Annotated in this window: 109 protein-coding genes (2 of these 109 running past the window's edge); 63 read left to right on the top strand and 46 right to left on the bottom strand. The window is 71.5% G+C overall.

Annotation, left to right across the window (positions count from 1 at the left end; genetic code table 11):
- On the top strand, positions 1-1039 hold the 3' portion of the coding sequence (locus tag ACIQM3_RS10080) for a HEAT repeat domain-containing protein (protein ID WP_401621453.1). 506 nt of this gene lie to the left of the window's left edge; the window shows 1039 of its 1545 coding nt (coding positions 507-1545); the start codon falls outside the window, past its left edge; its stop codon occupies positions 1037-1039.
- Between the two features lie 4 nt (positions 1040-1043).
- Here ACIQM3_RS10080 and ACIQM3_RS10075 read toward each other — a convergent pair whose 3' ends face one another.
- A complete protein-coding gene (locus tag ACIQM3_RS10075) occupies positions 1044-1598 on the bottom strand; it encodes a DNA polymerase ligase N-terminal domain-containing protein (protein WP_401621450.1) in 555 nt (184 codons plus the stop codon).
- Positions 1599-1736: 138 nt separating this feature from the next.
- Positions 1737-2261, bottom strand: coding sequence for a DUF4232 domain-containing protein (locus ACIQM3_RS10070; RefSeq protein WP_401621447.1), 525 nt, complete (start codon positions 2259-2261; stop codon positions 1737-1739).
- 194 nt (positions 2262-2455) lie between these two features.
- On the opposite strand from ACIQM3_RS10070, the gene ACIQM3_RS10065 reads away from it, so the two are divergent.
- Both ACIQM3_RS10065 and ACIQM3_RS10060 read left to right on the top strand, forming a co-directional pair.
- Positions 2456-3373 carry a family 16 glycosylhydrolase gene (locus tag ACIQM3_RS10065; protein WP_401621444.1) on the top strand — a complete coding sequence of 306 codons (918 nt, stop codon included), beginning with the start codon at positions 2456-2458 and terminating at the stop codon, positions 3371-3373.
- Positions 3374-3433: 60 nt separating this feature from the next.
- On the top strand, positions 3434-4426 hold the full coding sequence (locus ACIQM3_RS10060; protein WP_401621441.1) for an aldo/keto reductase: 993 nt from the start codon (positions 3434-3436) through the stop codon (positions 4424-4426).
- A 9-nt stretch (positions 4427-4435) separates the two neighbouring features.
- On the opposite strand, the gene ACIQM3_RS10055 is transcribed toward ACIQM3_RS10060, so the two are convergent.
- The 4 genes from ACIQM3_RS10055 to ACIQM3_RS10040 form a co-directional block, all read right to left on the bottom strand.
- Positions 4436-5617 (bottom strand): serine/threonine-protein kinase, encoded by a 1182-nt coding sequence (locus ACIQM3_RS10055; RefSeq protein WP_401621438.1) that lies wholly within the window; start codon positions 5615-5617, stop codon positions 4436-4438.
- Positions 5618-5858: 241 nt separating this feature from the next.
- Complete coding sequence (locus ACIQM3_RS10050) at positions 5859-6548, bottom strand: HAD family hydrolase (RefSeq protein WP_401621435.1); 690 nt, start codon at positions 6546-6548, stop codon at positions 5859-5861.
- Between the two features lie 24 nt (positions 6549-6572).
- A complete protein-coding gene (locus ACIQM3_RS10045) occupies positions 6573-7052 on the bottom strand; it encodes an Lrp/AsnC family transcriptional regulator (RefSeq protein WP_362927609.1) in 480 nt (159 codons plus the stop codon).
- 61 nt (positions 7053-7113) lie between these two features.
- Positions 7114-7881 (bottom strand): SDR family NAD(P)-dependent oxidoreductase, encoded by a 768-nt coding sequence (locus ACIQM3_RS10040; RefSeq protein WP_401621431.1) that lies wholly within the window; start codon positions 7879-7881, stop codon positions 7114-7116.
- A gap of 136 nt (positions 7882-8017) precedes the next feature.
- Between ACIQM3_RS10040 and ACIQM3_RS10035 the strand changes: the two genes are divergently transcribed.
- Together ACIQM3_RS10035 and ACIQM3_RS10030 are read left to right on the top strand one after the other, a co-directional pair.
- On the top strand, positions 8018-8695 hold the full coding sequence (locus ACIQM3_RS10035) for a TetR/AcrR family transcriptional regulator (protein ID WP_401621428.1): 678 nt from the start codon (positions 8018-8020) through the stop codon (positions 8693-8695).
- Between the two features lie 59 nt (positions 8696-8754).
- Positions 8755-9222 carry a hypothetical protein gene (locus ACIQM3_RS10030; RefSeq protein WP_401621426.1) on the top strand — a complete coding sequence of 156 codons (468 nt, stop codon included), beginning with the start codon at positions 8755-8757 and terminating at the stop codon, positions 9220-9222.
- 179 nt (positions 9223-9401) lie between these two features.
- On the opposite strand, the gene ACIQM3_RS10025 is transcribed toward ACIQM3_RS10030, so the two are convergent.
- Complete coding sequence (locus ACIQM3_RS10025; RefSeq protein WP_401621423.1) at positions 9402-9782, bottom strand: FKBP-type peptidyl-prolyl cis-trans isomerase; 381 nt, start codon at positions 9780-9782, stop codon at positions 9402-9404.
- A 423-nt stretch (positions 9783-10205) separates the two neighbouring features.
- Between ACIQM3_RS10025 and ACIQM3_RS10020 the strand changes: the two genes are divergently transcribed.
- From ACIQM3_RS10020 to ACIQM3_RS10010, 3 genes are all read left to right on the top strand, one after another.
- The gene (locus tag ACIQM3_RS10020; RefSeq protein ID WP_401621420.1) at positions 10206-10997 is read left to right on the top strand and encodes an SDR family oxidoreductase; all 792 of its coding nucleotides are present in this window, start codon (positions 10206-10208) and stop codon (positions 10995-10997) included.
- Between the two features lie 313 nt (positions 10998-11310).
- Positions 11311-12783 (top strand): FUSC family protein, encoded by a 1473-nt coding sequence (locus ACIQM3_RS10015; RefSeq protein WP_401622396.1) that lies wholly within the window; start codon positions 11311-11313, stop codon positions 12781-12783.
- Between the two features lie 134 nt (positions 12784-12917).
- The gene (locus ACIQM3_RS10010) at positions 12918-13988 is read left to right on the top strand and encodes a lactonase family protein (RefSeq protein WP_401621418.1); all 1071 of its coding nucleotides are present in this window, start codon (positions 12918-12920) and stop codon (positions 13986-13988) included.
- A gap of 81 nt (positions 13989-14069) precedes the next feature.
- Here ACIQM3_RS10010 and ACIQM3_RS10005 read toward each other — a convergent pair whose 3' ends face one another.
- Positions 14070-15002, bottom strand: coding sequence for a sirohydrochlorin chelatase (locus tag ACIQM3_RS10005; protein WP_401621415.1), 933 nt, complete (start codon positions 15000-15002; stop codon positions 14070-14072).
- Positions 15003-15140: 138 nt separating this feature from the next.
- A complete protein-coding gene (locus ACIQM3_RS10000; protein WP_401621412.1) occupies positions 15141-16133 on the bottom strand; it encodes an N-acetylglucosamine kinase in 993 nt (330 codons plus the stop codon).
- 190 nt (positions 16134-16323) lie between these two features.
- Between ACIQM3_RS10000 and ACIQM3_RS09995 the strand changes: the two genes are divergently transcribed.
- The 4 genes from ACIQM3_RS09995 (at position 16324) to ACIQM3_RS09980 (ending at position 20537) form a co-directional block, all read left to right on the top strand.
- A complete protein-coding gene (locus tag ACIQM3_RS09995) occupies positions 16324-17001 on the top strand; it encodes a uracil-DNA glycosylase (RefSeq protein WP_401621410.1) in 678 nt (225 codons plus the stop codon).
- Between the two features lie 296 nt (positions 17002-17297).
- Positions 17298-18518, top strand: a complete 1221-nt coding sequence (locus ACIQM3_RS09990) for a saccharopine dehydrogenase family protein (protein ID WP_401621407.1) — start codon at positions 17298-17300, stop codon at positions 18516-18518.
- A 107-nt stretch (positions 18519-18625) separates the two neighbouring features.
- Positions 18626-20119 carry an APC family permease gene (locus ACIQM3_RS09985; RefSeq protein ID WP_401621404.1) on the top strand — a complete coding sequence of 498 codons (1494 nt, stop codon included), beginning with the start codon at positions 18626-18628 and terminating at the stop codon, positions 20117-20119.
- A 1-nt stretch (position 20120) separates the two neighbouring features.
- Positions 20121-20537, top strand: a complete 417-nt coding sequence (locus tag ACIQM3_RS09980; protein WP_401621401.1) for a universal stress protein — start codon at positions 20121-20123, stop codon at positions 20535-20537.
- 27 nt (positions 20538-20564) lie between these two features.
- On the opposite strand, the gene ACIQM3_RS09975 is transcribed toward ACIQM3_RS09980, so the two are convergent.
- From ACIQM3_RS09975 to ACIQM3_RS09965, 3 genes are all read right to left on the bottom strand, one after another.
- Positions 20565-21650, bottom strand: a complete 1086-nt coding sequence (locus ACIQM3_RS09975; RefSeq protein WP_401621398.1) for a WD40/YVTN/BNR-like repeat-containing protein — start codon at positions 21648-21650, stop codon at positions 20565-20567.
- 135 nt (positions 21651-21785) lie between these two features.
- A complete protein-coding gene (locus ACIQM3_RS09970; RefSeq protein WP_401621395.1) occupies positions 21786-22319 on the bottom strand; it encodes a GNAT family N-acetyltransferase in 534 nt (177 codons plus the stop codon).
- 9 nt (positions 22320-22328) lie between these two features.
- Positions 22329-23387 carry a LacI family DNA-binding transcriptional regulator gene (locus ACIQM3_RS09965; protein WP_401621392.1) on the bottom strand — a complete coding sequence of 353 codons (1059 nt, stop codon included), beginning with the start codon at positions 23385-23387 and terminating at the stop codon, positions 22329-22331.
- A 214-nt stretch (positions 23388-23601) separates the two neighbouring features.
- On the opposite strand from ACIQM3_RS09965, the gene ACIQM3_RS09960 reads away from it, so the two are divergent.
- The 11 genes from ACIQM3_RS09960 (at position 23602) to ACIQM3_RS09910 (ending at position 38195) form a co-directional block, all read left to right on the top strand.
- The gene (locus ACIQM3_RS09960) at positions 23602-24846 is read left to right on the top strand and encodes an extracellular solute-binding protein (protein ID WP_401622393.1); all 1245 of its coding nucleotides are present in this window, start codon (positions 23602-23604) and stop codon (positions 24844-24846) included.
- Positions 24847-24848: 2 nt separating this feature from the next.
- Positions 24849-25778: a carbohydrate ABC transporter permease gene (locus ACIQM3_RS09955; protein WP_401621389.1), complete on the top strand. Its 930-nt coding sequence runs from the start codon at positions 24849-24851 to the stop codon at positions 25776-25778.
- Positions 25779-25782: 4 nt separating this feature from the next.
- Entirely contained in the window at positions 25783-26682 is a 900-nt protein-coding gene (locus ACIQM3_RS09950) for a carbohydrate ABC transporter permease (protein ID WP_401621386.1), read from the top strand.
- A gap of 52 nt (positions 26683-26734) precedes the next feature.
- Entirely contained in the window at positions 26735-29137 is a 2403-nt protein-coding gene (locus ACIQM3_RS09945; RefSeq protein WP_401621383.1) for a glycoside hydrolase family 3 N-terminal domain-containing protein, read from the top strand.
- Positions 29138-29281: 144 nt separating this feature from the next.
- A complete protein-coding gene (locus tag ACIQM3_RS09940; protein WP_401621380.1) occupies positions 29282-30385 on the top strand; it encodes an endo-1,4-beta-xylanase in 1104 nt (367 codons plus the stop codon).
- Positions 30386-30570: 185 nt separating this feature from the next.
- The gene (locus ACIQM3_RS09935) at positions 30571-32106 is read left to right on the top strand and encodes a sodium:solute symporter family protein (protein WP_401621376.1); all 1536 of its coding nucleotides are present in this window, start codon (positions 30571-30573) and stop codon (positions 32104-32106) included.
- 84 nt (positions 32107-32190) lie between these two features.
- Positions 32191-35370: a glycosyl hydrolase 115 family protein gene (locus ACIQM3_RS09930; RefSeq protein ID WP_401621373.1), complete on the top strand. Its 3180-nt coding sequence runs from the start codon at positions 32191-32193 to the stop codon at positions 35368-35370.
- A gap of 27 nt (positions 35371-35397) precedes the next feature.
- Positions 35398-35790 (top strand): hypothetical protein, encoded by a 393-nt coding sequence (locus tag ACIQM3_RS09925; RefSeq protein WP_401621370.1) that lies wholly within the window; start codon positions 35398-35400, stop codon positions 35788-35790.
- 147 nt (positions 35791-35937) lie between these two features.
- Positions 35938-37038, top strand: a complete 1101-nt coding sequence (locus ACIQM3_RS09920) for an NADH:flavin oxidoreductase/NADH oxidase (protein ID WP_401621367.1) — start codon at positions 35938-35940, stop codon at positions 37036-37038.
- Positions 37039-37067: 29 nt separating this feature from the next.
- On the top strand, positions 37068-37796 hold the full coding sequence (locus ACIQM3_RS09915; RefSeq protein WP_401621364.1) for a class I SAM-dependent methyltransferase: 729 nt from the start codon (positions 37068-37070) through the stop codon (positions 37794-37796).
- A 21-nt stretch (positions 37797-37817) separates the two neighbouring features.
- Positions 37818-38195, top strand: a complete 378-nt coding sequence (locus ACIQM3_RS09910; RefSeq protein WP_401621362.1) for an ArsR/SmtB family transcription factor — start codon at positions 37818-37820, stop codon at positions 38193-38195.
- A 4-nt stretch (positions 38196-38199) separates the two neighbouring features.
- On the opposite strand, the gene ACIQM3_RS09905 is transcribed toward ACIQM3_RS09910, so the two are convergent.
- Entirely contained in the window at positions 38200-39576 is a 1377-nt protein-coding gene (locus tag ACIQM3_RS09905) for an FAD-dependent oxidoreductase (protein ID WP_401621359.1), read from the bottom strand.
- A gap of 92 nt (positions 39577-39668) precedes the next feature.
- Positions 39669-40328 carry a DUF305 domain-containing protein gene (locus ACIQM3_RS09900; RefSeq protein ID WP_401622391.1) on the bottom strand — a complete coding sequence of 220 codons (660 nt, stop codon included), beginning with the start codon at positions 40326-40328 and terminating at the stop codon, positions 39669-39671.
- Positions 40329-40509: 181 nt separating this feature from the next.
- Here ACIQM3_RS09900 and ACIQM3_RS09895 point away from each other — a divergent pair, with 181 nt between their 5' ends.
- The gene (locus ACIQM3_RS09895; protein WP_401621356.1) at positions 40510-42000 is read left to right on the top strand and encodes an LVIVD repeat-containing protein; all 1491 of its coding nucleotides are present in this window, start codon (positions 40510-40512) and stop codon (positions 41998-42000) included.
- A 170-nt stretch (positions 42001-42170) separates the two neighbouring features.
- Here the strand turns inward: ACIQM3_RS09895 and ACIQM3_RS09890 are convergent, their stop codons facing one another.
- The 5 genes from ACIQM3_RS09890 to ACIQM3_RS09870 form a co-directional block, all read right to left on the bottom strand.
- A complete protein-coding gene (locus ACIQM3_RS09890; protein ID WP_401621353.1) occupies positions 42171-42350 on the bottom strand; it encodes a hypothetical protein in 180 nt (59 codons plus the stop codon).
- An 80-nt stretch (positions 42351-42430) separates the two neighbouring features.
- Positions 42431-43156 (bottom strand): HAD family hydrolase, encoded by a 726-nt coding sequence (locus tag ACIQM3_RS09885; RefSeq protein ID WP_401621350.1) that lies wholly within the window; start codon positions 43154-43156, stop codon positions 42431-42433.
- Positions 43157-43186: 30 nt separating this feature from the next.
- Complete coding sequence (locus ACIQM3_RS09880; protein WP_401621347.1) at positions 43187-43885, bottom strand: phosphatase PAP2 family protein; 699 nt, start codon at positions 43883-43885, stop codon at positions 43187-43189.
- 34 nt (positions 43886-43919) lie between these two features.
- Positions 43920-44855, bottom strand: a complete 936-nt coding sequence (locus ACIQM3_RS09875; RefSeq protein WP_401621344.1) for a M56 family metallopeptidase — start codon at positions 44853-44855, stop codon at positions 43920-43922.
- 84 nt (positions 44856-44939) lie between these two features.
- Entirely contained in the window at positions 44940-45554 is a 615-nt protein-coding gene (locus ACIQM3_RS09870; protein ID WP_401621341.1) for a DUF5134 domain-containing protein, read from the bottom strand.
- Positions 45555-45734: 180 nt separating this feature from the next.
- On the opposite strand from ACIQM3_RS09870, the gene ACIQM3_RS09865 reads away from it, so the two are divergent.
- The gene (locus ACIQM3_RS09865; RefSeq protein ID WP_401621338.1) at positions 45735-46283 is read left to right on the top strand and encodes a GNAT family N-acetyltransferase; all 549 of its coding nucleotides are present in this window, start codon (positions 45735-45737) and stop codon (positions 46281-46283) included.
- 31 nt (positions 46284-46314) lie between these two features.
- Here the strand turns inward: ACIQM3_RS09865 and ACIQM3_RS09860 are convergent, their stop codons facing one another.
- Positions 46315-46965, bottom strand: coding sequence for a glycerophosphodiester phosphodiesterase (locus ACIQM3_RS09860; RefSeq protein ID WP_401622388.1), 651 nt, complete (start codon positions 46963-46965; stop codon positions 46315-46317).
- 281 nt (positions 46966-47246) lie between these two features.
- Here ACIQM3_RS09860 and ACIQM3_RS09855 point away from each other — a divergent pair, with 281 nt between their 5' ends.
- The 5 genes from ACIQM3_RS09855 (at position 47247) to ACIQM3_RS09835 (ending at position 51903) form a co-directional block, all read left to right on the top strand.
- Positions 47247-48644, top strand: a complete 1398-nt coding sequence (locus ACIQM3_RS09855; RefSeq protein WP_401621335.1) for a DUF6421 family protein — start codon at positions 47247-47249, stop codon at positions 48642-48644.
- 26 nt (positions 48645-48670) lie between these two features.
- A complete protein-coding gene (locus ACIQM3_RS09850) occupies positions 48671-49435 on the top strand; it encodes an SDR family NAD(P)-dependent oxidoreductase (protein ID WP_401621332.1) in 765 nt (254 codons plus the stop codon).
- A complete protein-coding gene (locus ACIQM3_RS09845; RefSeq protein ID WP_401621330.1) occupies positions 49414-50496 on the top strand; it encodes a threonine aldolase family protein in 1083 nt (360 codons plus the stop codon). The genes ACIQM3_RS09850 and ACIQM3_RS09845 overlap by 22 nt, the downstream gene beginning before the upstream one ends.
- Before the next feature lie 71 nt (positions 50497-50567).
- Positions 50568-51167, top strand: a complete 600-nt coding sequence (locus ACIQM3_RS09840) for a transglutaminase domain-containing protein (protein ID WP_401621327.1) — start codon at positions 50568-50570, stop codon at positions 51165-51167.
- A 43-nt stretch (positions 51168-51210) separates the two neighbouring features.
- Positions 51211-51903: a B3/4 domain-containing protein gene (locus tag ACIQM3_RS09835; RefSeq protein WP_401622385.1), complete on the top strand. Its 693-nt coding sequence runs from the start codon at positions 51211-51213 to the stop codon at positions 51901-51903.
- 23 nt (positions 51904-51926) lie between these two features.
- On the opposite strand, the gene ACIQM3_RS09830 is transcribed toward ACIQM3_RS09835, so the two are convergent.
- Entirely contained in the window at positions 51927-52649 is a 723-nt protein-coding gene (locus tag ACIQM3_RS09830; RefSeq protein WP_356716922.1) for a lysophospholipid acyltransferase family protein, read from the bottom strand.
- A gap of 218 nt (positions 52650-52867) precedes the next feature.
- Here ACIQM3_RS09830 and ACIQM3_RS09825 point away from each other — a divergent pair, with 218 nt between their 5' ends.
- The 5 genes from ACIQM3_RS09825 to ACIQM3_RS09805 all read left to right on the top strand — a co-directional run bounded on the left by ACIQM3_RS09825 (position 52868) and on the right by ACIQM3_RS09805 (position 57373).
- Positions 52868-53194 (top strand): TlpA family protein disulfide reductase, encoded by a 327-nt coding sequence (locus ACIQM3_RS09825; RefSeq protein WP_401621324.1) that lies wholly within the window; start codon positions 52868-52870, stop codon positions 53192-53194.
- A gap of 195 nt (positions 53195-53389) precedes the next feature.
- Positions 53390-53896 (top strand): flavin reductase family protein, encoded by a 507-nt coding sequence (locus ACIQM3_RS09820; protein WP_401621321.1) that lies wholly within the window; start codon positions 53390-53392, stop codon positions 53894-53896.
- A gap of 202 nt (positions 53897-54098) precedes the next feature.
- A complete protein-coding gene (locus tag ACIQM3_RS09815; RefSeq protein WP_033305351.1) occupies positions 54099-54884 on the top strand; it encodes an electron transfer flavoprotein subunit beta/FixA family protein in 786 nt (261 codons plus the stop codon).
- 57 nt (positions 54885-54941) lie between these two features.
- Complete coding sequence (locus tag ACIQM3_RS09810) at positions 54942-55904, top strand: electron transfer flavoprotein subunit alpha/FixB family protein (protein WP_401621318.1); 963 nt, start codon at positions 54942-54944, stop codon at positions 55902-55904.
- A 170-nt stretch (positions 55905-56074) separates the two neighbouring features.
- Positions 56075-57373 (top strand): DUF6986 family protein, encoded by a 1299-nt coding sequence (locus ACIQM3_RS09805; protein WP_401621315.1) that lies wholly within the window; start codon positions 56075-56077, stop codon positions 57371-57373.
- Between the two features lie 43 nt (positions 57374-57416).
- Here the strand turns inward: ACIQM3_RS09805 and ACIQM3_RS09800 are convergent, their stop codons facing one another.
- Positions 57417-58445 (bottom strand): LacI family DNA-binding transcriptional regulator, encoded by a 1029-nt coding sequence (locus ACIQM3_RS09800; RefSeq protein ID WP_104790888.1) that lies wholly within the window; start codon positions 58443-58445, stop codon positions 57417-57419.
- A 183-nt stretch (positions 58446-58628) separates the two neighbouring features.
- Between ACIQM3_RS09800 and ACIQM3_RS09795 the strand changes: the two genes are divergently transcribed.
- Positions 58629-59597, top strand: a complete 969-nt coding sequence (locus ACIQM3_RS09795) for an ROK family protein (protein WP_401621311.1) — start codon at positions 58629-58631, stop codon at positions 59595-59597.
- A 16-nt stretch (positions 59598-59613) separates the two neighbouring features.
- Here the strand turns inward: ACIQM3_RS09795 and ACIQM3_RS09790 are convergent, their stop codons facing one another.
- Positions 59614-59790: a hypothetical protein gene (locus ACIQM3_RS09790; RefSeq protein ID WP_393766741.1), complete on the bottom strand. Its 177-nt coding sequence runs from the start codon at positions 59788-59790 to the stop codon at positions 59614-59616.
- A gap of 198 nt (positions 59791-59988) precedes the next feature.
- Between ACIQM3_RS09790 and ACIQM3_RS09785 the strand changes: the two genes are divergently transcribed.
- The gene (locus ACIQM3_RS09785) at positions 59989-61032 is read left to right on the top strand and encodes an NUDIX domain-containing protein (RefSeq protein WP_401621308.1); all 1044 of its coding nucleotides are present in this window, start codon (positions 59989-59991) and stop codon (positions 61030-61032) included.
- A gap of 18 nt (positions 61033-61050) precedes the next feature.
- Here the strand turns inward: ACIQM3_RS09785 and ACIQM3_RS09780 are convergent, their stop codons facing one another.
- A complete protein-coding gene (locus ACIQM3_RS09780; RefSeq protein ID WP_401621305.1) occupies positions 61051-61731 on the bottom strand; it encodes an MBL fold metallo-hydrolase in 681 nt (226 codons plus the stop codon).
- A gap of 89 nt (positions 61732-61820) precedes the next feature.
- The gene (locus ACIQM3_RS09775) at positions 61821-63185 is read right to left on the bottom strand and encodes a dipeptidase (RefSeq protein WP_401621302.1); all 1365 of its coding nucleotides are present in this window, start codon (positions 63183-63185) and stop codon (positions 61821-61823) included.
- 194 nt (positions 63186-63379) lie between these two features.
- On the opposite strand from ACIQM3_RS09775, the gene ACIQM3_RS09770 reads away from it, so the two are divergent.
- From ACIQM3_RS09770 to ACIQM3_RS09755, 4 genes are read left to right on the top strand one after another with little or no spacing between them, the layout of a single operon-like run.
- On the top strand, positions 63380-64645 hold the full coding sequence (locus tag ACIQM3_RS09770) for a geranylgeranyl reductase family protein (RefSeq protein WP_401621299.1): 1266 nt from the start codon (positions 63380-63382) through the stop codon (positions 64643-64645).
- Positions 64623-65045 carry a TetR-like C-terminal domain-containing protein gene (locus tag ACIQM3_RS09765; protein ID WP_401621296.1) on the top strand — a complete coding sequence of 141 codons (423 nt, stop codon included), beginning with the start codon at positions 64623-64625 and terminating at the stop codon, positions 65043-65045. Before ACIQM3_RS09770 ends, ACIQM3_RS09765 begins: the two co-directional genes overlap by 23 nt.
- A 10-nt stretch (positions 65046-65055) precedes the next feature.
- The gene (locus ACIQM3_RS09760) at positions 65056-66384 is read left to right on the top strand and encodes a sensor histidine kinase (RefSeq protein WP_401621293.1); all 1329 of its coding nucleotides are present in this window, start codon (positions 65056-65058) and stop codon (positions 66382-66384) included.
- Positions 66381-67046 (top strand): response regulator, encoded by a 666-nt coding sequence (locus ACIQM3_RS09755; protein ID WP_393766733.1) that lies wholly within the window; start codon positions 66381-66383, stop codon positions 67044-67046. The genes ACIQM3_RS09760 and ACIQM3_RS09755 overlap by 4 nt, the downstream gene beginning before the upstream one ends.
- Here ACIQM3_RS09755 and ACIQM3_RS09750 read toward each other — a convergent pair.
- Positions 67007-67303: a DUF6332 family protein gene (locus tag ACIQM3_RS09750; protein WP_401621289.1), complete on the bottom strand. Its 297-nt coding sequence runs from the start codon at positions 67301-67303 to the stop codon at positions 67007-67009. The genes ACIQM3_RS09755 and ACIQM3_RS09750 overlap by 40 nt on opposite strands.
- Positions 67304-67460: 157 nt before the next feature.
- On the opposite strand from ACIQM3_RS09750, the gene ACIQM3_RS09745 reads away from it, so the two are divergent.
- Positions 67461-67895 carry a MarR family transcriptional regulator gene (locus tag ACIQM3_RS09745; RefSeq protein WP_401621286.1) on the top strand — a complete coding sequence of 145 codons (435 nt, stop codon included), beginning with the start codon at positions 67461-67463 and terminating at the stop codon, positions 67893-67895.
- Positions 67896-67912: 17 nt separating this feature from the next.
- Here ACIQM3_RS09745 and ACIQM3_RS09740 read toward each other — a convergent pair whose 3' ends face one another.
- The 3 genes from ACIQM3_RS09740 to ACIQM3_RS09730 all read right to left on the bottom strand — a co-directional run bounded on the left by ACIQM3_RS09740 (position 67913) and on the right by ACIQM3_RS09730 (position 69981).
- The gene (locus ACIQM3_RS09740) at positions 67913-68170 is read right to left on the bottom strand and encodes a hypothetical protein (protein WP_401621284.1); all 258 of its coding nucleotides are present in this window, start codon (positions 68168-68170) and stop codon (positions 67913-67915) included.
- Positions 68171-68305: 135 nt separating this feature from the next.
- Complete coding sequence (locus ACIQM3_RS09735) at positions 68306-68677, bottom strand: SCO4225 family membrane protein (protein ID WP_401621281.1); 372 nt, start codon at positions 68675-68677, stop codon at positions 68306-68308.
- Between the two features lie 71 nt (positions 68678-68748).
- Positions 68749-69981 carry an MFS transporter gene (locus tag ACIQM3_RS09730; protein ID WP_401621278.1) on the bottom strand — a complete coding sequence of 411 codons (1233 nt, stop codon included), beginning with the start codon at positions 69979-69981 and terminating at the stop codon, positions 68749-68751.
- Positions 69982-70101: 120 nt separating this feature from the next.
- On the opposite strand from ACIQM3_RS09730, the gene ACIQM3_RS09725 reads away from it, so the two are divergent.
- The gene (locus ACIQM3_RS09725; protein ID WP_401621275.1) at positions 70102-71316 is read left to right on the top strand and encodes an ROK family protein; all 1215 of its coding nucleotides are present in this window, start codon (positions 70102-70104) and stop codon (positions 71314-71316) included.
- A gap of 25 nt (positions 71317-71341) precedes the next feature.
- Here ACIQM3_RS09725 and ACIQM3_RS09720 read toward each other — a convergent pair whose 3' ends face one another.
- The 3 genes from ACIQM3_RS09720 to ACIQM3_RS09710 are packed head-to-tail and all read right to left on the bottom strand — an operon-like array spanning position 71342 to position 73399.
- Positions 71342-72232 carry a phosphotriesterase gene (locus tag ACIQM3_RS09720; RefSeq protein ID WP_401621273.1) on the bottom strand — a complete coding sequence of 297 codons (891 nt, stop codon included), beginning with the start codon at positions 72230-72232 and terminating at the stop codon, positions 71342-71344.
- Complete coding sequence (locus tag ACIQM3_RS09715; protein ID WP_401621271.1) at positions 72229-72810, bottom strand: DUF4865 family protein; 582 nt, start codon at positions 72808-72810, stop codon at positions 72229-72231. The genes ACIQM3_RS09720 and ACIQM3_RS09715 overlap by 4 nt, the downstream gene beginning before the upstream one ends.
- Positions 72811-72820: 10 nt before the next feature.
- Positions 72821-73399: a TetR/AcrR family transcriptional regulator gene (locus tag ACIQM3_RS09710; protein ID WP_401621268.1), complete on the bottom strand. Its 579-nt coding sequence runs from the start codon at positions 73397-73399 to the stop codon at positions 72821-72823.
- Between the two features lie 189 nt (positions 73400-73588).
- On the opposite strand from ACIQM3_RS09710, the gene ACIQM3_RS09705 reads away from it, so the two are divergent.
- Positions 73589-73885 (top strand): SHOCT domain-containing protein, encoded by a 297-nt coding sequence (locus tag ACIQM3_RS09705; protein WP_401622382.1) that lies wholly within the window; start codon positions 73589-73591, stop codon positions 73883-73885.
- Between the two features lie 105 nt (positions 73886-73990).
- On the opposite strand, the gene ACIQM3_RS09700 is transcribed toward ACIQM3_RS09705, so the two are convergent.
- On the bottom strand, positions 73991-74515 hold the full coding sequence (locus ACIQM3_RS09700) for an ATP-binding protein (RefSeq protein ID WP_401621265.1): 525 nt from the start codon (positions 74513-74515) through the stop codon (positions 73991-73993).
- A gap of 214 nt (positions 74516-74729) precedes the next feature.
- Positions 74730-75092 (bottom strand): hypothetical protein, encoded by a 363-nt coding sequence (locus ACIQM3_RS09695; RefSeq protein ID WP_401621262.1) that lies wholly within the window; start codon positions 75090-75092, stop codon positions 74730-74732.
- Positions 75093-75327: 235 nt separating this feature from the next.
- Between ACIQM3_RS09695 and ACIQM3_RS09690 the strand changes: the two genes are divergently transcribed.
- Positions 75328-76461: a PLP-dependent cysteine synthase family protein gene (locus ACIQM3_RS09690; RefSeq protein WP_401621259.1), complete on the top strand. Its 1134-nt coding sequence runs from the start codon at positions 75328-75330 to the stop codon at positions 76459-76461.
- Positions 76462-76474: 13 nt separating this feature from the next.
- On the opposite strand, the gene ACIQM3_RS09685 is transcribed toward ACIQM3_RS09690, so the two are convergent.
- From ACIQM3_RS09685 to ACIQM3_RS09675, 3 genes are all read right to left on the bottom strand, one after another.
- The gene (locus ACIQM3_RS09685; protein ID WP_401621256.1) at positions 76475-77626 is read right to left on the bottom strand and encodes a PP2C family protein-serine/threonine phosphatase; all 1152 of its coding nucleotides are present in this window, start codon (positions 77624-77626) and stop codon (positions 76475-76477) included.
- Positions 77627-77702: 76 nt separating this feature from the next.
- Positions 77703-78137 carry an SRPBCC family protein gene (locus ACIQM3_RS09680; RefSeq protein WP_401621254.1) on the bottom strand — a complete coding sequence of 145 codons (435 nt, stop codon included), beginning with the start codon at positions 78135-78137 and terminating at the stop codon, positions 77703-77705.
- Between the two features lie 70 nt (positions 78138-78207).
- A complete protein-coding gene (locus ACIQM3_RS09675) occupies positions 78208-79038 on the bottom strand; it encodes a DeoR/GlpR family DNA-binding transcription regulator (protein WP_401621251.1) in 831 nt (276 codons plus the stop codon).
- A 255-nt stretch (positions 79039-79293) separates the two neighbouring features.
- Here ACIQM3_RS09675 and ACIQM3_RS09670 point away from each other — a divergent pair, with 255 nt between their 5' ends.
- Entirely contained in the window at positions 79294-81696 is a 2403-nt protein-coding gene (locus tag ACIQM3_RS09670) for a hypothetical protein (RefSeq protein ID WP_401621248.1), read from the top strand.
- Here the strand turns inward: ACIQM3_RS09670 and ACIQM3_RS09665 are convergent.
- The 5 genes from ACIQM3_RS09665 to ACIQM3_RS09645 all read right to left on the bottom strand — a co-directional run bounded on the left by ACIQM3_RS09665 (position 81666) and on the right by ACIQM3_RS09645 (position 87342).
- Positions 81666-84098: a right-handed parallel beta-helix repeat-containing protein gene (locus ACIQM3_RS09665; protein ID WP_401621245.1), complete on the bottom strand. Its 2433-nt coding sequence runs from the start codon at positions 84096-84098 to the stop codon at positions 81666-81668. The genes ACIQM3_RS09670 and ACIQM3_RS09665 overlap by 31 nt on opposite strands.
- Positions 84099-84305: 207 nt before the next feature.
- Positions 84306-84923: a hypothetical protein gene (locus ACIQM3_RS09660; RefSeq protein ID WP_401621242.1), complete on the bottom strand. Its 618-nt coding sequence runs from the start codon at positions 84921-84923 to the stop codon at positions 84306-84308.
- A 141-nt stretch (positions 84924-85064) separates the two neighbouring features.
- Complete coding sequence (locus ACIQM3_RS09655; protein ID WP_401621240.1) at positions 85065-85889, bottom strand: MOSC domain-containing protein; 825 nt, start codon at positions 85887-85889, stop codon at positions 85065-85067.
- A gap of 45 nt (positions 85890-85934) precedes the next feature.
- A complete protein-coding gene (locus ACIQM3_RS09650; protein ID WP_401621237.1) occupies positions 85935-86420 on the bottom strand; it encodes a DUF6643 family protein in 486 nt (161 codons plus the stop codon).
- 199 nt (positions 86421-86619) lie between these two features.
- Entirely contained in the window at positions 86620-87342 is a 723-nt protein-coding gene (locus ACIQM3_RS09645) for a FadR/GntR family transcriptional regulator (RefSeq protein ID WP_401621234.1), read from the bottom strand.
- Positions 87343-87539: 197 nt separating this feature from the next.
- Between ACIQM3_RS09645 and ACIQM3_RS09640 the strand changes: the two genes are divergently transcribed.
- From ACIQM3_RS09640 to ACIQM3_RS09625, 4 genes are all read left to right on the top strand, one after another.
- Positions 87540-88802 carry an SLC13 family permease gene (locus ACIQM3_RS09640; protein ID WP_401621231.1) on the top strand — a complete coding sequence of 421 codons (1263 nt, stop codon included), beginning with the start codon at positions 87540-87542 and terminating at the stop codon, positions 88800-88802.
- A 64-nt stretch (positions 88803-88866) separates the two neighbouring features.
- On the top strand, positions 88867-90324 hold the full coding sequence (locus ACIQM3_RS09635; protein ID WP_401621228.1) for an acyl-CoA synthetase: 1458 nt from the start codon (positions 88867-88869) through the stop codon (positions 90322-90324).
- A 104-nt stretch (positions 90325-90428) separates the two neighbouring features.
- The gene (locus tag ACIQM3_RS09630) at positions 90429-91757 is read left to right on the top strand and encodes a GDSL-type esterase/lipase family protein (RefSeq protein ID WP_401621225.1); all 1329 of its coding nucleotides are present in this window, start codon (positions 90429-90431) and stop codon (positions 91755-91757) included.
- Between the two features lie 153 nt (positions 91758-91910).
- Entirely contained in the window at positions 91911-93185 is a 1275-nt protein-coding gene (locus ACIQM3_RS09625; RefSeq protein WP_401621222.1) for a TerD family protein, read from the top strand.
- Positions 93186-93195: 10 nt separating this feature from the next.
- Here ACIQM3_RS09625 and ACIQM3_RS09620 read toward each other — a convergent pair whose 3' ends face one another.
- On the bottom strand, positions 93196-94377 hold the full coding sequence (locus ACIQM3_RS09620; RefSeq protein WP_401621219.1) for a glycosyltransferase: 1182 nt from the start codon (positions 94375-94377) through the stop codon (positions 93196-93198).
- Positions 94378-94435: 58 nt separating this feature from the next.
- On the opposite strand from ACIQM3_RS09620, the gene ACIQM3_RS09615 reads away from it, so the two are divergent.
- The 4 genes from ACIQM3_RS09615 (at position 94436) to ACIQM3_RS09600 (ending at position 98051) form a co-directional block, all read left to right on the top strand.
- A complete protein-coding gene (locus ACIQM3_RS09615; protein ID WP_401621216.1) occupies positions 94436-95227 on the top strand; it encodes a glutamate racemase in 792 nt (263 codons plus the stop codon).
- Between the two features lie 69 nt (positions 95228-95296).
- A complete protein-coding gene (locus ACIQM3_RS09610) occupies positions 95297-95860 on the top strand; it encodes a hypothetical protein (RefSeq protein WP_401621213.1) in 564 nt (187 codons plus the stop codon).
- A gap of 69 nt (positions 95861-95929) precedes the next feature.
- Positions 95930-97561 carry an apolipoprotein N-acyltransferase gene (gene lnt, locus ACIQM3_RS09605; protein WP_401621210.1) on the top strand — a complete coding sequence of 544 codons (1632 nt, stop codon included), beginning with the start codon at positions 95930-95932 and terminating at the stop codon, positions 97559-97561.
- 10 nt (positions 97562-97571) lie between these two features.
- Complete coding sequence (locus ACIQM3_RS09600; protein WP_401621207.1) at positions 97572-98051, top strand: NUDIX hydrolase; 480 nt, start codon at positions 97572-97574, stop codon at positions 98049-98051.
- Between the two features lie 45 nt (positions 98052-98096).
- Here ACIQM3_RS09600 and ACIQM3_RS09595 read toward each other — a convergent pair whose 3' ends face one another.
- The gene (locus ACIQM3_RS09595) at positions 98097-99485 is read right to left on the bottom strand and encodes an MFS transporter (protein ID WP_401621204.1); all 1389 of its coding nucleotides are present in this window, start codon (positions 99483-99485) and stop codon (positions 98097-98099) included.
- Positions 99486-99843: 358 nt separating this feature from the next.
- A complete protein-coding gene (locus ACIQM3_RS09590) occupies positions 99844-101097 on the bottom strand; it encodes an MFS transporter (protein ID WP_401621201.1) in 1254 nt (417 codons plus the stop codon).
- A 132-nt stretch (positions 101098-101229) separates the two neighbouring features.
- On the opposite strand from ACIQM3_RS09590, the gene ACIQM3_RS09585 reads away from it, so the two are divergent.
- Together ACIQM3_RS09585 and map are read left to right on the top strand one after the other, a co-directional pair.
- On the top strand, positions 101230-102165 hold the full coding sequence (locus ACIQM3_RS09585) for a LysR family transcriptional regulator (RefSeq protein WP_401621198.1): 936 nt from the start codon (positions 101230-101232) through the stop codon (positions 102163-102165).
- A 136-nt stretch (positions 102166-102301) separates the two neighbouring features.
- Complete coding sequence (map, locus tag ACIQM3_RS09580) at positions 102302-103078, top strand: type I methionyl aminopeptidase (RefSeq protein ID WP_401621195.1); 777 nt, start codon at positions 102302-102304, stop codon at positions 103076-103078.
- Between the two features lie 212 nt (positions 103079-103290).
- On the opposite strand, the gene ACIQM3_RS09575 is transcribed toward map, so the two are convergent.
- Entirely contained in the window at positions 103291-103761 is a 471-nt protein-coding gene (locus ACIQM3_RS09575) for a PPOX class F420-dependent oxidoreductase (protein WP_401621192.1), read from the bottom strand.
- A 447-nt stretch (positions 103762-104208) separates the two neighbouring features.
- Between ACIQM3_RS09575 and ACIQM3_RS09570 the strand changes: the two genes are divergently transcribed.
- The 7 genes from ACIQM3_RS09570 to ACIQM3_RS09540 form a co-directional block, all read left to right on the top strand.
- Positions 104209-104451 (top strand): phosphopantetheine-binding protein, encoded by a 243-nt coding sequence (locus ACIQM3_RS09570; protein ID WP_322986379.1) that lies wholly within the window; start codon positions 104209-104211, stop codon positions 104449-104451.
- Positions 104448-105299: a siderophore-interacting protein gene (locus ACIQM3_RS09565; protein ID WP_401621189.1), complete on the top strand. Its 852-nt coding sequence runs from the start codon at positions 104448-104450 to the stop codon at positions 105297-105299. Before ACIQM3_RS09570 ends, ACIQM3_RS09565 begins: the two co-directional genes overlap by 4 nt.
- A gap of 101 nt (positions 105300-105400) precedes the next feature.
- On the top strand, positions 105401-106405 hold the full coding sequence (locus tag ACIQM3_RS09560; RefSeq protein WP_401621186.1) for an ABC transporter substrate-binding protein: 1005 nt from the start codon (positions 105401-105403) through the stop codon (positions 106403-106405).
- Positions 106402-107427: a FecCD family ABC transporter permease gene (locus ACIQM3_RS09555; RefSeq protein ID WP_401621183.1), complete on the top strand. Its 1026-nt coding sequence runs from the start codon at positions 106402-106404 to the stop codon at positions 107425-107427. The genes ACIQM3_RS09560 and ACIQM3_RS09555 overlap by 4 nt, the downstream gene beginning before the upstream one ends.
- A gap of 50 nt (positions 107428-107477) precedes the next feature.
- A complete protein-coding gene (locus ACIQM3_RS09550) occupies positions 107478-108419 on the top strand; it encodes a FecCD family ABC transporter permease (protein ID WP_401621180.1) in 942 nt (313 codons plus the stop codon).
- A complete protein-coding gene (locus tag ACIQM3_RS09545; protein ID WP_401621177.1) occupies positions 108416-109201 on the top strand; it encodes an ABC transporter ATP-binding protein in 786 nt (261 codons plus the stop codon). The genes ACIQM3_RS09550 and ACIQM3_RS09545 overlap by 4 nt, the downstream gene beginning before the upstream one ends.
- A gap of 1 nt (position 109202) precedes the next feature.
- Positions 109203-112075 carry the start of an amino acid adenylation domain-containing protein gene (locus tag ACIQM3_RS09540; protein ID WP_401621174.1) on the top strand. 7102 nt of this gene lie beyond the right edge of the window, so only the first 2873 of its 9975 coding nucleotides appear in the window; its start codon is at positions 109203-109205; its stop codon lies beyond the right edge, outside the window.

Genomic DNA, 112075 nt, shown 5'->3' with positions numbered 1-112075 from the left:
CCGCCGATCCGGCGCCGCCCGGGAGCTCCTGGACTGGCCGGAGCCGGAGCCGGCACGCGCGGTCCTCGACGCGTACCTCCGAGGACGTGTCGACCTGCCGTCCGGAGGCTGCCTGGCGCGCGCCCTGGCCACCGTCGCTCCCGCGGAGCTGGGCGGTGAAGGGATCGTGCCCGCCAGGGTGGCCCGCCTCGTCCCGCACCTGGGCCCCTGGGAGACCGTGCCTCTGATCCCGCTGCTCCTCGGATGGTGGGAGCACGGCCCCGCCGGTCTCCGGACGGAGGCCGCCCACGCCCTGCGGACGGCGCCGGCCGAAGTCCTGGCGGATCACCTCCTGCCCCGGATCGAGGCCGGGGCATGGGGACTCCTGGACCTGCTGGCGGGACGGCCGCTGCTGGGCTCCTCGGACAGGACGAGGATCCGCGACCGGCTGCGCGCCGAGGGACGGGACGGCCTCGCCGAGGGGTTGGTCCTGGACGAGGGGCCGGGTTCCGTCCCCCGTACGACGGCTCCCACCGGAGCGGTCCACCGGCCGGGGCGCGCCGAACTGCTGCGTCTGGCCCGGACCGGGGGACCGGAACAGATACGCAGGGCCCTCTCCCGCCTCGCCGAGGAGCACACCGGCCGGGCCCCGGACCCGGACCCCGCCCTGAAGCAGGTCATCGGTGAGCTGCTGGCCCATCCCCGGCCCAAGGTGAGACTGCACGCCCACCGGACCTCGCGCACCATGCTGGACCGGCCGGCCCACCTGCTCCACACGGCCGTCCTGCTGGACGACTCGCAGCCGGACATCAGGCGCATGGCCATCAGGACGCTCTGCCACGCCGCGTGGGAACCCGCCGTTCCCGCGCTGGTCTCCCTGCTCGACCACACGCACCCTGCGGTCCGCGGAGAGGCCGCCGAGGGGTTGCTGCTGATGGGCGGAGCCGCGGTCCCCGCTCTGCGGCACGCCGTCGGCCAGGCCCGTCCCGACAGGCGCTCCCGCTACACAGGCGTCCTGGACCGGCTCACCGGCTCCGACGGCGCGCCGTCCCCGCGGTGAGTGCTCAGTGAGCGCCCTCCCGCTCGGCCACGGCGACCTGGTGCAGTGTGCGGCCGGTGCGGGCCGAGCGCGCGTGGTACGGGTCGGGGGTGCCCGCCCGGTCGTGGACGGCCTGCCGGTCGTTGGCCTTGATCAGCAGCCAGGCCTCCGGCCCCCGGGTCCCTTCCTCGTCGTCGATACGGAAGCGGGTGAGCGCGAACTCCCCGTGCAGCTTGGCCCCGTCGAGCCGGAACGTGGCGTGTCCGCGCTCCAGGGACTCGGCGAACGGGACGGGGTCGCCCGCGAGGTCGTGGCTGGTCGGGGTGTAGGTGCCCTGGTCCCAGACGATCACGGTGCCGCTGCCCTGCTCCTCCTGCGGAATGACGCCCTCGAACTCGCGGTATTCGAGGGGATGGTCCTCCGTCGGCACGGCCAGCCGTTTGTCGCTCGGGTTGTCCGACGGGCCTCGCGGCACGGCCCAGGACTTCAGGACGCCGCCGACCTCGAGACGGAAATCGAAATGCATGCGCCGGGCGTCGTGGATCTGCACCACGAACCGCCGTGTGCTCTCGCTGTCCACGCCTGATCCTTCCGCCGGGATGCGGTCGGACGATGCGCGCCTGCCCGGTCGAGGCCGCGCGGGCCCCGCACAGTCCATGCCTCCACTGTGCCGCTCGCGGCCGCGCGCCGCATGGCGGCGGCCGCGAGGAGAGTCCGGTCAGTCCGTGTACCGCTCGAGCGTCGCGTCGGCCGCCGCGCTCGAGCGGTGCCACCAGGTGGTCACCGGCTCCCAGACCCGCACCCCGTCCGGCGCCCCCAGCGAGGCGGCGTCGAAGGTCCGCCCGCGGTGCGCGGGGTCCCCGGCGACCGTCAGCCGGTCCACCACCCGCAGCTCCGTGGCCGCAGGGTCCAGCGTGCGCACCGCGGCGTAGCCGGATCCGCCCGCCGGCAGGCGGTACGGACCGCTCTCGCCGTCGGGTACCGGCAGGGCCGGGCCGTCCAGGTCGCCGAAGACGACCGTGGGGATGCGGTCGACGACGCAGGACTGCCGGCCCTGGTTGGTGACGCTGATGCGCAGCGTCTCGGGCTGTTCGGAGGCCGTGGCGGTGACCTTCAGACTGCTCTCCCGGCAGGCCGGGACAGCGGGGGCGGCGGAGGAGGCCGTCGCGGTGCCGGCCGGAGCCAGCAGGGCGAAGGCCAGGGCGAGGGTGGCGGGAACGGTGACTTCGGTACGGATGCGCATGAGTTGTCCGTTCCCCACCGCGCCGACTTCCACTCGTACCCGCCCGGTCCGGACCAGATCCTTGACGGGCCTCGGACCACTCCCTTAAATCAAGTGTTGAAAGATACCGCCCGGGGTGAGTGTGACAAGCGTTCACCTCTCGGCGTTCATCTGTCATGCGCATGACTGTCATCCCCCCACCCCGAAAAGAAGTGATGACCGTGCATTCTCCCCACCACGCCGTGCGCCGCCTCCCGAAGAGGCGCCGCAGGACCCTGTACGCCGCACTCTCCCTGGTCTGCTGCTCCGTGGTCATGACCGCACTTCCCGCCGGAGCCTCGGCCGCACCCGACCCCCACACGGCTGCGCCCTCCACCAACTCCCGGACGGCGGCCGTGGCCTTCGCCGACGAGTTCGACGGCCCCGCCGGCTCGGCCGTCGACGGGGGCAAGTGGCTGACGGAGACCGGCGACAACGTCAGCAACCACGAGCGGCAGTACTACACGGCGGGCAACAGCAACGCCGCCCTCGACGGCCAGGGCAACCTGGTCATCACCGCGCGCAAGGAGAACCCCGGCAACTACCAGTGCTGGTACGGGACCTGCGAGTACACCTCGTCCCGGCTCAACACCTCCGGAAAGTTCACCGCGACGTACGGACACGTCGAGAGCAGGATGAAGATCCCGCGCGGACAGGGCATATGGCCGGCCTTCTGGATGCTCGGCGCCGACATCGGCAGCGTCGGCTGGCCCAACAGCGGTGAGATCGACATCATGGAGAACGTCGGATTCGAGCCCGGCACCGTGCACGGCACGCTGCACGGCCCCGGCTACTCCGGCTCGGGCGGCATCGGCGCCGGCTACACCCTCCCCGGTGGAGCCGCCTTCGCCGACGACTTCCACACCTTCGCCGTGGACTGGGCCCCCGACTCCATCACCTGGTCCGTCGACGGAACCGTCTACCAGCGCAGGACACCCGCGGACCTCAACGGCAACCCCTGGGTGTTCGACAAGCCGTTCTTCCTCATCCTCAACCTCGCCGTGGGCGGTTACTGGCCGGGCGACCCCGACGGCAGCACGAGCTTCCCGCAGCAGCTCGTCGTCGACTACGTCCGCGTGACCACCGCCGACTGAGCGCGGACGCGGACGCGGACCGGCGCCGGCCACCGCCGCCGGTCCGCGTGCGGACGTAGCATGATCCGTATGGAGCAGCGCACACTCGGCAGGACCGGCCGTGACGTATCGGTCGTAGGACAGGGCACCTGGCAGCTGGGCGGGGACTGGGGCGAGGTGCGGGAGGCCGACGCCTTCGGCGTCCTCGACGCCGCCGTCGAGTCGGGAGTCACCTTCTTCGACACCGCCGACGTCTACGGCGACGGCCGCAGCGAACAGCTGATCGGCCGCTATCTGAAGGAACGCCCGGACGCGGACGTGCTCGTCGCCACCAAGATGGGCAGGCGAGCCGAACAGCTTCCGGAGAACTACGTCCTGGACAACTTCCGTACCTGGAACGACCGCTCGCGCGCCAACCTCGGCGTCGACACCCTCGATCTCGTGCAACTGCACTGCCCGCCCACGGCGGTCTACTCCTCCGACGCCGTGTACGACGCCCTCGACACGCTCGTCTCCGAGCAGCGGATCGCCGCGTACGCGGTGAGCGTGGAGACCTGCGCCGAGGCGCTCACGGCCATCGCCAGGCCCGGAGTCGCGAGCGTCCAGATCATCCTCAACCCCTTCCGCCTGAAGCCCCTCGACGAGGTCCTCCCGGCCGCGGCGGAGGCCGGGGTCGGCATCATCGCGCGCGTTCCGCTCGCCTCCGGGCTGCTGTCCGGCAAGTACACCGCCGACACGGTCTTCGCGCCCGAGGACCACCGCACGTACAACCGCCACGGCGAGGCGTTCGACCAGGGCGAGACGTTCTCCGGCATCGACTACGCGACGGGCGTGGCCGCCGCGGCGGAGTTCGCCGGGTTCGCTCCCGAAGGCGCCACCCCGGCACAGACCGCACTGCGCTGGATCATCCAGCAGCCCGGTGTCACCAGCGTCATCCCCGGTGCGCGGTCGGTCGAACAGGTGCGGGCCAACGCGTCGGCCGCCGCTCTTCCGCCACTCCCGCAGAGCACCCTCGACGCGGTGCGCGACCTGTACGACCGCCGGATCCGCGCGGAGGTCCACGCGCGCTGGTGAGCCGAAGGCTCAGTCGTTTTCGCCCTCGCCGTCCTGGGCCGGCTCCACCGCCGGTCCGGTCGGCGCGGGCGATTCGAGTCCCGCTGTCGGCGAGGAGCCGGGATCCGGGGTGTCCGCCGCCCCGGTGTCCGGAGCGAAGAGGATCGTGCCCAGATACACCGCAGCCAGGAAGGCGACCGTACCGGCCACAGCACTCGCCACGCGCGGGCGGCGGCGGATGGCCTCACCCGTGCTGATCCGGCGCGTCGTGGCCGATCTGGCCGCGGATCTGGACGTCCGGGGCGCGGGAGCCGCCCGTCTGCGGCCGCCGGACTGCGGCAGCCGGTACGTCGACGGGCCTCCGGCGGCCGGGCCGCCCGGCGTCGGCGCGGGAGGGACATGCGCGGCGGGCCGCGGGGCGGAGGCCGTGTGATGCGGGAGCGGCTCGGGCCGGCCACGCCAGGCATCCGTACGGAACCAGTCGGAGACCTGTTGAGCGCTCGGCCGGTCCTCGGGCTGCTTCGCCAGCAGGCCGAGGAGGTACGAGTCGAACGCGGGGGAGACGTCCACCCCCCGCTGTCTGACCGGCACCGGAGGCGTGTCCACGTGCTGGTAGAGCGTCGCGGTCGCCGTGTCCGAGCGGAACGGCGGCTGCCCGGCCAGCAGTTGATAGATGACGCAGCCCAGTGAGTACATGTCCGACGCGGAGTCCGCCGTACGGCCCAGGGCCCGCTCGGGAGCCAGGTAGAGGCTCGTACCGACGATGTGGCCGGCCGTCGTCAGCGCCGTCGAGGGGTCGTCGACGAACTGGGCGATGCCGAAGTCCCCGATCTTCACGGACCCGTCGGCGTCCAGCATCAGGTTGCCGGGCTTGATGTCCCGGTGGACGATGCCCTGCCGGTGAGCGGCGGCCAGACCGGCGGCTGCCTGGCCGGCGATTCGGGCGACCTGCTCGGGATGGACGGTCTCCTGAGCCTCCAGCAGATCCCCGAGGCTCCTTCCCTCGACCAGCTCCATCACCAGGTAGAAGCGGTCCTCCCAGGAGCCGAAGTCGAACACGGCCACCAAATGAGGGTGGCTCAGGCGCGCGGCCGTCTGCGCCTCGAGGCGGAAGCGCGCGGTCGACGAGGCATCGGCCTGGTCGCCCAGCAGCAGCTTCACCGCCACGGCGCGGCCCAGCACTTCGTCCGTGGCGCGCCACACCTCACCCATACCGCCACGGCCGATGGGGGATATCAGCCGGTACCGCCCAGCAACCAGCACCTGTGCACACCAATCTCGAATTATGGCCCTCTCCGACTGCCGCGGCGGCGACCTCATCGGGCTCATCGCCTCGGTACGGTGCGTCGGGGTGCGCGGCATGATCAGGATATCCGTCCCCGGGACCCCCGCTCGCCCGGCCGGAGCACGAGACGCCGGATCCGGCCAATCGACGGGCCGGACCGGCTTGTTCTCACCCGGCGCGGAGCCAGTCCAGCATGGCGGCAGCGGTGAATTCCGCCTGTCCGCCCGGGAACAGCAACTCCGCCCTCCCGAACTCCGCGCCGTCCGCCGTCGCATGGGCGTCGGGGACGGCGACGCACCGCATCCCCGCCGCGTGAGCCGCCCGGACTCCGGGGACGGCGTCCTCCAGGACCACGCACGAGCCGGGCGCCACACCGAGCCGCCGAGCCGCCTCCAGGAACACGTCGGGCTCCGGCTTTCCGTGCGCCACCTCCTCCGCGGACACGTACAGCGGGAGGTACGCCTCCAGCCCCGTGACCGCGAGCGAGGCCGCGATCGCCGCCCTGGAGGACCCCGACGCCACCGCCATCGGCACCCCCTCCCCGTGCAGCCGCTCGACGAGGGCGCGCATCTCCGGGAAGGCCTTGGTGGACACCCCGGCGAGCTCCAGGTACAGGGCGTTCTTGCCGGCCAGGAGTTCGTCGACCGGCGCCTCGATCCCGTACTCCTCCCGCAGGACCGTGAGGGTCTCCCGGGTGCCGATCCCGATGAAGCGGGTGTGGTTCTCCCAGCTGAAGTCCCGCACGCCGTACCTGGCGAGGAGCCGGCGCCCCGCCTCGTAGTAGTTCGGCTCGCTGTCCACGAGGGTGCCGTCGAGGTCGAAGAGGACGGGCGGGGCGGAGAGGGGCGCGGTCTTCATGGCCTCCAGCATGCCCGACGGTGATCACCCGGGGCCCGCTGCCCGCCCCACCGACTCGACCAGCGGCAGGACCCGGTGTGCCACACGCTCGCGCAGAGCCACATCCGTCCGGGTCCTGACCACTCCGGGGAGCTGGATCAGCTGCTGGATCACGTCCTCCAGATGCCCGTTGTCGCGGGCCACGACGCGCGTCAGGAGGTCTCCGCCCCCGGTCGTCGAGAACGCCTCGATGATCTCCGGAACGGCGGCGAGCGCGTCACCGACCTCGTCCAGATGCCCCTGCGTCACCTCCAGGTGTACGAAGGCGAGTACCGGGTGGCCGAGGGCAGCGGGGGAGAGGGCGGGGCCCGTGCCCGTGATCACCCCGTCCCGCTCCAGACGGTCCATCCGGGCCTGCAGGGTGCCGCGTGCCACGCCGAGGATGCGCGCGTACTCGCGGACGCTGGTGCGCGGCTGCTCGATGAGCAGCCGAAGGATGCGGGTGTCGAGGGCGTCCACCGCCATGTCGGGCTGTGCTCCTCCCGGCTCGGTGATCGGTCGCCCGACTCTACCCAGGGCCAGGGGCTCAGACCGCGGACCAGCCGTTGTCGACGGGAAGGATCGCCCCGTTGATGTTGCTCGCCGCGTCCGATGCCAGGAAGAGGATCGCCGCCGCCTGCTCCTCAGCCCGGGCGGGCGAACCGACATTGCCCATGTAGGGGGCGAGGGCGGCCGGCCCGTGGGCGCCCCGGTCGGCATCGACACGGATGTTGGTGATCGTGCCGCCGGGCGCGATCGCGTTGGAGCGGATGCCCTTGTCGCGGTACATGACGGCCAAGGACTTGGTCAGGCCCGCGATGCCGTGCTTGGACGCCGTGTACGCGGCACCCGCGGCGCTGCCCCTCAGGGAGGCCTCGGAGGCGGTGAAGACGACGGCGCCCTTCCCCGCGGCGAGCATGTGCGGCAGCACGGCCCGCGTGAGGCGGAACGGGGCCGTGAGGTTGATGCCGATGACGCGCTCCCACTCGTCGTCACCGGTGTCGGCCGCCGCCGACATGCTGTCCATGATTCCGGCGTTGTTGACCAGGACGTCTATTCCGCCGAACTCCTCCGCCGCCGTCGCGGCCACCCGGTCGACGACGGCCTGCTCCCGGAGGTCCCCGACCACGGTGACAGCGGTCCCGCCGGCCTGTTCCGTCTCCTCCGCGACGGTTCGGGCGGCGGCCTCGTCGACGTCGGCGATCACGATGCGGGCCCCTTCCTTCGCGAACAGCAGCGCGGTGGCCCGGCCGATGCCCGAGCCGGCGCCGGTGACGATGACGCTGCGGCCCGGGCCGCTGGTGGTGGTGCTCACGAGATGCTCCTCGGTTTCGACGGACGGCAGGGGTAGGCACGCTACCTTTAATGGCGGGCAGTGCCAAAATGGCGAGAGGTGCCAGAAAAGATATCGCTACGATGGGCGCAGCCGTGAAGGAAGGTGGCCGAAAACCGTGGAAGCCGCGCACCCCGGAGGGCCGCCAGACCCTGCCCTGGCCACCGCCGGAGCCGCGGCAGACGGTGGAGTCCGCCTCGGACGCCCGCCGCTGACCGAACGCCGCAAGGCCGCGACCCGGGTGGAGATCGCCCGCGAAGCCGTGCGCCTCTTCGCCGACCGGGGTGTGGCCGCGACCACCGCCGAAGAGATCGCCGCCGCTGCGGGAATCTCGCAGCGGACCCTGTGGCGCTACACCTCCTCGAAGGAGCTGTGCGTCCGCCCCCTGCTGACCTACGCGCTCGACTTCGTCATCGCGCTCATGAGGTCGTGGCCACGCGACCGGCCGCTGGTGGAAGCCGTCGTGGGGAGCTCGTCCTCGCACCCGGTCGCATCGGCGGACACCGACGCGGACGCCCTGCGCGACCTGGTCCTGCTCACCCGGACCGAACCCGGGCTGCGCGCCGTGTGGCTGCAGGTCCACCACGACGCGGAGCCGGCCTTCGCCGCGGTCATCGCCGAGCGGACGGACCATGGGCCGGACGACCTGGAACCAAGGGTGCAGGCGACCCTGCTCAACGGGGCGCTCCGCATCGCGGTCGAGCAATGGGCGTGGAGCACGGACCCGCAGCCGGCTTCGCTGTCCCGCACCATTTACCGCGCGCTGGGGATCGCCCGGTCCGGCCTGTCCGACTGACCACCCCCGCCCGGAGCCTCCGGACGTGTCCGCTCGCACTGCCCGTCGTTGACCAGGGCATGAACCTGCGGTCCATCCCCCTCGTGCTCGTCGCCCTGCTGGGTACGGCCGGCTGCGTCTCCGTCCAGGCCGAAGCGGAGAGGCCGGCGTCCCCCGCCTCCGTGCGTCCCGGGAACGCCCCCGCCGCGCAGGCGTCCACGGTGCCCACCGCGCCACCGGCCGTCCATGACGCCCTCGGGAAGACCGAGGAGGGGCCGGACGATGCGGATGGCGAGAACCGGAAGAAGGAGAAGGGGCCGCGCGCTCCGGCCAGGCGTGCCGACGCGGTCGCGCCCCCAGTCCGCCAGGAGGCGCGGAACCAGCCGCGACGTGCGGCTCCCGCCCGGCCCGGACCGCCGCGCGGCGTGGGCACGCCCCACCGGGCGAGGCCGCGGCAGACGTACGACATGCGCGCCGTCTGTGCGACGGGGCGGGGGGTCGCGTCCGCCGACATCGTCGACCTGTGCCGCACCACGTACGGCCGTTGACGGGGGGCGTCACGGAGCGCGTGCGAGGGAAGCCGTCCGCGCCGGGGTTCGGCCCAGGAGGGGCGCTGTTCGCGCAGGTCGCCGGCCTTGACGCCGAGCAGTAGCAGTATGACGGCCGGCAGCTCTGCGATGACGATGATCCGGGGCGTCCAGAAGGGCACGGCGGGCAGCAGAAGGCCTCAGACTGCGACGGAGAGCAGATCCACCACGAAGACGAGTGTCGAGCCCGCCGGGATCAACGGCGAGGGTGACTGGTTGCCGTAGCCGAGGCGCGGGGGAACGATGATTTCGCGCCGGCCGCCGACCTTCATCCCCCTGACCCCGCGGTCCCAGCCCTTGATGACCTTGCCGCCGCCCACGGCGAACTTGAACGGCCGGCCCTGGTCCCAGGAGGTGTCGAATTCCTTCCCGGACTCGAAGGTGACCCCGACGTAGTGAACCTGGACGACCCTGCCCGGCTTCGCCTCAAGACCGTCCCCGACGACGAGGTCGCGGACTGTCAGCTCGGTGGGGGCGTCACCCTCCGGAAGGTCTGTCTCGGGCTTCATCAGTTCACTCATCGCACCCTCATTCGCTCGCCGCCGGAAGCCCTCGTACAGACCGGCCAGGCGCATGGTCACTCCATGCAGTAGATCATCACGCAGATCGCGCTCACGGAGAGTGGTCCGATATACGCGCGGACCGGGCCACGGTCACCTGTGGTGACCGACGAGGAGCCGTCGACGGCCTGGAACCGGTGACCTACGAGCAGTACGCCGCGGCACTCGCCACCGTAAGCCGCTGAGGCCGAGCACGACGTGATCTTCACCGACCTCGTCGTCCGCACCACCTGGCGCCGGAGTCCAGTGGCGGGTTCCTGGAGTGCGTGGGCGCAGCACCGTCGGCTGCCTCACGGGCTCAGGGGGCCGACCCGCACCGGCGCGAGACGTACGGCCGCATAATTCGCATGCGGCGGACACGGACGCGCACGAGGATGCCGAGCGATGACGAACTCACCGCAGCACAGCACGCCACACGCCCGTCCCCTCGCGCTCGTCACAGGAGCCGGCCGCCCCGAGGGCATCGCGTACGCCATCGCACTGGAACTCGCGGGCGGCGGCTGGGATGTGGCCTTCTCCTATCTGACCTCCTACGACGACCGGATGGACTGGGGCGCGACCCCGGGTGCGGCGGACCGGCTGAGCGCCGAACTCGCCGGACTGGGCGCGGAGACCGCCGGGTTCGAAGCCGATCTCGCCTCCCCGGACACCCCTGCCCAGCTCTTCGACGCGGTCACCGGACGTTTCGGCGGACGCCCCGTCGACGCCCTCGTGATGTGCCACGCCGAGTCCGTGGATTCCTCGATCCTCGACACGAGCGTCGAGAGCTTCGACCGCCACTTCGCCGTGAACGCCCGCGCGAGCTGGCTGCTGCTCAAGGAGTACGGGTCCCGGTTCGCGGGAACGCCCGGGCGCGGCCGGATCGTCGCCCTCACCAGCGACCACACGGCGCACAATCTGCCCTACGGGGCCAGCAAGGGGGCCCTCGACCGGATCGTCCTGGCCGCCGCCCGGGAGTTCGCCGGGCTCGGGGTGACCGCGAACGTGATCAACCCGGGGCCGGTGGACAACGGCTGGATGCCCGCCCCGCTCAAGGCGCGGCTGACTGAGGCCACACCGCTGGGGCGCCTGGGCGTCCCGCGCGACTGCGCGAACCTGGTCGGATTCCTCTGCTCCGAGCGGGGCGGCTGGATCAACGGGCAACTGCTCAGCAGTGACGGCGGGATCGGGAGCTGACCACCGGCCGTCGGTCGCCCGACTCGGAGTCGCGTCGTTCAGGACTTCCGACTGTTCGTGCGGCGGTATCGCGTGTGGCTGGTCCGTTGGCTCGGCCGTGGCCGATCGATGGCAGCCTTCTCTGAGCCAATGGCCCAGAGGATTGGGTCCCGGTTGAACCATCAGCCCTCCAGGTGCTGAGATGGAGATATCAATGGCGCTGCGGGTCCCCCCGGGATCTCGCGGCGCCTTTCTCATGTCTGTGCTGGTCTGTGTGCGAAAGGTATGGGGCAAGTTGCTGAAGAGGGCGTTCGTGGCACCGGATCCGGGGCGCATGCGGCTGCGGTTCGCCTCCCGGGCAGTGCTCGGCATCGGGCTCGCCGTCGCGCTGTGCGGGGCCGCCGGTCACTCGTTGGCGGCGGCCGTCACCGGTGGCCTGGCCGCGCTGCTCGCACTGTTCACCGTGACCGACGCGACGGTGCGTGGGCAGGCGATCACGACCGCGTTCCTCCCCGCCGTCGGTCTCCCGGTGCTCACGCTCGCAGCCGTGCTGCACGACGTGCCCGTCGCCCGCGACCTGGCGTTCCTCGCTGTCGTGGGGGCAGGGGTGTACGCGAGGCGTTGGGGGCCTCGCGGGCACTCGCTGGGCGTGTTCGGCTTCATGTCCTATTTCGCCGCCCAGTTCCTGCACACCGTGCCCGGCCAGCTGCCCGAGCTGTACGCGGCCGTGCTGCTGTCGCTCGTCGCGTCGTCGGTGGTGCGGTTCGGCGTGTGGTGCTACGAGCGGCGGTTCGGGGCCCCCGTGGCGGTCGCCCTCCCCGCCGGGGCATCCGGGCTCGGGCGGATCACGACGCGGCAGGCCGTGCAGGCGACAGCCGGGGCCGGGTTCGCGCTCGCGGTGGGGCAGGTGCTCTCCGACCAGCGTTGGTACTGGGCCGTCGGCGCCACCTGGTGGGTGTTCGTGGCCACGACCTCGCGAGGCGAGACCGTCGTTCGCGGGTTCCGGCGATTCCTGGGAACGGTGCTCGGCATCGGGTTGGGCTTCGCCGTGGCTGTGCCGTTGCACCATGAGCCGGTCGTGGCCGCCGCGGTCGTGGCGATCAGCGTGTTCGGGATCTTCTACACCGCCGCTGTCTCCTACACCTGGATGATGCTGGCCGTGACCGTCATGGCGAGCATGCTGTACGGGCTGCTCGGCGTGCTCGACACGGGTCTGCTCGTGCTGCGGGTGACCGAGACGGCGGTCGGGGCGATCGGCGCCGTACTGGCGGTGCTGTTCGTGCTGCCGGTGACGACTCACTCGGTGACCGAGGCCTGGGTGGAGCGTGCGCTGCGATGCGTGCACACGTGCACGGCGGAGGCCGCCGCCCGCCTCGCCGGGAGCGAGGACGCCGACCCACCTGGCCGCGTCGTCGAGCTGGAGGCGATCCTCGGCCGGGTGCGTTTGTCGCTCGCGCCGCTGGTGCACCCGCTCAACCCGCTGAAGGCCCGCAAACGACGGGCGCGGCAGGTGCTCGCACTGCTGGACGACTGCGTACGCGAGGTGCGCGGCCTGGCCTCCGTCGCTGCCGACCCGGAGGCCTCGCACGACGTCCGGCTCGCCGCGGCCTGCTGGCGGGTGGAAACGGCTGTCGAGGCCCTCACAGATGCGCCGGCCGTGGGGCGGCACCTCCGACCCGACGACATGACAGCTACGGAGCCGACGGGCGCCGAACAGATGCTCGCCCATCTCCATGCGCTGGAGCAGGCCCTGCTCGAACTCGCGGTGCCTCTTCGCAGGTCCCGCCGGATTCCTGCCGGCGCCTGAGCCGTCTCGCACGGGCGGGACCGTCGAGCGTCACCCCGGCCCAGGCCTTGCCGCCGATTCGGGCCCGGACGGGGAAACGTCGCCTGCTACCGTCGGCCGGGAAGATCGTGACGGACGCGAAGAGGGGTAGCGGGATGGGCGTCGACGAAGAGAAGCGGGCATTCATAGGGTCGTTCACCTCGGCGGGCGGACTCGGCATCAGTGTCGCCGCCGTCGACCGGGACACCGGGGCGCCGTCCGTGCTCGCGTCCACGGACGCCGTCGCCGACCCCTCCTTCCTCGCGGTCGGCCGTACTCCTGGGACGGGCGACCCCGTGCTCTACGCGGTCAGCGAGACCTCCGAGGGCGCCGCCGCGGCCTTCGGCATCGCGGACGACGGCACGCCCCGGCTCATCGGCGAGGTGCGGTCGGTCGGCGGGGGCAGCCCGACCCATCTGGCCCTCGCCGCGGGTCATCTCCTGACGGCCAACTACGGCTCCGGGAGCGTCACCGCGCTGCCGGTCCGGGACGACGGCTCACCCGGCCCGGTGGCCGGGGTGCTGCGGCACGAGGGCCGGGGTCCCGACGAAGGCCGCCAGTCGGGCCCGCACGCGCACCAGGTGCTGGCCGATCCCTCGGGGAACTGGGTGCTGAGCGTGGACCTCGGTACGGATTCCGTACGCGTCTGCGCGCTCGACCCCACCACCGGCTCCCTGCGGCTGCACGCCGAGACGGCGCTGCGGCCGGGGACCGGACCGCGCCATCTCGCCTTTCACCCGTCCGGGGGACACGCGTACGTCCTGAACGAGCTCGAGCCGACGGTCACCGTGTGCCGCTGGGACGCGGCCGGAGGTCTGCTCGAACCGCTCGGGGAGACGCAGGTGCTGCCGCACGACCACGACGAGGGCGCCGGGGTGCGTACGTACCCGTCGGAAGTGGTGGTCTCGCACGACGGCCGGTTCCTGTGGACCGCCAATCGCGGCCACGACAGCATCTCCGTCCTCACACTCGACGAGACGGCCGAGAAGCTCGCCCTGGCGGCGGCTGTGGGCTGCGGCGGACGCTGGCCCCGCGATCTCACCCTGGACCCCACCGGGCAGTGGCTCTACGCCGCCAACGAGCACTCCGGGAACGTCAGCTGGTTCGCGGTGGACGCGGAGACGGGGATCCCGGCACACGTGGGCTCCATCGAGGTTCCGGCCGCCTCCTGCGTGGTCTTCGCCTGACGCCCGGCCCCGCGACGGCATGTGGCGCGGACCGGCGAGAACCGGTCCGCGCCACATCGCCCGGCAGACGAGTGGCGCGGATCAGTGCGCCTGTACCCCCTGGGCCCCCTGCGGGGTCTCCGGGGTGATGCCCAGCGTCGTCGCGTACAGCGAGAGCACCAGCTTGCCGATGGCCGGGTACGCGCCGAGCGGCTCGGCGGTCGAGCAGCCGGCCTCCTTCGCGGCGGCGTCCAGCAGCGCGAGGTCGATCTCCGGGCCCACCAGGTACGGCGCGAGCGCCAGCTGCGCCGAACCGGAGTTCTGCAGCTGCGCCGCGATCGAGGCGACCGAACCCTCCACGTCCAGGGCGGCGGCCATCACGGGCACGGCGAGACGGGCCGCCAGCAGCATGCCGGTGATCCCGGCGGCCTGCACGGCTTCCTCGCCGCCCACCGTGGCCAGCACGATGCCGTCGGCCGCGGTAGCCACGGTGAACAGCCTCGCGCGGTCGGCGCGCGCCAGACCGGCCTCCGAGAGGCGTACGTGCAGTGCCTCGGCGAGCAGCGGGTGCGGACCCAGTACGTCGGTCAGCTCGGCCTGCGTGCCGCTGTCCATGACGGCCTGCCGTATGCGCCGGATCAGGGAGCTGTCCGGGCCCGCCAGGAGCGGCACCACGACGGCGGACGGGCCCGAGGGCTCGGCGACCTCGCGGCCCGCGGCGACGGCCTGCTCGTAGCGCGCGGTGCGCTCGGCGGCGACATGGGCGAGCGCGGAGACGAGAGTGGGATATTCGGCGTCGTCGCCGTCGAGATAACCGATCTGCGCGTTCAGACCGGGCAGCTCGGAGCGGGCGATGCTGATCACTTCCTCGGCCAGGCTGCGCGAGGCCGGGGAAGGGGTACCGGGAAGGGCAAGAACGAGCGCGGCAGCGCCCTCAGGTGCGACCACGGGCTCCGGGCGGCGGTGCCGTCCGGACTGGCGAGGTCGCGGCATTCGTACAGGCAGGCCGGAAGCGGGCCCAGTGGGGGTGCTCATGGCGCCGCATGCTACTGGTTTTGGGTGCCCCTCTGTTCGGGGAGGGGCCCGTCAGGCGTTATCTGTCCGTATATGTCTGTTGAATGGCATAGCAGGCAACTGACCTGCTCTGTCCGGACGGACGACCGCTCGAATCGTCTACGTTACTCCCGGTACGAAGAGCAGGGACGGATGCGCCGGAAGTCGCAGCCCCGGTCCTGCGAGGGCCCGGGCGATCTCCAGCGCACCGTGCAGCGGATCACCCTCCGCCGGAACCACCCGTGCCTGGGGGGCCTGCTGTGCCAGCTCGCCCCGCAACGGGCCGAGAAGAGGCTCGCCCATGCGGAACAGGCCACCGGTCAGAGCGACCTCACAGCCATCGGGGCGGGAGCCGGCGGGGCGGGGGCACACCGCTGCCGCCGCCTCGGCGATGTGGGCCGCCGCCTCACGCAGGATGCCCGCCGCGACCTCGTCCTGGAGGGCGCAGGCCCCGACCTCGGGGGCGAACGAGGCGAGCAGTGCGGGACGGTCCGTACGCGGATAGAGCAGGCCCGGAAGGCCGGTGGCCGGACCGAAGACCGCCTCGAGCCGCGCCAGCAGCGCGGACGACCCTCCGCGGCGGCCGTCGTGGGCCCGCATCGCAGCGTCGAGCCCCGCCCGGCCGATCCAGGCGCCGCCGCCGCTGTCACCCAGCAGATGCCCCCAGCCGTCCGCCCTGCGCCACGAGGTGAGGTCGGTGCCGAGCGCGATCAGGCCCGTGCCACCCGCGACGACCGCTCCGGGGCGCTGTCCCAGTGCTCCGGCGTACGCGGTCACCGCGTCGGCGGCCAGCGCCACCCGCCGTACACCCAGGGAGTCGGAGAGCGCGTCAGGCAGCAGAGCGCGCAGCTGTTCGCCGAGGGTCGCCATTCCCGCGGCCCCGATCGCGGCGGCGACGACGGCCGTCCCGGAACCCGCCTGGTCCAGAAGCCCGCGTACGGCGGGCAGCAGCTGCTCCAGCAGATGTCCGGCGTCGATGCCGTCCGCACCCGTCCGTACGGGCTCGGCGCAGTCGACGGTGAGCGCCGGGTTCTCCGCGTCCACCGGCCCGAGCGCCACGCGGAGTCCTGACCCGCCCGAGTCGACGCCGAGGACGAACGTCTCAGCGCTCACGGCAGCCGCCGGGAGGTTCGACCGCCGGAAGCCACGGGCACCGCTGACTGCGGACGAACGCCTGCGCGCCTCATGGCTGGACTCCGGAGGGATGGGAGGACTGACGACGACGGGCACCCTACCGCTCGAGCCCGTTCCGTGGGGGACCACATGATCACTATGGCCCGTGTAGGCCGGTAGAGTGACAGGCGTGGCAGCGCGACCGTTGAGCGAACTTGTGGAGCCCGGCTGGGCCGAGGCGTTGGGGCCGGTGGCCGGCCGGATCGCAGCGATGGGGGATTTCCTCCGTGCGGAGATCGGGGCGGGCCGCACCTATCTCCCCGCGGGGAGGAACGTGCTGCGCGCCTTCCAGCAGCCCTTCGACGAGGTGCGCGTCCTGATAGTGGGTCAGGACCCCTATCCGACACCGGGCATGGCCATCGGTCTCAGTTTCGCGGTGGCGCCCGACGTGCGACGTCTGCCGGGAAGCCTGGAGAACATCTTCAGGGAGCTCCACTCCGACCTCGGCCTTCCCAGGCCCTCCAACGGCGACCTGACGCCCTGGACGAAGCAGGGCGTGCTGCTGCTCAACAGGGCACTCACCACGGCTCCCGGTAAACCCGCCGCACACCGTGGCAAGGGCTGGGAGGAAGTGACCGAGCAGGCCATCCGCGCCCTGGCCGCGCGGGGCAAGCCGATGGTCTCCGTGCTGTGGGGGCGGGACGCGCGCAATGTGCGGCCACTCCTCGGCGACCTGCCCGCGATCGAATCCGCCCATCCTTCCCCCATGTCCGCGGACCGCGGCTTCTTCGGCTCGCGGCCTTTCAGCCGCACCAACGACTTCCTTCTGCGCGCCGGGGAACAGCCCGTGGACTGGCGCCTGCCGTGAGCGGTGCGGGGCGGGACATCCTGCTTCACCGTCACCGTTCGTCATTCTTCCGCCCATGGGGCCGGACACCTCGCTGACAGCGGTGGCCTGGCCGCGTCCCGATGACCCGGGGCCGCTTCATGCCGCCGGGCACCCGTCCGGGTGGGCGCCCCGGGAGCGGATAGCCCGGACGCGGGACACCGCCCGGACGGCTGCCCGCCGCCGGGCGGACCGGCTGTTAGCGTCCCCACTCCACCGGACCGGCCGGCCCGGCTGGAGCCGTTGCCGCGGCAGAAGCGGCAGAGGAGTGGTGTCCGATGCGTGTCCTCCTGGTCGGCGCGGGTGGTGTGGGGACAGCGATCACAAGGATCGCGGCCCGTCGGCCCTTCTTCGAGCACATGACGGTCGCCGACTACGACATCGGCCGGGCCGGGAGCGCCGTCGCCGCCCTCGGGGAGCGCGGGGACCGTTTCGACGCGGTCCGGCTGGACGCCTCCGAACCGGCGGCCGTGCGCGCCGCCCTCGCCGGACACCGCTGCGACGTGCTGCTCAACGCCACCGACCCCCGCTTCGTCATGCCCTTGTTCGAGGCGGCTCTCGCCCACGGCGCGCACTACGTGGACATGGCCATGTCCTTGTCCCGGCCGCACCCGACCCGCCCGTACGAGGAGTGCGGCGTCAAGCTCGGGGACGCGCAGTTCGACCGGGCGGCCGAGTGGGAGGCCGCCGGAAGGCTCGCGCTGGTCGGAATGGGGGTGGAGCCCGGGCTCTCGGACGTGTTCGCCCGATACGCCTCCGACGAACTGTTCGACGAGATCGAGGAGATCGGGATCAGGGACGGCGCCGACCTGACGGTGGAGGGCTACGACTTCGCCCCGTCCTTCAGCATCTGGACGACCATCGAGGAGTGTCTGAACCCGCCGGTCGTCTACGAGGAGGGGCGTGGCTGGTTCACCACCGCCCCCTTCAGCGAGCCGGAGGTCTTCGACTTCCCCGAGGGCATCGGGCCCGTCGAGTGCGTCAACGTCGAGCACGAGGAGGTACTGCTCGTCCCGCGGTGGCTGAAGGCCCGGCGCGTCACGTTCAAGTACGGCCTGGGTGACGAGTTCATCGGGGTGCTGCGCACGCTGCACAAGCTGGGCCTCGACCGTACGGACCCCGTGTCGGTGAAGAGCGGTGCCGGGAACGCCGACGTCTCGCCGCGTGACGTGGTGGCCGCCTGCCTGCCCGATCCGGCAGGACTCGGCGAGCGGATGCAAGGGAAGACGTGTGCGGGCACCTGGGTGAAAGGAAGCAAGGACGGGCGGCCCCGGGAGGTCTACCTCTACCACGTGGTCGACAACCAGTGGTCGATGCGCGGATACGGCTCCCAGGCCGTGGTCTGGCAGACGGCGATCAACCCCGTCGCCGCACTCGAACTCGTCGCGAGCGGTCTCTGGGGCGGCAGCGGAGTGCTGGGGCCGGAGGCCATGCCGCCGAGGCCGTTCCTCGACCTGCTGACGGAGTACGGCGCCCCGTGGGGCATGCGCGAGCAGTGACAGCCGCGGCGCCGGCCCGCCGGACGTGCGCACCCGGAAGTACGTCAATAACATGTGGAAGAAAACATTCCGCCTTCTCTTCAGGCCTGTGACCCGAGCGAGGGAACATGGCGAAGGACCCCGCCGGATCCGCTCCACCGGCAAGCTTGAAGCCGAACGCGATCGGCTTCGTCGACGCGCTGGTCATCGGACTGAACGCCACGTCCCCGGCCTATTCGGTGGCGGCCGTCATCGGCCCGATCGTGGCACTCGTCGGCATCTACGCACCAGGCGCGCTCTTCGCGTCCTTCGTGCCGATGCTTCTCATCGCCTCGGCCTTCTACTACCTGAACAAGGTGGACCAGGACTGCGGGACGACGTTCTCCTGGGTGACGCGCGCCCTGGGCCCGTGGACCGGATGGCTCGGCGGCTGGGCGATCGCGATGACCGGTGTGCTCGTGGTCGGGTCCCTGGCGGACATCGCCGTCAGCTTCGGGCTCCTCGCCGTGGGACTCGACAGCTGGGCCGAGAACACCTTCGTCCGCCAACTGCTCACCGTGCTCCTGATCATCGTGATGACCGGGCTGTGCGTCATCGGGACCGAGCTGTCGGCCAAGGTGCAGAACGTCCTGATCCTGGCTCAGGTGGCCTTCCTCCTGGTGTTCGTGATCGTCGCGCTCTACCGCGTCTACGCGGGCACGACGTCCTTCGACTCGGTCAGGCCCTCCGTCGAGTGGCTCAACCCCTTCGGGGCGGGCGGCGCGGCCCTCACGAGCGGGCTGCTGCTGGGCGTCTTCATCTACTGGGGCTGGGAATCGGCAGTCAACCTCACCGAGGAGGTCGAGGACTCCGCGACCGCACCCGGAAAGGCCGGCGTGTGGTCGACGGTCATCCTGCTGGTGACCTACCTGTCCGTCGGCTTCGCCGTCGTCGCGTTCGCCGGAACGGCGTATCTGTCGGAGAACGCGGGGGAGGAGGAGTTCGTCTTCGCCCTGCTCGCCGGCGAGGTCATGGGGGGCTGGGACTGGATCGTGCTGCTCGCGGTCGCGACGTCCGCGCTCGCCTCGACCCAGACCACCATCATCCCGGCGTCGCGCACCGCACTGTCCATGGCCCGCCGCCACGCGCTTCCCGCTCGCTTCGCCCGTATCAGCCCACGGTTCCGGACCCCCGACGTGAGCACGTGGTGGGTGGCCGCCATCGCCATCGCCTGGTATCTCGTCGTCAGCCAGATCAGTGAGAACGCACTCTTCGACTCGCTGACCGCACTGTCCCTGCTCATCGCCTTCTACTACGCGCTCACCGGTGTGGCGTGCGCGGTCTACTACCGCCGCCATCTGACGGAGAGCGTGCGCAACTTCTTCCTCGTCGGCATCGGTCCACTGGTCGGAGCCGGTCTGCTGACCTGGCTGCTCGTCAGGTCGGTCATGGACATGTCCGACCCGGCGAACTCCTACAGCGGGACCTCCTGGTTCGGGCTGGGTCCCCCTCTCGTCATCGGCATCTGCATCAGCCTCGTCGGCGTGGTGCTCATGGTGGTGCTGCGATTCCGGTCGCCGGCCTTCTGGGCCGAACGCCGGGGTGTGGTGGACCCAGACCTCGTACACGGCAAGGAGTCCTGAGATGTCCGTGGTCCTCGGGTACGACGAGTCGCCAGGTGCCGCGCGTGCCCTGAGAGCGGCGATCGACGTGGCCGCCGCGTTCGGCGAGCGGCTGGTCCTGGTCTACGGGGCGGCGCCGCCCGGCCCCGCCGGCGAGGAGTACCGCGCCCACTACGAAGCCATCCGCCAGGCCGGGCGTACCGGGCTCGAGCACGCCGTCGCCTCGGCCGAGGAGGCCGACGTACCGACCACGGTCGAGGTCATCGACCTGAGTCCGGCACAGGCGCTGATCGAAGCCGCCTCGCGCCACGGAGCGAGAGTCATCGTGGTGGGCAGCTGGGGCGAGAGCCCGCTGCGGGGGGCGCTGCTCGGCTCCACCCCGCACAAGCTCCTGCACCTGTCGACCGTTCCGGTGCTCTGCGTGCCGACCGAGGCGTGACCCGGCGGGCGGTGACACGGTGCCCGGTCAGCCGACCACGGCCGCCCGCACGCACAGCACGTCCGGCAGATGCGAGACGAGCTGCCGCCAGCTGTCGCCGTCGTCCGCGCTCGCGTACACCTCGCCGTTGCGATTGCCGAAGTAGACGCCGGCCGGGTCGGCGTCGTCCGTGCAGAGCGCGTCGCGCAGCACCGTCCCGTAGTGATCGCCGTCCGGAAGGCCGCGGGTCAGTGGCTCCCACGTCTCGCCCGCGTCCTGCGTGCGGTACACCCGGCAGCGGTGACCGGCGGGGACGCGGTCGGCGTCGGCGTTGATCGGGAAGACGTAGAACGTGTCCGCGCGGCGAGGATGCGCGGCGGCGGCGAAGCCGAAGTCCGAGGGCAGGCCGGAGCCGATGTCCTGCCAGCGCTTCCCACCGTCGTCGCTGCGGAACACGCCCCAGTGGTTCTGGAGGTAGAGCCGGTCGGGATCGGCCGCGTCCCGGGTGACCTTGTGCACGCACTGGCCGAACTCGGGATCGGGGTCCGGCAGGAAGACGGCGGAGACTCCCTTGTTGGAGGGGGCCCAGCGCTCACCGCCGTCCTCGGTCCGGAACACGCCCGCGGTGGACACGGCGACGGTCACCGCCCGGGCGTCCCTCGGGTCGGTCAGGATGGTGTGGAGGCCCTCGCCGCCCCCGCCCGGCACCCACTTGGACCGGGTCGGGTGCTCCCAGAGCGGGCGGACCAGTTCGAAGGACTCGCCCCGGTCGTCCGAGCGGAACAGCGCGGCCGGCTCGGTCCCCGCGTAGACGACGTCGGGGGCCTCGGGCCCCGCGGGGTGCAGCTGCCAGACCCGCTCCAGCGACGCGTCGGTGAACTGCGGGAACTTCACGGCAGGTTGCTTCGGCTCCACCCAGGTCGCACCGAGGTCGTCGGAGTGGAAGACGGAAGGGCCCCAGTGCGCGCTGTCGCCGCCGACCAGCAGCCGGGGTGCCTCCCCGCGGGTGTCGATCGCGATCGAGTAGATCGCCTGGGCATTGAAGTGCGGGTCGCCGAACTCCCATGTCCCGCCGCGCCTGCGGCCGAGAAAGAGCCCTTTGCGGGTGCCTACGGTGAGCAGTACATCGGTCATGACAGGACCTTCCGAGACGCCGTTGTGCCGGATACGGGTCAGTCTGCACCCCGCCACTGACAACGGCCCGCAACGACGGCACCCGCCCAGGTCGCAGCCACCGTGGAACGACACGGCCACCGGCCGGTCCGAGTCTCACCGGTCGCTTCCGGCCTCCCCGTCGCCCGGTCCGCGGGTCCGGGCCAGCAGACGGGTGATGCTCCCGTCGGCCTCCTCGATGTCCCGCACCTGCCGGAAGCCGATGCGGCGCAGCAGATTCAGTGAAGGGACGTTCTCGGCGGCCACCGTGGCGAACACCTCGCGCAGCCCGAGCCGGCCGAACCCCTGGACGACGAGCGCCTCGGCCAGCTCGGTGCCGAGCCCACGGCCCCAGGCGCCCGGGGCGAGCGCGTAGACGATCTCGTGCCCGCCGGACTCCGGCGTGGGCTTGATCTCGGCGTGGCCCACGGTCGCGGCGCCCTCCCGGACCGCCCACACATCGAAGAGCCCGCGCGCGTACACCTTGGTGAAGACCCGCCCGAAGAGCGCGCGGTCCTCGGCCTCCGTGGACGGACCCTCGCCCATCCAACGGGAGACCTCTACATCCTGGAACAGGGCGACGAACGCCTCCTCGTCACCCGGCGTGTACGGGGTCAGCAGAAGGCGGTCTGTCCTCACCTCAGGAGTCATGGCCACCGCTCAGCGCGCCGGCGGGGCCGTGCTGCTGCGCACCACCAGGCTCGTGGCCAGGTCGACCCGGGTGGTCGCCGGCTGCCTGCCCCGGCCCAGGTCGAGGACCAGCCGGGCCGCGGTCTCGGCCATCTCTATGAGGGGCTGGCGCACCGTGGTGAGCGGCGGGCCGATCCAGCGGGTGAGCGGCAGGTCGTCGAAGCCGACCACACTGAGGTCCTCCGGGATCCGCAGTCCCAGCTCGCGCGCGGCCTCGTAGACGCCGAGTGCCTGCAGGTCGTCCCCGGCGAAGACGGCCGTGGGCGGTTCCGGCAGGCGCAGCAGCTCCAGGGCCGCCGTGTAGCCGCCCTCGTGGTTGAACTCCCCCTCCCGGATCAGCTCGGGGTCCAGCGGGACGCCCGAGGTCTCCAGGGCGGCGCGGTAGCCGTCGATCCGGGCGCGGCTGCACATCATGCGGGCCGGTCCACCGATGACGCCGATCCGCCGGTGACCCAGCCCCGTCAGATGGCGGGTGGCGGCCAGCCCGCCCTGCCAGTTGGTCGCCCCGACCGAGGGGATGTCGTCACCCGGGTCGCCGGCCGGATCGACGACGACGAACGGGATGGAGCGGCTCGTCAGCTGGGCACGCTGCGCCGCGTCGAGGTCCGAGAGCACCAGGATCACTCCGGCCGGCCGGCGCGCCAGCACGCCGTCCACCCATGTCTGGCCCGGGGTGAGCCGGCCCGCGCTCTCCGAGAGGACCAGGCTCAGGCCCTCCTCCCTCGCGACGTTCTCCACGCCCCGGACGACCTCCATCGCCCAGGCACTGTCCAGCTCGTGGAAGACCAGGTCGATGAGCTGGGACTGCTGGGAGGCACCACGCCTGCGGCGGTAGCCGTGCCGCAGCAACAGCTCCTCCACCTTCGTGCGCGTACCTGGGGCGACATCGGCGCGGCCGTTCAGCACTTTCGAAACTGTCGGAGCCGAAACTCCGGCGGCTCGGGCGATCTCTGCCAGCGTGGCGGTGCTCGCCGACGGCTCGCCGACGGACGCCTTCTCCTGTTGGGGCTGGACCTTTGCAGGGCTCATGCACGAATCGTAGCTCCCCCGCAGCTCCGGACAGGCGTCTGGGCAGGGTTGGTAAATCCTTGCTCCTGCCCTCTTGACGCGTCCGAAACACGACCGTACGGTTCCGGCAACATTCGAAAGGCAAGCCGAAACATTCGACAGAGGTGCGGTCATGCGGTCGGGGATTTTCACTCAGGGCACACGTTCGGCAAGATGGGTCGCGGTGGGCGCGGCGATGGCCATGGCCGGTCTGCTGGCGGGCTGCGGCTCCGGGGGTGGCGGGAGCGACAGCGGAACCATCACCGCTTACGTCTACGGGGACGACGCGGTCAAGGTCCAGCAGGCGGCGGTCGACACGTTCAACAAGACCTCCAAGGTCAAGGTGAAGCTGGTTCCGGTCCCCGGCGCCGACTATGTGAACAAGCTGCGTAGCGCCATGGGCTCGCCCAGCGCCCCGGACGTCTTCTTCAACTGGGGCGGCGGGTCCATCAAGCCGTACGTCGACTCCAAGGACCTGGTCGATCTGACCTCGACGGTCAAGAACGACGCCACGCTCAAGGACGGCTTCATTCCGTCGATCATGACGGCAGGCGGTCTCGAAGGGAAGATCTACGGGGTGCCCATGCGCGGCATGCAGCCCGTGATGCTCTTCTACAACAAGACCCTCTTCGCCGAGCACAAGATCGAGCCGCCCAAGACCTGGGAAGACCTCCAGGCGGCGATCAAGACCTTCAAGGCCGCGGGGGTCATCCCCTTCGCGCTCGGCGGCTCGGAGAAGTGGCCCGAGCTGATGTGGATGGAGTACCTGCTGGACCGGATCGGCGGCCCGGAGGTCTTCAAGAAGATCCAGGACGGCGACACCGACGGCTGGGGCGACCCCGCGGTGCTCAAGACGGCGCAGACCGTCAAGGAGCTGATCGACCAGGGCGCCTTCGGCAAGAACTTCAACTCCGTGGACTACGGCAGCGGAGCGGCGCCGACTCTGCTCAGCAAGGGCAAGGCCGCCATGCACCTCATGGGTTCGTGGGAGTACTCGACGCAACTGGGCAAGGCCCCCGAGTTCGCCAAGAAGGACCTCGGCTGGACCGCCTTCCCGACCGTCGCCGGCGGCGTGGGGGCCCCCGCGAACGTGGTTGGCAACCCGACCAACTACTGGTCGGTCAACGCCCGTACCAAGCACAAGGACACCGCGATCGCCTTCCTGAAGGCGATGGCGTCGAAGGCCTACGCGCAGGCACTCGTCGACAACGGTGACGTACCCACCACGGCCAACGCGGCCTCGATGCTGAGCGGTTCGCCCAACCCGGAGTTCGCGACCGACCAGTACGAAATGGTGCAGAAGGCCCCGAGTTTCACCCTCTCGTGGGACCAGGCGCTCGAATCCCAGTACGCCACGCCACTGCTCACGGAGATCAGCAAGCTGTTCGCCGGCAAGACGACCCCCGAGCAGTTCGTCGAAGCAATGAAGGCCGCAAAGTAACGATGTCCCACCACACTCCGGTCACGAAGAGCCACGGAGACAGGAAGGCGGCCGCCGGCAACGTCGGCCGCCCGCCGGTCGCCTGGGCCGTCCCCGGCATCCTCTTCTTCGCCGTCTTCGCGATCGTCCCTCTGGCGATCGCCGTCTACCTCTCCTTCACCGAGTGGGACGGGCTCGACTCCCCGACCTTCACGGGTCTGGACAACTGGACCCGGCTGTTCAAGGACTCCGAGTTCGGCCAGGCCGCCTGGCTGAGCCTCCTGCTCACCACGATCAGCTGGGTCTTCCAGACCCCGGTGGCCCTGCTGCTCGGTGTATGGGCCGCGGGCCGCCAGCGGAGCCGCGCGTTCCTGTCCGCGATCTTCTTCATCCCGCTGCTGCTCTCCACGACCGCCATCGCGATGCTGTTCCGCGCCCTGCTGGATCCCAACTTCGGTGTGATCCAGACGATCGGGCCCTGGCTCGGCATCGACCCCAACGTCATGGGATCGTCCACCGGCGCCCTGCTCGTCGTGGCGTTCGTCGGCGGCTGGCAGTTCATGCCCTTCCACACGCTGATCTACCAGGGCGGCGCCCGGCAGATCCCGGAGGTCCTCTACCAGGCCGCCTCCATCGACGGCGCGGGCATGCTGCGGCAGTTCTTCCACATCACCCTGCCGCAGCTGCGCCACACGATGACGACCTCGTCGATCCTGATGATCGTCGGCTCGCTGACGTACTTCGACACCGTGCTCATCATGACCAAGGGCGGCCCCGGCACGGACACGACGATCCTGCCCTATCTGATGTACCGGACCGGCTTCCAGACGTACGACCTCGGCTACGCGGCGGCCATCGCCACGGCTCTCGTCGTCGTGGCCACCAGTATCTCGCTGATCATGGTCCGTCTCAGTGGCTTCGGGTCCATGCGGTCCACCCGGGAAGGTATGTGACGAGATGTCGATCGACACCCGCCCCGCTTCGCCGCGGCAGCGCACGACACCCACCCCGCCGCGTCGCGGCCGCCCGGTCCGCCGGCGCAGGTCCCTGGGCAACCCGGTGGCCGGCATCGGCTCGATGATCTGGCTCGTCATCGTCCTGGTGCCGCTCTACACGCTGGTCTCCGCGTCGCTGATGCATCAGGACGAGGCGCTGAACGGCGACCCGCTGGCCATCCCCACGGATCCGACGCTCGACAACTACAACTTCGTGCTGGACAGCGGGTTCCTCACGCTGATCGCCAACACGGCGGTCGTCGCGGTGGCCACGGTCGCCATCGTGCTGGTGCTGTCCGTGCCGGTGGCGTACGTGGCAGTGCGCACCCGCAGCCGCCTCTCGTCGCTCGCCTTCCGGACCTTCCTGCTCGGCGTAGCCATCCCGGCGCAGGCGGTGATCGTGCCCCTGTATCTGATGATCGGGAAGATGGGGCTGTACGACACCCTGTGGGCGATCATCCTGCCCACCGCGGCCTTCGCGATGCCCGTCGCGGTCCTCGTGCTCAGCGGTGCGATGCGTGACGTCTCCGAGGAGATGTACGAGGCGATGGCCCTCGACGGCGCCTCGCCCATGCGCATGCTGTGGCAGCTGGCGGTGCCGCTGTCCCGGGCGGGGATCAGCACGGTGGCGATCTTCTCCGCCCTGCAGGCGTGGAACGGCTTCCTCTTCCCGCTGATCCTGACGCAGTCGGAGGAGCAACGCGTGCTGACGCTGGGGCTGTTCAACTTCATGAGCCAGTTCGGCGTGAACATCCCCGCGGTACTGGCGGCGATCATCCTTTCCGTCATACCCATCTTCGCCGTGTACCTCGTGGCGAGGCGGGCGCTGATCAACGGACTGATGGGGGTGGGCGGCAAATAGCACATCGACGCCGCTCCGGACCACCGCACTCATGAGAGGAACCCCTGCCGCCATGGCAATCCACCCCGCCCCGCACACCCGACAGGCCGATACGCCCACCACCGCCGACGGTCCGTGGAGCGACCCTTCGCTCAGCCCCGAGGAGCGGGTGGCCGACCTCGCGGCCCGTATGACGCTCGAGGAGAAGGCCGCCCAGCTCTACGGAATCTGGGTGGGCGCCGACGCGGAGGGCGACGGAGTCGCACCGCACCAGAACGACATGGTCGATCCGGTCGACTTCGAGGACATCACCACACGTGGACTCGGCCAGCTCACCCGCCCGTTCGGCACCGCACCGGTCGACCCCGGCGTCGGCGCGGTATCGCTGGCCACCGCCCAGGCCAGGATCTCCGCGGCGGGCAGGTTCGGTATCCCCGCCCTCGCCCACGAGGAGTGCCTGGCCGGCTTCACCGCCTGGGGCGCCACCGCCTATCCGGTCCCGCTCGCCTGGGGCGCCGCCTGGGACCCGGAGCTGGTCGCCGAGATGGCCCACCGCATCGGCAGCGACATGCGGTCCGTCGGTGTCCACCAGGGCCTCGCCCCGGTCCTGGACGTGGTGCGGGACCTGCGCTGGGGCCGCGTGGAGGAGACGATCGGAGAGGACCCCTACCTCGTCGCGACCATCGGTACGGCCTACGTCCGGGGCCTGGAGTCCTCCGGGGTCGTCGCCACGCTCAAGCACTTCGCGGGCTACTCGGCGTCGGCCGGCGCCCGCAACCTCTCCCCGGTCCGGGCCGGCGCCCGGGAGATGGCCGATGTGATCCTGCCTCCGTTCGAGATGGCGATCCGTGACGGCGGCGCCCGCTCGGTGATGCTGTCGTACGCCGAGATCGACGGCGTACCCGTGGCCGCCGACGCGCCGCTGCTCACCGGGCTCCTCCGCGACACCTGGGGGTTCACCGGCACCGTCGTCGCCGACTACTTCGGCATCGGGTTCCTCGAGACCCTGCACAGGGTGGCCGCGGACCGCGGCGACGCCGCGCGCCTGGCCCTCACCGCGGGCGTCGACGTGGAGCTGCCCACCGTACGCAGCTACGGTGACGCCCTGGTCGCCGCCGTGCGCGACGGACTCGTGGCGGAGGAACTGGTGGACCGCGCCCTGCGCAGGGTCCTGCTGCAGAAGTGCGAGCTCGGCCTGCTCGATCCGGACCGGGAGGTCCTGCCCGCCGTGCTCAACGGGGTGGACCCCGAGCAGGCGCGCGGCACGGTGGACCTCGACCCGCCGCGGAACCGGGCCCTGGCCCGACTGCTCGCCGAGCGGTCCTGTGTCCTGCTGGCCAACCCGGAGGCCGCGCTCCCGCTGACCGGCACCGGACGGATCGCGGTCGTCGGGCCCCGCGCGGACGACCCGCTGGCCATGCTCGGCTGCTACTCCTTCCCCAGCCATGTCGGGGTCCAGCACCCCGAGGCAGCCATGGGCATCGACGTGCCGACGGTGCTGGAGGCACTCCGCGAGGAGTTCCCCGGCGCGGGCATCGACTACGCACAGGGCTGTGACGTGGACGGTCCGGACGCCTCCCGGATCGAGGAGGCCACCGCGCTGGCGGCCGGGGCCGACGTCTGCGTGGCCGTGCTCGGCGACCGGGCCGGGCTGTTCGGCCGCGGTACCTCCGGCGAGGGCTGCGACGCGGCCGATCTGGCGCTGCCCGGTCTCCAGGGCGAGCTCCTCGACGCGCTGCTCGCGACCGGCACCCCGGTCGTCCTCGTACTGCTGACAGGGCGGACGTACGCGCTCGGCGGGCGTGCGGACCGGCTGGCCGGCTGTGTGCAGGCGTTCTTCCCCGGTGAGGAGGGCGGCCCGGCGCTCGCGGGTGTGCTCTCGGGGCGGGTCAACCCCTCCGGGCGTCTGCCCGTGGGCGTGCCCAACGGTGCCGGCGGCCAGCCGTGGACGTATCTGCAGCCGCCGCTCGGCCGGGCCAACGGGGTCAGCAACCTGGACCCGACCCCGCTCTATCCCTTCGGTCACGGACTCTCGTACACCTCGTTCGCCTGGGAGGCCGGTGCCGACGTGCCGGCCGACCTTCCCACCGACGGCGAGACCGACCTCGCGGTCACCGTCCGAAACACCGGAGACCGGGACGGGGCCGAAGTGGTCCAGCTCTACGTCCACGACCCGGTCGCCCAGACCACGCGCCCCGAGGCGCGGCTCATCGGGTACGCCCGGGTGGAGCTCGCCCCGGGGGAGTCCCGCAAGGTCAGCTTCCGCTTCCACCCGGACCTGGTCTCCTTCACCGGGGCCGACGGGCGCCGGATCGTCGAGCCCGGCGACCTGGAGTTGCGCTTCGCCACCTCCAGCGACCCGGCCGACGTCAAGCACACCGTACGGCTGCGTCTCACCGGCCCTGAGCGGACCGTCGACCACCGCCGCCGCATGGTGTGCGCCACGTCGGTCGACCCGCTGATCGCCGGGGTGTGACGTGTGGGGGCCGAGGCCCCCACCCACCGCCTCGCGCACCCCCCGGGGGGGTGCGCGAGGCGGCTGTCGAAACTTTCGAAGGCCACCCCGGCGCGCCCGGGCGCAGGCTTCGCGCCCCCGCGCCACCACGGAAAGGCACCTGTCATGCTCAAGGCAACTCGTTCGGTCGTGGTCGGCTCCGCGGCCGCCGTGCTCCTGGTCTCCGCGTTCACCCTCTCCAGTGCCTCCGCCGCCGGCAACGACTCCGGACGACACGGCGGAAAGGGGCACAGCACCGCCCCGCGGAGCCTCGGCGCCCTCGGCCAGAAAGCCGGACTGCGCATCGGGACGGCGGTCGACACCTCCGCCCTGGCCGAGGACGCGCCCTACCGGGCCAAGGTCGCGGGGGAGTTCTCCTCCGTCACCGCTGAGAACGTCATGAAGTGGGAGGTGGTCGAGCCGCAGCGCGGGACGCACGACTGGGCCGCCGCCGACGAGCTCGTCGACTTCGCGAAGAAGAACGGACAGCTGGTCCGCGGCCACACCCTGGTCTGGCACAACCAGCTCCCCGCATGGCTGAACGAGGGCGACTTCACCACCGCCGAGCTCCGGGAGATCCTGCGCCGGCACATCACCGACCAGGTCACGCACTTCAAGGGCAAGATCTGGCAGTGGGACGTCGTGAACGAGGCCTTCAACGACGACGGCACGCTGAGGGACAGCATCTGGCTGCGGAAGCTCGGCCCCGGCTACATAGCGGACGCCTTCCGCTGGGCCCACCGAGCAGACCCCAAGGCCCGCCTGTTCATCAACGACTACAACATCGAGGGTGTCAACGCGAAGAGCACGGCCCTCCACGAGCTGGTGACCGAACTGCGCGAGCAGCGCGTGCCCGTCCACGGAGTCGGGATCCAGGGCCACCTCGGCGTCCAGTACAGCGCACCCCACGACATCGCCGACAACATGCTGCGCTTCGACCGTCTCGGCCTCGAGACCGCGATCGCCGAGGCCGACGTCCGGATCCCCATGCCGGCCGACAGCACGGAGCTCGAGGCCCAGGCCGAGGGCTACGCCGTCCTGCTGCGCGGCTGCCTCCTCACCCCCGGCTGCAACGACTTCACCGTCTGGGGCTTCTCCGACACCTACTCCTGGGTCCCGGACACCTTCCCCGGCGAGGGTGCGGCCAACATCTTCGACGAGAACTACGTCCCCAAGCCCGCCTACAGCACCCTGCGCCAGACCCTGACGCTCGCCGCGGGCAGGCACTGAACCACACACCCCCACAGGCCGGATGACGCGCGCGGCCGGCGTGCACGAACCCCGCGTACCGCGGGTGGCCGCGGGGTCGTGCTGTCGGGCCGTCACCACCGGGGCGATCCGCACCGCCTAATCCGCCCGGGCCGCCGGTTCCCCGCCGCGCGGCCCCGGTCACGTACGCACATCGAGGAGTTCTGATGGCCCCGCTCGACTGGGCCGCCCTGGGCGGCTATTTCCTGGTGATGCTGCTCATCGGCCTCTGGTCGCACCGCCGCGTCGGCAACGTGAGCGACTACTTCACCGGAGGCGGCCGGATGCCGTGGTGGCTCTCCGGCATCTCCCACCACATGTCCGGCTACAGCGCCGCCGTGTTCGTCGCCTACGCCGCCATCGCCTACAGCTACGGCATCACCGTCTACGTCTGGGCCTTCCTGCCGCTCGCCTTCGGCACCGCGGTGGGCGCCTGGCTGTTCGCCCCGCGCTGGCAGCGGCTCAGGCAGCGCTACGCGGTCGCCTCGCCCCTGGAATACCTCGCCGAGCGCTACAACGTGCCCACCCAGCAGGCGCTCGCCTGGAGCGGCGCGCTGCTCAAGGTGTTCGACGTGGCCGCCAAGTGGGCCTCCGTGGCCGTGCTGCTCAACGTGTTCACCGGCATGTCGATGACCACCGGCATCCTGATCACCGGCATCGTCACCCTGCTCTACTGCACGGTGGGCGGCCTGTGGGCCGACGCGCTCACCGACTTCGGGCAGTTCGTCATCCAGGGCGCCGCCGCACTCGCCATGCTCTGGGTCGTGCTGGACCGCCTCGGCGACGGCCTGGCTGGCCTGGGCACCATCTGGCACAGGCTGCCCGAGGGGCACGGACAGCCGCTCGTCGGACCGTACACCGCGACCTTCCTCGGTGCGTACGTCGTCGTGAAGCTCTTCGAGTACAACGGCGGCATGTGGAACCTGGCCCAGCGGTACATGGCCACGGACTCCCCGAAGGCGGCCCGTCGTTCGGCAGGGCTCTCCGCCCTGCTGTACGTGTTCTGGCCGGCCGTCCTGCTCTTCCCGCCCGTCGCCGCGGCCGTGCTGCTGCCAAACATCGCGGACCCGGAGAAGGTCTACGCGCTCATGGCGGAGTCGTACCTGCCCGCGGGGCTCGTAGGGCTGACGCTGGCAGGGATGTTCTCGCACACCATGGCGATGGCCTCCTCGGACGCCAACGCGGTCTCCGCGGTCGTCACCCGCGACATCATCCCCGCCGTGGTCCGCCGGGCCCGGGACCTCTCCCCGGCGACCGGGCTGCTCGTCGCCCGGGTGTGCACCGTCGTCTTCATCAGTTTCAGCATGATCGTCGCGATCGAGGCGGACCACTTCGGTGGTGTGCTGGGCATCATCGTCGGACTGGTCGCGGCCGTGATGGGCCCCATATCGATTCCGATGCTGCTCGGACTGCTGCCCGCCTTCCGCCGGTTCGGGCCCCGGGCCGCACTGTCCTCCTGGGCGCTGGGGATGCTCGGGTACCTCCTCGTGAAGTTCGTGCTCGACAGCACGGACCAGACGCTCGTGATCGTCACGCCGCTCGTCACCTCGCTGGTGGTGTACATCGTCGTCGGCCTGATCAGCCCCGAGCCGGACGACGCCGCCGACGCCATCGTCGCCGCGCTCTCGCCCGGCCCGGGCGAGGACGGCGGACCGGCGCCCGCAGCCCCGCGGCCCGCAGCCGCGCCCGGCGTCACCGACTGACCTCGCGGCGCCCGCACCGCACATCTGCCAAGGGCTCACGCCCACTCAATTTGTCATGCGTGTGAACAAAATGGGGAGAGTGACATGGACAAGCACACCAGCCGCAGAGCGGTCCTCGGGGCCGGCCTCGGCGTCACGGCACTGGCGGCGACGCCCCTCGGATCGCTGATGGGACTGACGGGGGAGGCCGCCGCGACGGCCGCCCGCCCGGGGCACCCCGCGGCGGTGCGCCCCACCGACCCAGGGGCGTACATCTCCTTCACGCCACGCTCCGGTGCCTTCCCCCTGGTCAGGGCCGGCAAGGCGGCCCCGGTCGTGGTCAGCGACAAGGACCACGACGGCGTCGTCCGGGTGGCGGGCGACCTCCGGGGCGACATCGAGCGCGTCACCGGCGTGCGCCCCACGCTCTCCCGGAACGAGGCGCCCCGCGCACGCGAGATCGTCCTCATCGGCACCATCGGCCGCAGCCCGCTGATCGACGGCCTGATCGCCGCGGGCAAGCTCAGGGTCTCCGGGATCGCGGGCAGGTGGGAGACCAGTCTGCAGACGGTGGTGGAGAAGCCGCTGCCCGGAGTGGACCGCGCGTTCGTCATCGCCGGCAGCGACCAGCGCGGCACGATCTTCGGCGCGTACGACGTCTCCCGCGGCATCGGGGTCTCGCCCTGGTACTGGTGGGACGACGTCATCCCCGTCCACCGCGACGCGCTGTACGTCCTGCCCGGCCGGCACAGCCAGGGCACCCCCGCCGTGAAGTACCGCGGGTTCTTCATCAACGACGAGAACCCGGCGCTCGGAACCTGGGCACCCGCCTTCTTCGGACCCGGCAAGGCGCCCGGCTTCGAGGGCGGCTTCAACGCCGCGTTCTACGCCAAGATCTTCGAAGTCATGCTGCGGCTCAAGGCCAACTACCTCTGGCCGGCGGTCTGGGGCCGCGCCTTCGCCGAGGACGACCCGGAGAACCACGTCACCGCCAAGGCCTACGGGGTCGTCATGGGCACCTCCCACGAGGCGCCCATGATGCGGGGCATCGAGGAGTGGAACCGGCACGCCGTCGCCGCTGTCCGCGACAGCGCGGGAAACGTCACCGAGCCGGGCCACGACCCGTACGGCGGCACCGGCGAGTGGTCGTTCCGCCGCAACGCCGAGGCCGTCAAGGCCTACTGGCGTGAGGGCGTCCGCCGCATGGCGGACGAGGACTTCGAGGGAGTGGTCACCCTCGGGATGCGCGGCAACGGCGACGTCGGCCTGCCGGACGGTGACGGAATCGACCTGATGACGGAGATCATCGCCACCCAGCGTCAGATCCTTGCCGAGGAGCTCGGTGCGCAGGACGCCGTCCCGCAGGTCTGGACCCTCTACAAGGAGGTCCAGCACTACTGGGACCGTGGACTGAGGGTGCCCGACGACATCACCGTCGTCCTCACCGACGACAACTGGGCCAACGTCCGCAAGCTGCCGGACCTGAAGAACGACGCCCGCGGCGGCGGTTACGGCCTCTACTACCACTTCGACTACGTCGGGGTGGGGCGCAACTACAAGTGGGTCGACACCGCCTCGCTCCCCAACATGTGGGACCAGCTCCACCAGAGCGCGGCCTACGGCAACCGCGGCCTCTGGGTCACCAACGTGGGCGACCTCAAGGGCAACGAACTGCCCACCCAGTTCTTCCTGGAGTACGCCTGGGACCCGGACCGCTGGCCCCTGGACGCGCTCCCGGAGTGGGAGGAGCGTTACGCCGCGCAGAACTTCGGCGAGCGCCAGGCGGAGGGGATCGCCGAGATCCTGCGTACGTACGCCCGGCTGCAGTCCCGCCGCAAGCCCGAGCTGCTCAACCGGAAGATCACCCTCGACCCGGCCAAGGACCCGGCCACGGACTCCTCCGCCATCGTCTACGACGACCGGGCCACGCCCTTCAGCATCGTCGACTACCGCGAGCTGGAGCGGGTCACCGAGGACTGGCAGCGCCTCGACGCCGCCGCCGAACGTGTCCGGCGGAGCCTGCCGGCGTCCGCGCAGGACGCCTGGTACGAGCTCGTCGGCTACGCGGTCCGGGCGACCGCCAATCTCTACGCACTGCGGGAGGCGGAATTCACCAACCTGCACTACGCACCCCAGGGCCGCGCCCTGACCAACCAGCTCGCCGCCACCGCCGAAGCGGGCCTGGCCGAGGACTTCGCGCTGGCGCGCCGCTTCGACACCGAGGTGGCCGACGGCAAATGGGAAGGCTTCCAGACCCAGCCGCACATCGGCTACGGCGACGTGGACCGTTACGGCCCCAACGCCCCCTGGCAGCAGCCCGAGCTGGACAACGTGGCGATCGCTGACGAGATCTTCCCCGCCGTGCGGCGCATCGAACTCCCACGCAAGGCCGAGATGGGCGTGGCCGTCGACGGCTCGTCCGACTGGTGGCCGGCGTCCGGCGCAGAGGCGGTCCTGCCCGTCTTCAGCCCGTACCAGAGCCAGCCCGCGCAGTACGTGGAGGTGTTCAACCGGGGCACCGAGCCCTTCGGCTTCCGCATCCGTACGGGCGCCTCCTGGCTGATCGCCGACCGGACGCGGGGCAGGGTGGACGCCCAGACCCGGGTGACCTTCCGGGTCGACTGGTCGCGAGCCCCGAAGGGCGTCACAAGGGTTCCCGTCACCGTCCACGGCCCCGGCGGCAGCGAGGTCACCGTCCGTGCCGTGGTCGACCGGCCCCGGCTGGAGCGGTCGCGGCTCACAGGGTTCGTCGAGGCCAACGGCTACGTCTCCATCGAGGCCGACCACTTCCACCGGGCGGTCGGCGGGGACGGGATCTCCTGGCGCCGCATCCCGGGCATCGGCCGCACCGGATCGGGCATGGAGTCCTTCCCCGTCACCGCGGCGCGGCGGACCCCGGGCGGCCGGGGTCCCCGGCTGGAGTACCGGGTCAGCCTGTTCACCACCGGGCCGGTGACCGTCTGGGCGTATCTGTCGCCCCGCAACAACGCCCTGGCCACCGACGGACTCACGTACGCCGTCTCCTTCGACGACGACGCCCCGCAGTCCGTCAACATCACCGAGGTCACGGGGTCGGACGACGGCACCATGAACACGCAGTGGGCCCGCAACACCTCGGACAACGTCAACCGCACCGGCACCGCCCACCGCATCGGCCGGGCGGGCGCCCACGTACTGAAATTCTGGATGGTCGACCCGACCGTGGTACTCCAGAACCTCGTGGTGGACACCGGCGGCCTCAAGCCCAGCTATCTGGGCCCGCCGGAGAGTCTCCGGCTGAGCTGACCGGAGCGGGACGAGGAGGCGGCAGGGATGAGCATCGAGATCCGGGACACCGAGGGGCGCGGCGCGGCGCTGGAGGTGGCCCCCGGGCCCGCGGAGGGGCCCCTCCAGGTCGGGATCCGGATCGAGGGCGCCTCCTGGTCCTGCTCCACGGCCGCGGCCAGGGAGCTGGCCGCGGCACTCGTCGCGGCGGCCGCCGAGGCGGAGAACGCGCGGTCGGCGGAGCCCGTCACCGTCAAGGCGCGCGAGCTGCTGCGCGGCGACGTACGGGACGGCGACCGGCTGATGACGGTGGAGTCCGTCCGGACGGACGGCGCGAACGTCCAGGTGATCTGGACATCGGGAGGCGGACGCAGCTGGAGCCAGATGTACGAGGCCGACGCCGACATCGGCCTCCGGCGGCGGCTCCGGCCGGAGAGGTGAGGAAGGCGTCGTACGGGCCATTTCGTACTTCGACATCCGCCGTAGTACGGTGAATTTCGTAGTACGGTAATTCTCGTACGAAGTGGCGGCCCGGGGTGCCCCGGGCCGTCGCGCCGCCTGTCGCGTCCCGAGGAATCGGAGTCCCCCGTGAGTGCACTGTTCGAGCCCTACGCCCTGCGGTCGCTGACCGTTCCCAACCGGGTCTGGATGGCCCCGATGTGCCAGTACAGCGCGGAAGCGTCAGGCCCCGACACGGGTGCGCCCAACGAATGGCACGTCGCCCACTACGCCTCCCGTGCGGTCGGCGGCACCGGGCTCGTCCTGGTCGAGGCGACCGCCGTCAGCCCGGAGGGCCGGATCAGCCCCGCCGACCTCGGCATCTGGAACGACCGTCAGGTGGTGGCGTTCCGGCGGATCACCGGCTTCCTCGCGTCTCAGGGAACCGTCCCGGGGATCCAGCTCGCGCATGCCGGACGGAAGGCGTCGACGGACCGTCCCTGGCGCGGCGGGGCCTCCATCGATGCCGGTGACCCCGAGGGCTGGCAGACGGTTGCCCCGAGCCCCCTCGCGTACGACGAGGGCCACACGGTGCCCGCCGAACTGGGCGTCGACGACATCCAGCAGGTCGTGCGGCAGTTCGCCGACGCCGCCCGCCGGGCGCTCGACGCGGGCTTCGAGGTCGCCGAGATCCACGGAGCGCACGGCTATCTGATCGGTCAGTTCCTGTCCCCGGAGAGCAACCACCGCACCGACGCCTACGGTGGCTCCTTCGAGAACCGCACACGCTTCGCACTGGAGGTCGTGGACGCCGTGCGCGCCGTGTGGCCCGAGGATCTCCCGCTCTTCTTCCGCATCTCCGCAACCGACTGGCTCACCGAGAACGCGGACGACCCGCGCGAGGGCTGGACCGCCGACGACACCGTCCGCTTCGCGCGCGAGCTGCTCGCTCACGGCGTCGACCTGTTGGACGTCTCGACCGGCGGTCTGGCGCCGAGGGCGAGCATCCCCGTGGAGCCCGGCTACCAGGTGCCGTTCGCCGAGCGGGTGCGCAAGGAGACCGGCCTTCCGGTGGCCGCAGTGGGGCTGATCACCGACCCCGTGCAGGCGGAGAAGATCCTCGCCGACGGCAGCGCAGACGCCGTCCTGCTCGGCCGCGAGCTGCTGCGTGACCCCTACTTCGCCCGCAAGGCCGCGCGCGAACTCGGTGGTGACATCCGGACGCCCGACCAGTACGGCCGGGCGGTGTGACACCGCGTCTGTGGGTACGCTGAGCGGCGATGTTCACTCCCCAGGGCCCCACACTGCGCGAGCTGGCCGCGCAGGCGCTCTCCTCGACGATGCGCGGATACGACCTGCTCGCGCCGAAGTTCGACCTGACGCCCTACCGGACCCCGGACCGGGTGCTCGAAGCCGTCGCCGACGCGGTGCGGCCCCTCGGACCCTTCGACCGGGGTCTGGACGTCTGCTGCGGCACCGGAGCGGGTGTCGGCGTGCTGCGCGGGCTGTGCCGGGAGCGGGTCACCGGCGTCGACTTCAGCGCGGGCATGCTCGACGTCGCCCGGGGCTCCGGCACCGCCGACGCCGGCGGGCCCGCCGTGGACTGGGTCCGGGCCGACGCTTTGGCCCTGCCGTTCACGGGCGCCTTCGACCTGGCCCTGAGCTTCGGGGCGTTCGGCCATTTCCTGCCGGAGGAACGCCCCGCACTGTTCGACCAGGTGTACGCGGCGCTGCGGCCCGGTGGCCTCTTCGTCTTCCCTGTGGGCGCGCCGCCGGCAGTGGGCTCCCGGGCCTACTGGTCCCTGCTCGGCTTCGACCTGGCCATGCGGGCACGCAACGCGCTGTGGCGTCCGCCCTTCGTCATGTACTACCGCACGTTCCCGCTCGCCGGAGTGGTGGACGACCTCGTGGGGGCCGGATTCACCGTGCGGCTGCTGCCCCTGGAGGAGTTCGGCCGGAGACCGGACGGCAGCCCTCGCGTCCGGCTCGTGGCGGCGGACCGTGGATAAAACTACGACGACTCTCGTACAATGGAACCCCCGGGACGAAGTGGAGGCACCGTGACGTCGAACGCCGCTCGCGTGCTCGCCCACCCCTCACGCGAGGAGATCCGTGTCGAGGGCGTGCTCCACGCGCTGTCCGATCCGATCAGGCTCCGGATCGTGCACCAACTGGCAGGCGCGACCGACGAGCAGGCATGTTCCCGCTTCGATCTCCCGGTCTCCAAGTCCACCACCACGCACCACTTCAGGGTGCTCCGCGAGAACGGCGTCATCTCCCAGTTCTACCGTGGCACGGCCAAGCTGAGCTGCGTACGGACCGAGGATCTGGAGGCGCTCTTCCCCGGCCTGCTGGCCGGCGTCCTCGGCGGGGTGGAGCTCCAGGCCGAGCGTCTCGGTCTGCGCTGACGCGCTACTGGGACTCGCCCCGGGCCGCGTCGAGCAGCCCGGACCAGTCGGGGATCTTCACCGGCCCGCGGCCGAGCGAGCGGCCGAGTGCCGACTCCGCACGCTCGATGGACAGCCAGCCGTCCCATTCCACCGGACGCAGCCCCTGATCCCGGAGAGCGCCCAGCGGGTCGGCGGACACCTCCCGGCCGACGAGCAGCGGCGCGTCCTCGATCAGCGAGGCGACCGTCTCCTTCGCGCACGATCTGTTCGAACCGATCACCCCGGTGGGGCCACGTTTGATCCATCCGGCCACGTACTCCCCGGGCGACGCCGCCCCGTCCCTGACCACCCGGCCCGCGAGATGCGGCACCGTGCCGCGCACCGGGTCGAAGGGCAGACCGGGCAGGGGTGTCCCCCGGTACCCCACGGCCCGCAGTACGAGCTGCGCCTCGACGTCCTCGTACACGCCGGTGTCCCGTACGCCTCCGTCGCCGTCCGGGGCCGTCCGGGCGAACCGCACTCCGGCGACCCGCCCGCCCCGCTCCAGCAGCTCGACCGGACGCAGGAAGAACCGCAGCCGGATGCGGCGATCCTGGTCCACCGCGGTGGGCGGCGGATCCGTCGCCCACCCGCGCAGCACATCCAGATTGCGCCGGACCACGGCAGGCAGCGGCGCCCCCGGGCGCCCCGCCGCGACGGCGTACGCCGGATCCAGCGCCAGCTCCGCCCCGTCGACGGTGATCCGCGCCCCGGGGAGCGCGCCCAGTTCGCGGAGCTCCTTCGTGGTGAACCTGGCCTGCGAGGGGCCGCGTCTGCCGACGATGTGGACCTCACGCACCCTGCTGGCCCCCAGCGCGTCGAGCGCGGCCCGCGGGACGTCCGTGCCCCGCAGCTCGGCGGCGCCGCGGGCGAGGATCCGGGCCACATCGACCGCCACGTTCCCGACGCCGACCACCACGGCCGAACGGGCCCGGAGCGCGAAGCCGTCGGCGGCCGCGTCCGGGTGGGCGCTGTACCAGGAGACGAACTCGGTGGCGGAGTAGCTCCCCGGCAGGTCCTCCCCGGGAACGGCGAGCGGCCGGTCGGACGCGGCTCCGACGCAGTAGACCACCGCGTGGTACAGCTCCTTGAGCCGGGCGGGTGACAGCTCTCCCGCGCCACCCACCCCGGCATGGCCGACGAAGGTGATCCGGTCGTCCTCCAGCACCGCCCGGAGACTGCTCTGCAGTGACTTGATCTTCTCGTGGTCGGGTGCCACGCCGTAGCGGACGAGTCCGTACGGTGTGGGCAGCCGGTCCAGCACGTGCACACGCACCTCCGGCACCCGGGACTGCTCCAGCAGGGCCTGGGCGGTGTAGACCCCGCTGGGGCCCGAACCCACGACGGCGACACGGAGCACGGCGCACCTCCTCCGGCAGGTTCCCTCAAGCATGGCACCGCTCAGGGGGAGCGGGGAGAGGCTCGCGGGCCCGGGGGTCCCGGTGGGGCCCTTCAGGTCATCAGGCCGCGCATCCGGTCGATCTCCACGGTCTGCTGCGCGACGACGTCGTTGGCCATCTCCTCGACCAGCACGTTGTTGCCGTCCGCGAGAGCCTCGGTCGCCATCGTGACCGCGCCCTGGTGGTGGGTGATCATCAGCTCGAGGAACAGCCTGTCGAAGGCCTTGCCCTGCGAGGCGCGCAGCTTCTCGATCTGCTTGTCGGTCGCCATGCCGGGCATCGTGGAGTGGTCGTGCGTCTCCTCACGGTCGTCCCCGCCGTTGTTTTTCAGCCAGCCCTCCATGGCGCCGATCTCCGGCTTCTGGGCTGCCGATATGCGTTTCGCGAGCCGTTCGACAGATGCGGAAGATGCCCGTCCGGGAACGAGGGCGGTGAGCAGGAGCGCCTGTTCGTGATGCTCGATCATCATGCGGGCGTAGCGGAAGTCGGCGGAGTTGGGCGTGTCGTTGCCGGCGGCCTTCACCGCTTCGTCCGCCGAGAGCGTCCTGGCCGGCTCGCCGGGCTTCCCGGGTGCCACGACCGAAACGCCCTTGTCCGCCCCGGCGTCGGCCGCTTCGCCGCTGCCGTCGTCGCAGCCGCCCAGAGCGACAACTGCGGCCACGAGCGTCGTCGCCAGAGCGGCTGCGCGCACGCGTGTGGTCCGACGGGGCATCAACACGGCGACCTCCATTGACACATGAGTCTGTCGCAGACTGTCCTAACACCTTCCACCAGCCCGTGATCAAAAACTTTTATTACGTCTCTGTTGCCATCTGTTGGTGTGTACATGAGAGGGACGATACTGCCGGGGTCCAAGGACCGTTCGTCGACGAACGGATACAAGGGAGGACGCAGTGACCTCGTTGCACCCCACCAGCGTGCGGCGCAGACGTCTGGGCGTGGCGGCAGCCGCGGCCGGGCTCATCGCCACGCTGTTCACGGCCGGACCCGCGGCCGCGACACCGGACCCCGGTGACACCGCCACCACCCGCAGCGGTGTTTCCGCGAGCGAGCAGGCCGAAGCACGTGCCGCCATCGAGAGCGGCGAGATACCCGGCGTGGACGAGATCGTCCACAGCGCCAACATCGAGCACCTCACGAACGTCCCCAAGGACGCGCTCCAGGGGACCAACACGGACCTGGCCTTCCAGGGCAGCTACGCCTATGCCGGAAACTACGACGGCTTCCGGATCTTCGACATCCGCAATCCGAAGAAGCCGAAGACCGTCGCGCAGGTCCTGTGCCCCGGCTCACAGAACGACATCTCGGTCTCCGGGGATCTCCTCTTCCTGTCGACCGACTCCTCCCGCAGTGACGACTCCTGTGCCAGCACCACCCAGCCCGCCACGGAGAAGTCCTCCTGGGAGGGCATGAAGGTCTTCGACATCAGCGACAAGCGCAACCCGGAGTACGTCGCCGCCGTCGAGACCGCCTGCGGTTCTCACACCCACACGATCGTCCCCGAGCGCAGGGACGTGTACGTGTACGTCTCCTCGTACTCGCCGAACGAGACGTTCCCGGACTGCCAGCCTCCGCACGACGGAATCTCCGTCATCAAGGTGCCGCGCAGCGCCCCCGAGGACTCCCGGATCGTGAACTTCCCGGTGCTCTTCCCGGACGGCGGAAACCCCGGCGCGCCGGCCAACCCCGGCGTCTCCAAGACCACCGGGTGCCACGACATCACCGTGCTGCCGTCCAAGGACCTGGCGGCCGGGGCGTGCATGGGTGACGGCCTGCTGTTCTCCATCAAGGACCCGGAGAACCCGAAGATCATCGACCGGGTCCAGGACAACGTGAACTTCGCGTTCTGGCACTCCGCGACCTTCAACCAGGATGCCGACAAGGTCGTGTTCACCGATGAGCTCGGCGGCGGCGGTGCGGCCACCTGCAACGACGAGATCGGCCCGAACCGCGGTGCCGACGGCGTCTACGACATCACGGGCAGGGGGGACCACCGCAAGCTGGTCTTCCGCAGCTACTTCAAGATCGATCGCCCGCAGGCGGACACCGAGGTGTGCGTCGCGCACAACGGCTCGATCATCCCGGTCAAGGGCAAGGACCTGATGGTCCAGGCCTGGTACCAGGGCGGCGTTTCCGTGTGGGACTTCACCAACTCCTCGAAGCCGAAGGAGATCGCGTACTTCGAGCGCGGTCCCGTCTCCACGGACGCGGTCACCACGGCCGGCCCGTGGTCGGCCTACTACTACAACGGCTACATCTACTCCAACGACATCGCCAAGGGCTTCGACGTCCTGAAGCTCAACGACCGGCGCACCGACCCGGCGAAGAAGGTGCGGCTGAAGGAGCTCAACGTCCAGACGCAGCCGGACTACTTCGACCGCTGAACCACCGGTTCCTTCCGCAGGTGAAAGCAAGTGCCCCGCCGGACTGTCTCCGCCCGGCGGGGCACGTTTATCTCATTGACCGGTGGGCGGCTCGGGGACATGCTGTACCCCTGATTCCGGCGATGCGGGGGATCGCCGGAATCAGACACGGGCGGCGCCCGCCCGGTCGCTCAGGCGGCCGGCCGCACGCTCGTACCCGCGGCCGCGGCCCACTCCACCAGCAGGCGCTGGTACTCCGTCTCGTCCTCCGGGGACAGCAGTCCGCCCGAGCGCTGCCACAGGGTGCGGATCTCTTCGTTGACCACAGAGGCGGGGCGCACGGTGGCGGACGGGTTCGGATACGGGGACATGTCCACCAAACTAAACCCCCTCCGGGCCGTAGGACCCCCTCCGGGACAGGGATATCCCTCACACCGTCTCCCGGAATCCTTCACGGACGGTGCGTGCCGGGTGCCTCCACGGCGGCTTCCGGAAGCCCGAGCGCCCGGAGCCCGTCCGGCCGCTCCGCCACGGGCAGATGGTCCACGAAACGCACCTCACAGCCCACGGCGGCCGCGCCGGCGTCCGTGTGGCGGTCGTCACCCACCATGACCACCTCCGCGGGATCCAGCTCCAGCAGCGCGCACGCCGTGCGGAAGAGGCGCGGATCGGGCTTGTTGACGCCGTGTTCGTAGGACAGGACGTACGCGTCGACGAATTCGTCCAGGCCGTGCGCGCGGAAGACGGGGCGCACATCCCAGCCGATGTTGCTGACGATCCCGACCGCGGTGCCGTCGCGACGCAGCCCGCGCAGCACCTCCGCCGCATCGGGGTACGGCTGCCAGGCGGCAGGGGTCATATGGCGTTCGTACAGCGCGTCGTGCAGGCCGGGGTCCGGAAGAGCCACCTGGCGGGCCAGCCCGGTGTACGCCTCCCTGTGCGCGGGCGCTGTGCGGTCGCGGCCGGCCCACGCCGAGGCCAGTGCCGGCGGGATCCGTGCGGGGGCCGGGCCGCCGGGCAGCGCTCCGGCCTCGGTCAGCAGGCGCGTCCAGTGCTCGAAGTCCGCCTGCTCCACCGCCGTGCCCCGTGCGTCGAGGACCGCGCGCAGCCACGCGGAGACGGACTCGATCCGGAAGAGGGTCCCGGAAAAATCGAAAAGTACACCCTTGATTGGCATGAGCCGATCTTCGCCGCCTCCGGCGAGGACCTACAAGGGCGTGCCGCCGGCACCGGCCGGCCGTCGGCTACGCCTGGTGTATTCGGTGTAGCCGGCCGCTGAGAGCGAGGCCAGAGCGACGCCCATGAGAGTTCCGCCCACCACATCGCTCAGCCAGTGCACGCCCAGGTAGACACGGGTGAGGGCCACTCCGGTCACCGAGATCACGGCGAGCACGAGTGAGCCCCACCACAGGGGCGGCCGCGCGCCGTACAGACGCAGCAGCCACACGAGCAGCCCGCAGGTGACCGCCGCGGTCATGGCGTGACCCGAGGGGAAGGCCGCGTACTGCGCCGAGTCCACCGGGTCGATCCAGCGGGGGCGTTCCCGGCCCACGGCGGCCTTCAGCCCCTGCTGCACGAGCGAGGTGAGCAGACTGGTCGCGGCGACCCACCCCGCCAGCAGCCGGAAGCCGCGCCACCACAGGGCGACCACCACGACGGCGGTCAGCAGGCGCATGGTCCATGGGTCCCACACCCAGTCCGTCAGCACCCGGCTGACCTGGACCAGCCCCGGTTCGGTCACCGCCCGCCGGTGCAGTGCCCCGGCCACCGAGGTGTCCACGGACATCAAGGGCGACCATCGCACCGCGACCAGCACGAGCAGAACGAGGGACAGCGAGGCGCAGACCAGGCCAGTGATCAGGAAGGGGCGCCGGGCGGGCGGGGGGAGGGGAGAAGGGGAGTGCATGGGGGTGATCCTCGTGCATGATCCGCTCGTGAGGCTATCCCAGTGCCCTGAGTCCCGGTACGAAGGCCACCAGCAACGGTACGACGGGTACCAGCGCGGCGGCGGCGGTCAGCCGCAGCCGGCGCCCCGCGGTCAGCCGGTCCACGGGTGCGAGCAAGCGGTTCACCCTGAGCGGCACATGGGCGCCGGAGGCCGGTGCCGGGCCGAACACGCCGCGGTCCTCGTTGAGTTCGACCAGGGCGAGTGCGATCGTGAGACGCCCGAAGCGCCGTGACGCCACGTCGTCCGCGGCCAGTTCGACGAGGTGGTGCATCTCGTCGCGGAACGCCGCGAACACCGGCACCTGCGGGAATCCCGTCGCGAGCGCGTCCGAGCAGTGCAGGAGCCAGTCGTGACGGGCCTGGGCGTGCCCCTGCTCGTGCGCCAGCACGGCATCGAGCTGACGCCCTTTCAGCCGGCCGAGTGCCGCGGTGGTGATGACCAGTTGGGGAGCCGCCCCCGGCAGCCACCAGGCGTCGGGCCGTTCGCCCTCCAGCACCACGAGTCGCCCGCTGCCGGGCTCCTCGCCCGGCATCTGGGGGGAACGCACCAGCAGTTCGCCGCGCCGCTGCCGGCGACGGGCCCGGGCACGGTGGATCTCCCGTACGAGCATGGCGGCGGTCCATACCCCGCCGAGCGCCAGCAGGACCGCGATGACCGCAGACCACGGCCCGTACGCACCCAGGGCGTACGCCTCGACCACGGCGTGCGGAGCGGGTGCGAAGACATGGCCGCGGACCGCCTGCCAGGCAGCAGCCGCACTGAGGGTCATGGAGAGCCCGAACGACAACAGGACGCCCGCGACCACGCACTGCCAGACCCACAGGGCCACGACCGGCTCGCGCTCCGGCCATCGGGCCCTCGCCATCAGGCCCGGGGCCACGACGGCGGCCAGTGCACCGAGCAGCAGCAGCGCGAGGGAGACCAACATGGCGTCAGCCTATGAGTGCCTTGGTACCCACGGGTATGGCCGCGCGCGCCAAGTGACGTACGACACGGCGCGGGGCCCGCCGCCTCACAGCGTGAGCAGCATGGCGAACATGGCTATCCCCATGGTCAGCCTGCACGCCAGCGCCAGCTCCGGCCGCGTGCGCCAGGCGGGGGCCGCCGGCAGGCCGGCATGTCCGCCACCGCTCCCGCCCGCTCCCACGCCGACGGGCGTGGGAGCTGGTATCAGCCTCCCCGCCGAGTGCAGGACGTAGAGCGCGTAGTACACCAGCAGCGCTCCGGTCAGCACGGGAATGCCTCCGGCCGTACCCCCTCCGTCTCCATGGCCCGCGTGGCCGCCTCCCGTGGCGTGGGCGGCCCCCGGGGCCATGGCCACGGCCATGTAGACCATGGCCAGCGAGCCGACCAGATGGTGCAGATGGTGACCGCCGCCCCTGGCGTACGCGACCGCGTGCAGCGCGGCTGCGCCGAACACCGCCGCGTACACCACCCACATCCAATCCGGGAGTGTGAGCAGGGCCGCGGGCACGGCCATCGCGGCCATCCCGAACCCCATCAGCGCTTCGGCGCGCGCCGATCTGCGTTCCCGCTCCGTGCCGTCGCGGGTCCGCAGCAGGCAGTACGCCCCCGTGGCCCCGGACAACACCATGAGCAGCCAGCCGGACAGCGCCGGTCCGTGCACGGTGCACCTCCCCCTACGGCGAATCACGCCGGTGTCGTCCCATCGATGCCCCGCACCGGCCACTCCTACCGGGGCGCATTGGGGTACTGGGGGAGCGCGCCAGAACCCGCGGGGGCGCGGCGGGGGGCGGGTTAGTCTCGGGAAAACACCGTCGGCAGCACAGGACCGGAGAAGAGCCACATGGACAGCGCACCGGCCACGGCACGGGCAGAACTCACCTTCCGCGACGCGACCGGCGACGACGTGCCGGTCCTGGTGCGACTCGTCGAGTCCGCCTACCGGGGCGACGCGAGCCGGGCCGGATGGACCACCGAGGCGGACATCCTCCAGGGGCAGCGCACGGACGCCGACGGGGTGCGCGAGGTGCTAGCGGTCCCCGGGGGCCGGGTCCTCATGGCCGAGCGGGACGGCGGGCCGGTTGCCTGCTGCCAGCTCGAACACCGTGGGCAGGCCGCGTACTTCGGCATGTTCGCGGTGAGGCCGGAGCTGCAGGGCGCGGGTCTCGGCAAGGTCATCATCGCCGAGGCGGAGCGCACGGCCCGGGAGGACTGGGGCGTGCGCGAGATGCACATGACGGTGATCTCGGTCCGCGAGGACCTGATCGCCTGGTACGAGCGCCGGGGCTACCGCCGTACGGGAGAGCTCACGCCCTTCCCGTACGGCGACGAGCGTTTCGGCATCCCGCAGCGCGACGATCTCGCGTTCGAGCTCCTGATCAAGGAGCTGTAGGGCACGGGAAGCTGGATGCGCGCGGGGCGCCTCAGGCGGTGAAGCGGCCCGCGCGCCGGATCTCCGGATAGTCGGTCGTCGCGCCGTCCAGGCCCAGCGCGCGGACAAGACGCAGGTGGTCGGGGGTGTTGACCACCCAGCCGATCACCTTCAGCCCTTCCGCGTGGGCGTGCTCGACCACCTCGAGGGTGAGGCGGCGGATGTTCAGAGCGAGCGTCGCCGCGCCCACCGCCTTCGCCCGGTCCACCACATCGCCCTCCCAGTGGCTGGCGATGAGCACAGTGCGTACGCCCGGGACGAGCTGCGCGATCTCGGCGACGGCCCCGTCGTGGAACGAGGAGACCTCGACGCGGGCGGCCAGATCGCGTCGCAGCATCACCTCGGCCAGTGCCCTCGCCGCCGCCACGTCCTTGATCTCGGCCTGGACGGGCGAGCCGATCGCGTCGAGCACCTCCTCGAAGACCGGCACCCGCTCGCCCTGCCCGGCGTCGAGCTCGCGGAGCTCCGCCAGCGTCTTCTCGGCGATCAGCCCCCGCCCGTCCGTCGTGCGGTCCACGGCGGCGTCGTGCATCACGGCGAGCGCGCCGTCCTTGCTCAGGTGGAGATCCAGTTCGACGGCGTCCATGCCGGCCTGCTCCGCGTGCGCGAACGAACGCAGCGTGTTCTCCGGCTCGACACCCATGACCCCGCGATGACCGATGGTGAGAAAAGTCAAGGCACTCCCGCTTCCGTCCGTCGTGTACGTCCCGCGTGCGGCTCCTACCCCCCAGGGAACCAGTTCTCCCGTGGAGGACGGCCCCTGCCCTGCCAGTCCGGCGGAAGAAGTTGTCGCGTGGATGCATGGCAGGAAAAATAACGGTGAAAATGTGGGTCGGCAGGATAATTTTCTGCCCTCCACTTGTCCGATGGAACCGTGGATGGATACGGTTGCTTGACGCGAGGTCCTCCCGTGAAGGAAGTGTTATGACGGAAATTCTTGAGCATGCCGCCGCCACCGGCGCGATAGCTTCTGCCCAGCGGGTCGTGGAGCACCCTGCCTGGCCGGCGCTCAAGAGTGCCGTGGAGGAGCTCCGCCCCTGGCAGTCCAAGGACGGCTCCATCGACTTCGGGTCCGAGGGCGCCCCCTCCGCCGAAACAGCCGGAGCCGTCATCGAGCGCGTGGTCACCGCGGTCGAGCAGCTCTCCCCGCTGCTCCCGCACGACGACGCCTACCACCGCGCGCTCGTCACCGACCTGCGCCGCTGGGCCGCGGACGGATTCGGCGTCCCGGACTTCCTCGACTCCCTGCTCGCCTTCCAGCCCGCCAGAAGCCGCGCGGACGGCCTCCAGCACCTGGTCGTGTTCGCGATGTACACGCAGAACGGCAACCCGGACCGCAATCTCGAAGCCGTCGTGCTGCGGATGGTGTGGCCCGAGTGGCTCGCCGACCTCGAGGCCACGCGCTACGACAACCCGCTGTTCTGCGGCATCACCTTCGAGGACTTCACGTCGGGCTACGACACGAACTCCGCCGTGCTCTTCCCCGAGACCATCGCCGTACGCGAGGCGCCGGAGCGCTTCAGCTGGGGCGGCATCTTCTGTGACCGCGAGGCCGCCCGCTTCCGCCGCGTGACCGAGGCGTCCGTCGACCTGCTGGGCGTCGAGCTGCCCGACGACGTCCGCGAGATGATCGGTGACCAGAAGCGATGCGAGCAGGCGTTCGTGCTCTGGGACATGGTCCACGACCGCACCCACAGCCACGGCGACCTTCCGTTCGACCCGTTCATGATCAAGCAGCGCCAGCCGTTCTGGATGTACGGGCTGGAAGAGCTGCGCTGCGACCTCACCGCCTTCCGGGAGGCCGTGAAGCTGGAGGCCGACGGCTTCGGCCAGGGCCGCGACGTCCAGTTCGCCGTGCTCTTCGACCGGATGTTCCGCTTCCCCGTCACCGGCGAGCGTGTGCGCAACTACGACGGCCTGGGCGGTCAGCTGCTCTTCGCCTACCTCCACAAGCACGACGTGGTCCGCTGGACCGACAACACGCTCAAGATCGACTGGTCCCGCGCCCCCGAGGTCACGAACCAGCTCTGCGGTGAGATCGAGAAGCTCTACCGCGACGGCATCGACCGCCCCAAGCTCGTGCACTGGTTCGCGGCGTACGACCTGGTCGCGACCTATCTCGCACCCCACCCGGGGTCCCGCTGGGCCAAGGGCCCTGACGCCTTGGACCTGACCCAACCGCCTCGTAAGCTCGTCGACGACGTGCTTCCGGACGAGTTTCCCCTGAGCATGTTCTATGAGGCGCTCTCGAAGAAGCTGAAGCATGTGATCGCCTCCACCAAGGGGATCACCGCGGCGGACGCCGGGCGGGCAGCTGCGTGAGCGCGGGTTCTGAGGAGGCGGTGGCGATGAACGGAACAGGCAGGGCCGACAGCGGTGTGCTCGAGGGCGCCGTGATCGCGGTGGCGGGGGCGGCGGGGCCGGCGGGCCGCGCCACCCTGCTCAGGCTCGCGGAGGCGGGGGCGACCGTGGTCGCCTCCGACGCGAACCCCGAGCGGCTCGTGGAAGCGGTCGACGCCGCGCGTTACGCCCACGGGGGAGCGACCGTCACCGGCGACACGGTCGACCTCCTGGATCCGGGGGCGGCCCGGGAATGGGCCCTCAAGACGGAGAAGGAATTCGGCCGCGTCGACGGACTGGTCCATCTCGTCGGAGGCTGGCGCGGCGGATCCGGCTTCGCGGACACCAGCCTGACCGACTGGGACTACCTGGAGAAGCTGCTGATCCGCACGGTCCAGTCCACCTCGCTCGCCTTCCACGAGGTCCTACAGCGCAGCGACCGAGGCCGGTACGTCCTGGTCAGCGCGGCCGGAGCCGGCAATCCCACCGCCGGGAACGCGGCCTACGCCGCCGCCAAGGCGGCGGCCGAGGCCTGGACGCTCGCCCTGGCGGACGCCTTCCGCAAGGCGGGGGGCGACGCGGGCCCGACGTCGGCTGCTGCGATCCTGGTGGTCAAGGCACTGGTGCACGACGCGATGCGCGCCGAGCGCCCGAATGCGAAGTTCGCGGGCTTCACGGACGTCACGGAGCTGGCCGAGGCCATCGCCGGGGTCTGGGACAAGCCCGCCGGAGAATTGAACGGAAAGCGTCTGTGGCTGACCCCGCAACCGTAAGGACCGACGCGCGACGTCGTCACGACCCGCAGGTGCGCGGTTTCGCCAGTGACAACTACGCGGGCGCGCACCCGGAGGTTCTCGCGGCCCTCGCCCTCGCCAACGGCGGCCACCAGGTCGCCTACGGCGAGGACGACTACACCGGACATCTCCAGCGGATCATGCACAGCCACTTCGGTCCCACAGCCGAGGCCTTCCCGGTCTTCAACGGCACCGGGGCCAACGTCGTCGCGCTCCAGGCGCTGACCGACCGCTGGGGCGCGGTCATCTGCGCCGAGTCCGCCCATATCAACGTGGACGAGGGCGGGGCCCCGGAGCGGGTGGGCGGGCTGAAGCTGCTCACCGTCCCGACCCCGGACGGCAAGCTCACCCCGGAGCTCATCGACCGGGAGGCCCACGGCTGGGACGACGAGCACCGGGCGATGCCGCAGGTCGTCTCGATCACCCAGAACACCGAGCTCGGCACCGTCTACACGCCCGGCGAGATCCGCGCCATCTGCGAGCACGCCCACGACCGGGGCATGAAGGTGCACCTCGACGGCGCCCGGATAGCCAACGCCGCTGCGTCGCTGGACGTGCCGATGCGTACGTTCACCAACACGGTGGGCGTCGACGTCCTGTCCTTCGGTGGCACCAAGAACGGCGCGCTCTTCGGTGAGGCCGTCGTCGTCCTGAACCCGGACGCGGTCCGGGCCATGAAGCATCTGCGCAAGCTGTCGATGCAGCTCGCCTCCAAGATGCGCTTCGTCTCGGTCCAGCTCGAGGCGCTGCTCGCGCGGGATCTCTGGCTGCGCAACGCGCGCCATGCCAATGCCATGGCCCAGCGGCTCGCCGACGGGGTCCGGACGGTGGACGGGGTGGAGATCCTCTACCCGGTGCAGGCCAACGCCGTCTTCGCGAGGCTGCCGCACGAGGTGACCGAACGGCTGCAGAAGCGGTTCAGGTTCTACTTCTGGGACGAGAAGGCCGGAGACGTCCGCTGGATGTGTGCCTTCGACACCCGTGAGGATGATGTCGACGCGTTCGTCCTGGCGCTCAAGGAGGAGATGGCCAGGCAGTAGCGGCAGCATGCCTATGCGGTCGATCGGAAATGTAGTGCGTCCGGTCGGCCGCATCGCTACGCTCCTCGAGCATGAAGCTGATCCAGCAGGACTCGGACATTTCCGCCTATCTGGCCGAGGATGAGGTCATCGACCATCGTCATCCGCTCGTGCGGGAGACGTCCGAGCGTCTCGGTGCCGCAACGGTCGACGCATACACATACGCTTCCGAGGCCTTCGCGTTCGTGCGCGACACCATCCCGCACTCGATGGACACGGGAGATCCGCGGGTCACCTGGCGCGCGTCCGACGTCCTCGCCGCCCGCACCGGCATCTGCTACGCCAAGTCGCATGCCCTGGCCGCCCTGCTGCGGGCCGCAGGCATCCATGCCGGCCTCTGCTACCAGCGGCTCGTCGGGAGTGACGCCACGGACCTCATCGTCCACGGCCTGGTCGCGGTGCGGCTTCCCGGGTGGGAGCGGTGGGTGCGGCAGGATCCGCGCGGAAACGTGGGCGGGATCGACGCCCGGTTCTCGGCCGACGAGGAGCGGCTGGCCTGGGTGCCACGGCCCGAGTTCAACGAAATGGACTATCCAGTAGTCTATGCAGTACCGCACGCGGCGACTCTCCATGCCCTGCGGAGCTCACGCGACCGCGCGGAGCTGGGCCGGAACCTTCCGACCGCGCTCTGAGCCCCACCAAGTCCCCGCAACCCGTACCGGAGCAATGCAGAAGATGACCCTGACGATCACGGTCTCCGACGAGGTCCGCAGCCTCGCCCCCGGCTTCACCCACATCGCCGTCGAGGCGCACGGCCTCGTCAACGGCCCCAGCGACGATGCGAGTTCGGCGCTGCTCGACGACGCGACCCGAAGGCTCACCGAGCGGCTCGGCGGCCGGGCCCCGCACGAGGATCCGCATGTGGCCGCCTGGCGCGAGATGTACACGGCCTTCGGCGCCAAGCCCTCCCGGACCCGCAACTCCGCCGAGGCCCTCGCGAGACGCGCCCTCACCGAGGCCGGGCTGCCCCGCATCAACCGCCTGGTCGATCTCTACAACGCGATCAGTGTCGCCCGCCTGATCCCGGTCGGCGGAGAGGACACCGACCGCATCAGCGGCGCCATGAGGCTGGTGCGCTCCACCGGCCTGGACCCGTTCCCCACGGTCGCGGGCGGCGAGGAGGTCATGGAGTACCCCGAACCCGGGGAGGTCGTCTGGCGTGACGACGAGTCCGTCACCTGCCGGCGCTGGAACTGGCGCCAGGGCACACGCACCCGTCTCACCGAGGAGTCGATCAACGCCGTCTTCCTTCTGGAGGGCCTCGCTCCGATGACGGCGCAGGAGCTCGGGGCCGCGGCCGCCGAGCTCGCCGAGTCGCTCGAGAAGATCAGCCCCGGAGCGCGGATCACCCTCCACGACCCGGCGTGACGTTTCCTCCGACGCCCGGAGGATCAGCCGAGCTCGCGCGCCTCCGCGGGCGTCGGAGCCGTACCGCCGAGGTGCGCCGGCACCCACCAGGTGTCGGCCGCGTCCTTGGGGCGCACCGGATAGGCGCGCTGTGCCGCCTCGAGGAGCTCCTGGACGCGTTCACGCAGCCGACGGGTGATCGCCCCCGCGTACTGGTCGGTGGGAGCCTCCAGGGCCTCGCCCACGCGGATCGTGATCGGGGTGTGGCTGCGCCGGAAATTGCGCGGGCGCCCCTTGGTCCACAGCCGCTGGGTACCCCACAGCGCCATCGGGATCAGAGGTACGCCCGCCTCCTGGGCAAGGCGCGCGGCGCCCGACTTGAAGCTCTTCAGCGTGAAGGACTGGGAGATCGTCGCCTCGGGGAACACTCCGACGATCTCGCCCGCTCGCAGCGACGCGAGCGCGTGCGCGTAGGCGTCCTCGCCCTGGTTGCGGTCGACGGGGATGTGCTTCATGCCGCGCATCAGCGGTCCCGACACCTTGTGGCGGAACACCGACTCCTTCGCCATGAAGCGGACGAGCCGCTTCTGGGGCAAGGCGCCGAGCCCGGTGAAGATGAAGTCCAGATAGCTGATGTGGTTGCTGACCAGAACCGCGCCACCGGTCTTCGGGATGTGCTCCGAACCCTGGGTGTCGATCTTCAGGTCGAGCGCCTTGAACAGCGTGCGAGCGGCGCCGATGACCGGCCGATAGACGAGTTCTGCCACTGGATGAAGACCCTTCTTCAATGCCTGGGGAGGGTTCTCCCGGCGGAAGTTACGCAGCCGTAGGTTTTCGGCATTGGGGCGATCGTGCCCCATGTGCGACGCCGTGGCCAGCCCCAAAGGGTCCGGCGCGAGAGATTCTCGTCACGTGAATCATCCGGGAATGTTATGAGGTCGCAGGGTGCTGACCCTTTGCGCAGAGCTCTGAGAGGGAGGCCGGAATGGACGGGCGGACGGACGAGGACACGCTGGACGCGGCCCAACTCGGCGCGGAACTGGGGGATCGGGCGACTCTCGTCCAGTTCTCGACCGCGTTCTGCCAGCCGTGCCGCGCCACCAGGCGCACCCTCGCGGAGGTCGCCGCGATGGTGGACGGGGTCGCCCATGTCGAGATCGACGCAGAGGCGCATCTCACGCTCGTACGCAGCCTCGGCATCAGCCGGACCCCCACGGTCCTGGTGCTCGACGCGGCGGGCCGCATCGTCCGCCGGGCGGCGGGCATGCCGCGCACGGCGGACGTCGTCGCCGCGCTGGGCGAGGCGATATGACGCACCGTGACGCATCTCCCACATGACGGGACGCACTTGACTGTGCGCACCACGCATCGTCACTCTGACGCTATGCCGCCAGAACTCCTTCTCTTCGGACGGGTCCATGTCGACCTCGTGCGCCACGCGAGTGCGCGCTGTCCGGGTGCCTGAAGAACCCACGGCCCCGAACGCCCCCTCGCAGAAGGACTCCCCATGACGGCCTCGCCCGATCTCGGCGCCACCCGGACTGCTTCCCCCGAACTCCTCCGCTCCGTCTTCAGGCAGCACGCCGCCGGGGTCGCGGTGATCACCGCCGCGGGCGCGGGGCCGGTCGGCTTCACCGCCACCTCGCTCAACTCCGTCGCCGCCGAGCCTCCGCTCGTCTCCTTCGGGGTGGGCGCCTCGTCCTCCAGCTGGCCCGTGGTCGCGGAGGCGGAGCACGTGGGCGTGCACATACTCGGCGAGGACCAGCAGGAGCTCGCCGCGACGTTCGCCCGCAGCGGCGCCGACCGGTTCGGCCCGCCCACCGACTGGAGCAGGGGCCCCGAGGGGGTGCCGCTGCTCGGGGGTGTGGTCGCCTGGCTGGTCTGCCGGGTGGTGGCCCGGATCCCGGCGGGGGACCACCGCATCGTGATCGCCGAGGTCGTGGCCGGGGATCCGTCGCGGGGCGGCAGGCCGCTGGTCTACCACCAGGGGCGTTTCACGGCTCTGCGAGACTGAGGGCGAGCAAGGCGGTGCCGGAGCCGACTCCGTTGGCTACGTCACAGTTCCAAGCGCTTGCTTATGGGTAATGTACTAGGTGTACTGGCGAGTAATATTTTGGCCGGGAGCCGGGTCGCCCCGACCGGAAACCGCCCGATAAGGCGCCTATGCTGCGTGCAACAAGGCAGCCCAGAAATGACGATGCAGTAGGAGAGCCGGCGTGAGCTTGAGGATCGTTGTCTGTGTGAAGTACGTGCCCGACGCCACCGGCGACCGGCACTTCGCCGATGACCTGACCCTGGACCGTGACGACGTCGACGGTCTGCTGTCGGAGCTCGACGAGTACGCGGTCGAGCAGGCGCTGCAGATCGCCGACGAGGCGGACGACGCGGAGATCACCGTGCTCACGGTGGGTCCCGAGGACGCCAAGGACGCGCTGCGCAAGGCGCTGTCGATGGGCGCCGACAAGGCCGTCCACGTCGAGGACGACGACCTGCACGGCACCGACGTCATCGGCACCTCCCTGGTCCTGGCCAAGGCTGTCGAGAAGACCGGTTACGACCTGGTCATCTGTGGCATGGCGTCGACGGACGGCACCATGGGCGTGCTTCCGGCGCTGCTCGCGGAGCGCCTCGGCGTCCCGCAGGTCACGCTGCTCTCCGAGGTCTCGGTCGACGGCGGCACCGTGAAGGGCCGTCGTGACGGCGACTCCGCTTCCGAGCAGCTCGAGGCGTCCCTGCCTGCCGTGGTCTCGGTGACCGACCAGTCGGGCGAGGCCCGCTACCCGTCGTTCAAGGGCATCATGGCGGCGAAGAAGAAGCCGGTCGAGTCGCTGGACCTGGAGGACCTGGAGATCGAGGCGGACGAGGTCGGCCTGGGCGGCTCCTGGACCGCGGTCGACTCCGCGGCCGAGCGTCCCGCCCGCACCGCGGGCACGATCGTCAAGGACGAGGGCGAGGGCGGCAAGCAGCTGGCCGAGTTCCTCGCGGGCCAGAAGTTCATCTGAGCCCCGCCCGTCCCCATCGCCGCCCCGCCTCTTTCGCACGCAGGAGATTGAAGTCCCATGGCTGAAGTTCTCGTCTATGTCGACCACGTGGACGGTGCCGTCCGCAAGCCCACCCTGGAGCTGCTGACGCTCGCCCGCCGCATCGGCGAGCCGGTCGCCGTCGCCCTCGGCAACGGGGCCGCCGACACCGCCGCCGCGCTCGCCGAGCACGGTGCGGTCAAGGTCCTGACCGCCGACGCGCCGGAGTTCGCCGACTACCTCGTCGTACCGAAGGTGGACGCCCTCCAGGCGGCGTACGACGCGGTCTCCCCGGCCGCCGTGCTGCTGCCCTCCTCGGCCGAGGCCAAGGAGATCGCGGCCCGCCTCGCGCTGCGTATCGGTTCGGGCGTCATCACCGACGCCGTCGACCTGGAGGCCGGTGACTCCGGTCCGGTCGCCACGCAGTCGGCGTTCGCCGCCTCGTACACCACCAAGTCCCGTGTCTCCAAGGGCACCCCGGTCATCACGGTCAAGCCGAACTCGGCCGCCGTCGAGGCCGCCCCTGCCGCGGGCGCCGTCGAGGCCCTCACGGTCTCCTTCTCCGCCACGGCCACCGGCACCAAGGTCCTCTCGCGCACCCCGCGTGAGTCGACCGGCCGTCCGGAGCTGACCGAGGCCGCGATCGTCGTCTCCGGCGGACGCGGCGTCAACGGCGCCGAGAACTTCGCGATCATCGAGGCGCTCGCCGACTCCCTCGGTGCCGCTGTCGGTGCCTCGCGTGCCGCGGTCGACGCCGGCTGGTACCCGCACACCAACCAGGTCGGCCAGACCGGCAAGAGTGTCTCCCCGCAGCTGTACATCGCCTCCGGCATCTCGGGCGCGATCCAGCACCGGGCCGGCATGCAGACCTCGAAGACCATCGTCGCGGTCAACAAGGACGCCGAGGCCCCGATCTTCGACCTCGTCGACTACGGCGTCGTCGGCGACCTCTTCGACGTCGTCCCGCAGCTCACCGACGAGGTCAAGACCCGCAAGGGCTGACCCGGTCGGAGCTCTGCCCGTACGACGGCCCGGGGCCGCGTGGTGTTCTCACCGCGCGGCCCCGGACTGTTTCCGATCACCATTGACGCCGGGGGCGGGGACTTATAACTTCACTATGCGGATGAAAGATTCCGGGAAGCGGAATTGCTGAGCAAGTGGAGGGTACGGTCATGGGTCAGCAGGAGAAGGTGGCAACGAGCCTCGCCGGCAGGGTCGGTGAGGAGATCAGCGCCTCCCTCACATCGGTGGACGCCGAACTCGCCCGCCGCTACCCAGGGGACCCCGGCACGCGCCAGCCCGTCCACACCGTCTACGTGCCCGCGGACAGCTTCACCCCCACCACCCTCCGCACCTGGGGCGACCAGGCGCTGGCAGCGCTCGACGAGCACGCCCCCGACGCCGCCGCGCTCGCCTCGGTCCTCGGGATCCCGCAGGAGCTCGCGGAGCCGGTACACGACCGCGTACGCGCCAAGCTGGAGCGCGAGCCGGTCGAGGACCTGCGCATCGACTTCGAGGACGGCTACGGCCCGCGCCCCGACGCGGAGGAGGACGAGGCCGCCGCCCGCACGGCGCGTCTGGTGACCGAGGCGTACGGCGACGGGACCGCGGCCCCGTACATGGGTATCCGGATGAAGTGCATGGAAGCTGCCGTACGCGACCGCGGCATCCGCACCACGGACATCTTCCTCACCGGCCTGATGCGGGCAGGAGGCCTCCCCGAGGGGCTCGTCCTGACGCTCCCCAAGGTGACGTACCCCGAGCAGGTCACCGCCTTCGTGCGGCTGCTCGAGGCCTTCGAGGAGACCCACGGCCTGCCCTCCGGCCGCCTCGGGTTCGAGATCCAGATCGAGACCAGCCAGTCCATCCTGGCGTCGGACGGAACCGCCGCGGTGGCCCGCATGATCGACGCCGCCCGGGGCCGGGCGACCGGTCTGCACTACGGGACCTTCGACTACAGCGCCTGCGTCGGTGTCAGCCCCGCCTACCAGGCCAGTGACCATCCCGCCGCCGACCACGCCAAGGCCGTCATGCAGGTCGCCGCCGCGGGCACCGGTGTACGGGTCTGCGACGGATCCACGAACGTGCTCCCGGTCGGCCCCGCCCAGCAGGTCCACGACGCCTGGCGTCTGCACTACGGCCTCACCCGCCGCGCTCTGGCCCGCGCCTACTACCAGGGCTGGGACATGCACCCGGGCCACCTGCCCACCCGCTACGCCGCCGTCTACAGCTTCTACCGCGAGGGCCTCGGCCAGGCCGCGTCCCGGCTCGCCGCCTACGTGGCTAAGGCCGGCGGGGACGTCATGGACGAGCCCGCCACCGCGAAGGCGCTGAGCGGCTACCTGCTCCGCGGCATCGACTGCGGGGCCCTGGACACCACGGAGGTCACGGACCTCACCGGGCTGAGCCGCGCGGACCTCGACGGCTTCGCCTCGCCCCGGCGCGGCGGGCTGACCGTGACGGCCCCCTGAGGTCTCCCGTCCAAGACGCCCGGGGCTCGCATGCCCCGGGCGTTCACGCGGGCGGGAGTTCGCCCGAGCCGCGCGGGATGAGCCGCGTCGGGAGCTCCACCCTCGCAGGGGCGTGAGCGGCGCCGTCGAGGCGGCGGAACAGGTGCTCCGCCGCGGTGCGGCCGACCGCCGCGGCGTCCTGCGAGATCACCGTGATGCCGAGCAGGTCGGCCAGCTCGATGTCGTCGAAGCCGACCAGGGCGATGCGGCGTTCGCACTCGGCCAGGACGCGGACCGCGGTGACCGTCACGCGGTTGTTGCCCGCGAAGAGGGCGGTCACCGGCTCGGGCCCGGCCAGCATGGCCTCGGCGGCGGACCTGACCCGGGCCGGGTCGGTGGGGCCGAGGGAGACCCAGGCGTCCTCCACCTCGATCCCCGCGTCGGCCAGGGCCGCGTGGTACCCCCGCAGTCGTTCCGTCGCGGTGTGGATGCGCGGCTGGTCCCCGATGAAGCCGATCCTGCGGTGTCCGTGCGCGACCAGGTGGGCGACGCCCGCGCGCGCCCCGCCGAAGCTGTCCGACAGCACCATGTCCGCGTCGACCCGGCCCGCCGGACGGTCGACGAAGACGGTGGCGATGCCGGCCTTCATCTCAGGCTCCAGATAGCGGTGGTCGTCGCCAGCCGGGATCACGATGAGGCCGTCCACCCGGCGGGCGCAGAGTGCGAGGACGAGCTCCTGCTCGCGCTCCGGGTCCTCCGCGCTGGAGCCGTTGATCAGCAGCGCGCCATGGGCGCGGGCCACCTCTTCCACGGCGCGGCTCAAGGGGCCGTAGAAGGGGTCCGCGAGGTCCTCCAGCACGAGGCCGATCGACGCGGTGCGGCCCTTGCGCAGGACGCGAGCGCTGTCGTTGCGGCGGAATCCGAGCGCCTCGATGGCCTCCTGGACGCGGCGTTCGGTGTCGGGGGTGACTCCGGGCTCGCTGTTCACCACGCGTGAGACCGTCTTGAGGCCTACTCCGGCACGGGCTGCCACGTCCTTCATGGTCGGCCTGTTGCCGTAGCGGGACTCGGAATGGCGGGCGGTCTCGGCCACGGTGCGCTGTCCTGTCGTCGGGAACGGGTGATTCCGGCCCCCTTCGGCGGTGCCGGGAAGGGGCCGGATGCTGTGGCGTCGAGCATAGGCCCTGGACAACGTTGTCAAGAGAATGGAGACTAGGAGCATCATCTGACTGAAGTCGCAGGTCCTGCGCCTCACCCCTCCGGAGAGTCCACACCGATGCATACCGACCTCGTCACCGCGCTCGACATCGGCGGTACCAAGATCGCCGGGGCGTTGGTCGACGGCGGCGGATCCCTTCTCGCGCGGGCGCAGCGCCCCACGCCGGCCCGCGAGGGCGCCGAGGCCGTGATGGGTGCGGTGAGCGACGTCCTGGCGGAGCTGGCGGCCTCCCCGCTGTGGCACCGGACCCGTGCGGTCGGCATCGGGAGCGCGGGGCCCGTGGACGCCTCGGCCGGCACGGTCAGCCCGGTCAACGTTCCTGGCTGGCGCGGTTTCCCGCTGGTGGACCGGGTGGCCGCGGCGACCGGCGGGCTGCCGGTCACACTCGTCGGCGACGGGGTCGCGATGACGGCGGCCGAGCACTGGCTGGGCGCCGCCCGGGGGTATGACAACGCGCTGTGCCTGGTCGTCTCCACCGGTGTCGGCGGCGGTCTCGTCCTCGGCGGAAAGCTGTACCCGGGCCCCTCGGGCAACGCCGGCCACATCGGCCACATCAGTGTCGACCTGGACGGCGACCCCTGCCCCTGCGGCGCGCGCGGCTGCGTGGAGCGCATCGCCAGCGGGCCGAACATCGCCCGGCGGGCCCTGGAGAACGGCTGGCGCCCCGGCCCGGACGGCGATGCCACCGCCGCCGCGGTGGCCGCCGCCGCGCGGGCGGGGGACCCGGTCGCCGCCGCTTCCTTCGAGCGGGCCGCCCAGGCTCTCGCCGCCGGGATCGCCGCCACCGCCACCCTGACGGACATCGACATCGCCGTGATCGGCGGGGGAGTGGCGGGAGCGGGTGAGGTGCTCTTCGCGCCGCTGCGCAGGTCCCTGCGCGAATACGCCACGCTGTCCTTCGTCCAGGACCTCACCGTGACCTCCGCGGTGATGGGCACCGACGCGGGGCTGGTAGGTGCGGCGGCCGCGGCTTCGACGGTCCGCCACGGCGCCTCGAACGGCGTGCGGGCCGTAGCCACCCCGTAGGGACCGGACCGCCAGGTCAGCGGCCCCGGTCCGTCGGCTGCCGGGGCACCACCACCAGGAAGGCGTCCTGCTCCAGGTCCATCACCACCTCGGCGGCCATGCCCTCGCCGCGGCGGGCGGCGGCGAACTCCTCCGCGGGCCGGCTGCCCCGTGGTCCTCCCGCCGGAAACTGCCCTAGTACCGTGCGGCGCACCGCGCATCCCCTCGTCGTTCCAGTGACTGTCCGCTCCAACGACGTCCGGCCGCCACTCGTTACGGCGGTGCGCCGGGCCGGGCTCGTACAGTGTGACGCCCCCCGGCGTCCGCGCCGGCGCAACAGCGTCACCCCTGCGGGGTTTCCGCAGCGGGGTGTTGCGGGCAAGCCACAGGGGGCTACGGAAGAGGGGGACCCGTGATCGTCTGGATCAACGGTGCGTTCAGTGCGGGCAAGACCAGCGCCGCGTGCGAACTGATCGATCTGATCCCGAACAGCACCTTCTACGACCCCGGACTGATCGGCGGGGGACTGCGTCGGCTACTGCCCCAGAAGAAGCTCGCCGAGGTGACCGACTTCCAGGACCTGCCGATATGGCGGCGCCTGGTGGTCGACACGGCCGCCGCGCTTCTCGCGGAACTCTCCGGGGTACTGGTCGTGCCGATGACACTGCTGAGGCAGGAGTACCGCGACGAGATATTCGGCGGCCTCGCCTCCCGGCGCATACCGGTGCGTCATGTACTGCTCTCACCTGAGGAAACGATCCTGCGGAGCCGGATCGCACAGCGCGAGGAATTCGCCGACGATCCCGAGCACAGTGAGCGCGTCCGGCAATGGGCCTACGAGCACATCGAGCCCTACCGGGCGGCGCTCGGATGGATCACCGCGGACGCCCACACCATCGACACCAGCGCCCTCACCCCGTACGAGACGGCCGAGCGGATAGCCGACGCGCTGCGCACCGGCGAGGCCAGGGAGTGCGGCATAGTCCAGACCCCCGAACCGCGTGCGGAGACCGTCGCGTCCGGGGTACTGCTCTTCGACGAGCAGGACCGGGTGCTGCTCGTCGACCCCACATACAAGCCCGGCTGGGAATTCCCCGGCGGGGTGGTGGAACCCGGAGAGGCCCCCGCCCAGGCCGGGATACGGGAGGTCGCCGAGGAGCTGGGGCTTCACCTGGACACGGTGCCGAGGCTTCTGGTGATCGACTGGGAGGCGCCGAAGCCGCCCGCGTACGGAGGACTGCGCTTCCTGTTCGACGGCGGCCGGCTGCGGGGCGAGGACGCCGCGCGGCTGCTGCTGCCGGGTTCGGAACTGCGCGGCTGGAGGTTCGTCACCGAGGAGGAGGCAGCCGGTCTGCTCCCGCCGACCCGCTTCGAGAGGCTCCGCTGGGCACTGCGCGCCCGCGAGCGGTCCACCGTGCTGAATCTGGAGGCGGGAGTGCCGGTGGGCGGCCGATAGCGTCCTGCGGGCCGCTGTTCACCGCGCGGCGGCTGCGAGGACGGCTGCCGTGTCGGTGGTGAGCGGGTCGCCGTGGCCGAAGCAGGCGACGGCCGGGTTGAGGGCGGCCAGCCGGCGGAAGGAGGCCCGGGCCTGTGCGTGGTCGGTGTTGAACACACCCAGCATCACCCGGTCCACCCCGGCCACGGCGTCCCCGGTGAACAGCACGTCGTGGCGGGGCAGGTGCACGCCGATCGAGCCGGGGGTGTGACCGGGGGAGTGGACCACCCGTGCGCCGCCCCCGAACGGGAGCTCGTCGCCGTCCGTCAGCTCGCGGTCGACCCGGGTGGGCGGCGCCTCGGGGACCGTCAGGGCATGGGCGTAGAGGGGCCGTTCCCAGTCGTGCAGGTCGGGATCGGGCATGCGTTCCTCGCCCCGGACCACCGGGGCGTCCAGCCGGTGCGCCAGGATCTCGGCGCCGTATCTGTCCGCCAGCTCCTGAGCGGCCCCGTAGTGGTCGGGGTGGCCGTGGGTGAGGACGATCCGCCGGATCCCGGCCGGGTCCGAACCGAGCCCCCGTACGCCGTCCTCGACGGCGGCCGCCGCGTGCACATCACCCGCGTCGATCAACGTCAGGTCCGCGCCGTCCCGCCAGAGATACGCCTGGCCGATCGGGAAGCGGAACATGTGCAGCTGCGGGAGTACCTCGACACGGTCCATACGGTCAACGTACGGACGGCGGGAGGCCCGCCGCCCGGAGTTCTGCTCCGGGCGACTTCGCTCAGCGCGTACCGAGTCGGGCGCGGCCCTCAGCCGTTCCTGGACTCCGCGTAGTTCCGCAGGAACAGCGCCTCGGCGACCGAGAGCCGCTCCAGCTCCTCGGGGGACACGCTCTCGTTCACCGCGTGGATCTGGGCCTCGGGCTCGCTCAGCCCGATGAGCAGGATCTCCGCCTGGGGGTACAGCGCGGCCAGCGTGTTGCAGAGCGGGATCGAGCCCCCCATGCCGGAGGCCTGCATCTCCTCACCCGGGTAGGCGAGCCGCATGGCCTCGGCCATCGACGCGTAGGCGGGGCTGGTGACGTCGGCGCGGAACGGCTGCCCCTGGCCGACCTGTTCGACGGAGACGCGTGCTCCCCAGGGGGCGTGCGACTCGAGGTGGCTCGTCAGCAGCTTCGTCGCCTCGGAGGCGTCATGGCCCGGCGGCACCCGCAGGCTGATCTGCGCCCGGGCGCTCGCCTGGAGCGACGGAGTGGCTCCGACCACCGGCGGGCAGTCGATGCCGATGACGGTGACTGCGGGCCGCGCCCAGATGCGGTCGGCGACCGTGCCCGTGCCGATGAGTCCCACGCCGTCGAGCACCTTGGCGTCGTCGCGGAACTCGCTCTCCGGGTACTGCAGTCCGTCCCACTCCGCGTCGGAGGTGAGCCCGTCGACCGTGGTCGTGCCGTCCTCGGCCCGCAAGGACGCCAGCAACTGGATCATCGCGGCCAGCGCGTCCGGTGCCGCGCCGCCGAACTGCCCGGAGTGCAGGTTCCCTTCGAGGGTGTCCAGCCGCACCCGCAGCATGGTCATACCGCGCAGCGTCGCGGTGACGGTGGGCAACCCGACGCGGAAGTTGCCGGCGTCACCGATGACGATCGAGTCGGCGGCCAGCAGCTCCGGGTGCGCCTCGGCGTACCGTTCGAGGCCACCCGTGCCCTGCTCCTCCGAACCCTCCGCGATCACCTTGACGGACACCGGGACGCCGCCGTTCGCCATGAGGGCGCGCACCGCGAGCAGGTGCATGATGAAGCCGCCCTTGCAGTCCGCGGCGCCCCGGCCGTACCAGCGGCCGTCGCGCTCGGTCAGCTCGAACGGCGGCGAGAGCCAGGCGGACTCGTCCAGCGGCGGCTGCACGTCGTAGTGCGCGTAGAGCAGCACCGTGGGCGAGCCGGGCGGGCCCGGCAGGTAGCCGTACACCGACTGGGTTCCGTCGGGGGTGTCGAGCAGCGCGACGTCCTGGAAGCCCTCGGCGCGCAGCGCGTCCGCGACCCAGCCGGCCGCCGCCTCGCACTCGCTCCTCGGGAACTGTGCGGGGTCCGCCACCGACCGGAAGGCCACCAGCTCGGCGAGCTCCGCTTTCGCGCGGGGCATCAGCGAGGCGACGGTCTCGGAAATCGGACGGGCGGTCATGGGCACGCTCCTCGTGGGTGCGACGTTAGGACTATGGCGCGGTGTGTACGCGGCCGGGCGCGACACCGTGGACGCGGCGACGCGTGTACAACGAATTCATGGCTGATCCTCCCACAGCGGAGTTCGGCCGCGACGCGCCGTAGGATGCCGTGAGCAGCTGGGGCCACTGGTCGGATCAGGAGCAGAAGCACATCGTGAGCAGCGAGAACGCAGACGCCGGACGTGAGCCGGATGAGACGTCGTCGGTACCGCAGGAGTCCTCGGTATGGGACGTCGTCGTGGTCGGCGCGGGCCCGGCCGGAGCTTCCGCGGCGTACGCGGCGGCCGTCGCAGGCCGTCGGGTGCTGTTGCTGGAGAAGGCGGAGATCCCCCGCTACAAGACGTGCGGCGGTGGAATCATCGGGTACTCGCGGGACTCCCTGCCCCCCGGGTTCGAACTCCCCCTGAAGGACCGGATCCACGCGGTCACCTTCTCGCTCAACGGGAAACTGTCGCGCACCCGCAGGTCCAAGCGGATGCTCTTCGGGCTGATCAACCGGCCGGAGTTCGACGCCGGGCTGGTGGAAGAGGCCCAGAAGGCCGGCGCCGAGCTGCGCACGGGCGTGGCGGTGACGCGGGTGGAGCAGCACGGCACGGCCGTACCCGACCGGCGCACGGTCGCCGTCGTGCTGGCCGGCGGCGAGACGGTGCTCGCCCGGGCCGTCGTCGGCGCGGACGGCAGTGCCGGCCGCATAGGGGCTCATGTCGGCGTGAAGCTCGACCAGGTGGACCTCGGGCTCGAGGTGGAGATTCCCGTCCCGGAGACGGTCGCCGAGGACTGGGCGGGCCGGGTGCTCATCGACTGGGGCCCGATGCCCGGGAGTTACGGCTGGGTCTTCCCCAAGGGCGACACACTGACCGTCGGCGTCATCTCGGCGCGCGGCGACGGTGCGGGGACCAAGCGGTATCTGGAGGACTTCGTCGGACGGCTCGGTCTCGCCGGGTTCGAGCCCACGGTCTCCTCCGGCCATCTGACCCGGTGCCGCAGCGACGACTCGCCGCTCTCCCGTGGACGGGTCGTGGTCTGCGGCGACGCGGCCGGGCTGCTGGAACCCTGGACCAGGGAGGGCATCTCCTTCGCACTGCGGTCCGGGCGGCTCGCGGGCGAATGGGCCGTGCGGATCGCGGAGTCGCACGACGCGGTCGACGCCCGCCGGCAGGCGCTCAACTACGCCTTCGCGATCAAGGCGGGGCTGGGTGTGGAGATGAGCGTCGGACGCCGCATGCTCAGGCTGTTCGAGCGGCGCCCGGGGATCCTGCACGCGGTGCTGACGGGCTTCCGCCCTGCCTGGAACGCGTTCGCGGGGGTCACCCGGGGGACGACATCACTGGCCGAGCTGGTCCGGACGCATCCGCTGGCACAGCGGGCGATGCATGTGATGGACCGCCAGGGGTCGGGTGGGATCAGCTCTCGACCGTGATCCGGAAGACCGGTGGTCGGGGCAGGCGGCCAGGAGCTCGGCGTCGGTCGACACGCGACGCCTACCTCGCCGAGGGCCTCGCCGTCCTCCCGCAGGATGCCGGACCGCGTACCGAGGGCGGACGGATGGCGTCCGATCTTGCCCAGGCGTTGCCCCCGCCGTCGTGGTGGCCCTGGTAGCCGCGTGGACGCAGCTCTTCGGGCTGATCTCCTTCGAGCTCTTCGGCCGGTTCAACCGTGTGGTCGAGACACGCGAACAGCTCTTCCGGCACGCTGTTCACGAGCTCGGGCGCAAGCCCGGGGCGGAGAGGCGGGGTCGGCCCCCCCGGACCACGTACTCCGCAGGGAGTACGTGGGATCACCACGCCCGGCTGACGTGCGCCGGGGGTCCACGCGTCTAGCGTGGCCGGTATGCAGGATCAGCGAGCGCATCCGAGTGCGGCGGCCGGCCCCCGCCGGGGGCCGGGAGGCCGACGGGCCGGCCACGGCCCCCCGTGGCGCGGACGGCACGACGGCGGGGAGGGGCCCGGCGGCCTGGGAAGGTTCGCCGGCCGGGCATGGCGTGGCGACCGGCTTCCCTGGCCGTCGACCGTCGTGGTCGGCGTGATCGTCATGGTGGGCACCACCGTCGCCGCGCACGGCCAGGACCGGGAACCGCTCGGCCTCGTCGCCCGGCTGCTGCTCCTCGCCGCGGTCGCCCTGCTGCTCGTGCGCCACCGCCACCCTGTCGTCGCGGTGGCCGGCACGTCGGCCGCCACGCTCGTCTACCTCGGCCTCGGATATCCGTACGGCCCGGTCTTCCTCGCTGTCGCCGTCGGCTGCTTCAGCGCCATCGTGTCGGGGCACCGCAAGGCGGCATGGTGGTCGCTGGGCACCCTGTGGGCGGGGCACCTGCTGGTCGCGCACTGGCTGTACCGATGGCTGCCGCCGGACGGCGACGGCCCGGCGCCCTGGGGTCAGGAGGCGTTCATCACCGCCTGGGTGGTGGCCGTCGTCGCCGCGGCCGAGCTCCTCCGGGTGCGCCGTGAGCAGTGGGCGGCGGCCAGGGCGGAGCGGGAGGCCGCGGAGAAGCGGCGGGCCGACGAGGAGCGGCTGCGCATGGCCCGTGAACTCCACGACGTGCTGGCCCACAGCATTTCCGTCATCAACGTGCAGGCCGGGGTCGGGCTGGCCCTGCTCGACTCCGATCCCGAACAGGCCCGTACGGCACTCACCACGATCAAGTCCGCCAGCAAGGAGGCGCTCGGCGAGGTGCGCCAGGTGCTGGAGAACCTCCGGACGCCCGGCGACGCTCCCCGCGCCCCGGCCCCGGGCCTCGACCGCCTGCCCGAGCTGGTCGACCAGGCCGCAGGAGCGGGGCTCACCGTGACCGTCGTAACGGACGGCGCACGGGGGCCGGTCCCGCCCGGCACCGACCTCGCCGCCTTCCGCATCGTGCAGGAGGCCCTGACGAATGTGGTGCGGCACTCCGGATCGCGTACCGCACGCGTCCGGATCGCGTACGGTCGCGAACATCTCGGACTGCTGGTCGACGACGAGGGGCCGGCCACGGGCGACGACGCCGGAGGGAGCGGCAACGGACTCATCGGCATGCGGGAGCGGGCCGCGGCCCTGGGTGGCACGATCGACGCGGGCCCCCGTCCCGACGGCGGATTCCGCGTCACTGCGGAACTTCCGCTGCGGCCCGGCCGGGGCGGTCCCGCCGCACGGGACGAGACGGGAACGGAGGGGACGACGTGATCCGCGTACTGCTCGCCGACGACCAGTTGCTGGTCCGCGCAGGGTTCCGGGCGCTGCTGGACGCCCAGCCGGACATCGAGGTGGCCGGCGAGGCCGCCGACGGGGCGGAGGCCGTACGCCTCGTGCGAGAACTGCGCCCCGACACCGTGCTCATGGACATCCGGATGCCGAAGCTGGACGGTCTGGCGGCGACCCGGGCGATCACCGACGACCCGGCCCTCCACGAGGTGAAGGTGGTCATGCTCACCACCTTCGAACTCGATGAGTACGTCTTCGAGGCGATCCGGTCCGGAGCCTCCGGATTCCTGGTCAAGGACACCGAACCGGACGAGCTGCTGCGCGCCGTCCGGGCGGTGGTGGCCGGGGACGCCCTGCTGTCGCCGGGGGTCACCCGGCGGCTGATCGCGGAGTTCGCCGCCCGCTCCAAGGCGCCCGCGGCGGCGACGGTCCTGGACGAACTCACCGAACGTGAGCGGGAGGTCATGGCCTTGGTCGGTATCGGCCTCACCAACGAGGAGATCGCCCGCAGGCTCGTCGTCAGCCCGCTCACTGCCAAGACCCACGTCAGCCGCGCCATGGTCAAGCTGGGCACCCGCGACAGGGCGCAACTGGTCGTACTGGCCTACGAGTCGGGGCTCGTGCGGCCCGGCTGGCTCGGCTGAAGGGCCGGCAGACGCCGGTCCTCGGCCGCGCGGGGGAAGCCCCGGAGCACGTGCACCACCCGGAGGGTGAACACCAGCGCGCCGAGCACGGCCCCCACTCGGAACAGCACGTGTTCCGCACCGGCCGGCAGTTGGAGGAGCAGCGCGGGGAAGCAGACCCCGGCGAACGTGGCCGCGGCCACCACGACGCCGCTGACCAGGGCGTAGCCGATCTCCACGGTCATGGCGTCCCGTTCCGCCTGAGTGCGTCGCGACATGTCCGAAGTGTCACAGGAGTCGTGACCGACGGCAAGGACGCATTTCCGAGCAGTTCCCGCAGCTTCCCGCCGCCCTCGGATCCAACTCGGAACGTTCTGATGCGTATGCATTTATTGTGCGTGCATGAGTGGTTCGCTCCTCTGCTAGCGTGCGGTCATGGCAGCGAAGAAGTCCGAGCAGGCGCTCGTCGGCGAGTGGCGCGAGATGCTCGCACTGCACGCCAGGACCCTGGGTGAGCTGGACCGGGTGCTGGACCGGCACGGCCTGGGGGCCAGTGACTTCGAGGTCCTGGACGTCCTCGTGGAAGCCGCTGCGGAGGGCGGCGACGGCTGCCTCCGCGTTCAGGAGATCGCTTCGCGGGTCCATCTCAGCCAGAGCGCGCTGTCGCGTCTCGTCGCGCGGCTGGAGAGGGACGGCCTCGTGCGCCGAGCGATGTGCAGTGAGGACCGCCGCGGTGTGCGTGTCGAGCTGACGCGAACCGGCCGGGCCCGCCATACCGAGGCCAGGCCCCTTCAGCGGGCGGTGTTGTCCCGGATGCTGAACGAGCCGGGCGCCGGACCGGACAGGGAAGCGGACAGATCGGGGATCTGAGCGTTCCCCGGCCCCGATCACGACCGGACGACGGCGGAGTTCTCCTCCCACGGTGCGACGGCCCCGGGGCCCCCGGACAAGCCGACGGACGAGAGCGGGACGCGGTTCCACAGCCCCGGACAGAGTTCCTCGGCCGTGCCGCTGAGCGTGCAGTCGGCAGGTGTCTCCAAGGCGGCGGCTCCGCGCACCGTGAGCGGCGGATCGGCCGACAGACGTACGGTCCACACCGCGTCCGTGTCCACGGCCCGCACCCGGAGAGTAAGAAGATCGCGCACCCGCCATCCCGGGCAGATCGGAACCTGGGCGTCAGTCCCCGCCTCGCGTGCGGCCCGGGCGAGGGCGTGGCCTTCAGCGGTAAGGGTTGTCATGTACTCGGTGGTCTCCGCGCCGGCGATTTTGCCAGAGCGGTGTCAGACGCCCTGGGGATGCGCGGAACCGCCCCGGCGGGGCCCGCGGAGCAGCAGCTGTGAGAACCAGCCCAGCGCACAGGCCTGCACGAGCACCGATACGACCAGCGCGAGATAGGTGAACCAGGCGGGGCCCCCGGTGTCCGGGCCGGCCATCGAGCTGCCGAGGAGGAACACGAACACGGTCGGGGCGGCGAGGAAGAACACCCAGACACCGGCGAACGAGGCGTCGTCGTGGGACACGAGCAGCGTGTCCACCGCCACGAACACAGCGGCCGCCAGTACGAGACCGAGGTAGACACGCGAAGCCGTGTTGCCGAACGTCAGTCGTGCCAGCGTGCGCAACCGCCGGTTGTACGTCCCCTGATGACTCATGTCCCGCTCCCGTGGATGGCTGATGCCTCCATCCTGCGCCGGGGGAGCCGGCCGTGCCTGAGTACGGCTACTCAACCGTTCAGGTGTTCGCCCACGTTGCGGGCGGCACCGCCCAGCACCGCCGCAGTGGCGGCGAGCAGCGTCACCGTGGTGAGGGCCACCGGGAGGGAGATCCAGTCGGCGAGGAAGCCGATCACCGGTGGCCCGAGGAGCATCCCGCCGTAGCCGAGGGTCGACGCCGCGGCCACCCCGCTGGGCCCCGCCAGCGCGCCCGCCCGGCCGACCGCGACGGGAAATATGTTGGCCAGGCCCAGACCGGCCACGGCGAAGCCGAGCAGTACGAGCCAGACGGCCGGAGCCAGCGCGCCGAGCAGCATCCCCGCCGCGGCTGTGGCCCCGCCCGCCACCAGGGTGCGGGTCTGCCCGAACCGTTCGAGGAGAGCGGTGCCGCTGAGCCTGCCGATGGCCATCGTCAGCGCGAACAAGGAGTATCCGGCGGCGGCGAGACCGGGGGTCGCACCCAGGTCCTGGCTGAGGTGCAGTGCGCCCCACTCGGCCAGCGCCCCTTCGCCGTACGCCGTGCAGAGGGCGATGACGCCGAAGAGGACGACGACCCGGCGCGCCTGGGCGTTCATTCCCTTCGGCCGCTCACGGGCGTCCGTGTCCCCCTGTTCCGCCGGCGGCGCGGCGGGCCGCCCCCGCAGGAGCACCGGGCCGGTCACCGCGGTGACGAGGAGTCCGACGCCCGTCAGGGCGAAGAGATGGGTCGCGGGCGAGAGGCTGCCCGCGACCAGCCCGCCGATACCCGCGCCCGCCATGCCGCCGAAGCTGAACGCGGCGTGGAAGCTCGGCATCACCGGGCGGCGCAACGCGGAGACCACTTCGACGGCCGCGCTGTTCATCGCCACGTTCAGCCCGCCGTACGCGGCGCCGAAGACGAGGAGCACGAGGCCGAGGGTGAGAGCCGAACCCGCCTGTGCAGGAAGGGCGATGCTCAAGGACAGCAGCACACCGCAGACCACGGTGACCGCGTGACTTCCGTAGCGCCGGCAGAGCCTCCCGGTGAGCATCATCGTGACCACCGCACCGGCGGAGACGCCGAGCAGGGCGAGCCCGAGGGTGGAGGCGCTGGCCCCCGTCCGGTCCTTGATGGCCGGGATACGGACCACCCAGCCGGCGAAGAGGAACCCGTCGAGGGCGAAGAACACGGTCAGCGCGGTACGGAGGCGGGCCGGCGAAGGTGGAGCGGTGTCTCCGCCACGTCCCCCCGGCAGGGCCGTCCGCAGTTTGTTTACTTGCGGCACAAAGTGAGGATAGGGTCGCCCGGAGGGAGCGCGCAAGGCCGCTGCGCCGGTGACCGGCCGGTGAACGATGCGGGCGCCGGAGCGTCGGCAACGGCTCCGGATCATGGGAGACTCGCCCCCATGAACGGCAAGTCGACCACCACGCGGACGAAGTTGGAGAGGGGCCGCAGCGCGCTCGGGCCCGCCCTGGAGCTCGTGCACACCGGGCGTGCCCCCACCCGCGCCGTACTCACCTCCGAGCTCGGCGTCACCCGTGCCACAGCGGGAGCGGTGGCCGCGGAGCTCGAGGCGCTCGGGCTCATCAGGGTCGACTCCAGCCCGGGCTCCGCCGCCGGTTCGCAGGGCCGCCCCTCGCACCGGCTGTCCATCCGTGACAGCGGGCCCGTGGCTCTCGCCGCCCAGGTGCACTCCGACGGTTTCCGCGCCGCGCTCGTGGGGCTCGGGGGCAGGATCGTGGCCACCGCGCCCGGCTGCGTCGCCGTCATGGCCGACCCCGCCCAGGTCCTCGGCGAGGTCGTGGAGGCCGGGGCCCGGCTCCTGCACGACACCGGGCTGCGCTGTGTCGGGGCCGGCCTCGCCGTGCCCTCCGCCGTGGCCGAACCCGAGGGAACGGCCCTCAACCCGCTGCACATCGCCTGGCCTGCGGGAGCACCGGTCCGGGAGATCTTCTCCACCTGCGTACGCGCCGCGGGCATCACAGGACCCGCGTTCACCGCCAACGACGTCAATCTCGCCGCGCTCGCCGAGCACCGGCACGGCGCCGGGCGAGGGGCCCAGCACCTGCTCTGCGTCGCCACCGGGCACCGGGGAGTGGGCGGCGCCCTCGTCCTGGACGGCCGCCTCCACAGCGGGAGTTCGGGACTCGCCCTGGAAGTGGGGCATCTGACCGTCAATCCTGAGGGCGGCCCCTGCCACTGCGGCGGACGAGGCTGCCTCGACGTGGAGACGGACCCCCTCGCCTTCCTCACGGCGGCCGGCCGGGAGCCCGGCCCCGAGGAGTCGCTGCTCAAGCAGTCCGGCGGCCTGCTCCGCACGGAGTACGGCGACCCCGATGTGCGGGCCGCGGCCGAGGAGTTGATCGACCGTCTCGGCCTGGGGCTCGCCGGGCTGGTCAACATCCTCAACCCGGACCGGATCATCCTCGGCGGTCTGCACCGCGACCTCCTGGAGGCCGACCCCGAACGCCTGCGGGCCGTCGTCGCCGACCGCAGCCTCTGGGGGCGCAGCGGAAGCGTGCCGATCCTGTCCTGCACGCTCGACCACAACAGCCTGGTGGGCGCGGCCGAACTGGCCTGGCAGCCCGTACTCGACGACCCGCTGGCCGCACTGGCCTGACCGGCGGGCCGGGGCGCGGCCACGCTCAGTGTGCGGCCAGGGCGAACGCCCGCGCGGGATTGGCCACGAACATCGCCTCCAGGAGCTCCTCGCCGAGCGACCGTGCCAGTCGTGGGCGCAGCCGCCGCAGCAGATACGGCATGCCGGGCGTCCCGGGCACCGTGGTGTCGCCGCCGAGCAGCAACTGCCCCCCGAACCCGGCCTCCGCGAGCCCGGCGAGCTGCTCCGGCAGCCGCCAGTCCGTGGCGTGATTCGCCCGGGAAGGGCCGTCGAACGCCAGGAAGGCACCCTCCCGAGCGGCATCGAGCTGCGCGACGCCGTCCGGGAACCGGCCCGGATGGCCGAGGATCACCCGCCGCGGCTCCACCCCCAGCTCCCCGCACAGCAGATCCAGCACCTCCCGTGCACCCGTACCCAGCTCCAGATGGACGGCGATCGGAGCCCCTGTGCGGCGATGGGCACCGGCAGCAGCCGTCATGGTGTGCCTGGCGTGCGCGTCGATGCCGTGGAACGCCCCGGCCACCTTGATCAGCCCCGCCCGTACTCCCGTGGCCCCGACCCCTTCCGTGATCTCCGAGACGAAGAGTTCTTCCAGCTCCGGCATGATCCGGCCGAGCAACCCGGGCGTGTAATGGGCGGCTTGGTGCAGCCCGGTCGCCGCGACGATCCGGGTCCCACCGTCTCGGGAGAGAGCCGCCAGGTCCGCGGCCCGCCTGCCCATTCCGTACGGAGTCCACTGGACGACGGTCCGCCCGCCCAGCTCGTGGAAGCTCCGCAGCCGCTCGCGTGCCTCTTCCGGGTCGTCCAGCTCCAGCCCGGGCAGCACCGGGCTGCGGATGAAGAGGTGGTCGTGCGCGTCGCAGACCCCGAGCTCTCCGGCGGGGACGTCCCCGAGGACCGTACGGACCAGGCTCACCACTGCTTCCCCCGCCCCAGCCGGTCACGCTCCGGCGACGACAGGTGCAGCACCTCGTAGCGGTCGCCCGGGTCGCCCGACGGCTCGTCCTCCCAGAGCGTGAAGTGGAGCAGCTCCCAGTGGCGTGGGTCGACAGCCAGCGCGGTGGCGACGGCCCCGGGGGCGGCGGCCAGCCGACGGCTCTCCTCCACCGCGGCCTCCACCGCGACGGCCGGGGCCGCGGTGTCCGCGATCCGCTCGCGGCGGCGGACAGCGGTGCGGGGGAGTGCCTCGGCGGCCGCCCCCTCCTGGAAGAGAAGTCCGGCCCAGTGCTGCACCTCGGGGCGGCCGAAGTCCTCGACGATGCCCTGGAATCCGGGGCCCCAGAGGAAGGTGTTCATGCCCTCGGGGGCGGACCACAGATACAGCGGTGCGTACTGGTTGACCGGTGAGGTGTCACCGCGTTCGCGGACCAGGTACGCCTTGAGGCCCAGCCCCGGAAAGCCGTCGAGGAGGTGCCCCCTGGTCGCGACCCGCTCCCGGATGATCCCCATGTCGTAGTCGGCGGGCAGGGTGATCTCGTACTGCATGGCGTGCATCGCGTACCCCTCAGGCTGTGCGGTTCGCCGGGACATGCGGGGCGAGCAGGGTCAGCAGTCCCTGGACGGCCGAGTCGAAGGCCGCCGGTGATCCGGACGCCCGGGCCAGGACATAGCCCCCCTGGACCGTGGCCACCACGGCCGCCGCGACGTCCTGTGGTGCGAGCCCGGGTGAGAACTCGCCCGCGTCCAGGCCCTCCTGGAGGATGTCGGTGAGCCGGCCGCGCAGCCAGCCGATCGTTTCGTCCACCGGTGCTCGGAGCGCGTCGCTGGCCACCACGTCGGGATCCATCGTCAGCCGCCCCACCGGGCAGCCCCGCAGTACGTCGCGCTCGCGCAGCAGATAGGCCGAGATCCGCTCGTACGCAGATCCGGGGCCGTCCAGCAGACGGCCGGCCGTCTCCCGCATCTCCGCGGATGTGCGGAGCACGGCGGCGAGCGCCAGGTCCGGCTTGCCCGCGAAGTGGTGATACATGCTGCCCTGGCCCGCCCCGGCCCGCTGCTGGATCGCTTTGGGGCTGGTGCCGACATAGCCGCGCTCCCACAGGAGCTCCTGGGTGGCCTCGATCAACCGGTCCGGAGTGCTCATGGACTCCACTGTACATACCAGTAGGTACAGAATCCACGGTGGCCGGCGGAAGCAGTTGCCCGGCCCCGCCGTACTCCCCCCGCCGTACGCGAACTGCCGCCGCCCGTACGACGCTCCGGCCGCCTCCCGGAGACAGGCTCGTAGGTGACAGGAACGCACGACCAACAGCTGACCGAGGAGCTGACCGCGATGAACACCCTGGCGCATTACGGAGGGCCCGGGCCCTGGATTCTCCTCTTCCCCCTCATCTGGGCGGCCGTCGCCGTCGGCGTCATCACACTGCTGCGCCGCACCGCCAGGCGCGGCCGCCCGGGGCCCTGGCAGCCGCACGGACTCCGGCGGGGCGGGTCCACGGGTGAGCACTCGCCGATCGATCTCCTGGGCCGGCGGTTCGCCGCGGGTGAGATCGACGAGGACGAGTACTGGCGGAGGCTCTCCGTCCTCGACGAGCCCTACGGCCGTTACGACAAGGACGGTCCGGCGTGACAGCGGAAGGCGGGTGAGGCTCCGGGCGCGAACGGAGCGGAGCGCGCCGGTCCGGGAGGATCGACGCGCTCCTGTGTGCGCGGTAGGTGCGCGGCCGCCTTCCCGTCAGCCGACGACGGCCGACCGGGCCCGTTTCCGTGCTGCCGTCGGCTCCATGAGCCCCGCGACGTCCGAGCCGAAGGGGCCGTCGGTCGTCGACCCGTACACCGGGAGAGGGGGCAGAGCGGTGGTGAACGACGGTGCGGGCAGGGTGAACCAGATGGCCTTCCCCGCGTCGTCGCTCGGTCGTATGCCCCAGCTCTCGCTGAACGCGGCGATCATCGCCAGTCCGCGCCCGGAGGTGGCGGACTGATCGGCGTCGCACACGGTCGGCAGCCGGGGGTCGTGGTCGTGGACGGAGACCGTCAGACGGTCGAGCAGCAGCTCGATCTCGACGGTGCATGATTTGTCCGGCTGTGCGTGCCGGTGGACGTTGGTCAGCAGTTCGGTGACACCGAGCGCTGCCGGGTCGATCAGAGGATCGAGATGCCAGTAGCGCAGTTGCGCCGAAATGATTCTGCGGACCTGACCGATCCGCGACGGCAGGGCTTGGAGCTCCACCGCGCAGTGCCTGCTTGGCTCGCTGATCACGGCTGCGACTCCCCGAAATAGGTCCGGAAGAAGACGAAGGAACGGATCCAGCAGATGGCTGACTGCTGTTTCTGGTCATGCGTGGTCCGCCCTGCGTGGCTCCCGGCGGGGGCAGCTTTCGCTGTCACCGCCGGTGCACCATCAGTGACGTGTGACCAGCGTGACTCAGGGGGTTGGGCTCCGCAACTCGCGGTGTCCGTACCGGACCGTAGCGTCAGACCCGTTGTCCCGCGGCGCTGCGCAGCGCCTTCAGGAATCTGCGGACCGGCGCCGCCCCGCCGGGTCTGCGGTTGCGCTGGCCCATGGTCAGCCGGTACCGCACGCCGTTGATCCGCGTGACCGCCGAGTCCGCGGCCAGGAACCACGGCTTCCCGGCGCTCACCGCGGTCACCGGGGCGCTGGCGATCTCCCGCCCGTCGCTCGTCAGCAGCGCTATCCGGCCGTCCTCGACGATCACTTGGCCGGCCCTGGTCAGCGACCGCGCCCAACGGCGGATCCTGACATCGCTCGCCCTGAACTGCACCGCGCCGAACTCCCGCGCGCCGAAATCCGCAGGGCTGAATTCTGTCTCGGCCATGGCGACTTCGCCCCCCTTGTACCGGCTTCTGCAATTCTGCCCGTGGACAGGTCCCGTACGCCAGGCCTCACCGCGATCGATTCCGGCCGCGGCCCGGATCGGGCACGCGTCCGGGCGTGCCGGCGGGACGCCCGGGCCAAGGGAGGCCTATGGGTCGCCAAAGTAAACATTTGCGCAGGTGGGGGGAATATCGTGGGGCCTACGGAGAACCGCCGTCACCCGAAGGAGACCGCTGATGGACACCAGTGAGCACACACCTGGCGGTGGCGTCATGGAGACCGTCGACGTCGACCGGAGCGACCCGGACTACCGGGCCTGGCTCAAGGAGGCGGTGCGTAAGGTCCAGGCGGACGCGAACCGTTCGGCGGACACCCACCTCCTGCGCTTCCCGCTGCCGGAACACTGGGGCATCGACCTCTACCTCAAGGACGAGTCGACGCACCCGACCGGCAGCCTCAAGCACCGGCTGGCCCGTTCCCTCTTCCTCTACGGACTCTGCAACGGCTGGATCCGCCGCGGCAAACCGGTCATCGAGGCCTCCAGCGGGTCGACGGCCGTCTCGGAGGCGTACTTCGCGAAGCTGATCGGTGTGCCCTTCGTCGCGGTGATGCCCCGGACCACCAGCCCCGAGAAGTGCCGCCTGATCGAATTCCACGGCGGGCAGTGCCACTTCGTCGACGACTCCCGCCGGCTGTACGAGGAGTCGGCGGCCCTCGCGGCCGAGACGGGCGGTCACTACATGGACCAGTTCACCTATGCCGAGCGTGCAACCGACTGGCGGGGCAACAACAACATCGCCGAGTCCATCTACCAGCAGCTGAGGCTGGAGCGGTATCCCGAACCCGCCTGGATCGTCGCCACCGCCGGCACCGGCGGGACCTCCGCGACCATCGGGCGCTACGTCCGCTACATGCAGCACGACACACGGATCTGCGTGCCGGACCCGGAGAACTCCTGCTTCTTCGACGGATGGACCCGGCACGACCAGCTGGCGACCAGCGACTGCGGCTCACGCATCGAAGGCATCGGCAGACCCCGGATGGAGCCGAGCTTCGTGCCCGGAGCCATCGACCGCATGATGAAGGTGCCCGACGCGGCCAGCGTCGCCGCCGTCCGGGTACTGGAGCGCGCCATCGGCCGCAAGGCCGGCGGCTCGACCGGCACCGGGCTGTGGAGCGCCTTCAAGCTGGTGGCCGAGATGGTGGAGAGGGGGAGCACCGGGAGTGTCGTCACGCTCTTCTGCGACCCGGGCGACCGTTATCTCGACAAGTACTACTCGGACGAGTGGCTGAGCGGGCAGGGGCTGGACATCCGGCCGTACACGGAGACGATCGACCACTTCCTGGCCACCGGCACCTGGCCCGCCTGAGCCGGGCGGCCGCTCACCCCGGACCTGGAAGCCGTTCCACCGCGACGAGGGCGGCGTCGTCCCCCAGGTGGCCACCCGCGTGGCGCAGCAGATCGGCGCAGACCCGCTCCAGCAGCGGCTCGGGCCCCATACCCGGCCACGAGGCCACCCGCTCGGCCAGCGGGTAGAAGTCTCCCGAGCCGTTCCGCGCCTCCGTGACCCCGTCCGTGTACAGCAACAGCACGTCACCGGCCCGGAAGGCGAACACGTCCTCGTTGTGGCCCCCCGCGGTCAGCGGACCGACCCCGAGGGGCGGAGCCGGTTCCGTCGCGTCGAGGGCGTCCACCCGGCCCGCCCGCAGGAGCAGGGGCGGCGGATGTCCGCAGCTGACGAGACGGAGCTCCTGCACCGCGTCCGGAATGTCGAGTACGGCCGCGGTGACGAATGTTTCGGCGACGTGCTGGTCATCGGCCTGATCCTCCGCCTCGGCCAGGGAGTCGATCTGGTGGGCGGCCACACTCGACTCGAGCCGGGCGACCAGGCCGGGCAGATGTTCTTCCTGGCGGGCCAGGGCACGGAAGGCGCCGAGGACACCGGCAGCACTGCTGATGGCGTCGAGGCCTTTGCCGCGGACGTCACCGATGATCACCCGGGTACCCCGGGGCGTGCGCGCGGTCGCGTACAGGTCACCGCCGAGCTGGGCGCCCTCCTCGGCCGCCAGATAGACCGAGGCGAGGCGCAGCGGTCCGCTGTGGCCGGGCAGGGGCCTGAGCACGCTCCGCTGGGCCGCCTCGGCCACGGTGCGCAGCTGCACCATCTCCGCCGCGTGGCGTTCCCGCAGGTGGGCGAAGAACGTGACGATCGCCGAGATCAGGAAGAGAGCGGCGATCTGGTACATGTGATTGAGATCGGTGATGCTGGTGCGCGCCAGCGCCACGACCGCCTGGGCCAGCACCGCCACCGCGCCGACGAACGCCGTCAGGCGCGGCCCGGCGAACGACGCGGTGAGCGCCGGTGCCGCCACGAGGAACGGACCGAGGTGCACATCGGGCGGAACCACGATGTCGACCACGGTCACGATGGCGATCAGGGCGAAGGGCACCGCGACGAAGGCCCGGGTCCGCCGGGTACCGCCCTGGAGTCCGTGTATCGATCGCCGCACACCCATGAGTCCGGGATACCGCATCGCACTCCTCGCCGCCCCTCCTGGACGAAGGTCCCAGCTGACACCGCACCGCCGGCCCGGCGCGTGCGGCCGGGTCTCAGTCGTCGAGCAGAGTGCCGAGCACCCGGCCGAAGACCCGCCGCCCCGCGCCGGCCAGCAGCGGATCCGTCCAGCGCGGAAGCAGCCTCACACGCAGCTCCTCGACCCAGATCACATGCGAGCCCGAACCGGTCGGGCATACGTCGATCGACGCCCGGCCGCGCACCAGGGAACCGCGCTTCTCCAGCCGGCACAGCCCCGCCCGGCCGGCGGCCGGCGGGGTCCACCGCACCACTTCCATCGGGTCGTCGAAACCCAGCGGCCCCACGCCGGTACGGGCCACGAAGACCGTCCCGGTCCCGGTGGGCAGACCCCCGGGGACGGTGACCGAGGTGAACGGAACGGTCCCTCCGTGCCGCTCCCAGTCGGTCACCCGTCGCCACGCCTCGGCGGCGGGGAGGGGAGTGAAACGCTCTATGCGGAATACGGCCACAGTCCGATCCTAGGACGTCCGCCGCCTGTGAGCCCAGGAACGGAAGGCGGGGGCCGCACCCGCCGTCGGACTACTCGTCCGCCGGCCCGCCCGCCACCACCAGGCCCGGCACGTGCTCCTCGATCTCCTGCCTGACCGTGTCAGGCAGACCCGCGTCCGTGACGAAGGCGTCGACCTCGTCGAGCGCCGCGAACGAACTCAGTCCCACCGTCCCCCACTTGGTGTGGTCGGCGACCACGACGACGCGCCTGGCCGCCTGCACGAAGCGGCGGTTCGTCTCGGCCTCCGCGAGATTGGGCGTGGAGAGACCCGCCTCGACCGAGATGCCGTGCACGCCGAGGAACAGGACGTCGAAGTGGAGCGAGCCGATCGCGCGGTCCGCGACCGGCCCGACGAGCGAGTCCGAAGGCGTACGCACCCCGCCGGTCAGCACCACTGTGGCCGCACCGGCCCGCGCACCTCCCGCCGCGGTCGGCCGCTGCGCGCCGTGGAACACATCGGCGACCCGCACCGAATTCGTCACCACGGTCAGGCCCGGCACGTCCACGAGATGCCTGGCCAGCGCGAACGTGGTCGTACCGCCGGAGAGCGCGATCGCGCTGCCGGGAAACGCCATCCCGGCCGCCGTGCGCGCGATGTCCTCCTTGGCAGTGAGCTCCAGCGTCGACTTGGCCTCGAAACCGGGCTCGTGCGTGCTCGCCTCGACGACCGGCACGGCTCCGCCGTGGACCTTCTCGATGACGCCCTGGCGCGCCAGGGAGTCCAGGTCCCGGCGGATGGTCATGTCGGAGACGCTCAGCTTGCGGGTCAGCTCGTTGACCCTGACCCCGCCGCGCTTGCGCACATCGTCCAGAATGAGCGCACGCCGCTGCTCCGCGAGCAGGTTCTGATTCTCGCTCAACGCCGGGCCCCGGTCCTTCGCTCTGTCCGCACGGTCCGGCAGCGGTCCTGCGGGACTCCCACATCCTCCCACGCACGCCTACGAGCCGTCCCACTGGGGAGATTCGGTGAGAGCCGGTGCGGCGGGTGGCTCCCGTCGGGGATGGTGGTGACTGCGCATCAGCCCAGCTCGTCCCGCGCGCAGCCCAGCTTGTTCCGGACGAACAGCCGCCCCACCGGCCGCGAGCCGGAAGGACCAGAGAGCGAGTCACCGACATTGCCCCCTGCCCCCAAGGCCGAGGCCGCGCAGAGCAGCGGCGTCGCACTGGAACTGCTCGTCCACGGTGTCGGCGGAACCACTCCGCAGGAGATGCTCGGTGATCCGCGGACGACGCGGATCACCGGTGACGCCACGGCCGCCATCTACCGGCGCACCGAGGACGTCGGAGCCGAACAGCACCCCGAGCGCCACCGGGACGGGCCCATCGCGGAGGCCTACTCCTGGTCCAACCTCACCTCGGGCAACGGCTCCCGCGCCCTGTGGCTGCTGCTGCTCCCCTTCATGGTGGTCAACCTCGCCCACTGGATGCGGCCCGCCGCCCAGGGGCGAAAGCGGACGGTCCGCCTCTACGGGGTGCTGGTGCGGCTCCTCGCGCTCAGCCTGACCGTGCTCCTGACCGCCGCGGTCTGCGAGGTCGCCCTCGATCTGGTGGCCTGGCAGTGCGCGGGGACGCCCGAGTGCTCCGCGCAGCGGTCCTGGCTGGGCTTCCTCTCCACGCGGCAGGACGGCTGGTTCGCCCAGCCCGGACGCCGCCTCGCCGTCGCGGCGCTCGTGCCCGCCGCCCTGGTGGGACTCCTCTGGTACCTGTCCAACCGCACCTGGACCGCCTACGAGTCACAGCGCTCCCTGACCTGGGACGAGCCGGACAGCGCGGAGACGGACGAGGAGGCGGACACGGATGCGGCCGCGGAGTCCGGTGCCCCCGTCGTCCGCCCGGCCCTCGGCAGGCCCGGCTTCTGGTACGGACGCAGGCTGGTGGCCCGCTTGCGCGCGGCGCACACCGCCGCCGGATTCCTCACGGTCGCGGCCGCGGTCGGCAGCACGGCGGCCCGGCACGACCGGGCCGCCGACGGTCCCGTACCCCCGGCCACCGGGGTCCTGTTCGAGACCCTCCTGGCCCTGTGCGGACTCGTCGTCGTCGCGGTGGTCTGCCACCGGGGACGCAGCGAGCGGCGCCTCGACAACCGGCTCGACCGGGCCGTCACCACCTTCCTGCCCGGCGCCGCCCTCGCCCTGCTGCTCGGCGCGGTGGTGTACGCCGGCTGGTCGCGCCCCGGCTGGGTGTCCTCGGGTGCCCTCTCCGGAGAGGCCGTCTTCCGCACGCTCGCCCTGGGCCAGGGCCTGCTCGTCTCCGTACTCGCCGTGGTGGCACTGAGCCTGTACCGGCGCGCCCCCGAGCCGCGCACCACCCTCCACGGTCTGGGCGGCCCGGCGGTGGCCACGCTCGCCTGCGCGCTCGGCGGGGTGATGACCGGCGGGATCGCCCAGCGCGTGGCCGACTGGCTCGACGGCCCCGGCACGCCCGGCATGGGTGCGGGCGCGGACATAGAGGGCCCGCCCGTGCTCCTCAGCTGGCAGGCCTCCGTCATCCCGGTCCTGCTGCTGCTCCTGCTCCCGCCCGTCATCTGGCTGGCCGTCCGCACCGTGCGCCGGGCCCGCCGGCTGGGTCCCGCCATCGAGGCGGAGTACGAGGAGAAGCACCCCGAGCCCGGTCGCACCCGGCGGATCGCCCTCACCCGTGCCACCGCAGCGCTCACCGACTCCGCGCCCGGGATCCTCGGACTGCTCTCCGCCGCCACGCTGCTGCTCGGCGCCGGAGCGGTGACCGGTTCCTGGCTCACCGGCGAGGTTCCCGGCCTCGCGACGGACGGCACGGGTCCGTTCGTCGAGTCGGTCGCCGAGACCGCCCAGTCGACCGGCTCCTGGATGACCGGTTTCGGCGTGATACTGCTCGTCACCTGGGGACGCCGTGCCTACCGTGACGTCTCCGCCCGGCGCACCATCGGCATCCTCTGGGACGTGGGTACGTTCTGGCCGCGTGCCGCCCATCCGTTCGCACCGCCCTGCTACGCGGAGCGGGCCGTACCGGACCTCTCGTCCCGGATGTGCGCCTGGACGGGGCGCACCCGCGGCAGGCTCGTCATCTCCGGCCACTCCCAGGGAAGTGTGCTCGCCGCGGCGGCGGTGTGGCAGCTCCCCGACTCCGCCCGGCGCCGGGTCGCGCTGCTCACGTACGGTTCCCCGATCGAGCGGCTGTACGGGCGCTGGTTCCCGGCCTACTTCGGGCGGGCCCCCCTCGAAGGGCTGCACCGGTCCGTCCACTGCTGGCGCAACCTCTGGCGTTCGACGGACCCGATCGGCGGCCCCGTCAGGATCGACGAGGGGCCGGGCCATGAAGTGGACCGGGGCCCGCTGAAGGATCCGCTGGTCTACGGGCGCACCGCCGAACACCCGCTGCCGGAGCCCATCCTCGGGCACTCGGACTACCAGGCCGACCCGGTCTTCGCCGTCGAGCGTGCCGCGCTCCTGGAACGGCTCGAGCCCGTCGTGCCCCAGCAGGCGGGTGCGGAGGGCCGGGGCAGCACCGCTCAGGGAAGCGCCGGGAGGTCCTCGGGGTAGAGCATGGTCAGGTCCTCGGTGGTCGGTTCGGGAAGCTGGGCGACCCGGCCCGCGTGCCGCTCCACCATCGACTCGAAGGTCTGACGGGCCGTTCGGCCGTTACCGAAGGCGGGGCCCTTGGGAAGCGCCGTGAAGTACTTGAGCAGTGCTTCCCCTGTCCCCTCCGCCAGGCTGTACTCGTGCTCGTCGCTCTGCTGCTCCACGATCCGCAGCAACTCCTCGGGCTCGTAGTCGCTGAAGGTGATGGTCCGTGAGAAACGGGACGCCACACCGGGGTTGACAGTGAGGAAGCGCTCCATCTCGTGCGTGTACCCGGCCACGATCACCACCACGGCGTCGCGGTGGTCCTCCATCAGCTTCACGAGCGTGTCGATGGCCTCCCGGCCGAAGTCGCGGCCCGAGTCCTCGGGCGAGAGCGCGTACGCCTCGTCGACGAACAGGACCCCGCCGCGCGCCCGGTCGAACGCCTCCTGGGTGCGGATGGCGGTGGACCCGATGTGCTCGCCGACCAGATCGACGCGCGACACCTCCACGAGATGGCCGTGCTCCAGGACACCGAGCGAGGCCAGGATCTCCCCGTACAGCCGGGCCACCGTTGTTTTGCCGGTGCCGGGGGAGCCGGTGAAGACCAGGTGCCGGCGCACCGACGCCGCCTTGAGACCTGCCAGCCGGCGGCGCCGGCCCACCTCGATCATGTCGGTCAGCGCCCGCACCTCACGCTTGACACTGTCGAGGCCCACCAGCGCGTCGAGCTCGCCCAGCACGGCGCCCGAGTCGCGCACCGGCTCGGCGGGCGCCGCGGGGACGGCGGCGGGCTCGGCCGTCCGCTGCCCCGGCATCGCACCCAGCAGCCCGGGCGTGGTCTGCGTCGCCGTCAGGACCGGCGGGGGCGGGGGAGTGGCGCCGCGCAGGCCGCTTTCGTCGCTGGTGCAGTCCCGCGCCACCGGACCGCCGGCGTTGCCGTCGCCGCCGGAGCCGTCGGCGAACTCGTATCCGCCGCGTGCGCACCGCTCGGTCCGGCACCGGGTCAGGGTCGAGCGGCAGCCGTCCATCACATGGAAGCCGTAGCCGTCGCTCCCCGTGACCCGGCAGCTGTCGAAGGTGCCCCGGCCCTCCGCGGAGACATAGAAACCGGCCTCCGCGGGCGAGGTGACCGTGCACCTCTCGATGGTCGGGTCGGCGCCCTTGGTCACGATGACCCCGGTCTGCGCCGCGTCGATGGTGCAGTTGTTGAGTGTGCCGCCGCTGCCGTGGTCCCGGAACCACGCTCCGGTGGAGGCCTCGCGGATCCGGCAGTCGTCGAGCTGGGCGGTGGCGCCGTCGCTCACCGAGACCGCCGTGTTGCGGATCTGGGTGAGGTCGCTGTCCACGACATCCGCGCGTGAGCCCCGGTCGAGGACGAAGAGGGCGTCGGGCACGTCGTGGACGCGGCACGAGTCGAGTATCACCGTGGCCCCGTCGCTGACCCACACCGCCGGGTAGTCACCCGTACTGTCGTGGATCTCGCACTGGTTGGCGTCCACGCGGGTACCCGGGTCCCAGACCGAGAGACCGTTGCGGCCGAACCTGCGGACGGTGGAGCGGGTGAGGGTGAGGACCGAACGGGAGCGCAGGTCGACCGCGTTCTCCGGGATGTCGTGGATGTCGCAGTCCGCGAGCGTGAGGACCGCGTCGGTGTCCAGGGTGACCCCGTCGGCGGACGTGCGGTGCACGGAGCAGTCCGTGAGGTGCGCGGTGCCGCGGGAGGTGACCTGCACCCCGCTGCCCTTGATCTCGTACACCTCGCAGCCCACCGCCTCGAGGCCGCTGCCCTCCCCGGTCACGCTCAGCCCCGCCCCCGACGAGTGGTGCACGCGGCAGCGCTCCAGCCGGGGGTGCGCGCCGTCGCGGACCGAGACGCCGGACTGACCCGCCGAGACGATCTCGCACTCCTCGAACACGCCGCCGGCACCGTCGAGTACGGCGATGCCCACCCCGGCCGGATTGTCGACCGTGCAGCGGCGAACGGTCGGCCTGGCGGCGCCCCGCACCTCCATGCCGGCGGCCGACCTGGTCACGATGCGCAGATCCGACAGTTCGGGGGCGCCCTCCTCGACGAGCAGCGCGGGGGCGGCCGAGTCCTGGCCCTCCACATGCAGGTCCTGGACGACGGCGGAGGCGCGGACGGTCAGGGGGACACCGTCGACCGGCGCGATCCGTACGGAACCCGCGGACCCCTCGGGGCCGCGCAGAGTCACCGCGCGGTGGACGACGAGATTCTCCCGGTAGGTGCCGGGGGCGATGGTGAGGACGTCACCGTCCGCTGCGGCCTCCAGGGCTGCGGTGAGGGATGCGTATTCGCCCGTACGGCGCCGCCATCGCGATGTGCCGGTGTGCGTCACCTGGACCGTGCCCTGTGCCATGGTGCTGCTGTGCCCCCACCTCGTGCCGTGTGCGCTGCCTCGTGCGTGTCCCCAGATACCGCCGGTCGGCCGGCAGCCCTCTGGCCCGCCTGCCGAGGAGTCGGGCGGGCCGGTCCACCGTAGCGCGCGTGACGGGCGCGAGTTGACGGGTCGGCCGCCGAAGGCCACTGGTCAGCCGGATACAGGGGGGAGCCTGCGCCCTCCGGGTCAGCTGCCCGTACCCGTTCTGCCCCAGTCGGGGCCGACTTCGGCCCAGGCACGGTCGAGCCGGGTGTACCGCCGTTGCATCATGCGCCATACGACGAGCCTGCGGGCGATTTCGGTCAGACCGCCCGCGATCAGCCCCGCCCCGACGCCCGCGAGCACCGTGTGGGTGCGGGCCGTGGACATGTCCATGGGACGCATCGCGGGACGGCCCCGGTCGTCCGTCCAGATCTGGATCCGGGTGCCGGGAGCGGTCTCCGTGGACCCCGTCGACACGGTGCCCCTGCGTGCCGTACCGTCCGGGGCGAGCCAGTCGGCCACCACCGACGTACGCATGGAGCCCTCGGCGACGGCCGCCTCGGGGTCCTGGGCGAAGCGGGACGTGCCCGGGGCCGCGCGGACCACGACGGCCGCGGTCGCATGGCGTTCCTCGTGCTGGGCCCGCACCGTCCGCCGGAGTGCGTCGTCCGTGAGCGCGCCGACCTTCCAGCCGAGGGCCGGTGCGGCCAGCAGCATCAGGAGCAGCGCGGTCAGCGCCACCCATGCCTCGTGCCGGTCGGTGGCCCGGCACACCGGATTGTGCCGCCACCGCCGGATTCCCAGAACCGCTCGCACAGTCATGCACCCCCTTCCCTGTCCGTGATAACCCGGGAGGGCGGCGATTGCGTCCTCCGACGGTGAAGAGAGAGCAACCTCACGCCGCCAACGGCCCCCGTGCCTCCCCCCGTTCCGATCCGCTCCGGCTTCCGGCGCGCCGGGTGGTCAGCCGAGGATCCGCACCGGATCCCCGGCCCGGATCACACCGGTGCCCTCCGGGACCATGAGCTGGCCGAAGAGGAGGAGCTTCCCGTCCTGGCGGTGCCGGGCGAGCGTGCGCAACGGCTCCTTGCCCCGCTCACCGGTCCGCTGGTCGGTGGTCGTGATGACGCACCGTCCGCACGGCTTGGCGACACGGAACGCGACCTCCCCGATCGAGATCCGCTTCCAGTCGTCCTCGGCCCAGGGCGCCGTGCCGTCCACGACCACGTTCGGCCGGAACCGGTTCATCGGCAGCGGCCCCTCGTCCGGATGGTCCCCCTGGGCCACCAGCGAGTTGAGCGCGTCCAGCGAGGCACGCGTGGTGAGGAGCAACGGGAACGTGTCGGCGAGCGACACCGTCTCGCCGGGCCGGCCGAACTCCGGATCGACGGGTCTGCGGTGCGACGGCGCGTCGAGATGGACGAGCCGGACCTCCGCACCGAGACGCGCGCCGAACCAGGCGTGGGCGGCGTCCGCGGCCACCACCGTCGTGACCTTGCTCCGGTGGAGCTCCGCGACGACCGTGCGGGCCGGGTCGGGCACCTCCACCGTCAGGGACGGGCTCCCGGGCGCCGACAGCACGAGTCCGCCGCCCGGCACGGGCTCGGCGGACAGCTGCGCCATGCGCGGCTGCTGACGCTGGGTGACGACCCTGCTCCCGCTGTCGATCAGCATCCAGCGGCGGTCGCCGGCGAGTCCCCATGGCTCGACGACGGCCTCGTCGGTGGCGCGGGCAGCCAGCGACTTGACCGGGTGGATGTGCACGGCACTGAGCGCAGGCGAAAGCATGCACTCATCCTGCCAGCCGTCACCGACAACGGCGGGCGGCGCCCGTCAGTAGCCCCGGCTCTGGTACGGGCGGTTGTACGGATCCTCGTACGGCGACTGCGCGGGAGCGGGCACGGGCCGGGGTGACGCGGGACGCATCGCCTCGTAACCGGTGCCGGGCCGCTGCTGTTGCTGCTGGTAGCCGCGGGGCGCCGACGGCTGCTGCGGGATGTACGGCGCCGGGGCGTGCTGCAGCTGCGCGGGCTGCATCGTCGGCGCCTGCTGCATCCCGGCGTTCTGGTACTGCGGCTGCGCCGCCTGCTGCGGGTAGCCGTAGGACCCGGTGTGCTGCGACGGGGCCGCGGGCAGCGCCGGAAGTGCCGACGGCAGAGCCGGCAGATAGCTGTTGCCGGTGTCGTAGGCGGCGGGAACCCGGATCGGCGCGATCTGAGGGGTCCCCCGCTCGGCGACGAGGGAGTCGTAGATCGGGGTGTCGGGGAACGACGGCGCGGCGTAGTAGCCGCTGCCGTAGGTGGAGCGGGGGGAGGTCATGACACATAAGTTAAGCCCACGATGTGCCGGTTGGGGAGCCCCAATCTTGGGGTTATCCGTTTTACGCCAGTTCTGGCCGTCTGACCTGCCAAAACATTGCTCATGCTTCCGTTAACAGCGGGGGCTTTTCCCATGACCTACGAGAAGCGGCGCACGCGCTGCGGAGGGCGGCACCCGCCCGGCCCTCGCCCGGCACGGCTCAGGACGTCCCGTCGGTGGTCTCCGGTTCGGGGTTCCAGTCCAGGAGCCTCACCTTCGCGACGGTGCGGACATGGCGTCGCATCGCCGCCGCGGCGGCCTTGCCGCGCCGCTCCTCGATGGCGTCGAGGATCGCCTGGTGCTGGGTCAGGGAGCGGCCGGGCCGCCGCGGCTGGCGCAGGGACTCGTGCCTGCTCTCGGTGATCTGGTCGGCGATGGACCGCATGAACTCCGCCAGCAGCGCGCTGTGGGCGGCCGCGGTCACCGCGGCGTGGAAGCGCCGGTCGCCTTCGATGCCGTGGCCCCCGTCGGCGATCTCCGCCGCCATGTGGGCGAGGGATGCCCGCAGCGCGGTCAGATCCTGCTCGGTGCGCCGTTCCGCCGCGAGTTCGGCGAGTTTGGTCTCCAGTGCCTCCCGTGCCTCCAGCACGTCGGGCAGTCTGCGCCGGCGCTCGACGAGCCGCTCGACGGGTTCGGCGTCCAGCCCGTCCCCGAGGAGGTAGGTGCCGCCTCCGTGCCGCACCTCGACGAGCCCCTGCACCTCGAGGACGACGATGGCCTGCTTCACCGAGGCACGGGAGACTCTCAGGCGCTGAGCGAGGTCGCGCTCAGGCGGAAGCCTGTCGCCGGCCACCAGACCGCTCTCGGCGGCGAAGGAGCGCAGTCGGTCGAGCACCTGCTCGTACAGTCGTGTGCGCCCCATGGGCCGCAGTGCGTCGGACATCCCCTGCCCCTGTTCCGGAGGGCCCCCGCGCCCTCTTGGCACCGGCAGCGTAGCAGCGCCCGGTGGTCCGGAGGCTGAACCAATTCCTGCGCACCCCCTTGACGGCTGTTGCCGCTCCCCGGACTCTGAGTGCCGTCAACAGGCGAAGTGGCTCATCCACCAGACCAATGAGGGTCGGCCCAGGACAGGAGCCCGCAATGTCCGCGGAACTCATCTCTATCCTCGTACTCGTGGTGGTGTTCGTGATCGCCACCACCCGCTCGATCAACATGGGCGCGCTGGCCTTCGCCGCCGCGTTCGTGGTGGGGGAGCTCGTCGCCGACCTGGACGCGGACGGCATCTTCGCCGGGTTTCCGGGGGACCTGTTCGTCGTCCTGGTCGGCGTCACCTATCTGTTCGCGATCGCCCGGGCCAACGGCACCACGGACTGGCTGGTGCACGCGTCCATACGCCTGGTCGGCGGGCGTATCGCCCTGATCCCCTGGGTGATGTTCGTGATCACCGGGGCGCTGACGGCTATCGGCGCCGTCAGCCCCGCCGCGGTGGCGATCGTCGCACCGATCGCTCTGAGCTTCGCCGCCCGTTACGGCATCAGCCCGCTCCTCATGGGCGCGATGGTGGTGCACGGGGCGCAGGGCGGCGGCTTCTCCCCGATCAGCATCTACGGCTCGATCGTGAACGGCATCGTGGAGCGCGAGAACCTGCCGGGCAACGAGATCGCCCTGTTCCTCGCCTCGCTGGCGGCCAACCTGGTCATCGCCGGCGTGGTGTTCGTGCTCTTCGGCGGCCTGAAGCTCGCCCGGCACCGTGCCACGGAGGGCGACGACCCGACCGGGCCTCCCGCGGACGAGGAGACCACCCGGCTCGACGCGCCCCGGGCGGCCACCCTTCTCGCACTGGTCGCCCTGGTCGTCGCCGTACTCGGCTTCGACCTGGACGCGGGCCTGACCGCCATCACGCTCGCCGTGCTGATCAGCGCCGCGTGGCCGGACACCAGCCGCCAGGCGGTCGGTGCGATCGCCTGGCCCACCGTGCTGCTCATCTGCGGCGTACTGACCTACGTCGGCGTACTCGAGGAGATGGGCACGATCACGTGGGCCGGGGAGGGCGTCGGAGGCATCGGAGTACCACTGCTCGCGGCGCTGCTGCTGTGCTACATCGGCGCGATCGTCTCGGCGTTCGCCTCCTCGGTCGGCATCATGGGCGCGCTGATCCCGCTCGCCGTGCCGTTCCTCGCGCAGGGAGAGATCGGGGCGATCGGAATGATCGCGGCGCTGGCCGTGTCGGCGACCGTGGTGGACGTCAGTCCCTTCTCGACCAACGGCGCACTCGTTCTCGCCGCGGCGCCGGACGTCGACCGGGAACGCTTCTTCAGGCAACTGATGGTGTACGGCGGGGTCGTCGTCGCAGTGGTGCCCGCCGCGGCGTGGCTCGTCCTGGTGGTGCCCGGATTCGGGTGACTCCCGGCAGACCGCCGCCCGCGGCCCTCCCTTGTCCGCCGTTCCGTCGATCGGAGTACGACGCGTGAATGCACCCACGGCACTCTTTCCCGCGCTCGCCGAGCGCAGTTCGCGGCCCGCCCTGCGGTTCGGGGAACGCACCCTGTCGTACGAGGAACTCGCGGCGTCGGCCGGCTCCCTCGCCGCGACCCTGGGTACGGCTCGCCGGGTCGCCGTATGGGCGACGCCGACCCTGGAGACCGCCGTCGGTGTGGTGGCGGCCCTCCTCGCCGGAGTGCCCGCTGTGCCGCTCAATCCACGGACCGGCGAGCGGGAACTGGCGCACATCGTGGCCGACAGCGCGCCGTCGCTGGTCCTGGCCGCGGCGGGCGACGCACTCCCCGCCGCGCTGGACGGACTGCCTCGCGAGAACGTCGACGCGAACGCGGGGCCGGCGGGCGCGCTTCCCGTCGAACCCGGCCCGGGCCACCCCGCCCTGATCGTCTACACCTCCGGCACCACCGGCCCGCCCAAGGGTGCCGTCCTGCCGCGGCGGGCCCTGACCAGCACGCTGGACGCCCTCCGGGACGCCTGGGAGTGGGACGCCGACGACGTACTGGTCCACGCGCTGCCGCTGTTCCACGTGCACGGGCTCATCCTCGGCATCCTCGGGCCTCTGCGACGCGGGGGATCGGTGCGCCACCTCGGCCGGTTCAGCACCGAGGGTGTGGCACGGGAGCTGAGCGCCGGGGCCACGATGCTGTTCGGTGTCCCGACCATGTACCACCGCATCGCCGAGGCCCTCTCCGTGGAGCCGGGTGACGCCGCGCTGGCCCGAGCGCTGTCCGGTGCGCGCCTGCTCGTGTCGGGATCGGCGGCGCTTCCGGCGCGCGACCACGAGCGGATCGCGGAGGCGACAGGCCGGACCGTCATCGAGCGGTACGGGATGACGGAGACCCTGATGAACACCAGCGTGCGCGCGGACGGCGAGCCTCGGGCCGGAACCGTCGGAGTGCCCTTGCGCGGGGTCGAGTTGCGGGTCGTGGACGAGGAGGGCGAACCGGCCGGCACGGGTCCGGACGTCGTGGGCGAGATCCACGTGCGGGGCCCGAACCTCTTCACCGAGTACCTCAACCGGCCCGAAGCCACCACCGAGGCGTTCACCGCGGACGGGTGGTTCCGCACCGGAGACATGGCGGTGCTCGATCCGGACGGCTACGTCCGCATCGTCGGCCGCAAGGCCACCGACCTCATCAAGAGCGGCGGTTACAAGATCGGCGCGGGCGAGATCGAGAACGCGCTGATGGAGTACCCCGGCGTGAGGGACGCGGCTGTGACGGGCGAGCCGGACGCCGACCTCGGCGAGCGGATCGTGGCGTGGATCGTACCGGAGGACCCACAACACCGCCCAAATGCAGCCGAGTTGGCCGATCACGTCGCTGCTCAGCTCGCCCCGCACAAACGTCCGCGGACCGTGCGCTATTTGTCCGAGCTGCCCCGTAACGACCTCGGCAAGATCATGAAACGGGCTCTTCGCGCGTGAGGCCCCGGCGCTGGTAGGCGCACGGGCCCTGAACCTCCCGTCGGAGCGCGGCCGGAGGACCCCAGCACGGAACCCCTTCCCCTCTCCCACGGAAAGGCAAGCCGTTGATCCATTCCCTCCTCGCAGGAGCCCGCCGCCTCCGGGTGCCGCAGGCCGGACGCACCTCGATCGCGTTGGCCGCCACCACGTTGGCGGCAGCCCTCGCCGTCTCCGTACCGACGACCAACGCCGCAGGTGACACCGCGTCCGGGCAACGGAACGGCTCGCGCGGCTGGTTCACGTCCTGGGCGAACTCACAGCACGACCTCGCCCCCACCCCCTTGCGTGACCAGACCGTCCGCATGGTCAGCCACCTCAGCCAAGGGGGTGACGCGCTCCGCATCCGGATCCAGAACACGTTCGGCACGACCCCCCTCACCGTGGACGCCGCCACCGTGGGACTCACTGACGGCAGGAGCGCCGCGATACAGGGGAGCCCCCGTCCCGTCACCTTCGACGGCCGGCCGGAGGCGGTCATCCCGGCCGGCGGCGAGCTCTGGAGTGACGCCACCGCCCTGACGACCCGCGCCCAGGCGGACGTCGCGGTCTCCCTCTCCGTCTCCGGCACCGTCGTCCCGGGCCGGCACGGGACCGCGTTCCGTACCAACTACCTGACCGCACCCGGCACCGGGAACCACACCCGCGACACGAGTCCCGCCGCCTACACGGAGACGACCGAGTCCACCTACCTGGTCACCGCCGTGGACGTACACAACCCGCGCCTGAAGGGCGGCCTCGTCGCCTACGGCAGCTCCGTGGTCGACGGGGTCGGATCCACCGACTGCGGCCCCGGCTGCACACAACTCGGCGCCGACCGCCGATGGACCGACGACCTCGCACGGCGGATCACCACGGAACTGCCCCCCACAGGCCGGCTCGCGGTGGCGAACGCCGGTGTCAACGGCACCACCAGCGCGCCCGACTGCCCGAAGCTCGCCGAACCCCTGCGCGGTCTGGACGCGGGGTCGCGCCTGCAGAGGGACGTCCTGGCCCTGCACGGAGTCACCGGGGTCCTCTACTACTACGGCACCAACGACCTGCCCGCCGGATGCGACGCCGCGCAGGTGCTGGCGAGCTATCGCGACACCTTCCGACGTCTGCACGCGGCCGGCATCAAGGTGTACGTCACGCCGGTGACCCCCCGCCCGGGCTACACCGACGAGCACAACAGGGTCCGCCACACCGTCAACTCGTTCGTCCTGAACCGGAACGACTGCAGTGGCACCTGCGACGGCATCATGGGCTTCGACCAGGTTCTGAAGGACCCGTTGAAGCCGAACGCCATCAACCCGCCCTACGACACCGGCGACGGTGTCCACGTGAACATCTCCGGACAGCAGGCCCTGGCCGACACGCTCTCGCTGCCGATGCTCGCGGCCTCGGCCCGACGATGACGACGCCGGCGAAGGGGCTGTTCCGCGACGTGTGAGCACCTCGTACGGGACAGCAGCCGGAGGATCGCCGGCAGCTGTCCCGCCGGGAGTGTGGGTTCCCCGCAGGACCGGGGATTAGGTTGTCGGGAGACTCTCCGGGCAGCCGGACTCGTGATGGGGGCGAGCATGACCATGCAAAAGGGAACCAATGTCGCGGTGCCGGCTCAGACCGTGCGGGTCGAACTGGGCTGGCGTACATCCCCCGGTACACCGGACGTGGATGCCTCGGCGCTCCTTCTGGTGTCGGGAAAGGTACGCAGCGACGCGGACTTCGTCTTCTACAACCAGCCGGCGCACGGGTCCGGTGCGGTGCGCCACGAAGGCAAGAGGACGTCCGGGGGCGCTGTCACGGACAGCCTCGCCGTGGACTTCGCGCGGATGGAGCCGGCGATCGACCGTGTCGTGATCGCGGCATCGGCGGACGGCGGCACCTTCGGACGGGTGACCGGCCTCTACGTGCGGATCGTGAACCCGGCCGACGGATCCGAGATCGCGCGCTTCGAGAGCGCGGACGCGACCGTCGAGACCGCGTTCATCCTCGGTGAGCTCTACCTCCGCCAGTGTGCCTGGAAATTCAGGGCCGTAGGACAGGGATACGACACCGGACTCGCGGGACTCGCGACGGACTTCGGCATCTCCGTCGACGAACCGCAGCAGGCACCGTCGTCGCGGCAGCCGCAGGGGGCTCCCCAGCCGCCCGCGCGCCCGGCCGCACCTGCGGCCGCCCCCGCCCCGCCCGTGGTGCAGGCCGTGCGGCTGACCAAGGTCACGCTGACCAAGGAAGCCCCCACGGTGTCGCTGTCGAAACAGGGCGGCACGTCCGGAGCGCTGCGCGTCAATCTCAACTGGGAGGTGCGCAAGCAGTTCAAGGGCTGGGGCGCGAAACTCGGCAGGGCCGTCGCCATGCACGCGGACCTGGACCTCGATCTCTGCGCACTGTACGAGCTCACGGACGGCAGCAAGGGAGTCGTGCAGGCGTTGGGAAACGCCTACGGCTCTCTCCGGCAGCCGCCCTACATCCACCTCGACGGGGACGACCGTACGGGCGCCGTCTCGTCCGGCGAGAACCTCACGGTCAACCTCGACCACAAGGACCGGCTGCGCCGTGTCCTGATCTTCGTCACGATCTACGAAGGGGCCCGGAGCTTCGCCGACCTGCATGCCACCGTCACGCTCCAGCCGCAGAACGGGGCGGCGATCGACTTCTCCCTCGACGAATGCACCGTGCCTTCCACGGTGTGCGCGCTCGCGCTGATCACCAGCGACGGGGGAGACCTCACCGTGCAGCGCGAGGCCCGCTATCTCGTCCCTCAGCGCGGGGTAAGCCCTCAGCGGACCATCGACGCCGCCTACGGGTGGGGCATGAACTGGACCCCCGGGCGCAAGTGACCCGCCGGGCTCAGGGCTCCGGTGCGGCCTCGGGACGGGCGTACGTACGCCCCTTCCAGGCCGCACCGAGCCCCCGGTAGTGCTGCACCGCGGAGCCCACCGTCATCAGGAGATAGAGGACCGCGGTGAAGGGCAGCAGCGGTGCCAGCCACAGCGACTGCCGGTAGTACCCGAGCATGGGCATGTACGTCCCCGCCATCACCGCCCAGGCCGCCCCGCCCGCCGCCGCTGCCACCGGATCGCCCGTCAGCAACCCCGCCACCAGCGTGACGGGCGGCGCGACATAGACCAGGCCCAGGCCGAGGACCGTGCCCGCGAGCAGCGCGGGGCTGTGCCGCAGCTGCGCGTACGCACTCCGCGCGACCATGCGCCACAGGTCCGCCAGCCGAGGGTAGGGCCGCACGCTGTCCACCCGGTCGGCGAGTCCCAGCCAGATGCGTCCGCCGCTGCGGTGCACGGCACGCGCCAGCGAGACATCGTCGATGACCGCCGAGCGGATGGACTCCGGGATCCGCGCCCGCTCCACGGCTGCCGCCCGCAGCAGTACACAGCCGCCCGCAGCCGCGGCCGTCCGCGACCCCTTGCCGTTCACCCGGCGGAACGGGTAGAGCTGCCCGAAGAAGTAGACGAAGGCCGGCACGACGAGCCGCTCCCAGGTGCTCGTCACCCGCAGCCTGGCCATCTGCGAGACCAGGTCGAAACCGCCCGCGCCCTCGCTCCCGGCCGCGGCGACGAGTTCGCGCAGACTGTCCGGCTCATGAGCGATGTCGGCGTCCGTCAGGAGCAGGAACTCGGGCTTCCGCTGCCGGGCCAGCTCCATCCCGTGCCGCAGGGCCCAGAGCTTGCCCGTCCATCCCGGCTCCGGCTCACCGGGCGTCACCACGGTCAGCGGCAGCCCGCCGTACCGCTCGGACAGCGCCCGGGCGAGCCCGCCCGTGCCGTCGCCGCTGCAGTCGTCGACCAGGAAGACCTCCGCGTCACCCGGATAGTCCTGGGCGAGCAGGGACGGCAGACTCATAGGCAGGACCTCGGCCTCGTCCCTCGCGGGTACGACCACGGCCACCGAGGGCCAGCGCGTCGGATCCCCGCGCAGGGGCAGCCGCTGGTCGGTCCGCCAGAAGAAGCCCTGGCCGAGCAACAGCCACATCCACACGATCAGCGAACCCACGGCGATCCAGGCAACGGCGCTCATCCGTCGAAGTGTGCCCCACTCCGGCGGTGCCGCAAGGGCTGTCGACTATGGTGACCGGGTGAAGATCGCACTCATGGACTCGGGAATCGGCCTGCTCGCGGCAGCGGCCGCGGTACGCCGGCTGCGGCCCGACGCCGATCTGGTGGTGTCCTCGGATCCCGGATCGATGCCCTGGGGGCCCCGTACGCCCGAGGACGTGACCCAGCGCGCGCTCGCCGTGGCCCGCGCGGCGGCGGCCCACCGGCCGGACGCCCTGATCGTCGCGTGCAACACCGCCTCCGTCCACGCCCTGCCCGCCCTGCGGGCCGAACTGGAGCCCGGACTGCCGGTCATCGGCACGGTGCCCGCGATCAAGCCGGCCGCCGCGGGCGGCGGCCCCTTCGCGATCTGGGCCACGCCGGCGACCACCGGGAGCCCCTACCAGCGTGGGCTGATCAATGAATTCGCCCGCTCGGTGGACGTGACCGAGGTGCCCTGCCCGGGTCTCGCCGACGCGGTGGAGCACGCCGACGATGAGGCGATCGACCGCGCGGTGGCCGCTGCGGCCGCCCTCACTCCCCCCGGGGTGACGGATGTCGTGCTGGGCTGCACCCATTACGAACTGGTGGCCGAACGCATCCGCGCCGCTGTCGACAGCAACCGGCCCGGCCTTCCGCCCCTCGTGCTCCACGGCTCCGCCGACGCGGTGGCCGCCCAGGCGCTGCGCCGTGTCGGGGCGGTGCCCGCTCCGTCGGCCGAACCGGTCGGCACTCTCGCCGTCCTCCTCGCCGGACACGCCGCCGACCTGCCCGAACCCGCTCTGGCATACGCCGAGGGCCTGCTGCTCACGGCCGCGACCCCCGCGCTCTGAGCGCATCCGGCGCCCCGCCGGGTCGCACGCCCCCTCCCCGCGGCGGGGAACGTGGGTACGCTGCTTGGCATGACGGACCACCCCGGTAACACGTGGCACGGTTCGAGCCAGGCCCCGAGCACGGTCTGGACGGGACGGGCCACCAATCGCTTCCAGTGGCTGCTCGCGGCCATCGGCGCCGCATGTCTCGCGCTCGGCATCGAACTCGCGGTCGACTCGGCCTGGGGCGGCGGGTTCGCCCCGCTGCTCATGTCCGTCATCGGCTGTGTCGCCGCCGGGCTCCTGATCCTCTTCGGAACCCTCGCCTTCGTCCACGTGGCCGTGAAGGTCGACGGCGACGCCCTCGAGGTGCGCTGCGGCCACGCCGGGCTGCCCAGGCGCCGGATCCTCCTCACGCATGTGGTGGGCGCGGACTTCGCCCCCAAGGTCACTCCGCGCCAGTGGGGCGGCTGGGGCTACCGCTGGCGCCCCGAGCAGGGCACGGCTGTCGTCGTGCGCCGGGGGGAGGCGCTGGTGCTCCGGCTGGGGGACGGCATGACCTTCACCGTCACGGTGGACGACGCGGAGGCCGCCGTACGTTTCATCCGGGACCGCCTGCACCTCACCGCCCCCGGGAAGACCCCGGGGAGCTGAGCCGGGCCGGGGTCCGGGACGGCAGGAGCGGCTGCCGCCCTCACAGCCGTCCACCGTAGACTCCGGCAGGTGAGCGCCACCATCACCACCGCCGAACCGCCGCCCGCCCCCGTGTCCCGCAGCAGGAAGCTGTGGCCGCGGCTCGTCCGGCCCGCCGCCGCCGTGCTGTCCGGTGTGCTGCTCTACGCCAGCTTCCCGCCCCGGCCGCTCTGGTGGCTGGTGCTGCCCGGCTTCGCCCTGCTGGGGTGGGTGCTGACCGCACGGCGGCTGCGCGCGGCACTGGGCCTCGGCCTCCTCGCGGGCCTCGGCTTCATGCTGCCCCTGCTGCACTGGACGGGGGAGGAGGTCGGCCCCGTACCCTGGCTCGCGCTCGCGCTGGCGGAGGCCCTGTTCATCGCCGTCGCCTGCGTCGGGATCGCCGCGGTCTCCCGGCTCCCGTACTGGCCCGTCTGGGCAGCGGGCGTCTGGACCCTGGACGAGGCGCTCCGCGCCCGTGTCCCGTTCGGCGGCTTCCCCTGGGGCAAGATCGCCTTCGGCCAGGCCGACAGCGCGTTCCTGCCGCTCGCCGCGGTGGGCGGGACCCCCCTGCTCACGTTCGCCGTCGTGCTGTGCGGCTTCGGGCTCCTGGAGGCCGCCCGGCAGTTCCGCCGCTATCGGGCCGACGGCACCGTGCCCCGCTCCGCCGTCGTCGCCGCGGCCGTCACCGTGGCCGCCCCGGTCGCCGCCGCCCTGGCAGCCCTCCCGCTCGTGGACGACTCGCCCGAGGACGGCACCGCCACGGTCGCGGCGGTCCAGGGCAACGTGCCGCGCCTCGGGCTCGACTTCAACTCCCAGCGCCGGGCCGTCCTGGACAACCACGCGGAGCGCACGGAACAGCTCGCGCGGGACGTGAAGGCCGGGAAGGTACCCCAGCCCGACTTCGTGCTGTGGCCGGAGAACTCGTCCGACCTCGACCCCTACCGCAACGCCGACGCCCGCGAGGCCATCGACCGGGCCGTGCGGGCCATCGGCGCCCCCACCGTCATCGGCGCCGTCCTCACCCCCGACACCGGACCGCTCCGCAACACCCTGATCGAGTGGGACCCGGAGAGCGGACCCGTGGACACCTACGACAAGCGGCACATCCAGCCGTTCGGCGAGTACATGCCGATGAGGTCGGTGGCACGGATCTTCAGCAAGGACGTCGACCGGGTGCAGCGGGACTTCGGCCCCGGCAGCAAGGTCGGCGTGTTCGACCTGGCGGGCACGAAGGTCGGGCTCGTGACCTGCTACGAGGCCGCGTTCGACGACGCCGTACGCGACACCGTCAAGGACGGCGGACAGCTGATCGCCGTACCGAGCAACAACGCGACCTTCGGGCGGAGCGAGATGACCTACCAGCAGCTGGCGATGAGCCAGGTGCGGGCGGTCGAGCACGGGCGGTCCGTCGTCGTGCCCGTCACCAGCGGCGTCAGCGCGGTGATCCGGCCGGACGGGACGATCGTGGAGAAGACGAAGATGTTCACCCCGGACGCCCTGGTCGACGAGGTGCCGCTGCGGTCCTCACTCACCCCCGCCACTCGTCTGGGCACCCTGCCCGAGGCCATCCTGGCGTTGCTCGCCGTCGCCGGCCTCGGCTGGGCGACAGCCCGTTCGGTGCGCGCGAGGACGGTCCGGCAGGACGGCCCGGCCGGTCCGGAGGACGTTCCGGCCGCCACGTAGGCTCGGCCGCATGGCTACTCCAGACTTCATCCGCGACATCCGTGCCACCGCCGGCCACCAGCTGCTCCTGCTGCCGGGAGTCACCGCCGTCGTCTTCGACGACCAGGGCAGGGTGCTGCTCGGCCGGCGGTCGGACACCGGCAAGTGGTCGGTCATCGGCGGGATCGGCGAGCCGGGCGAGGAGCCCGCGGCGACAGCGGAGCGCGAGGTGTACGAGGAGACCGCGGTGCACTGCGTCGCGGAGCGGGTGGTGCTCACCCAGGCACTGAAGCCGGTGCAGTACGCCAACGGAGACCGCTGCCAGTATGTCGACATCACCTTCCGGTGCCGGGCCACCGGCGGCGAGGCGCGGGTGAACGACGACGAGTCGCTGGAAGTCGCGTGGTTCGACGTCGACGCGCTGCCGCCGCTGAGCGAATTCTCGGTCCTCCGGATCAAGCAGTCCCTCACGGACGGCCCCACCTGGTTCGAGCGGACTCCCGAGGCCTGACGGGCCCGGCTCCCCGGCGGAGACGGGCCCTTCGGTACGGCCGGTTCAGACGCTACTGGCGTCGGCGGGCAGCGTCGCGGTGTCCGCGGCCTGCCGGCCGGCGTCCGGCTCGATGTCGGCGAGGTCCCGGTTCCTGGTCTCCTTCGCGCAGACGATCGCCAGCACGGTGAGGAGCGAGGCGGCGATGACGTACAACGAGATCGGCGTCGAGCTGCCGAAGTCGGCGAGCAGCGCCGTGGCGATGAGGGGCGCCGGGGCGCCCGCGGCGACCGACGAGAACTGGGCGCCGATCGACGCGCCCGAGTAACGCATCCGCGTCGCGAACATCTCCGCGAAGAAGGCCGCCTGCGGCGCGTACATGGCGCCGTGGAAGATCAGTCCGACGGTGACCGCCAGCAGCAGACTCCCGAAGCTCCGGCTGTCGATCAGTGCGAAGAACGGGAACATCCACAGCGCCACACCGATGGCGCCGACCAGATAGACAGGCCTGCGCCCCACCCGGTCGGACAGCGCCCCCCACAGCGGGATCACTGCGAAGTGCACGGCGGACGCGACGAGTACGGCGTTGAGCGCCGTCTGCTTGCTCAGGTCCGCGGATGTCGTCGCGTACACGAGGATGAACGCGGTGATCACGTAGTAGCTGATGTTCTCCGCCATCCGGGCGCCCATGGCGATCAGCACATCGCGCCAGTGATGCCGCAGAACCGCGACCAGAGGCATCTTCTCCGCGGGGGCGGACGCCGCCTTCCGCTGCTCGGCCTGGGCCAGGGCCGCCTTGAAGACAGGCGATTCATCGACAGAGAGACGAATCCACAGACCCAGGATCACGAGCACCCCGGAGAGGAGGAAGGGTATCCGCCAGCCCCACGCCTCGAAGGCGGACTCGGACATGAGCGCCGTGAGGGCGGAGAGCACCGCGGTCGCGAGCAACTGGCCTGCGGGCGCCCCCGTCTGAGGCCACGACGCCCAGAACCCCCGCCGTTTCGCGTCGCCGTGCTCCGACACGAGCAGCACGGCACCGCCCCACTCGCCGCCGAGGGCGAACCCCTGCACCAGCCGCAGGACGGTGAGCAGGACGGGTGCGGCGGAACCGATGGTGGCGTGCGTCGGCAGGAGCCCTATCGCGAAGGTCGCGCCGCCCATCATCAGCAGGCTCAGCACCAGCAGTTTCTTGCGCCCGAGCCGGTCGCCGTAGTGCCCGAACACCAGGGCCCCGATCGGGCGGGCGGCGAAGCCCACGGCGTAGGTGAGGAAGGACAGGAGAGTACCGACGAGCGGGTCGGAATCGGGGAAGAACAGCTTGTTGAAGACCAGCGCGGCGGCGGAGCCGTAGAGGAAGAAGTCGTACCACTCCACCGTGGTCCCGACGAGGCTCGCGGCGACGATGCGGCGGAGGTTGGACGGCGGCGGGGGAGCGGTTGCTGGGGCGGCCATGGATACCACTTCCGGACAGTTGGCGGGGACGTTTCCGTGTCGCCATACCGTAGGAAGGGGCAGGTCAGGGGCGTATGTGGCGGGACACCATAGTTCGGGTGAACGGTGTGCGGGCGGACGCTACGGGGCTGAACCGTGCGGGCCACCGCTGGTGACCAGCCTGCGCTCAGGAGTGTCGGCCGTTTCGCTCGTCGCCGCCTCGGGAGTGGCCATCCACGGTTGCGAGTCGCAGGAGGCCTCGACGCAACCCGGCGCGTCCCTGCGGTCGCAGCCCTCAGAGCTCACCTGCCGGCGGAATTAGAGCTTGGTAGACATCCTGGGGGCCGCCTGTGCCGGGGGATGCCGAGTTCTTGAGGTGTCAGCGCGGAATTATCGAGTCTTCTGATGTGGACTTCGAGGTTCTGGGTCCGGATCCCTGGCGGGTGAGCAGCAACGGGGTCGCCAGCACGAGCACGCCGGCCAGGCCGATGGCCGTACGAGGGCCGAGCAGGCTGCCCAGTACACCCCAGAGGGCCGTCAGGAGCGCGGCCGAAGCCTTGGTCGTCACCGCCCAGGCGGACAGCGTGCGGGTCACCCGGTCGGTGGCGGTGCGCTCCAGGCGGCAGGTGGAGTGGAGGGGGTTGAAGACGGCACAGCAGAAGATGAGCCCGAGCTCGACCCCCATCACCAGCACCAGCCCGCCGGTGCCCGGCCCCACGAAGGCCAGGCCGACGGGCCAGACCGCGCGCAGCGTCCCGGCTACGACCAGGACCTGACGCTGCCCGAACCGGGTGGCCAGCGGCCGGGCCAGCCGTGAACCGAGCAGCCCGCCGACCGCGGGAGCCGCGAAGGCGAGGCCGTACTGCCACGGTGCGAACCCGAGCCGGCCGAGCATGAGAACGGCGAGCAGGGGCTGGGTGGCCATCACCAGGCCGTTGAACAAGGCGGTGTTGAAGAACAGGGCACGCAGCGTCGCGTCCGCGAGGATGTACCGCCAGCCGTCGAGCAGGTCACCGGCCCGCATACGGGCGGCCTCCCGTCGTTCGGGCAGCGGCTCGTGCCCGCCCATCGCGCGGATGCCCAGGGCCGAGAGCAGATAGCTGACCGCGTCGGCCACCAGCGTGGCCACGGGACCGAGGAGCCCGATCACCGCGCCCCCCATCGGCGGTCCGATGATCGTGGTCGTCCAGTTCGTGGACTCGAACCGGGCGTTGGCGACGAGAAGGCCCTCGGGCGGCAGCAGCGTCTTCAGGTACGCGCCCGAGGCGGCGCGGAAGGTGATGTCCGCTGCCGAGACGACCACCGTGACCAGCAGGAGCTGAACGAAGGTGAGCGCGCCGAGCGCGAACGCGGCGGGGACGGTCACCAGCGCCGCGAACCGCACCAGGTCCGTCGTGATCAGCACCGGCCGCTTGCGGCGGAACTCCACCCACGGGCCGAGCGGCACCGCGACGGCCGCTCCCACCGCGGCCCCCGCGGAGGACAGCGCCGCGACCTCGGCCGGTCCGGAGTGCAGCACCTGGACGGCGATCAGCGGGAACGCGCCGAAGGCGAGCCACGTGCCGAGCGCACTGGTTCCGTACGCTCCCCAGAGCCATCCGAACCGCCTGCCCAGCCGGTGCCCACTCTTCATGCCCGGCTCCTCGCCATTCACCCGTACAACCGTTCCGCGATCCGTGTCATCAAAGCGAGCCCTGTGACCGGGGGTCAAACAACCGCAGGCCGGAAAGACACAACCAACAGTTGTGGCCGTAGGGTGTCGAGCATGGATCTCGACGCCGTCCGGACCTTCGTCGCCGCCGCCGACGCGGGGCAGTTCCAGGAGGCCGCCACCGAGCTGGCGGTCACCCAGCAGGCCGTCTCCAAGCGCATCGCCGCGCTGGAGCGAACCCTCGGCGTACGGCTGTTCACCCGCACCGCGCGCGGCGCCGCGCTCACCATCGACGGGCAGGCGTTCCTGCCCCATGCCCGCGAACTGCTGCGCGTCGCCGAGCGCGCGGTCGCGTCCGTGCACCTCGGCAGCCGTCCGCTGCGCGTCGACGTGATCAACTCGCGCGGTGCGGTATCGGGCCTGATGCGCGGCTTCCACCGGGCGCACCCCGAGATCGACCTCGACGTGGTGATGCTGTTCGAGATCGAGACGGCCGTAGCCGCCATCCGGTCCGGCGCGATCGACGCGTCCTTCCGCGCCGTCGCCGTGCCCGGCCGGCCTCTCCCGGAGGACATCGAGTCGGTCCGGGTGCTCGACGAGCCGCTCGAGCTCCTCACGGGCCCCGCCCACGCGCTGGCGGACGCCCGGTCGGTGACCGTCGCCCAGCTCGCCGGGCACCGTATCTGGATGCCCGGCATCGTGCCCGGTACGGAGTGGGCCGCGTACTACGACGACCTCGTCGCCGAGTTCGGTCTCACCATCGAGGCGACCGGCCCCAACTTCGGCTCGGACGCCCTTCTGGACACCGTCGCCGACACACCGGCCCTGGCCACCTTCATGGGAGGGCGGACGCGCCTCGTCTGGCCCGCCGGCCACGGCCTGCGCCGCATCCCGGTGACCGGCCCGACACCCGTCTACCCGCACTCACTTCTCTGGCACCGCGACAATCCCCATCCGGCGCTGGGCTCCCTCCGCGCCCACCTCGCCGCCACCGCGACCGGGCACGGCGCCGCCGGTACCTGGGTGCCGGGCTGGGTGCTTCCCCGCTGACGCCGTCGCGTGGTGAGGCCGAGGTTCCGGTCCGTAAGACCTCTGCGGGGCCGAGCGGCCGTCCGACCACGACCACGATTCTAATACCGGTATAGTTTGACCGGTATAGTTGTTGGTTCCGTGAGGAAAGTGGCACATGATCGAGATCCTGAACCCCGCCCTGCTGTCCCGGGCGAAAGACACGGGCGCCCTGGTCGCAGAGATTCTGCAGGCGCTGAAGGGCCGGAGCACCGTCGGCACGAATCTCCTGGACATCGACCGGTGGGCGAAGGCCATGATCACCGAGGCGGGAGCGCAATCCTGCTACGTCGACTACGCGCCGTCCTTCGGGCGGGGCCCGTTCGGCCACTACATCTGCACGGCCGTCAACGATGCCGTGCTCCACGGTCGCCCCCACGACTACACGCTCGCCGACGGCGATCTGCTCACGCTCGACCTCGCCGTCTCCCTGCGCGGAATCGCCGCGGACGCCGCCATCAGCTTCGTCGTGGGCAATGCGCAGCCCTCGGAGAGTGTCGCGATGATCACGGCAACCGAACGCGCGCTGGCTGCGGGCATCGCCGCCGCCGGACCGGGAGCTCGTATCGGCGACATCTCCCACGCCATCGGCACGGTCCTGGGCCAGGCCGGATACGACATCAACACCGAATTCGGAGGGCATGGCATCGGGTCGACGATGCACCAGGACCCGCACGTCGCGAACACGGGACGGCCCGGCCGTGGATACAAACTGCGCCCCGGGCTGCTGCTGGCGCTGGAGCCGTGGGTCATGGCGGACACCGCGAAGCTCGTCACCGACGCCGACGGGTGGACGCTCCGAAGCGCGACGGGCTGCCGGACGGCACACAGCGAGCACACGATCGCCATCACCGAGGACGGAGCCGAGGTCCTCACGTTGCCGACGCAGCCGTAAGGCTGCAACCCCGGGCGCCCCTCCTCCCGTTGCGGTGGGCACGCATGGCATCGAACGGGTACCACTCGTGCGCTGGAAGGCGCACGGGCGCCCCGGCCATTGCTCCTGTCCGCCGACCGCCCCACGCGCGGGCGCCCCGGTATGCCGTGGCTGTACGGCCGAGGCCGTGACCCGATCGGGTCACGGCCTCGGCCGTACGGCTTGTCCCTGTGTCAGGCGTACGGGGATCCCTCCAGGGGCTGTTCAGGGACCGGGCCGCCGGGCCGGAACCGCTCGACCCCGACGATGTGCCGCACCTTGAGCGGGCGCACGACCACGGCGACCCGCTGCTCCTTCGGCATGAGCCACTCGAACCGCTCGCTGCCCAGGTACTTCTGTGCCAGCCGGTCCATCCGCGTGTGCGCCTCCTCGCCCTCGATGAAGCGGGCCACCTCACCGCTGATCTGTACGCGGTCGAAGGGATCGGCGGCGTCCGCGTGGGAGAGGTAGACGCGCGGGTCGCGGCGCAGGTTCTCCTCCTTCACCCGGCCCACCGAGGTGTTGAACGTCAGCTCGCCCTCACCCTCCAGGTCCACCCACATCGGGCTGACCTGTGGCGCACCGTCGGCGGACACGGTGCCGACGTACCAGATGTGGGGAGCCTGCAGCCGGGCACGGACGGCTTCGTCGAAAATCGCAGTCATCCCTCGAGGCTACCAACCATGATCGACAGGACGTTTTCGGGGAAGTGCGGCTCCGGTGAGGGACCGGCCGGACCGGAGGGCTGCGACCTGGGCGCGTGCCAGGCCGACTGCCTCCACGACTTCCGCGCACGCCGATTCAGCGGCGACGCCGACGTCCGGCTGTCGCCGCGGGGACGGCGGTCGCCCAAGATCAATGGGTGTGAGGGCGTGAGGCTCTGATGACAGGTCACGCCGGACGGAGTCACGTGGTGGGAGGGCCGCATCACACTCATCCGCACTGTGTATTCTGCCCCACGAAGCGTGAAGTTAGGTTAGCCTCGCCTAGGTTCGGGCGGGGCGCGTGTCCCGGCCGGGCGTGCGCGTACGTCGCCCCCGCGACGGGGCGTCGTGACCACCCTCGCCGGCGCCGACCCCGCAGCCGGTGTCCATCCCCTCAGGAGTCATCCCATGAACCAGCAGACCTTGACGCCCGAGCGCGTCCGCGCCGACGTCGCGGAACTGATCGGCTGCGACCCCGCCGAGATCGAGCTCGACGACAACCTGAACGACCTGGGGCTCGACTCGGTGCGGACGATGGTCCTGATCGAGCGCTGGCGCGGAGCGGGAGCGGACACGCTGGAGTACCCCGACCTGGCCGAGCAGCCCGAACTGGGGCACTGGACGGAGCTCCTGACGGGTGGCGCCGCATGAGTCTGGCCGACCACCGGGCCCGTCACCTGGACCGGATCGCAGAAGTCCGTGCGGGCCTCCATGCCGAGAAGGTGGGCTACCCGATCGGCGTCCGGGAGACCGAGGTCGTACGGACCGCCATGGTCGGGGCCGGTCTGCTGCGGGTGACCCTCGGCGGGAAGGGCACCGAGGGGTTCGAGGCCCATGCGCCGGACGAACACGTGAAACTGCTCTTCCCGGACTCGGACGGCACCCTGCGACTGCCGGAGCCGAACGGGACGATGCTGCGCTGGGCGGGATCGGTGCTCCGCTCACGTCAGTACACGGTGCGGCGTTACGACCCGGTCTCCGGTGAGATCGATATCGACATCGCCCTCCACGACGGCGGCCTCGCCTCCGACTGGGCGCGCGAGGCCCGGCCCGGCGCCGTGATGCATCTCGCGGGTCCGCCCGGCGGGCTGATCGTCCCGCACTCCTACGACCGGTACCTGCTCGCGGGCGACATCACGGCCCTGCCCGCGATCGCGCGCCGGCTGGAGGAGCTGCCCAGGAGTGCGAAGGGCTGGGCGTTCGTCGAAGTCCCCGACGTCGCGGAGCAGATCGAGCTCTCCGCACCCGAGGGCGTCGAGGTGCGCTGGCTGCACCGCGACGACCGGTCGGCGGCGGCCGACGAGGCGTTCGTGCGGGCCGTGACCTCCGTGACCGTACCCGAGGGTGAGCGGGTGTACGTGTGGGTCGCGGGCGAGGCGGGGCAGATCAAGCCCCTGCGCCGCTGGGTCCGCGACGAGTTGGGCCTGGACAAGGCCGACCATGACATCACCGGTTACTGGAAGCGCGGGGTCGCCGACTTCGACGAGGACGACCACTGACCGACGGGCAGGTCGGGAAGCGGACTTGATCCCGCTCCTGGGTGTCTTGCTGAGAATTTTTGAACTAAGGTAAGCCTTACCTAAATTTCGAGGAGCATCGCATGTCCATACGCAGAACCTCCGGCCTCGTCGGCGCCGTGTCGCTGGCCTTGATCCTGGCCGGATGCGGGTCCTCGTCGGAGGGTGAGGGCGGGTCGGACGCCTCGGGGGAGGCCAAGACCCGGGTGTTCGCCGCGGACAACGGGAAGATCACCATTCCGGCGGACCCTAAGCGTGTGGTGGCCACCGGCTATGCCGTGCCCGCCCTGATCGAGGCCGACGCACCGCTCGTCGGGATCTCGTCGTGGAAGCGCGGCGAGCCGATGATGAGCAAGGAGGACCTCGCCGAGTACAAGAAGCTCACCAAGGTGGCGGGTGAGCAGGCGGCCGAGACCAACTACGAGGCCATCGCCGAGGCCGAGCCCGACCTGATCGTCATCGGTGTGCCCGCCCCCGTGCTGGGCGACATCGACGTCAAGCGGCTGGAGACCATCGCCCCCGTCGTGGCCATCGGCCCGACCCTGCCCTCCGCCTGGCGTGACCTCTCCCGCAAGCAGGCCGACGCCGCCGGCGCCCTCGAGAAGTTCGACGCCGGTCAGAAGGCGTACGAGGCCAAGGCCGCCGAGCTGGCGACGAAGTACAAGGACGTGCTGCCGCAGCTCAAGCTGGGCCACGTCGGAGCGTACGGCGAGGTGGCCAAGGGCAACTTCCACCGTGAGTTCGACGGCTCGTGGGGAACCAACATCGCCCAGGACATCGGCGCGAAGTACTACGGCAAGGTCAAGAAGCCCGGCAAGGGATCGAGCGCGGTCAGCGAGTACCCCTCCCTCGAGGAGCTCCCGGCATCGCTCGCCGAGGCCGACGCCATCACGTACTCCGTCAACGCCGACGGCTCCGTCTCCGAAGCGGTCCAGTACGTCCTCGACTCCAAGCTGTGGAAGAACCTGCCCGCGGTCAAGGCCGGCAAGACCTTCCCCCTCCGCTACACCGAGGCCGCGACCTACGGGTCGGCCATGAACACCCTGGACGCGATCGACACGTCGTTCGCTCCGCTGCTGAAGTCGTGACCGTCGCGGGTCGCGCGTCGGGACCGGCGGTGAGGAAGCGGGCCGCCGTACCGCAGATCGGCCTGCTGGCCGGGGGACTGGTGCTGCTGGCGGTGGTCGCCGTGCTCAGCATGGGCATCGGCGCCCGCCCGGTCCCGCCGGCCGAGGTCGTCCGCGCGTTGCTGGACTACCAGGGCACCGACGACCACGTGATCGTGCGTGACGTCCGGGGGCCCCGCTCGCTGCTCGCCATCGCGGTGGGCGCCGCCCTCGCGGTGTCGGGCGCGCTGATCCAGACGCTGGCCCGCAACCCGCTGGCCGAGCCCGGCATCCTCGGGGTCACCGCGGGTGCCGGATTCACCATCACCGTCGGCTCGGCGCTCGGACTGGCCGCCGGGCAGGCGGGCCAGCTCGGCTTCGCCGTCATCGGATCCGTGCTCGCGGCACTGCTGGTGGCCGCCGTGGGGCGCCGCTCGCCGCTCCGTCTCGTCCTCACCGGAGTCGCCCTGACGGCGGTGCTGAGCGGTGTCGCGCTCGGCCTGCGGCTGATGCTCCCGGACGTCTTCGACATGTACCGGTTCTGGTCGGTCGGATCGCTGGCGGCCCGCGAACAGGCGCCGCTCGCACTGCCGTTGGCAGCGATCATGGCCTGTCTCTGCGGTGCGCTGCTCCTGAGCAGGGCGCTCAACGCCCTGGCGCTCGGCGAGAGCGTGGCGCACACCCTGGGCGCGGGAGTGGGCCGGTTGCGGGCGGCCGCGCTCGTGCTGATCACCGTGCTCTGCGCGGCGGCGACGGCGGTGGCCGGGCCGATCCTGTTCGTCGGACTGATCGTGCCGCACCTGGTACGCAAGCCGGCGGCGGGCTCGGTGCCCTGGCTGATCCTCTACTCGATGGTGCTGGGCCCCGTCCTGCTGCTGGTCGCCGACATCGGCTCCCGGCTGTTGCTGCCGACCGGCGAGGTGCCGGTGGGCATCGTGACCGCGTTCCTCGGCGGCCCCATGCTGATCTGGGCCGTCCGGCGCTACGGGGCGGGTTCACTGTGAACACACTCGGACTGAGAATCGAACGCCGTACGGCCGTACTTGTTTCGGTCATGGCCGCCCTGATGCTGGGCCTCGGACTGCTCGGGCTCTGCTACGGCGCCTCCTGGGCGTCCCCGGGCAAGGTGTTCGCGGTGCTGACCGGGGCGGAACGCTCCGTGGTGATCTCGGACTGGCGGCTCCCGCGCGTGCTGGCCGGACTCGTCTTCGGTGCCGCACTCGGTGTGGCGGGGGCGATCTTCCAGAACCTCACCCGCAACCCGATGGGCAGCCCGGACGTGATCGGCCTCGACGCCGGCGCCTACACCGGTGCCCTCGTCGCCATCACCGTGCTCTCGGGCACGTCCGTGCAGCTGGCCGCCGGCTCCGTGCTCGGCGGACTGCTCGTCGCCGCGGCGATCTATCTGCTGGCCTACCAACGGGGCTTCTCCGGCCTGCGGTTGGTGGTGATCGGCATCGCGGTCAACGCGATGGTGACGGCGATCAACTCGTGGATCGTGCTGCGCGCCGAGCTGGAGGTGGCGATAGCCGCCGTCGGCTGGAGCGCGGGTTCACTCAACGGCGTCGGGTGGGGCGACGTGCAGATCCCGTTCGCGGTGATCGCCGTACTGCTCATCCTGATGACCACGCGGGCGCACGCCATGCACCAGGCATTGCTCGGCGACGCGGTCGCGGCGACCACCGGGGTCGGACTCAACCGGCTGCGGCTGCTGATGGTGCTGGTCGGCGTCGGCTGCACGGCCACGGTGACCGCGGTGGCCGGACCGATCGCGTTCATCGCCCTGGCCGCCCCGCAGATCGGCCGCAGGCTCGCCGGCGCGGCCGGTGTGCCACTGCTCCCGGCCGCGCTGACCGGGGCGGTTCTGCTCCAAGGCGCCGATCTGCTCGCCCAGATGCTGCTGGCGCCCGTCGCGCTGCCCGTGGGAGTGGTGAGCACCGCGATCGGCGGTTGCTATCTGATCTGGCTGCTGACCAAGGAGGTGAGGCGCGCGTGACCGCACGCCTGACCGCGCGGGAGATCACCCTGCGCTACGGAGACCGGGTCGTGTCCACACGGCTGAGCCTCGACGTCCCAGACGGCGCGTTCACCGCCGTCGTGGGCCCCAACGCCTGTGGCAAATCGACCCTGTTGCGCGCCCTGGTGCGGCTGCTGCGCCCGGAGGCCGGCCACGTGGAACTCGACGGCCGTGAGGTCGGCGGGTACGCGCCCAAGGCGCTGGCCAAGCAACTCGGCTTCCTGCCGCAGGACCCGCTCGCCCCCGACGACATCAAGGTCCGGCAGCTCGTGAGCCGGGGACGGTTCCCGCACCAGTCGCTGCTGGCCCTGTGGTCGCCGGACGACGAGGAGGCCGTCACCGAGGCGATGGCCGCCGCCGGTGTCGAGGACCTCGCCGACCGGCCGGTGCAGGAACTGTCCGGCGGGCAGCGACAGCGGGTGTGGATCGCCATGGTGCTGGCCCAGCGGACCCCCTACCTGCTGCTCGACGAACCGACGTCGTTCCTGGACATCACCCACCAGTACCAGTTGCTCGGCCTGCTGGCCCGGCTGCGCGACGAGGGCCGCACAGTCATCGCCGTCCTGCACGACATCAACCAGGCGTGCCGCTTCGCCGACCACCTGGTCGCCATGAGGGACGGCAGGGTGGTCGCCGAGGGCGTCCCCGGAGACATCGTGGACGCCGCCCTCATGAAGGACGTGTTCGACCTGCCGAGTGTCATCGTCCCCGACCCCGTGACCGGCACACCGATGGTCGTCCCCACACTCCAAGGAGAGTAAGTTGAGCACCGCAAGCGTCTCCTCCGGCGGCCTCCTCCCCCTGACCCGGGCCCAGTTGGGCATCTGGAACGCGCAACGTCTGGAGCCGGACTCGCCGTACTACGTGGTCGGCGACGTCGTGGAGATATCCGGCGGCGAGCCGGTCGACGTCCAGGCGCTGGTCGAGGCGGTCCGGGCGACCACCGAAGAGGCCGAGACGCTGCGGTTGCGGGTGTACGACACCCCCGAGGGGCCCCGCCAGGCGGTCAGCGAGGAGCCGGTCGAGCCTCCCGAGGTGATCGACGTCAGGGGAGCGGCCGACCCCGTGGCCGCCGCGCAGGCACTGGTCGACGCCGAGCGGACGCGGGCGGCCGAGCAGTGCCGGGGGATGGTGGACCGGCCGCTCTATTCACGTACCGTCATCCGGCTCTCCGACCGGGAGGTCTGGTACACCCAGCTCGGCCACCACCTGGTCTTCGACGGCTACACCGCGGCGATGCTCGCCCGCCGCACCGGCGCCCGCTACACCGCCCTGGTGCGGGGGAACGAGCCCGCCAGGTCGACGTTCGGCAGCTTCGCCGCCCTCGTCGCCGCCGACCAGGCCTACCGGGACAGCGACCGGTTCGCCGAGGACCGGGCGTACTGGGTCGAGCGGTTCACCCCGCTGCCCGAACTCGGCTCCCTCGACGGCCCCGACGCCGCCGTCGGCGCCCCCGACCGCACCCTCACCGCCCGTACCGTCCTCACACCCGAGGAGACGGCCCGGTTGCGCGCGTTCGCCGACACCGAGGGCGTCACCTGGGGTGAGGCGCTGATCGCCGGGTACGCCGCCTTCCTGCACCGCATGCTGGCCCGCACGGACGTCGTGTTCGCGCTGCCGCTGATGTGCCGGGCCGGCTCCGTCGAGCTGCGTACGCCCGCCATGGCCGTCAACGTACTGCCGCTGCGAGTCACCGTTCGCGGCGGCGACGGACTCGGCGACCTGAGCCGGCGGGTGGCCTCCGCGATGCGCGAGATGCGCGAGCACCAGCGGTACCGGGGCGAGGACCTTCCGCAGGACCTCGGCGTGCCCGGCGCCGGCGCTCTGCTGCACGGACGCGGGATCAACCTCAAGGCGTTCGACCTGGCGATCGACTTCGCCGGGGCCGGCGGTGTCATGCGCAACGTCGCCGGAGGCCCTCCGGAGGACATGGGCCTGAGCGTCCTGCCGACCCGGGACGGCGGGCTGCTGCTCGGCTTCGAGGTCGACGCGCGGACCAACGACCAGGCAGCGGTGGACAGTCTGCTGTCCGGGCTGCGCACCCTGCTGACCGCGCTCGTCGACGGCAGGCCCGTCGGGCGGATCGCCATGACCGGTGACGTGGACCGGCTCATGGAGGCCTGGTGCCCGCCCCCGCTGCCCGGCACCCCCGTGGACGTGCCCACCGCGTTCGACGCGATGGCCGCCGCCGGACCCGGGCGTACGGCCCTGGTCTGCGGTGAGGACCGGCTGACCGCGGCGGACCTCGCGGACCGGGTGCACCGGCTGGCCCGCGCCCTGCGTGCCCGCGGGATCGGGGCCGACGACGTCGTCGCGCTCGCGCTGCCACGCTCCGCCGACTCGGTCGTCGCCCTGCTGGCCGTGCTGGACGCGGGCGCGGCGTTCCTGCCCCTGGACGCCGCGTACCCGCCCGAGCGACTGCGCGAGCTGATCGACGACACCCGCCCCGCGCTGGTGGTGACCTCCGGCGCGATCGACGGGCTGCCGTGGGACACCCTGCTCGCGGAGGCCGCCGTTCTTCCGGGCGCGCCCCTGGCGGCCGGTGAACTGGCCGCGCCCCGGCATCCCGAGCACCTGGCCTACGTGATCCACACCTCCGGGTCGACCGGACGGCCCAAGGGCGTGCTCGGCCGCGTCGGCGGTCTGGCCGCGCTGCTGCACCACCAGCGGTCCACGGTCGTCGCGGAGGCCGAGCAGGCCGCGGGCAGGCGGCTGCGCGCCGCTCACACCTATTCGTTCGCCTTCGACTCCGCGTTCGACCACCTGGTGTGGCTGCTGTGCGGCCACGAACTTCACGTCTACGACGCCGAGACGATCCGCGACGCCGACGCCCTGCTCGCCGCGTACACCCGCGACGGCATCGACATCGTCGACACCACGCCGTCGATGGCCGCGCCGCTGATCGAGGGCGGTCTGCTGGACCTGCGTCCGACGCTGCTGGTCCTCGGCGGGGAAGCCACCCCGCCCGCGCTCTGGCGGAAGGTCGCCGGGTCGGGGACGAACGCGCGCAACATCTACGGCCCGACCGAGGCCACCGTCGACAGCACCACCGCCCGGATCGACGACGGGGAGCCGACGATCGGCCACCCGCTCGCCGGGACCCGGACCTACGTGCTGGACAGTGCGCTGCAACCCGTCCCCTACGGCACGACGGGCGAGCTGTACCTGGCAGGGCCGCACCTGGCCCGCGGCTATCTCGGCCGGCCGGGGGCCACCGCCGACCGCTTCGTCGCCGACCCGTTCGGCGGGCCGGGCGATCGTATGTACCGCACCGGCGACCTGGCCCGATGGGTTTTCGGCCGGGGCCTCGAATACGGGGGCAGGGGCGACGGACAGGTCAAGATCCGCGGACACCGGGTGGAGACCGGCGAGGTCGAAGCGGCTCTCGCGGCGGTGCCCGGGGTCACGGCGGCCGCCGCCAGGGTGCTCTCGTCCCGGCTGGTCGGTTACGTCGTGTCGGCCTCGGCCACCGGGGACGCGGTGCGTGCGAACCTCGCCGAGCGGCTGCCCGACCACATGGTGCCCGCGGCGGTGGTGGTGCTCGCCGAACTGCCCGTGACGCCCAACGGCAAGCTCGACCGCGCCGCCCTGCCCGCGCCCGCGGCCGCAGGCGGCGGACGGGGACCGAGCACCGA

The organism is Streptomyces sp. NPDC091271, assembly GCF_044757505.1.
Lineage (GTDB): Bacteria > Actinomycetota > Actinomycetes > Streptomycetales > Streptomycetaceae > Streptomyces.
Note: the sequence above shows the minus strand (reverse complement) of the source record. Positions and strands in the feature narration are given on the sequence as shown.

What these genes read in the sequence shown, in the direction of transcription:
- ACIQM3_RS10070 (WP_401621447.1), bottom strand. Translation starts at nt 2,261, where the DNA reads ATGCGCATCCGTACCGAAGTCACCGTTCCCGCCACCCTCGCCCTGGCC.
- ACIQM3_RS09835 (WP_401622385.1), top strand. Translation starts at nt 51,211, where the DNA reads ATGACCCTGACGATCACGGTCTCCGACGAGGTCCGCAGCCTCGCCCCC.
- ACIQM3_RS09865 (WP_401621338.1), top strand. Translation starts at nt 45,735, where the DNA reads ATGGACAGCGCACCGGCCACGGCACGGGCAGAACTCACCTTCCGCGAC.
- ACIQM3_RS09650 (WP_401621237.1), bottom strand. Translation starts at nt 86,420, where the DNA reads ATGACCTCCCCCCGCTCCACCTACGGCAGCGGCTACTACGCCGCGCCG.
- ACIQM3_RS09805 (WP_401621315.1), top strand. Translation starts at nt 56,075, where the DNA reads ATGGGTCAGCAGGAGAAGGTGGCAACGAGCCTCGCCGGCAGGGTCGGT.
- ACIQM3_RS09735 (WP_401621281.1), bottom strand. Translation starts at nt 68,677, where the DNA reads ATGAGTCATCAGGGGACGTACAACCGGCGGTTGCGCACGCTGGCACGA.
- ACIQM3_RS09745 (WP_401621286.1), top strand. Translation starts at nt 67,461, where the DNA reads ATGGCAGCGAAGAAGTCCGAGCAGGCGCTCGTCGGCGAGTGGCGCGAG.
- ACIQM3_RS09780 (WP_401621305.1), bottom strand. Translation starts at nt 61,731, where the DNA reads ATGGACCGTGTCGAGGTACTCCCGCAGCTGCACATGTTCCGCTTCCCG.
- ACIQM3_RS10045 (WP_362927609.1), bottom strand. Translation starts at nt 7,052, where the DNA reads ATGGCGGTGGACGCCCTCGACACCCGCATCCTTCGGCTGCTCATCGAG.
- ACIQM3_RS09655 (WP_401621240.1), bottom strand. Translation starts at nt 85,889, where the DNA reads ATGCTTTCGCCTGCGCTCAGTGCCGTGCACATCCACCCGGTCAAGTCG.
- ACIQM3_RS09970 (WP_401621395.1), bottom strand. Translation starts at nt 22,319, where the DNA reads ATGACTCCTGAGGTGAGGACAGACCGCCTTCTGCTGACCCCGTACACG.
- ACIQM3_RS09760 (WP_401621293.1), top strand. Translation starts at nt 65,056, where the DNA reads ATGCAGGATCAGCGAGCGCATCCGAGTGCGGCGGCCGGCCCCCGCCGG.
- ACIQM3_RS09665 (WP_401621245.1), bottom strand. Translation starts at nt 84,098, where the DNA reads ATGGCACAGGGCACGGTCCAGGTGACGCACACCGGCACATCGCGATGG.
- ACIQM3_RS09935 (WP_401621376.1), top strand. Translation starts at nt 30,571, where the DNA reads ATGGCCCCGCTCGACTGGGCCGCCCTGGGCGGCTATTTCCTGGTGATG.
- ACIQM3_RS09585 (WP_401621198.1), top strand. Translation starts at nt 101,230, where the DNA reads ATGGATCTCGACGCCGTCCGGACCTTCGTCGCCGCCGCCGACGCGGGG.
- ACIQM3_RS09910 (WP_401621362.1), top strand. Translation starts at nt 37,818, where the DNA reads ATGGAACCCCCGGGACGAAGTGGAGGCACCGTGACGTCGAACGCCGCT.
- ACIQM3_RS09595 (WP_401621204.1), bottom strand. Translation starts at nt 99,485, where the DNA reads ATGGCCGCCCCAGCAACCGCTCCCCCGCCGCCGTCCAACCTCCGCCGC.
- ACIQM3_RS09880 (WP_401621347.1), bottom strand. Translation starts at nt 43,885, where the DNA reads ATGCACTCCCCTTCTCCCCTCCCCCCGCCCGCCCGGCGCCCCTTCCTG.
- ACIQM3_RS09850 (WP_401621332.1), top strand. Translation starts at nt 48,671, where the DNA reads ATGAACGGAACAGGCAGGGCCGACAGCGGTGTGCTCGAGGGCGCCGTG.
- ACIQM3_RS10005 (WP_401621415.1), bottom strand. Translation starts at nt 15,002, where the DNA reads ATGAGCACCCCCACTGGGCCCGCTTCCGGCCTGCCTGTACGAATGCCG.
- ACIQM3_RS09945 (WP_401621383.1), top strand. Translation starts at nt 26,735, where the DNA reads ATGGCAATCCACCCCGCCCCGCACACCCGACAGGCCGATACGCCCACC.
- ACIQM3_RS09600 (WP_401621207.1), top strand. Translation starts at nt 97,572, where the DNA reads ATGGCTACTCCAGACTTCATCCGCGACATCCGTGCCACCGCCGGCCAC.
- ACIQM3_RS10060 (WP_401621441.1), top strand. Translation starts at nt 3,434, where the DNA reads ATGATCCGTATGGAGCAGCGCACACTCGGCAGGACCGGCCGTGACGTA.
- ACIQM3_RS09750 (WP_401621289.1), bottom strand. Translation starts at nt 67,303, where the DNA reads ATGTCGCGACGCACTCAGGCGGAACGGGACGCCATGACCGTGGAGATC.
- ACIQM3_RS09985 (WP_401621404.1), top strand. Translation starts at nt 18,626, where the DNA reads ATGGCGAAGGACCCCGCCGGATCCGCTCCACCGGCAAGCTTGAAGCCG.
- ACIQM3_RS09900 (WP_401622391.1), bottom strand. Translation starts at nt 40,328, where the DNA reads ATGCCCCGTCGGACCACACGCGTGCGCGCAGCCGCTCTGGCGACGACG.
- ACIQM3_RS10065 (WP_401621444.1), top strand. Translation starts at nt 2,456, where the DNA reads ATGACCGTGCATTCTCCCCACCACGCCGTGCGCCGCCTCCCGAAGAGG.
- ACIQM3_RS09840 (WP_401621327.1), top strand. Translation starts at nt 50,568, where the DNA reads ATGAAGCTGATCCAGCAGGACTCGGACATTTCCGCCTATCTGGCCGAG.
- ACIQM3_RS09980 (WP_401621401.1), top strand. Translation starts at nt 20,121, where the DNA reads ATGTCCGTGGTCCTCGGGTACGACGAGTCGCCAGGTGCCGCGCGTGCC.
- ACIQM3_RS10025 (WP_401621423.1), bottom strand. Translation starts at nt 9,782, where the DNA reads ATGAGTGAACTGATGAAGCCCGAGACAGACCTTCCGGAGGGTGACGCC.
- ACIQM3_RS09690 (WP_401621259.1), top strand. Translation starts at nt 75,328, where the DNA reads ATGGACACCAGTGAGCACACACCTGGCGGTGGCGTCATGGAGACCGTC.
- ACIQM3_RS09855 (WP_401621335.1), top strand. Translation starts at nt 47,247, where the DNA reads ATGACGGAAATTCTTGAGCATGCCGCCGCCACCGGCGCGATAGCTTCT.
- ACIQM3_RS10010 (WP_401621418.1), top strand. Translation starts at nt 12,918, where the DNA reads ATGGGCGTCGACGAAGAGAAGCGGGCATTCATAGGGTCGTTCACCTCG.
- ACIQM3_RS09550 (WP_401621180.1), top strand. Translation starts at nt 107,478, where the DNA reads ATGGCCGCCCTGATGCTGGGCCTCGGACTGCTCGGGCTCTGCTACGGC.
- ACIQM3_RS09990 (WP_401621407.1), top strand. Translation starts at nt 17,298, where the DNA reads ATGCGTGTCCTCCTGGTCGGCGCGGGTGGTGTGGGGACAGCGATCACA.
- ACIQM3_RS09960 (WP_401622393.1), top strand. Translation starts at nt 23,602, where the DNA reads ATGGCCATGGCCGGTCTGCTGGCGGGCTGCGGCTCCGGGGGTGGCGGG.
- ACIQM3_RS09940 (WP_401621380.1), top strand. Translation starts at nt 29,282, where the DNA reads ATGCTCAAGGCAACTCGTTCGGTCGTGGTCGGCTCCGCGGCCGCCGTG.
- ACIQM3_RS09715 (WP_401621271.1), bottom strand. Translation starts at nt 72,810, where the DNA reads ATGCACGCCATGCAGTACGAGATCACCCTGCCCGCCGACTACGACATG.
- ACIQM3_RS09590 (WP_401621201.1), bottom strand. Translation starts at nt 101,097, where the DNA reads ATGAAGAGTGGGCACCGGCTGGGCAGGCGGTTCGGATGGCTCTGGGGA.
- ACIQM3_RS09685 (WP_401621256.1), bottom strand. Translation starts at nt 77,626, where the DNA reads ATGCGGTATCCCGGACTCATGGGTGTGCGGCGATCGATACACGGACTC.
- ACIQM3_RS09890 (WP_401621353.1), bottom strand. Translation starts at nt 42,350, where the DNA reads ATGTCCCCGTATCCGAACCCGTCCGCCACCGTGCGCCCCGCCTCTGTG.
- ACIQM3_RS09930 (WP_401621373.1), top strand. Translation starts at nt 32,191, where the DNA reads ATGGACAAGCACACCAGCCGCAGAGCGGTCCTCGGGGCCGGCCTCGGC.
- ACIQM3_RS09955 (WP_401621389.1), top strand. Translation starts at nt 24,849, where the DNA reads ATGTCCCACCACACTCCGGTCACGAAGAGCCACGGAGACAGGAAGGCG.
- ACIQM3_RS10015 (WP_401622396.1), top strand. Translation starts at nt 11,311, where the DNA reads ATGCGGCTGCGGTTCGCCTCCCGGGCAGTGCTCGGCATCGGGCTCGCC.
- ACIQM3_RS10020 (WP_401621420.1), top strand. Translation starts at nt 10,206, where the DNA reads ATGACGAACTCACCGCAGCACAGCACGCCACACGCCCGTCCCCTCGCG.
- ACIQM3_RS09560 (WP_401621186.1), top strand. Translation starts at nt 105,401, where the DNA reads ATGTCCATACGCAGAACCTCCGGCCTCGTCGGCGCCGTGTCGCTGGCC.
- ACIQM3_RS09620 (WP_401621219.1), bottom strand. Translation starts at nt 94,377, where the DNA reads ATGAGCGCCGTTGCCTGGATCGCCGTGGGTTCGCTGATCGTGTGGATG.
- ACIQM3_RS09860 (WP_401622388.1), bottom strand. Translation starts at nt 46,965, where the DNA reads ATGGGTGTCGAGCCGGAGAACACGCTGCGTTCGTTCGCGCACGCGGAG.
- ACIQM3_RS09950 (WP_401621386.1), top strand. Translation starts at nt 25,783, where the DNA reads ATGTCGATCGACACCCGCCCCGCTTCGCCGCGGCAGCGCACGACACCC.
- ACIQM3_RS10055 (WP_401621438.1), bottom strand. Translation starts at nt 5,617, where the DNA reads ATGGGTGAGGTGTGGCGCGCCACGGACGAAGTGCTGGGCCGCGCCGTG.
- map (WP_401621195.1), top strand. Translation starts at nt 102,302, where the DNA reads ATGATCGAGATCCTGAACCCCGCCCTGCTGTCCCGGGCGAAAGACACG.
- ACIQM3_RS10030 (WP_401621426.1), top strand. Translation starts at nt 8,755, where the DNA reads ATGAACCTGCGGTCCATCCCCCTCGTGCTCGTCGCCCTGCTGGGTACG.
- ACIQM3_RS09640 (WP_401621231.1), top strand. Translation starts at nt 87,540, where the DNA reads ATGTCCGCGGAACTCATCTCTATCCTCGTACTCGTGGTGGTGTTCGTG.
- ACIQM3_RS09795 (WP_401621311.1), top strand. Translation starts at nt 58,629, where the DNA reads ATGCATACCGACCTCGTCACCGCGCTCGACATCGGCGGTACCAAGATC.
- ACIQM3_RS10050 (WP_401621435.1), bottom strand. Translation starts at nt 6,548, where the DNA reads ATGAAGACCGCGCCCCTCTCCGCCCCGCCCGTCCTCTTCGACCTCGAC.
- ACIQM3_RS09695 (WP_401621262.1), bottom strand. Translation starts at nt 75,092, where the DNA reads ATGGCCGAGACAGAATTCAGCCCTGCGGATTTCGGCGCGCGGGAGTTC.
- ACIQM3_RS09885 (WP_401621350.1), bottom strand. Translation starts at nt 43,156, where the DNA reads ATGCCAATCAAGGGTGTACTTTTCGATTTTTCCGGGACCCTCTTCCGG.
- ACIQM3_RS09810 (WP_401621318.1), top strand. Translation starts at nt 54,942, where the DNA reads ATGGCTGAAGTTCTCGTCTATGTCGACCACGTGGACGGTGCCGTCCGC.
- ACIQM3_RS09705 (WP_401622382.1), top strand. Translation starts at nt 73,589, where the DNA reads ATGAACACCCTGGCGCATTACGGAGGGCCCGGGCCCTGGATTCTCCTC.
- ACIQM3_RS09915 (WP_401621364.1), top strand. Translation starts at nt 37,068, where the DNA reads ATGTTCACTCCCCAGGGCCCCACACTGCGCGAGCTGGCCGCGCAGGCG.
- ACIQM3_RS09725 (WP_401621275.1), top strand. Translation starts at nt 70,102, where the DNA reads ATGAACGGCAAGTCGACCACCACGCGGACGAAGTTGGAGAGGGGCCGC.
- ACIQM3_RS09775 (WP_401621302.1), bottom strand. Translation starts at nt 63,185, where the DNA reads ATGACCGCCCGTCCGATTTCCGAGACCGTCGCCTCGCTGATGCCCCGC.
- ACIQM3_RS09975 (WP_401621398.1), bottom strand. Translation starts at nt 21,650, where the DNA reads ATGACCGATGTACTGCTCACCGTAGGCACCCGCAAAGGGCTCTTTCTC.
- ACIQM3_RS09625 (WP_401621222.1), top strand. Translation starts at nt 91,911, where the DNA reads ATGGGGGCGAGCATGACCATGCAAAAGGGAACCAATGTCGCGGTGCCG.
- ACIQM3_RS09565 (WP_401621189.1), top strand. Translation starts at nt 104,448, where the DNA reads ATGAGTCTGGCCGACCACCGGGCCCGTCACCTGGACCGGATCGCAGAA.
- ACIQM3_RS09575 (WP_401621192.1), bottom strand. Translation starts at nt 103,761, where the DNA reads ATGACTGCGATTTTCGACGAAGCCGTCCGTGCCCGGCTGCAGGCTCCC.
- ACIQM3_RS09825 (WP_401621324.1), top strand. Translation starts at nt 52,868, where the DNA reads ATGGACGGGCGGACGGACGAGGACACGCTGGACGCGGCCCAACTCGGC.
- ACIQM3_RS09965 (WP_401621392.1), bottom strand. Translation starts at nt 23,387, where the DNA reads ATGAGCCCTGCAAAGGTCCAGCCCCAACAGGAGAAGGCGTCCGTCGGC.
- ACIQM3_RS09710 (WP_401621268.1), bottom strand. Translation starts at nt 73,399, where the DNA reads ATGAGCACTCCGGACCGGTTGATCGAGGCCACCCAGGAGCTCCTGTGG.
- ACIQM3_RS09820 (WP_401621321.1), top strand. Translation starts at nt 53,390, where the DNA reads ATGACGGCCTCGCCCGATCTCGGCGCCACCCGGACTGCTTCCCCCGAA.
- ACIQM3_RS09925 (WP_401621370.1), top strand. Translation starts at nt 35,398, where the DNA reads ATGAGCATCGAGATCCGGGACACCGAGGGGCGCGGCGCGGCGCTGGAG.
- ACIQM3_RS09570 (WP_322986379.1), top strand. Translation starts at nt 104,209, where the DNA reads ATGAACCAGCAGACCTTGACGCCCGAGCGCGTCCGCGCCGACGTCGCG.
- ACIQM3_RS09660 (WP_401621242.1), bottom strand. Translation starts at nt 84,923, where the DNA reads ATGACTGTGCGAGCGGTTCTGGGAATCCGGCGGTGGCGGCACAATCCG.
- ACIQM3_RS09875 (WP_401621344.1), bottom strand. Translation starts at nt 44,855, where the DNA reads ATGTTGGTCTCCCTCGCGCTGCTGCTGCTCGGTGCACTGGCCGCCGTC.
- ACIQM3_RS09610 (WP_401621213.1), top strand. Translation starts at nt 95,297, where the DNA reads ATGACGGACCACCCCGGTAACACGTGGCACGGTTCGAGCCAGGCCCCG.
- ACIQM3_RS09645 (WP_401621234.1), bottom strand. Translation starts at nt 87,342, where the DNA reads ATGTCCGACGCACTGCGGCCCATGGGGCGCACACGACTGTACGAGCAG.